This window comes from Streptosporangium vulgare (assembly GCF_042428775.1).
GTDB classification, from domain to species: Bacteria; Actinomycetota; Actinomycetes; order Streptosporangiales; family Streptosporangiaceae; genus Streptosporangium; species Streptosporangium vulgare.
Genome location: NZ_JBHMBS010000033.1, coordinates 1 through 85,778, shown reverse-complemented (window position 1 = coordinate 85,778; position 85,778 = coordinate 1). Strand labels below are relative to the sequence as shown.

Here is an 85,778-nt window from a genome sequence, read left to right as displayed (position 1 = left end):
CCGGCTCGGCCGGCACCGCCCAGGCCAAGAAGGACGCCCTGGAGAAGGTCGGCGTCCGCGTCGGCAGGACCCCGAGCGAGACCGCCCGCCTGATGCGCGAGGTCGTCGAGTCGCTCTAGCGCACGGCTCCGGGGCCACGGCCCCGGGTGGGCGAACGCGGCGGCACACGCCCCTGGAGCGTGCTCCGGGGCGTGGCCTCGGGCGAGCGCGGAACGCGGCATGGCGCCGCGCGGTCCGGTGGCGGGCTCGGCAGACCGCGCCCCGCCCCCACCGCGTCGAGGACCATCGAAGGGCGCCCGGCACCCCGCCGGGCGCCTTTCGCCATGCGATCCCGGTACGTGCCTCGTACGCGGTCCCCGTACGCGGTCCCGATACACAGTCCCGACGCGCGATCCCGTAAGCGTTCTCGACGCGCGGTCCGGCGGGGCCTCCCACCGTCGCGAGGGCTCGCCGGGTCCGCGCCGCCGATCGCCTGGTGGCCCGATCGTTCCGACAGCGGCACGTTCCTGCCCGAGGGAGGGGTCGCGGGCGGTTTCCGTACCGGCATCGCCCGGATACCACAGGGGGCTCCCGTCACGCGGTGCGCGACACGCGGGCGCGGGAGTCCCTTCCGCACCGAAGATCCTGAGACCATCGACTACTGTGACGGCCCTTTTCGATCAGCTACGGACGGCTCCCCGCAACGTCCTCAGCCGTATCCCCCTGCCCGGCCTCACGGGTGACGACGATGACGTCCGCCGGCCGCTTCCCGTCTCCGGGATGCTCGCCGCCGCGTGGACCCTCGGCGTGGGGCTGGCGGTGCTCACCACGCTCACCCTGGTCGGCTGGATCGCCGCTCCCCGCGGCGCGCTCGGCGCGGGCCTGCCCGCGGTGTTCCGCACCGCGTCGCAGCTCTGGCTGGCCGCGCACCACGCGGGTTTCGCGATACCCGGCGGCTCGGTGGGGCTGCTCCCGCTCGGGCTCACGGTCCTGCCCGCCTTCCTGCTGTACCGCGCGGGGATGTGGATGGCCCGCGACGCGGACCTGCGGCTCCGGTTGCCCGCCCGGCTGCCCAAGAACACCCCGAAGGAGGTGTCCAACGCCCGCCGCAGGGCGCAGCTGGTCCTGATCGCGCAGGCGGGCATCTCGCTGGCGGCGCCGTACGCGCTGCTGGCCGGGCTGATCGCGCTGGTCACCAGGAACGAGATCACCCAGCCCTTCCTCGGCGACGTGCTGGTCAGCCATCTGGTACTGGCCTTCATCGCGGGCTCCGTGGCCGTCGCGAGGACGATCGGGCCCTGGCGGTCGATGCTGCGCCTGCTGCCCGAGCGGCTGCGCTCGGTCGTGGCCGGGACGTCCGCCGCACTGGCGATCATGCTCGTGGCGGGTGCCGTCATGGTGCTCGGGGCCGTCGTGGTCAACTTCGGGCAGGTCCAGGAGCTGTCCGGGATCCTGGCGCCGGGGTTCGTCGGCGGCCTGCTGCTCCTGCTGGTCCAGGGGCTCTACCTGCTCAACGCCGTCATCTGGGGGCTGGCCTACATCGCGGGTCCCGGTTTCGCGGTCGGCACCGGCACGCTGGTCGCGCCGACGGGCGTGCAGCTGGGCACGGTGCCGAGCCTGCCGATCCTGGGCGCGCTGCCCGAGGCGGGCCCGACCCCGGCCTGGGTGATGATCGTGATCGCGGTGCCGTTCGTGGCCGGGGCCGTGGCGGGCATCCTGGTCGTCCGGATCTCGCCCTCCTCCTCGTACGAGGGGGCGCCGCTGTGGGGGTTCGTCTGCGGGCTGGCGACCGGGGCGACGGCGGGCCTGCTCGCGGCGCTCTCCGGCGGCTCGCTCGGCGGCGCGCGGCTGTCCGCGCTGGGCCCGGCGGGGTGGGAGGTGATGCTCTCGGTGACCCTGGAGGTGGGCGTCGCGGCGGGGATCGCCGCCGGGCTGGCCAACTGGTGGCTGATCTTCCGCGGCCACAGCACCGCCGTCACCAAGGCGGCGGCCAAGGTCGGCACGGCCACCGCCCCGGTGCGCAAGGCGGGCGTCAAGATCGCCAAGGCGGCGGCCTCGGCGGCCGGGAAGGTCGGCTTCGCCGAGCCGGAGGAGTTGCAGAAGCTCCCCGGCTACTGGCTGGACGCCACGGAGTGCGACACCCAGCCGATCCCGGTCATCAGGGACGACTGGGAGGACGAGCACGCCTCGGCCGCCGCGGAGAACCCGCAGAAGACCCGCCGCCCCGACCCGCCGCGCCCGCCCCGGCGCGACATCGTCGACGAGACCGACGACAAGGGCGGCCACGTCATCTACGTCGACCCCTACGCCTGGGACCGCGACTGAGAAGCGGGCATCCACGTTCCGCCACACCTGAGACTGAGGTCATCCGAGACTCCTGAGGCTGAGGTCACCTGGGACCGTGGCCGCCCGGGACGCGGCCGGCGGAGGCCGCGACCCCTCGGGGCCGCGGCCTCCAGGGACCGTGACGACCCAAGACCCTGACATCCCAAGACCCTGACCCCCGGGGCCGTAACCGACCGTGACCGACCGGCACCGTGACCGTCCAAGATCGTGGCTGGAGGCCCGGTGGCCGGAAATCCGGTCATGCCTGGAAACCCTTCGCGCGGGGCCGGGCGTATGGACGGGTATGAGACCTAAGACGGCCGCGTGAGCGGTCACGAGGGGTTCACCGAGTTCGTGGCGGCGCGGGGAGCGAGCCTGTTCAGGATCGCCCACCTCACCTGCGGGTCCCGCGACGAGGCCGAGGACGTCCTGCAGAGCGCGCTGGAGAAGGCCTACCGCAGCTGGGGCCGCCTGCACGCGGGAAGCGACCCCGAACCCTACGTGCGCCGCATCATCGTCAACACCGCCATCAGCCGCGCCCGCCGTCGCGCGATCCTGCGGATCTTCCTGACCGACTCGCCCCCGGACACCCCGGCGCCCGACTCCCTGACCGGGGTCGAGCTTCGCCAGGTCCTGATCACCGGTCTCCGGGGCCTGCCGCCCCACCAGCGCGCCGTACTGGTCCTGCGTTTCTTCGAGGACCTGACCGAGGCCCAGACCGCGGAGGTCCTCCGATGCTCGATCGGGGCGGTCAAGAGCCAGGCGTCCAAGGGACTGGCCCGTCTGCGCGCCCTGATCGGCGCCGATCTTCACGAGGAGGAGCTTCCCCATGCCGAACGTTGAGCAAGAACTCCGGCTGGCCATGGTCGAGGAGACCTCCGCGCTCGGCGTGCCACCGGGCCTCGCCCACCGGGTCGTACAGGGCGCGAAACGGGACAGGAGGGCTCGTACGGCGGCGGTGGCCCTGGTCGCCGCGGCCGTGCTGGCGGCGGCCGTGCCCAGCTACCTGGTCGTGACGGACCGCGGCGGCGTCGCCTCCCCCACCCAGGCGGTGGGCGTGGACGGGGTGAAGGTCGGTTACCTGCCCGCGGGTCTCGGCGCCCCCGTGGTGGAGAGAGCCGACGCGGGAGGTCTTCGCGGCACCGGCGCGACCTGGGGGACGGGGGACGACCTCGTCCGGGTCACGGTCTACCGGGACGCGACCTTCCACATCGGAGGAGCCGAGCGGGTGCTCGGCGGGGTCAGGGGCACGCCCGAGACGCTGCCGGGAGCCCTCGTCGCGAAGGTGCGCGGACGCGGGGCGTTCACCCGGGCCGAGGGGGACGACCTGGTCTGGGAGGAGTGGCCCGGCCTGGTCCTGCGCGTCACGGTGGGCGCCCGGCACCGGGACGCCCTGCGGAGGATCGCCGACGGTCTCGTCCCCAGGGATCCGACCGGCGGACTCTTCCAGGGACTGCGCGTCACCTACGTTCCCCCCGGCCTGCACCTGAAGGACCTCTCCACCGCGGTCGACCCGACCGGGTGGACCGAGATCGAATGGAGCGGGGACGACGGGGCCTCGATCCGGATCCTGGCGGTGCGCGGGGTGAGCGCCGCGGACGCGGAGACGTTGCTCACCTGGGCCAGGGTCCGTCAGAACCTGTACACCGCCACCCCGGAGAAGGTCCGGGGCAGACCGGGGTACCGGGCCGACGGGGGCGGCCAGGGCGCCTCGTACTCGCGGATGCGCCTGTGGCTGGAGAGGCCCGGTCTCGGATACGTCGTGGAGGTGAACGAGGGCCTCGCGACCACACTGGACCGGATCGTGAAGGGCCTCGTCCCCATCGAGCCGCCGTCCACCTCCGGCGACGCGGTCGACGACGTCGCCGTCGCCTACCTGCCTCCCGGCCTGCGACGGGTCGCCGGGGAGACGACGCGGCTCGGCAGGGGCTGGAGCGCGAAGGCCGGACGCTGGTCGGACGGCGCGCGCGACGTCGAGGTCACCGTGGTACGCGGCGCGGTCCTGCACAGCAGTCAGTGGGTGGACGAGTTCCTGCGCGGCGAGAAGCGGGAGTCCGCACGCACGGGAGCGCCGCTCATGGGCATACGGACCACCGATCCGGACGGTCACCGGGGGATCTTCTTCGAGAGCGCGGAGGTCGCCGTACACGTCAAGGTCGATCCCGCCCTCGCCGGCGAACTGGACAGGATCGCCGCGAAGATCCGCGTCCCGCCCCCGTCCTACCGGCCATAGCCCCTGCGGGCCGTAGCTCCACCGGCCATGGCTCCCGCGGGTCGTGGCTCCCGCGGGTTGCGGGAGTTACGGCCCGCAGGTCTTACGGGCACCGACCAAGGAGGGGGGCCCGCGAGCGCGGGTGGTGTCATCACCGGCCACCCGCCGCCCGGTCAGGGCCGGAAGGGGCCTGTCAGGGCGGGAAGGGGAACTGCACCTGGCCCGGCTGCAGGAAGGGCATCTTCCGCTCCATGGCCCGTTCGAGCTGCTCCACGCACTCGTTCTGCGCCGCGATGGTGCCCGCGCCCCTGCCGCACTCGGTGTAGGCGGCGAGCTCGTCACCGAAGTAGAACTGCAGCGCCGTCACCGCGATCGAGATCAGCAACGCCCCGGCCGACAGCACGACGCCGACCACGGCGGTGCCGGCGGGCTTGGGGATGGAGCGGAGCGTCCTGATCGCACGGATCGAGGTGATGAGGGCGAAGATCGCCATGACGATTCCCGCGAGGGGGAGCACCAGCGTCATCACCACCGCGGCGACCGCGAGCCACAGCGCCCTCCGACCGGCGCTCTCGGCGGGCCGGACCTCGACCGGTAGTGTCACCTGACCTCCTTGCATCGTTCGTACGGACAGGCCGATACCCTTGCAGCGGCGTGAGTCCCCGTCCGAATGGAGTGCGTCGGTGTCATCCCAGGCCGTTCGGCTTGTGGTTCTCGTGTCCGGTTCTGGAACCAACCTACAGGCCCTGCTGGACGCTGTGGCAGACGAAACCTACGGTGCCCGGATCGTGGCCGTGGGTGCCGACCGCCTCGGCGTCGAGGGGCTGGCCCGGGCCGAGCGCGCGGGGGTGCCGACCTTCGTGGAGAGACTGGCCGACCACCCCACCCGCGAGGAGTGGGACGAGAGTCTCGCCGCCCGCATCGCCGGGTACCGGCCGGATCTCGTGGTCTGCGCGGGGTTCATGAAGATCCTCGGCGCGCCGACGCTGGAGGCCTTCCCGGTCCTCAACACCCACCCAGCCCTGCTGCCCTCCTTCCCCGGCGCGCACGGCGTCCGTGACGCGCTCTCGTACGGCGTGCGCGTCACCGGCTGCACCGTGATGCTCGCCGACGCGGGTGTCGACACCGGGCCGATCATCGCCCAGGAGGCCGTGCCCGTGCTGGACGGCGACGACGAGGCGGCCCTGCACGAGCGCATCAAGACCGTCGAGCGTCACCTGCTCGTCGACACCGTTGGCCGGATGGCCCGCGAGGGCTGGACCGTCACCGGCAGGACCGTCCGATTCGGACGACCCGGCGGATGAGCCGGGCGCCACGGAGAAAACCGGAACCAACCAGGAGGAGCACGAAGTGACCCGCATCGCCATCCGGCGCGCGTTGATCGCGGTGTATGACAAGAGCGGGCTGGAGGAACTGGCCCGCGGGCTCGACGCCGCGGGTGTGGAGATCGTCTCCACCGGGGGCACCGCCGCGAGGATCGCCTCCTTCGGCGTCCCCGTCACTCCTGTCGAGTCGCTGACCGGCTTCCCCGAGTGCCTCGACGGCCGGGTCAAGACTCTGCACCCGCGCGTGCACGCCGGGCTGCTGGCCGACAGCGGCAACCCGTCCCACGCCAAGCAGCTGGAAGAGCTGGAGATCGAGCCGTTCGAGCTGGTGGTGGTCAACCTCTACCCGTTCCAGGAGACCGTGGCCTCCGGCGCCTCCGACGCCGAGTGCGTGGAGCAGATCGACATCGGCGGCCCCGCCATGATCCGGGCCGGGGCCAAGAACCACGGCACCGCCGCGGTCGTGGTCGACCCCGCCTCCTACGGTGACGTGCTCGCCGCGGTCGCAGCGGGCGGCTTCACCCTCGACGAGCGCCGACGCCTGGCCGCCGCCGCGTACGCCCACACCGCCTCGTACGACACCGCGGTGGCCTCCTGGTTCGCGAGCGTCTACGCCGCCGAGGACGGCGCGTGGCCGCGTTACATGGGCGCGGCCTGGGAGCTGCGGTCGCCGCTGCGCTACGGCGAGAACCCGCACCAGGGCGCCGCCCTGTACTCCGGGCAGAAGGACGGGCTGGCCAACGCCGAGCAGCTGCACGGCAAGGAGATGTCCTACAACAACTACCTCGACGCCGACGCCGCCTGGCGGGCCGCCTGGGACTTCGACGGGCCCGCCGTGGCGATCATCAAGCACCAGAACCCGTGCGGCATCGCGGTCGGCGCCGACGTCGCCGAGGCGCACCGCAAGGCGCACGCCTGCGACCCCGTCTCGGCGTACGGCGGGGTGATCGCGGTCAACGGGGAGGTGACCGGGGAGCTGGCCCGGCAGATCGCCGACGTGTTCACCGAGGTCGTGGTGGCCCCCTCCTTCACGGAGGAGGCGCTGGAGGTGCTCACCGCCAAGAAGAACATCAGGCTGCTGTCCTGCCTCGGCGGGCCGTCCAACCCGGCGGAGTTCCGCAGGATCGACGGCGGCCTGCTGGTGCAGACCGCCGACCGGGTCGACGCCCCGGGCGACGACCCGTCCACCTGGGAGCTGAAGGCCGGGCCCGCCGCCTCCGCCGAGGTCCTCGCCGACCTCGCCTTCGCCTGGAAGGCGTGCCGCTCGGTGAAGTCCAACGCGATCCTGCTCGCCTCGGACGGCGCGAGCGTGGGCGTCGGCATGGGTCAGGTCAACCGGGTCGACTCGGCGCGGCTCGCGGTCTCCCGGGCGGGCGAGCGCGCCTCAGGGGCCGCGGCGGCCTCCGACGCGTTCTTCCCCTTCGCCGACGGCCCGCAGATCCTCATCGACGCGGGAGTGAGGGCGATCGTGGAGCCGGGCGGTTCGATCAGGGACGAGGAGGTCGTCGCGGCGGCCGAGGCGGCCGGGGTGACCCTTTACTTCACCGGCACCCGTCACTTCTTCCACTGACCCTTCCCCTGGGTGCGGCCGCCGTACGGCTGTGGCGGCCGCGCACAGGAGATAAGAAAGTGGCGGATTAGACAGGACTACCTGGATGAAAAAGGTTTGACCTGCGGTTAGTCTGAAGCATCCCTTTCGTCCCAGCGGTGGAGATCCCTTATGGCCTTGCTCGACCACGCCCTGTACGCCTTTGTGATCATGCATGGTTTCTGGGTCAGCCCCTGGATGATGATCATCATCGCGCTCGGCGCGGCCTACCTCAGCGGGCGGGCCATGGAGTGGATCCCCTTCACCCGCAGGATCATCGAGCGAAGGGAAGCGAGAGAGGCGGAGCGCGGCTGATCCGGCCGATCCAGGGGGGCCCGCCGCTCCCGCCGGTCCCGTGAGAGGGTTGTCCGCATGAGCGCGCGGATTCTCGACGGCAAGGCCACGGCGGCGAAGATCAAGGCAGACCTCACGGCGCGGGTGGCCGCGCTGAGGGAGCGGGGCGTCGTCCCCGGGCTCGGCACCGTCCTGGTGGGCGGTGACCCCGGCAGCCAGATATACGTCGCGGGCAAGCACCGCGACTGCGCGGAGGTCGGCATCTCCTCCATCCGCAGGGACCTGCCGGAGAACGCCACCCAGGCCGAGGTCGAGGCGGTCGTCGACGAGCTCGACGCCTCCGCCGAGTGCACCGGCTACATCGTCCAGCTCCCGCTGCCCCGCCACCTCGACACGCAGGCGCTGATCGAGCGGATGGACCCGGCGAAGGACGCCGACGGCCTCCACCCGGTCAACCTGGGCCGCCTGGTCCACATGGTCGACGCGCCGCTGCCCTGCACGCCGTACGGCATCGTCACGCTCCTGCAGGCGTACGGCGTGCCCATCAAGGGAGCCGAGGTCGTCGTGGTCGGCCGTGGCATCACCGTGGGCCGCTCGCTCGGCCTGCTGCTCACCCGCCGCTCCGAGAACGCCACCGTCACCCTCTGCCACACCGGCACCCAGGACCTCGCGGCCCACACCCGGCGCGCCGACATCGTCGTCGCCGCGGCCGGAGTGCCGCACCTGATCACCGCGGACATGGTGAAGCCGGGCGCCGCCGTGCTCGACGTCGGCGTCTCCCGGGTCGACGGCAGGATCGCCGGTGACGTGGCCCCGGGCGTCGAGGACGTCGCGGGCTTCCTCACCCCCAACCCCGGTGGCGTGGGCCCGATGACCCGGGCCATGCTGCTCACCAACGTGGTCGAGGCCGCCGAGAGGCGCGCCCGCGAACAGGGCTGATCCCGCTCGCGGGGGCCCGCGGCTCGAACAGGGCCGATCCCGCTCGCGGGGCCCGCGGTTCTCCGCGAAGCCCCTGCGAAGTCGCTACGAGGCCCTGCGGTTCGCGGTGGTGGACGACGCCGTCTGCGGCTCCGGGGAACCGGCCGCGCGCTGCGGTGGCACCACGGGGGTGGGTCTGACCAGCCCCAGGGCGACGACCTCGTTCGCCAGCCTGGTGCGCCGGTTGGTCCCCTCGGGGATGCGGAACTTCTGGTAGAGGCGCAGGAGGTGCTGCTTGACAGCCGCCTCCGTCACCACCAGATCGTCGGCTATCTCCCTGGCCGTGGCCGGTGCGACGAACGCCTCGTCCGACAGCGCCGGACGGCACAGCGACGTCAGGACATCAACCTCCCGCCTGGTCAGCTCCGGTGCCGCGGCGCGGCGGAGCTCGACCTCCGGGGCGAAGTCCTCGCGTGGCACTCCGCCGATCCTGCCTCGTGCCGCGCCGAAGGACACCACGTCGCCGTCGTCAAGCACCCTCCGGGCGATCGGCCGGCCGTTGACCCGCGTGCCGTTGCGGGACAGGCCCAGGTCAACGACGTACAGGTAGGGTCCGCGTCGGACGAATTCCGCGTGCAGCCGGGAAACACTCGGATCGGTGAGCCGGATGTCCACTCCTCGGCCGCGTCCGATCGTCGTGATCTCGGGGCGCAACGGGACCACCTCGCCTGTGTCCTCGATGCGTATGAACGGCCCCTCCACGGCAGTTCCTCCCCAGGTAGCCCGCCGTAACTATTCCTACAGCTCCGGCTTACCCAAACGAGGTGATGGGGAATCGCCTTTGCCAGAAGGAGAATCCTGCGTGAAATTGGTCTGTACCTCTCGGGAGGGTTTCCGCTGCTCACAGGTAGACTTCGGACACAGATAAGCGGAGGAAACACTCATGGCGGACAAGCCCACCAAAGGTCTCGCCGATGTCGTAGCCGCGTCCACAGCGCTCAGTGACATCGACGGTCAGGCCGGTCGCCTCTTCTATCGTGGCTACGACATCCACGATCTGGCCGGCCGCACCACCTTCGAAGAGACCGCCCACCTGCTCCAGTACGGCACCCTCCCCACGCGGGAGCAACTGTCGACGTACGGTGAGGAACTGGTCCGAGGGCGCACGCTCGGCACGCTCGCCGAGGCCAACATCCCGGAGATCGCGGAGAAGCAGGCCCCCATGGAGGCGCTGCGCACGCTGGTCTCGCTGGCCGGAGGCGACGATCCGGACAAGGACACCAACGACCCCGAGGCGAACCTGCGCAAGGCCGCCAGGTTGACCGCGCAGCAGCCGATCCTCGTCGCCCGCTACCACGCGGCCAGGACCGGGGCCACCGTCCCCGATCCCGACCCCGAGCTGAGCGTGGCGGCGAACTTCCTGCTCCAGATCACCGGCCGTACCCCCGGTGAGCGCGAGGTCGAGATCTTCGACGCCTGCCTGGTCCTGCACGCCGACCACACGATGAACGCCTCCACGTTCGCCGCCCGCGTCTGCGCCGCGACCCTGTCCGACATGCACTCGGCGGTCGTGGCGGCCATCGGCACCCTCAAGGGCCCGCTGCACGGCGGCGCCAACGAGCAGGTCATGCGCACCCTGGAGTCGCTCGACGCGGGTTCGGTGGCCCAGTCCGTACGGGACAGGCTCGCCGCCGGAGAGAAGATCATGGGCTTCGGGCACCGCGTCTACAAGACCGAGGACCCGCGGGCCACGCACCTGCGCAAGATGTCGCAGGAGCTCGGCGAGGCGTCCGGCGACGACACGTACTACCGGATGTCCAAGGAGATGGAGGAGGTCGTCTTCGAGACGAAGGGCCTCTACCCGAACGTCGACTTCTACGCGGCGACCGTCTACCACTATCTCGGCATCCCGACGGACCTTTTCACTCCCGTCTTCTCCGTCAGCCGCATGTCAGGATGGACCGCACACGTCATCGAGCAGCACGCCGACAACCGGCTGATCCGCCCGGACAGCGAGTACATCGGCGAGCGCGACCAGAAGTGGAAGCCGATCTCCGAGCGATGAGCCGACGTCAGGGGCGAGAGCGGGTGGTGGGCCGGTGAACGCGCGAGCGGTCGAGGCGAACAGGGAACGTTGGGGGGCCTACCCCCTGGTGGTGGGCGGAGCGCTCGTCGCGCTGGTCCTCGCCGTGTTGCTGGGCATGCCCTACTGGGGCGGGATCGCCATGGGCACCGTCATGACGCTGGGCGCGCTCGCCCGGCTGTTCGGGGGCGGGCGGCTCGCCATCCGCCGCAAGGCCACCGACGTCGTCACGCTGGGCGGACTCGGCCTGATGCTGGCGGTGGCCGGGATCATCCTTGAGTTCAAGGACCACATACCCATGTGACGGGTCGGATGACCGGGTGCGCCACGAGGGGATCGACCACGTCCGATAGCCTCAACGGCCAGTGAGCCTCAAAAAGGACTGTCTGGCCAAATTAGTTCAGAAGGGGAACCACACGCATGCCCAAGATCAAGGTAGAGGGCCCCGTCGTCGAGCTTGACGGCGACGAGATGACCCGGATCATCTGGCAGTTCATCAAGGACCAGCTGATCCTTCCCTACCTCGACGTCGACCTGAAGTACTACGACCTCGGGATCGAGCACCGCGACGCCACCGACGACCAGGTGACGATCGACGCCGCGAACGCGATCAAGCAGTACGGAGTCGGCGTCAAGTGCGCCACGATCACCCCTGACGAGGCTCGGGTGGAGGAGTTCGGCCTCAAGAAGATGTGGAAGTCCCCGAACGGGACCATCCGTAACATCCTCGGCGGCGTCATCTTCCGTGAGCCGATCATCATGTCCAACGTGCCGAGGCTCGTCCCCGGCTGGACCAAGCCGATCATCATCGGCCGTCACGCGTTCGGCGACCAGTACCGCGCCACCGACCTGAAGATCCCCGGCGAGGGCAGCCTCACCCTCACCTACACCCCCAAGGACGGCTCGGAGCCGATCGAGCTCGACGTCTACGACTTCCCCGGCCCCGGCGTCGCGATGGCGATGTACAACCTGGACGAGTCGATCCGCGACTTCGCCCGCTCCTCCATGCGGTACGGCCTGTCGCGCGGCTACCCGGTCTACCTCTCCACGAAGAACACGATCATGAAGGTCTACGACGGCCGCTTCAAGGACATCTTCGCCGAGGTCTTCGAGACCGAGTTCAAGGCCGACTTCGAAGCCGCCGGGATCACCTACGAGCACCGCCTCATCGACGACATGGTCGCCGCGGCGCTCAAGTGGGAGGGCGGATACGTCTGGGCCGCCAAGAACTACGACGGCGACGTCCAGTCCGACACCGTCGCGCAGGGCTTCGGCTCGCTCGGCCTGATGACCTCGGTCCTGCTCACCCCCGACGGCCGGACCGTCGAGGCCGAGGCCGCCCACGGCACGGTGACCCGCCACTACCGTGAGCACCAGAAGGGCAACCCCACCTCCACGAACCCGATCGCCTCGATCTTCGCGTGGACCCGGGGCCTGCAGCACCGCGGCAAGCTCGACAACAACCCCGCGCTGATCGACTTCGCCGAGAAGCTGGAGCAGGTCTGCGTCGAGACCGTCGAGGGCGGTCAGATGACCAAGGACCTCGCCCTGCTGGTCGGCGGCGACGCCAAGTGGCTGACCACCCAGGACTTCCTGGCGGCCCTGGACGAGAACCTGAAGAAGAAGGTGGGCTGACCGGCGCCTCACCGGTGTCCGACGGCACCGGACCGGCAGCCGGTCCGCGCCGCCCCCCACGGGAAAGGGCCGCCCCAGGGCGGCCCTTCTCCCTTTTCCCGTTCTTTTCCCGTCCCGTACGGCCTCTTCCCGCGCGGCGCCGGGCGGCCGGTCACGGCGCCGTGACGGCTCCCAGGACGAGCGGGGCGTCCGCCGGGAGGCCGGGCACTCGGTGCGACCGCCCGGTGACGGCGTCCACCCGGTAGAAGCCGAGGAGGCCGCCCCCGGCCCTGGCGTTCATCCGCACGACCACCTCGCGGTTGTTCAGCCAGCTCACGACCTCGGCCTTGGCGGGCCGCTTCGTCTCGGGGAGCGGGAGCCGCTTGAAGACCTCTCGTGAGGTGGCGTCGATGACGTGGAGGCTGTGGAGCTCCTCGCCCTTCCCGGCGGCGATCGCGGCGGAGTGTCTCCCGCCGGGGGAGTCGGCCCAGGTCCCGTACCTCTCCCGGAGCCAGTCCGCGATCCGCTGCGCCGGAGGCATCTGTCCTGCGGGCACAGATGTCGAGGCGCCGGTGGTGAAGTCGGTCCGCAGCCCTCGCTCGCCGAGGGTGACGGTGAAGTGGCGGCCGCTGGGGGAGACGCTCACCCGGGTGCCGTTCTCGGTGTCGGCGGCGACGAGGACCGGTGACAGGTAGCGCTTCACGCCACTGCCGAGGTCGTGGGCCACGTAACGGCGCTCCGCCGCGCTCAGGTAGGCGATGCGGCGTCCGTCGCGGCTGATGGCGGGGGCGAGGCGCGGGCGCTCCTCCTCGTCACCGTGCGCGAGGCGCTGGGCGGCGTCGGGGACGCTCAGTGTCGCCTCGCAGGGTTTCCGGCCCTCGCACTCCGCGGGGCCGGGAGCGGGGCTCTCGGGGCCGCCGGAGGCCATCGTCAGCGTCCAGCCCGCGCAGGTGACGTCTCCGGCGCGCGAGGGAGGTGTTCCGACGGGGGCGTCGGGGCACGGCCCGGGGACCGCGTAGCGGATCACCGAGGAGGTCCGCGGGGCCCGCCACGGTGCCGGGACGGCGCCGGGTTCCCCGCCGCCCGGCCCCGAACCGTCCGGCTCCGGGCTGGAGACCGCTCGTACGGGCTCCTGGGCCTGCGCCGCGTGCGGACGGCTGCGCTCGCCCAGCGCCGAGTTCCACACCTCACCCTGCTGGAACACGGTGAAGGCGGCGACCAGGCCGACCGGAACGAGCACCGCCGTCACGGCGAGGAGGGCTCCCCTGGCGCGACGCCGCCTGATCGTACGCATGGAACGGGCGGTGAGGTCGGGGACGGAGGCCTCACCCGCGGCCGTGGCCATCCTGGTGATCAGACGGCTCTCGCTGCCCTTGGTGAGGGTGTCGACCGCCTCGGCGATCTCCGACTTCACCGTCTCCTCGGAGAGCCCGAGAAGGGAGGCCATCTCCGCGCGGGACCTGCCGTCGTGCAGGCAGGCGACCACGAGGAGCCGCTGCCGGGGCGGGATCCGCACCAGGGCCGTCGCCCCGGCGGCGCTCGGCCGCTGGAGGAAGCGGCGGTAGAGCGCGATCTGGGCGTGCGTGGTGGGGTTCTCCCACAGCGGTGGTGGCCAGGAGAGGGCGACGGTGTGGAAGGAACGCAGGGTGAGGCGGATGGCCTGCTCGTGGCTGCCGGTGAGGAGAAGGGCGGTGCCGACGAGGGAACGCTGATCGCGCTGCACGAACTCGCGATAACCGATGTATCGGCGCATGGAAGTTTTTGCTCCGGCTTGCCTGAGGGACGTACAACGGTAGCGATCTAAGCGGCTGGAGCGCCAGATTGGGGTGAATGTCGGAGATTGGGGGGTGATGGCGTCTGTCGTTTTTTATCGTGACATGGGCGTAAGGCGGGGTGTCGTCGGGGGAAATGTGAGGTCACGTCGGGATAACAGGGGGAGAGGGCGGGTCATGGCGCCGTAAAGTTTGCCACGTCGAAGATTACGAGACCGTGGGGACGATGATGCCGGAGATCGTGCCACTGGAAGCGGGAGAACCGCGCCGGCTCGGGCCGTTCCGTGTCGTCGGGCGGATCGGTGAGGGCGGGCAGGGCATCGTCTACCTGGGGATCAACGACGCGGGGGAGCGGGCGGCGATCAAGCTGCTGCACGTGAAGTTCTCCGGCGACACCATCGCCAGGTCCCGGTTCGCCAGGGAGGCGAGGGCGGCCCAGCGGGTCGCCTCGTTCTGCACGGCGGGCGTGATGGACGCCGACCTCGAAGGCGACACCCCCTACATCGCGAGCGAGTACATCGAGGGCAGGTCGCTGCGCGAGGTCGTGGAGACCGACGGCCCCCTCAAGGGCTCCCCGCTGCAGCGGCTGGCGATCGGCACGGCCACCGCGCTCACCGCGATCCACCACGCCTCGATCGTGCACCGCGACTTCAAGCCGGACAACGTGCTCATCGCCGCCGACGGCCCGAGGGTCGTCGACTTCGGCATCGCCCGCATCCTCGACTCCACCGGCACGATCACCAGCCGGGCCATCGGCACCCCCGCGTACATGGCGCCGGAGCAGATCTCCGGCGCCGACGTCGGGCCGCACACCGACGTCTTCGCCTGGGGGGCGACCATCGCGTTCGCCGCGACCGGCGAGACGACCTTCGCCGGTGGCTCGATCGCCGTGGTGCTCAACCGCATCCTCAACCACGAGGTCGACCTCGGTACGCTGCCGGAGCCGTTGCGCGGCGTGGTCGGCGCGGCGCTGTCCAAGTCACCCGCCACGCGCCCCTCGGCCGACCAGCTCCTGCTCAGGCTGCTCGGCCACCCCGAGACGGTGAACGCCTCGCCCGCGATCCTCACCCAGGGCGCCAAGGTCGCCGTCCCCGAGCCGTCCCGCGACGAACCCCGATCCGGTGAGCAGGGCCGGGAGCGCGAGTACGCCGACGACGGCGATCAGGGCCGTGACCACGACGCCACCAGCCCCATGCGCACGCCGAAGCCCAGGACGGGCGGCGTCCCGGGCGACCCGCCTCTCCCGTCCACGGGGTTCCGGGCCCGGCAGCCCGTCCACGACCAGCGCCCCCACCCCGGGTACGGCGATCAGGGCGACCAGATCGGTCAGGGCGATCAGATCGGCCACCAGGGCAGTCAAGGTGGCCAGAGCAGTCAGGGCGGCCAGGTCGGTCAGGGTGGTCAGGGTGGTCAGAGCGGCCAGGGGGTGCGCCAGGGACCGGGCGGCCAGACCGGGCCGGGCCAGGGCGATCGCCGCGCGCCCGCCGCCCACGGCGGGCCGTCGCACACCCCGGCCCCCATCCCCGCTCCCACGCCCACGGAGCACCCGTCCTTCCCCGACCACCGCTTCCCGGACCAGCGCTCCCCCGAGTCACCCCCCTCGGACCGTCGCTCCCCGCAGTGGCATCCCTCGGATCCCCCTTCTCCGGATCGCCACTCACCGGTGTATCGCGACCACCCGTCGTCCCCGGACTACTGGAACCACCCCCCGCCCCCCGGGTACGGCGACGGCACGGGGTACGCCGAGCACGGGGGCGAGGTGCCCCCGCCCAGCTGGCAGGCGTCCGCGACCCTCGTCGGGGCCCAGGAGACGCCGCGGCGCCCGAGCAGGGGGCGCTGGATCGCCGCCGCCGTGGCCGTGCTGCTGCTGGTCGCCGGAGGGGCCGCCGCGCTCCGCTGGTGGCCTGCCGCCACCCCGAAGGAGGGGCCGGAGGAACCCGTCCCCACCGCCTTCACCTCTGTGGCCGACAAGGCCGCCAAAACGGGCAAGCTCGTCGTCGGTGTGCGCGACTTCCTGCCCGGTATCGCGCTGCGGAACCAGAGCAGGTGGAGCGGCTTCGAGATCGACCTCGCCCTGGAGATCGCGAAGGCGCTGGGGGTGCCGGAGAGTGGCGTCACCTTCCGGGCCACCGCCCGCCCCGACCGGCCGAAACTGCTGGCGGACGGCGAGATCGACCTGGTCCTGGCGACATACTCGATCAACGACACGGACGACGTCACCTTCGCCGGACCGTACTACCTCGCCCACGTCGACGCCCTCGTCAAGGACGGCTCACCGATCACGGGCCTGACGGGCCTGGAGGGCAGCCGGATGTGCGAGCCGGCCTTCAGCGCGGCCGTGGCCGTCCTGCAGGGCGAGGTCAAGCCGCTCACGATGGTCGCCGCCCAGACATACTCCGAGTGCGTCAACAAACTGCAGGCGGGCGAGGTCGACGCGATCCCCGGCGACGACCTGCTGCTGGCCGGTTTCGCCAACCGGGAGAGCGTCCGCTACAGGCTGCTCGGCCTGAAGCTCACCGACGAGCGTTACGCGGTGGCGCTCAAGAGGGGCGACGTACGCACCTGCGAGGCCGTCAAGGGGGCGATCGCCGACCTCTACCGGAGCGGCACGATCCGCACGCTGCTCGACAAGCACTTCTCCAGGGTCGAGTTCCCCGGGCGGGAGAACAACGCCCCCACCATGGCCGCCTGCACCTAGTAGTTCGTCACCCCGTGCCGGGACTCCTGCCGGGGGTCTCCGCCCAGCCGTGCCGGGGCTCCCGCGGGGGACCTCCCCGAAGCCTCCGCAGGGTCTCCGTAGAGCCTCTTCCAGGAGTCCGCGGTGCGGGTCGCGCCTCGCCGTCGCGGGGTGCCCGTCGCGCTCGCCGAGCAGGTCCCGCCGCCCGGCGCGCGGATCGGGGCACTCGCCGGACGGCCGTCCACCGTGGACGGGTAGCATCCGAGCGTCACAATTCATCCTTCGAGTGGGGGAAGGTCATGGCCCAGACTCCCGTAAAGGTCACCGTCACCGGCGCCGCCGGTCAGATCGGCTACGCGCTGCTTTTCCGCATCGCCTCGGGCCAGTTGCTGGGCGCCGACGTCCCGGTCACGCTGAGCCTCCTGGAGATCCCGCAGGCCGTGAAGGCCGCCGAGGGCACCGCGATGGAGCTCGACGACTGCGCGTTCCCGCTGCTGAGCGGCATCGAGATCACCGACGACCCGAACGTGGCGTTCGACGGCGCCAACGTCGCGCTGCTGGTCGGTGCCCGTCCCCGTGGCAAGGGCATGGAGCGCGGCGACCTCCTCCAGGCCAACGGCGGCATCTTCGGCCCGCAGGGCAAGGCGATCAACGACCACGCGGCCGACGACATCCGCGTGCTGGCGGTCGGCAACCCGGCCAACACCAACGCGCTCATCGCCCAGCAGCACGCCCCGGACGTCCCGGCCGAGCGCTTCACCGCGATGACCCGCCTCGACCACAACCGCGCGCTGTCCCAGCTCGCCGCCAAGCTCGGGGTCCCGGTCACCGAGATCAAGAAGATGACCATCTGGGGCAACCACTCCGCCACCCAGTACCCCGACCTCTTCCACGCCGAGGTCGGCGGCAAGATCGCCGCCGAGCTGGTCGACGAGGCCTGGCTGCGCGACACCTTCATCCCCACCGTCGCCAAGCGCGGCGCCGCGATCATCGAGGCCCGGGGCGCGTCCTCGGCCGCCTCCGCCGCCAACGCGGCGATCGACCACGTCTTCGACTGGGTCAACGGCACCGCCTGGACCTCGGCCGCGATCCCCTCCGACGGTTCGTACGGCGTGCCGGAGGGGCTCATCTCGTCCTTCCCCGTCACCTCGCGCGACGGCAAGTGGGAGATCATCCAGGGCCTGGAGATCGACGCCTTCTCCCGCGAGCGCATCGACGCCACGGTGCGCGAGCTGGAGGAGGAGCGTTCCGCGGTGCGCGAGCTCGGCCTGATCTGAGCCGTCCTGAGCCGCATGACGCTGATCTGACTCGTCTTGATCTGAGCCCCCTCTGATCTGAACCCTGATCCGGTGATCTGATCCTGATCTGAGCCCCTCTGATCTGAGTCGCCACGCGAACGGGACCCCGGCACGCCGGGGTCCCGTTCGCGTTCCCGGGCTTGGCGGGTGCCGGGCCCGTTCGCGCTCCGGGCTTCTCACGTTCCCGGACGCTCACGCTCCCGGGTCCCTTCGCGTTCCCGGCCCCTCGCGCTCCCCGGGTCCCTTCGCGTTCCCGGCCTTTCGCGCTTCCCCGGCCCTTTCGTCGCGCGGGCGGCGGAGGAAAAGGCGGCGTGTCGATCGTCGCGGGGCGGCGCGACCCGGCGTTCAATGATCACTTGTGGTCGGGGGATCGCTGTTCAGGGAGCACGCCGCGGTGCGGATCGTCGCCGGGGTGATCTGTCTCGCCCTCGTGGCGACACCCCGCGGGGCGTTCGCCTCACCGGAGGACGACGGCTGGGGCGGCGCCGACCTGTCGGTGCGGCTGACGGCCTCCCCGAAGCGCGCGCAGCCCGGACAGCCGCTGACCTACCGGGCCGAGGTGCGCAACGACGGTCCAGGCGACGCGGTGCTTCCGCTGCTCACCGTACGGGTGCCGGAGCAGGTGGTGGTGGTCGGCGTCAACGTCGCCGAGTGCCTTCCCGGCGCCGTGGCCGGACAGGTGGTCTGTTCCTCGCCGACGGACGTCCTGGCCGGGCAGACCGGCGGGGTGACGATCACCGGGATGGTGAGGTCCGGCGCGCGGGGCCCGCTGAGGGCGAGCGCCACGCTCTCCTCCGAGGTCGTGGACGACGACGAGACGGACAACTTCTCCGAGACGCTGACCGAGGTGGACGAGGGGACGGACCTGGCCGTCAGGCTGTCGCGGGCGAGGCGCGCGGGCCGCCTGGTCACCGTGGCCGCCGTGGTGCGCAACCGCGGGCCGCGGCGCGTCCACGACGCCGGGGTCCTCTTCGACACCGGCGGGGCGCGCCTCATGTCGGCGAGGGGCGCGCGGTGCGACTCCCACCCCGCCTACGTCGGATGCAGGCTCCGTACGGTCGGCGCGGGCCGGCGGGTGAGCTTCATGCTCGCCTTCGTGGCCCGCGCGCGCGCGCCACGGGCCGAGGCGACCGTCTACTCCCTCCGGCTGGGCGACCGCCGCCCGGCCAACAACACGGCCCGCTTCAGCCTGGGGTAGGCGCGGCCGGTCGGCCGGTCCGTGCCCGGCCCCGGTCGTACGTTTCCGAGACCGGTGGCGCGGCCGGGGCGGCGGAGTGGGGTGGGGTGGTGTCAGCCGAGCAGGGCGGCCCAGGCGTCGGCGACGACGTCGCGGACCGACGGGTGCTCGGGCTTCCAGCCGAGCTCGCGCTGGATTTTCTCCGACGAGGCCACCAGCACGGCCGGGTCTCCGGCGCGGCGCTCGCGCACGACCGCGGGGATCTCGTGGCCGGTCACCTCGCGGCAGACCGACAGCACCTCCTGCACCGAGAAGCCCGTCCCGTTGCCCAGGTTGTAGATCTTGTGTTCGCCCGGCGAGCAGGCGTCCAGCGCCAGCAGGTGGGCCCTGGCGAGGTCGGCCACGTGGATGTAGTCGCGCACGCATGTGCCGTCGGGAGTGGGGTAGTCCGTGCCGAACACGCTGACCGACTCGCGCCCGCCGAGCGCGACGGCGAGGATGTTAGGGATCAGGTGGGTCTCCACGGTGTGACGTTCGCGGTAGACCCTGCCGTCTCCGGCGGTGTGGGCGCCGCCCACGTTGAAGTAGCGCAGGCTCACCGCGGCGAGGCCGTACAGCCCGGCGAACGCGCTCAGCGCGGTGTCGACGGCGAGCTTGGACGCGCCGTAGGGGTTGGTCGGCCGGGTCGGGTCGGTCTCCTCGATCGGGGAGCGCTCCGGCTCGCCGTACGTCGCGGCGGTGGAGGAGAAGACGATCCGCCCCACCCCGGCGCCCCGCATGGCGTCGAGCAGGGCCAGGGTGCCGCCGAGGTTGTGCGCCCAGTAGAGGCCCGGCCGCTCCACGGACTCGCCGACCAGGGACTTCGCCGCGAAGTGGAGCACGGCGTCGGTGCCGGGCAGCAGTCCGGCGGCGTCGGTGATCGACCCCTCGACGAAGCGGGCACCCGGCGGCACCGCGTCGGCGTGGCCGGTGGAGAGGTCGTCCAGCACGGTGACCTCGTGACCCGCCTCGACGAGTTGCGCCGCCACGACCCCGCCGATGTATCCGGCACCTCCGGTGACGAGCAGCTTCACGGAGCCTCCTGTTTGATGATGTTTGTACTTGTTTACTTTTGTAAGTCTATCGCCAGCATATGCTGGCACATCAAATATCGGCCACCGCCGGAACGGGCGACCGCCATGACGGAGACGATCTCGTGAACAGCGTCCTGGCGAACATCGCCCTGGTCATGCTCTTCGTACTGATCGGGGGATTCTTCGCCGCGGCGGAGATGGCCATGGTCTCCCTCAGGGAGAGCCAGGTCAGACGGCTCGGCACTCAGGGCCGCAGGGGGGCGAGGGCCGCCAAGCTCGCCCGCGACCCCAACCGTTTCCTGTCCGCGGTGCAGATCGGCGTCACGGTGGCGACCATGCTCTCGGCGGCCTTCGGCGCCGACACCCTCGCCAAGGACCTCATCCCCGTGGTGACCGGCTGGGGCGTACCGGAGGCCGTGACGGCACCGCTCTCCCTGGTGCTGGTGACGCTGGCGATCTCGTACGCCTCGCTGGTCCTCGGCGAGCTGGCCCCCAAACGGATCGCCAGGCAGCGCGCCGAGGGGATCTCCCTGCTGGTCGCGCCGTTCCTCGACCGGATGGCCGCGCTGTCGCGGCCGATCATCTGGGCGCTGTCCAAGTCCACCGACGGCGTGGTCAAGCTGCTCGGCGGCAACCCCGACGCCGACCGCGAGGAGATCTCCACCGAGGAGCTGCGCGACATGGTGGTGGGCCACCAGGAGCTCACCGCCGACGAGCGGCACCTGATCGGGGAGGTGTTCGCGGCGGGCAAGCGGCAGCTCCGCGAGGTGATGCTGCCTCGTACCGAGGTGGAGTTCATGTCCGCCGACACGCGGCTGGCCGAGGCGGCGGTCCTGGCCGCCGCCATGCCGCACTCCCGCTTCCCCGTCTACCGCGACTCCTACGATGACATCGTGGGCTTCGTCCACATCCGTGACCTGCTCGATCCGGTGCTGACCGGGTCCATCGAGCCGATCAGCGAACTGGTGCCGATCCGCCCGGTCAAGCTGGTCCCCACCAGCAAGCGGCTGATGGCCACGCTGTCGGAGATGCGCAAGGAGGGACACCACCTGGCGATCGTGGTCGACGAGTACGGCGGCACGGCCGGCATCGTCACCCTGGAGGACCTCGTCGAGGAGCTGATCGGCGACATCCGCGACGAGCACGACGTGGCGGACGAGCACGTCGCGCTGCCCGCCGGGGAGGTCGAGCTCGACGGGCTGGCCAACCTCGACGAGGTGGCGACCGAGAGCGGGGTCCGCCTGGCCGACGGCCCATACGAGACCCTCGGCGGGTTCGTCATGTGGGCGCTCGGCCACCTGCCCGCGCTGGGGGAGCGGGTGGAGATCCCGGGTTTCGACCTGACGGTCACCGACATGGACGGGCGCAGGGTCGCCCGGGTGAGGATCAAACGGAGCGCGTCGCGCCCGGAGGCGCCGCCCGCCCCCGACAGCTGACAGAGCGGCCGAACAGGGGCAGTTGACGGGAGCGGCTGACGGGAGCGGCTGACGGGGCGGCTGTGGGGAGCGTTTCGCGTGAGCGGGACGCCACGAACGGCTCGTGAGCGGGGCACTGTGAGCGGGGCGCCGCGACCGGAGTGCCGTGATCGGCGGGCCAACCACTCCCGGCAGCTGACAGAATTGGCTGTTATGGCCAGTCCTCGTGTCCTGTCGGGAATCCAGCCCACCGCAGACTCCTTCCACCTGGGAAACTACCTCGGCGCCATCAGGCAGTACGTCGCCATGCAGGAGGGCTACGACGCCTTCTACTGCGTCGTCGACCTGCACGCGATCACGGTGGACTACCAGCCGGACGTGCTGCGCAGGCGCTCCAGGGTCGCCGCGGCCCAGCTCTTCGCCGCGGGTCTCGACCCCGAGCGTTCCACGGTCTTCGTGCAGAGCCACGTCCGTGAGCACACCGAGCTGGCCTGGGTGCTGATCTGCCTCACCGGCATGGGCGAGGCCGGGCGGATGACCCAGTTCAAGGACAAGGCGGCCAAGGCCGGCGAGAGCTCGGCGAGTGTCGGGCTGTTCACCTACCCGATCCTGCAGGCGGCCGACATCCTGCTCTACCAGGCCAACCGGGTGCCGGTCGGCGCGGACCAGAAGCAGCACCTGGAGCTCACCCGCGACCTCGCGCAGCGCTTCAACCACCGCTTCGGCGAGACCTTCACGCTGCCTGAGCCGCACATCGTCAAGGGGGTCGAGAAGATCACCGACCTCCAGGAGCCCACGGCGAAGATGTCGAAGTCGTCCTCCTCGCCCACCGGGATCCTGGACCTGCTGGAGCAGCCGGGGTCGCTCCGCAAGAAGATCATGCGCGCGGTCACCGACACCGGCTCCGAGGTCCTCGCCGACGACGAGAACAAGCCCGGCGTCACCAACCTGCTGCGCATCCAGTCCGCGCTGAGCGGCGTCCCGATCCCCGAGCTGGAGACCCGCTACGCCGGGCAGGGGTACGGCACGTTCAAGAAGGACGTGGCCGAGCTCGTGGTCGACACCTTCACCCCGATCCGCGAGCGCACCGAGAAGCTGCTCGCCGACGAGGCCGAGCTCGACCGGATGCTCGCCGTCGGGGCCACCCGGGCCCGCGCGGTGGCCGCCGAGACGATGGCCAGGGTGCGCGACCGGGTGGGGTTCCTGCCCACTCCGTGATCCTCCTTCGCACGGCCCGGACGGGGTTCCCGCCCGGGCCGTGACGCTTTTCCGGATGCTTTCCCGTACGACCTCCCGTACGACCTCCGATACGGCCGGAGAGGCCGTTTCCGTACGGCGGGAGGATTCTGCGCGGTACGAACTCCGGCCGCCTGCCGTCCGCTCCGTGGTCCTCCGTGTACGCACGGCTGCTTTTTCGCCGCCCTCCACGATCGGGACGCCGGTGATTGGGTAGGGGGCGCACGTGAAAAGCGTGCTGGAACGTGTCCAAGCGGCCCGTGAGCGACTCGGAAGGACGCTCGGCGTGGCCCGGATCAGATGGCACTGGTTCGACCACCTGGTCAGGACCTTCCAGCGCTACCAGATCCAGTCCGGCGACCGGCTCGCGGGAGCGGTCAGCTACTTCGCCTTCCTGTCGTTCTTCCCGATCATCGCGCTCGCCTTCGCGGTCTTCGGCTACTTCCTCTCCGTCAGGCCCGACGCCATCGTGACCCTGCAGACGGCGATCAACCACTACCTGCCCGGCCTCGCCGACAGGCTGCCGATCAAGCAGATCGCCGAATCCCGGACCAGCGCCGGGATCATCGGCCTGCTCGGGCTCCTCTACGCCGGGCTCGGCGCGATCGACGCCCTGCGCGGCGCGCTGCGCGAGATCTCCATGACGACCGAGCCGCCGCTCAACTTCGCCCTGGCCAAGCTGAGAGACCTGGCCGCGCTCGTGACCATCGGCACGACGACGGTGGCGTCGGTGCTGGTCGCCGGTTTCGCCACCCAGGCCAGCGGGGTGGTGGCCGGATGGTTCGGCCTGTCGGGGTCGCCGGTGGCCACCGTCACGATCTGGCTGGCCGGGCTGGCGGTCAGCGTGCTCACCGACGTCGTCGTCTTCCTGGTCATCCTGCGCGGGCTGGGCCGCTCCAGGCAGCCGTTGCGGGTGCTGCTGCGCGGCGCCCTGCTCGGCGCGGCCGGTTTCGCCCTGCTCAAGCAGCTCGCCGCGCTGATCCTCTCCGGCACCCTGAACAACCCCGTCTACGGGGTGTTCGCCGTGGTGGTCGGCCTGCTGGTCTGGATCAACTTCTCGGCCCGGGTGATCATGTACGCCGCCGCCTGGACCGCGACCGCCTCCCTGGGTCCCCCGCCCGACCCCACCCCGGTCCCGGCGACCGCCATCCGCGCCTGAACCGCCCGACTCCGCATCGCCTGGCCTTGAACCGCCTGGCCTTGAACCGCCTGGCTCTGCACCGCCCGGCGTCTCGCGAGATCTCCTCTCGGCATATCCTGCTTTCCGATATATGCTGCAAGGCATGACTCCAAGGGCGATGACAGAGCCCGCGTTCCTCATCCTCACCGCGCTGGTCGACGAGCCGTGTCACGGCTACGGCATCGTGCGGGAGGTCGAGCGGCTGTCGGGCGGGCGGGTCCAGCTCAAGGTCGGCACGCTCTACGGCGTGCTCGACCGGCTGGCGGGTGACGGGCTGGTGGCCCTCGACCGCGAGGAGGTCCAGCAGGGGCGGTTGCGTCGTTACTACCGGCTCACCGACTCCGGTTCGCGGACGCTGGAGGCCGAGGCCGTCCGGCTCGCGGAGAACGCGAGGACCGCCGTCGACCGGCTCCGCGCCCGGCATGCCCGGCCGACCGCCGCCGGAGGTCCCGCGTGAGGGCGAATGGGAGGCCCCGCATGGGGGTGAGCGTGGAGTCCCACCTGAGGTCCCGTGTGAAGTCCTGCGCGAGATCCCGCGTAGAGGCGAGAGTGAAGTCCCACCTGAGGTCCTGCGTGAAGGCGAGCGGGAGGTCCCGCGTGAAGGCGAGTGTGAGGTCCCGCGTGAGGGCGAGTGGGAGAGGGGCGCGACGGTGAGTCTGCTGGAGGATCGCTATCGCCGCTGGTTGCGCCTGCTGCCCGCCTCCTACCGCGCCGAGCGCGAGGAGGAGATGGTCTCCGTGTTCCTGGAGGGCTCGCCGGGCGTGTCCGACGACGACGGACCCCGGCCTCGCTGGTCGGAGATCGCCAGCGTCGCCGTGCTGGCGGTCCGGGTCCGTCTCGGGGGAGCGGGCCACCCCGCGCCGAGGTTCCTCGCGTGGGGAGAGACGGTCCGCCTCGTGGCCCTGCTGGGGCTGGGTCTCCAGGCGTTCCTCGGAGCCCTCGCCGCCACGAGCACCCTGCGTACGTACGGAATGATCGGCACGGTCGATCCCCTGCTCGCCCAGGTGGCAGGGCCTCCTGGGTCGCCCGGGCGGCTCGCGGCCATCCTGGGAGGTCTCGCGGGCGTCCTCTGGTTCGCCCCGCTCGCGGCGCTCCTCGCCGGGCGCCCGCGCGCCGCCAGGGCACTGGCGCTCCTCGCGCTGGTGCTGGAGGTGCCGGGCCTGATCCAGGTGTTCCTGACCGTCTTCTCCAGCCTGTCCACTTTCTCCGGCCTGCCCGTCTTCTCTGGCCTGCCCGCTTTCTCCGGCCTGACGGTCTTCCCCTGGAGCGTGCCGGCCGGCCTGCTGCCGCCCCTGGTCACGGTGCTGGCCCTGTGGGCCGGTTTCCACCGGGACGCGCGGCCCGTGCGCCGGCCGCTGTGGCTCCTGCTGCCTCCCCTCGCCGCCGGTGCCGCTCTCGTCGCGCTGTACGAGGCGGTCGCGTCTCCCACGACCGTCGCCTGGATATGGCCGTGGCTGGACCTTCCCGGCCTGGTGAGCGTGCTCATCATGGGCGCGGGCGCCGCGTACGCCTGCGTGCACGCGTACGCGCCCGACCGGCGCACCCCGTCGTGGCCGCTCGCCCTGGCGGTCCTGGCGCTGCCGGTGCTGTGCGTCCGTCTGGCCGGGCTGAACTACGACGTCGGCATCGGCTTCGTCGACGAGACGAGCCGGATCATCACGCTCGCCATGTTCGGCCAGGCGGCCCTGCTCCTGGCCTTCGCCGCATGGAGCGCCGCCCTGGGGATCAGGACCCTCCCGGCAGCACCGGTCCAGGGCCGAGAGGGACCGGCCGAAGGATGATCGGCCACACCGCTTCGGCGACCTCCCGAGGGGAGTCGAAAGGGACCCGCCGAGGGGTGACCGGGGCGCCGGGAACGGGCGGGCCGCCGCGGGACCGTCCACCCGGCCCGGAGCGGGCGAACCGCACCCGCACCCGCACTCGCACCCGTGCCCGGAGCGGGCGCCCCGGGCACGGCGCGGATCACCGTGGCCGGTGGGAGCGCCTGCGCAGGCCGTACGTCAGCCAGGCCAGGCCGCCGAGCAGGGCGGCGCCGAGGGCGTAGTAGCCGATCGGGACGCCCTCGTCGGCGGGTCTGGCGGCCGCGGCCGGGTCCTGCGCGGAGACGGGGGCCGGAGCGGCGGGGGGCGCCGAGGCGGCGGGCCCGGTGGGCAGCGGGGCGGGCTCGGGGACCGGGTCGACCAGCCTTCCGACCGAGGTGACCTTGCCGCGGTTGGCGAAGCCCCAGTCGAGCAGGTCGGCGACCTCGTCCCAGAAGTAGCCGTCGTGACGCATGATCGACACGATGACGGTGTGGCCGTTGCGCTTGGCGGCGCCGACGAAGCTGCCCAGGGCCTTGGACGTCCAGCCGTTCTTGACGCCGATCATGCCCTTGTAGCGCCAGAGCAGCCTGTTGTGGTTGCCGATCTCGTAGTAGCCCTTGGGAGCCGGGAACTTATCGGTCTTTGTGCTGATATATCGCCGAAAGTCGGCGTTGGCCAGGCCGGCGCGGGCGATCAGCGCCAGGTCGTAGGCCGAGCTGCTCTGGCCCGGCTTGTCCAGGCCGCTCGGGGTCTTGGCCACCGTGTCGAACGCCTGCAGGCGCTTGGCCTCGGCGTTCATGTCCGCCAGGGTCGTGGACAGGCCGCCGTTGGCCTCGGCCAGCGCCATCGCGCAGTCGTTGCCCGAGACGAGCATCAGCGCCTTGAACAGGTCCTCGACGGTGTAGAGGGGCTTGGGGACCAGGCCGACCGCGCTGCCCTCCTCGTTCACGGCGCGCCTGCTCGGCGTGATCTTCCGGTCCTTGTCCAGCTTCGGGATCAGGGTGAGGGCGGTCAGCGCCTTCAGCGTGCTCGCGGGAAGGTAGCGTCCGTGGGCGTCCTTGGCGGCCAGCACCTCACCGCTCTCGGCGTCGGCGATCACGTACGACTTCGCGGCCGTCTTGGGAGGGGCCTTCACGCCCGCGGGGACGACGAGGCCCCGCCCCCCGAGCCGGGAACCGCCGACCGGCTCCCGTCCGCGCCGCGCGCCCGGACCCTCCGCCGAACCGGCACCCATGCGCGCGTCCGTCGCACCGGCACCCGTACGCGAATCCGGCGCACCGGCACCGGCACCGGCACCGATCCGCGCGTCCGCCGGACCCATGCCTGTGCGCAGGTCAGGCCGGCCGGTCGTGGGCGCGTCCGCGACCCGGGCCTGTGCGGGCGCGCCAAGGAGGGCGGTCGCCGCGAGCAGCACCCCGACGGGCGCGACGTGTTTGATCCCCATGATGATGTCAGGGTAGCTTCGTGCCGGTTCGCATGGAGTTACAGGTGCCCTGACCAGGTACGCGCCACTCAGCGGAATACTGACATCATGCAAATAACGCGAAAGATGGCCGTTTTTCTGACCGGCCTTGCCGCTTTCATGATCTTCGAATGGATCACCCTTGGCTTCAACCTCGCGGACGGTCATCCGACGGCCTTCTACGTGGTCCACGGAATCCTGATCGCCGTCAACCTCGTGCTGGCGGTCGTGCTCGGCGCGATCGCCCTACGCGGTCTGGCGAAGCGTGACCAGCGTCCTCCGGTGTAGCTCGGCGGCCTCCTCCGCGGAGTCGCCGATGCTGGTGAACCCGAGCTTGCCGTACTTCGGGATCCCGCCCAGCATGTGCAGCACGTTCCCGGTGCGGCTCTCGCGGTCGAAGCCCAGGCCCTCGTCGTGGACCAGCTTGACCACCTCCCCGGGGGTCCGGCCCCGCAGGGCGGGCGCGGCGCAGTTGTCCGTCGCCACGTAGTGCTTCGGCCGGCCCGCGTGCACGAGCGTGCCGCTCCCCGGGTCGTACGACGCGCCGGTGGTCAGGAGCGCGGCGCCGAAGGGGTGGGTGGTGCCGCCGATGCGCAGGTTGATCTCGCACATCAGCGTGCGGTAGCCGCCGTCGGTCTTGACGGCGAAGAAGTCGATGCCGAACAGCCCCACCACGCCGCGGCCCGCGAGGATCCTGGCGATCCGCTCGGCGTGCGCGCCCAGCTCGGCCCGGTACTCCTGCCGGGCGGGGAAGGTGCAGCCCTGGTAGACGTCGCCGTTGGGGCCGCCGAGGATCTGCTCGTGGGTGGCGACCACGTCGTACGCGCCGCCGGGGGTGATCCGCGCCAGCGCGCTGGGGGAGTACAGCGGCCGGTCCTCGATGAACTCCTCGATCACCGCCCCCCGCTCGGCGACCTTCTCGGCGAACGTCGTCCAGTTCTCGTCCGACGCGGAGAAGCTCGTGGGACAGGAGGCGAGCGGCCGGTCGTCCTTGGTCACGATGGCGTTGCCGAGTCCCGAGTAGCTGTTGTTGAGCTTGACCATCAGCTTGCCGGTGGGACCGAGCGCGCGGGCGGCGTGCTCCACCTCGATCAGCGAGCGCAGGTCGCCGAAGCCCCTGACCAGCGGCACCCCGGCCTCGCCGCCGATCGTGCGGCCGCCGCTCTTGGAGCCCAGGTGGGCCAGCGAGGTGGCGGGGCCGTACACCGGCAGGGAGAGCATCCCGGCGAGGCGCTCCTCGTACTCGCTCACCACGAACGGCACCATCCAGGCGGCCCTGCCGTTGCCGCCGTTGCCGCCGTTGCCGCTTTCCCCGGTGGCGGTGTCGCCCTCCCGGTGGCCGCCGAGGGCGGCGCGGACGCGCGCGATCACGTCCGGGCGGCGCAGCAGCGCCTCGGTGAGCGGGTGCGTGTCGGGATCATCCAAACTGATCATTTGCAGGCGCGTGCGAGCCTCGTCGGGATCGTCGAGGAAGCTCAGGTAGTAGTCCACGACCGCGCTGTCCACCGGCGTCGAGGTGAGGTAGACGACCTCGACGTTCGGCTTCCTCAAGGTGAGGAGGAGAAACAGCAGCCGCTCCTCGTAGCAGAGGGGGCCGGTGATCCTGCGCAGCTCATCCTGGGGAAGCGACAACGAGGGAAGGACCACCAGGGTGCCCTCGTCCGGTTCGAATATGCTCAAACGCGACTGCCTCTCCCCGAATGGGATGTTAGTGATCATGTGAGGAGTTAAACACGCATTACTCCTGTTTACATCACTCCGCCGGGTTCGATGACCGGCACCTGAGGTCACGTAAATTGCCAGGTCGGCGACGTTTGGAAATGGCCCGGGGGCTATCGCCTCTCCGGGAGACCGCCCTCCGCTCTGACCACCGTCTCATAGTCAATTTGGGCTATCTTTCCTGGTCCTCTCGGGTCAGAAGGTGTACGAGTGGGGCATGAGGTGACAAAACATTTGGCCTGGATGTCGGCGAGCTGCTCGGGGGGAGGGATAAAGTCGATGTCATCGCCAACGCGACGGCTTCCCCGGGTCACCGGCCTGCCGTTCTCGCGTCGGTGACCGACCAGTCCGTGCTGATGCGGCCCGTGAGACCCCACTCCGGCCCGTCGGTGCGGCGATCGCTTTTTTTCGAGACTGCCTCATGGGTTTCGAGATCCTGGGCAGTTGCACGGTGCGTCGAGGATCCAGGCCCGCCGGCGCGGATGGGACGGTGAGCAATGCGGGGGCGTAATTTGCGAGGAGAACTCGACACGTTCCTCGCCGGTCGCGAGCAGGAGCTGATCAACTTCCGCCGGGACCTGCACATGCATCCTGAGCTCGCGTTCGCCGAATACCGCACGACGCAGCGCGTCGCCGAGCGCCTCACCGCCGCGGGACTGGTGCCCTCGGTGCTGCCGCGCGGCACCGGCCTGCTCTGCGACGTCGGCAGCGGCGACGGCCCGACCGTGGCGCTGCGGGCCGACATCGACGCGCTGCCGGTGCCGGACGAGAAGGACGTCCCCTACAGCTCGACGGTCCCCGGCGTGTGCCACGCCTGCGGTCACGACGTGCACACCGCGATCCTGCTCGGCACCTCGCTCTTCCTCGCCCAGCAGGCCGAGGCCGGCCTGCTGCCCGGCCGGGTCCGGCTGATCTTCCAGCCCGCCGAGGAGCTTCCCGGCGGCGCGCTGGAGGTGATGGCCTCGGGCGGCATCAGCGGCGTCGACCGCATCTTCGGCCTGCACTGCGACCCCCGTCTGGACGTCGGCAAGGTCGGCCTCAAGCCCGGTCCCATCACCTCGGCCTGCGACAGGGTCACGATCAGGGTGAGCGGTCCCGGCGGGCACACCGCCCGGCCGCACCTCACCGCCGACCTCGTCTTCGCGCTCGCCAAGATCCTCACCGAGCTGCCCGCCGCCCTCTCACGCCGGATCGACCCCCGCTCCTCGCTCAGCCTGGTCTGGGGCCGGGTCGAGGCGGGCTCGGTGGCCAACGCCATCCCCGACGACGGCGTCGCCGAGGGCACCGTGCGCTGCCTGGACGAGGCGGCCTGGCACGCGGCCCCCGACATGATCAAGTCGCTGCTGGAGTCGGTCGCCGGCGCGTACGGCGTCGAGGCGGAGATGGACTACGTGCGCGGCGTGCCGCCGGTGGTCAACGACAAGATCAGCGTGCAGATGCTGGCGGAGGCCGCGGAGGGCGTGCTCGGCGAGGGCGCTCCCGTGCCGACGGAGCAGAGCCTGGGCGGCGAGGACTTCGGCTGGTACCTGGAGTCCATCCCCGGCGCGTTCGCCAGGCTCGGCACCCGCGAGCCGGGGTCGGCGCACCTGGCCGACATCCACCAGGGCACCTTCGACGTGGACGAGAGCGCCATCGGTGCCGGGGTGCGTTTCCTGGCGGCGACCGCGCTGACGGCCCTCTGGGAGGGGCAGCGTCCCGTCGCGGGCGAGGCGCTCATGGCAGTGAACGCCGACAACTAGCGCGTCCTGACATCTAGTCAGCCGAAAAGTCCGGACATATCCTGAGGAACCGGTCGATGATCCTTGAAAAGGATCGTCGACCGCAGGACAGGCGTGCCAACGCCAGGCCGTGGCGGCCGTCCAGCGCTACCGGCGGGTAGTCCCGTCCCGCTTCCCGGGTCACAAGGTGGCGTGAGCTGGATAACGGACCTGTTGCGGACTTGTGTGCTGGTTTGGTCAACCCTGATGGACCAACTATCTTCCGTGCAGGGTTGCCGTGCGTCTCTTCGCGCGTGCACTGAAACGCGAAGGGAGTCCATCTTGCTTCAGAACCGATTCGGCAAGCTGGCCGCGACCGCACTGGCGGGCAGCATGCTCATGGGAGCTGCCGCGTGTGGTGGAAGCGAGGAACCGGCCACGTCGGCTGCGCCGAGCGAGGCCGCCAGCAGTGCGGCGTCGGCCGCGACGGGACCGAAGGTCGGTCTCGCGTACGACATCGGCGGGCGTGGTGACCAGTCGTTCAACGACTCCGCGGCGGCGGGCCTCGACAAGGCCAAGGCCGAGCTGGGCCTGGCCGAGGTCAGCGAGCTGGAGGCCGGCAACGGCGAGACCGAGGCGGCCAAGGAGGAGCGGCTCCGCCTGCTCGCCGACGGCGGCTTCAACCCGATCATCGCGGTGGGCTTCGCGTACTCCAACCCGGTCAAGAAGGTCGCGACCGAGTTCCCCGACGTCAAGTTCGCGATCGTCGACGACGCGGCGGCCGTCGCCCCCAACATCTCGAACCTGCTGTTCGCCGAGCACGAGGGTTCCTTCCTGGTCGGCGCCGCGGCGGCGCTGAAGAGCAAGAAGAACCACGTGGGCTTCGTCGGCGGCGTGCAGGTGCCGCTGATCAACAAGTTCGAGGCCGGGTTCGCCGCGGGCGCCAAGGCGGTCAAGTCGGACGTGAAGATCGAGGTCAAGTACCTCACCCAGCCGCCGGACTTCACCGGCTTCAGTGACCCGGCCAAGGGCAAGACCGCGGCCGAGGGCATGTTCGACGCGGGTGCCGACGTGGTCTACCAGGCCGCGGGCGGCTCCGGTGGCGGCGTGTTCGAGGCGGCCAAGGCCGCCAAGGGCCTCGCCATCGGCGTCGACTCCGACCAGGCGAAGACCGCCGCCCCCGAGCTGCAGAGCGTCATCATGACCTCCATGCTCAAGAAGGTCGACGTCGCCGTCTTCGACTTCCTGAAGAGCTTCACCACCAACTCCGTGAAGTCGGGCAGCACGATCTACGACCTCAAGGCCGACGGCGTCGACTACTCCACCACCGGTGGCCAGGTCGACGACATCAAGAGCAAGCTCGACGAGTACAAGCAGAAGATCATTTCCGGCGAGATCACCGTTCCGGACAAGACCTCCTGACCTGGTACTAATGAGGGGCCCGGCGGACATTTCCCCCGGGCCCTTTGTCTCTGACCACCACGTTCCGTATCGGGGCATCCGTACGGAGGAGGCCGTCATCAGCACCTCGGCACCGGCCGTCGAGCTCGAGGGAATCACGAAACGATTCCCCGGCGTCGTCGCCAACCGCGACATCTCCCTATCCGTACGGCAGGGGCACGTGCACGCCGTCGTCGGCGAGAACGGCGCGGGCAAGTCCACCCTCATGAAGATCCTGTACGGCATGCAACGCCCGGACGAGGGGCGGATCCGCGTCAACGGCGAGGACGTGAGCTTCCGCTCCCCCGGGGAGGCGATCGCCGTGGGCATCGGCATGGTCCACCAGCACTTCATGCTGGCCGACAACCTCACCGTGCTGGAGAACGTGATCCTCGGCAGCGAGCCCCGCAAGGGCGGGGTCGCCCTCGACTTCGGCACCGCGCGCAGGAGGATCCGGGAGATCTCCGACTCGTACGGCCTCGGCATCGACCCCGACGTCACCGTCGAGGACCTGGGCGTCGGGGCCCGCCAGCGGGTGGAGATCCTGAAGGTCCTCTACCGGGGCGCCCGGATCCTCATCCTGGACGAGCCGACCGCGGTGCTCGTGCCGCAGGAGGTCGACGAGCTCTTCGCCAACCTGCGCGAGCTGGTCCGCGAGGGTCTGACGATCATCTTCATCTCCCACAAGCTGGACGAGGTGCTCTCGGTCGCCGACGCCATCACCGTCATCCGGCGCGGCACGACCGTGGCCAGCGTGGACCCCAAGGACGTGACCGCCAGGCAGCTGGCCGAGCTGATGGTCGGCAGTGAGCTGCCCAGCCCGGAGACCCGCGAGTCCACGGTCACCGACGTGGTGGCGCTGTCGGTGCGCGGCCTCACCGTCCACTCGGCCGAGGACCGCCGTGTCGTGGACGACGTCACCTTCGACATCCGCAAGGGCGAGGTGCTCGGCATCGCCGGGGTCGAGGGCAACGGCCAGGCCGAGCTGGTCGAGGCCGTCATGGGCATGCGCGCGGCCGAGGGCGAGATCCGCCTCGGCGAGCACGACATCTCCGCCTGGACGACGCTGCGCCGCCGCGAGGCCGGCATCGGCTACATCCCCGAGGACCGCCACCGCCACGGCCTGCTGCTGGAGGCCCCGCTCTGGGAGAACCGGATCCTCGGCCACCAGACCCGGCGGCCCAACGTCAGGGGCCCCTGGATCGACCGCGCGGGGGCGCGCGAGGACACCCGGCGCATCGTCGAGGCGTACGACGTCCGGACCCCGGGCATCGACGTGGACGCCGCGGCCCTGTCCGGCGGCAACCAGCAGAAACTGATCGTCGGCCGGGAGATGAGCGGGGAGCCCGTCTTCCTGATCGCGTCTCACCCGACGCGCGGCGTCGACGTGGGCGCCCAGGCCGCGATCTGGGACCACCTGCGCGCGGCGCGCGCCGCGGGCCTCGCGGTCCTGCTGATCTCGGCCGACCTCGACGAGCTCATCGGCCTGTCGGACACCCTGAAGGTGATCCTGCGCGGCCGGATCGTCGCCGAGGTGGACCCCAAGGACGTGACACCCGAGCAGCTCGGTTCGGCCATGACGGGTGCTGGAGAGGCGGCATGAACACCCACGTAGCGCACACGCCCCCGGGAACGCGCGGTATGAACACCCAGGTGACGCACACGTCCCCCGGGACGCGCGGCATGAACATCCACGTGGCGCACACGCCTCCGAGGACGCGCGGATGAGCCGGGAGAAGTCCACCTTCGCCGACCGGCTGCTCGGACGGGTCTCGCCGACGGGGCTGCTCTCGCTCGCCGCCCCGCTCGTCGCCATCGTGTTCGCGGCGCTGATCACCATGGTCATCCTGACGATCATCGGCGCCCCGCCGCTCGACACGCTGGTCAGCATGGCCGAGTACGCCATCCGGCCGCGCTCGATCGTGCTCACCCTGAACGCCGCGACGTACTTCTACCTGTCCGCGCTCGCGGTGGCGATCGGGTTCAGGATGAACCTCTTCAACATCGGCGTCGACGGCCAGTACCGCCTGGCGGCGCTCACCGCGGCGGCCGTCGGCGGCGCGGTCACCCTGCCGGCGCCGCTGCACGTCGCGCTGATCATCTTCGTCGCCGTGCTGGTCGGCGCCGGATGGGCGGCGATCGCCGGGCTGCTCAAGGTGCGGCGCGGGGTGAGCGAGGTCATCTCCACGATCATGCTGAACGCCATCGCCACCTCGGTCGGCTTCTGGCTGCTCAACAAGGAGCGCTTCGCGGTCGAGGTCGCGGGCAGCAACAACATCGGCACGAAGCCGATCGGCCCCTCCGGCCAAGTGCCCGGCCTGGCGATCATCTCCGGCACCCAGACGAAGGTGTTCGGCCTGATCATCCTGTCGATCGCGATGGGCGTCCTCTACCACGTGGTGATCAACCGGACCCGCTTCGGCTTCGACCTGCGCGCCACCGGCCGCTCGGAGTCGGCCGCGGTGGCGAGCGGCGTGAACGTCAAGCGGATGATCCTCATCTCGATGATCCTGTCCGGCGGGGTGGCGGGCCTGGTCGGCATGCCGCAGTTGCTCGGCGCCTCCTACAGCTACAGCCTGGACTTCCCCACCGGGCTCGGCTTCACCGGCATCGCGATCGCGCTGCTCGGCCGCAACCACCCGGTCGGCATCGCGTTCGGCGCCCTGCTGTGGGCCTTCCTCGACACCTCCGCGGGCATCCTGCAGCTCCAGAAGATCTCCCCCGACATCGTCACCATCATGCAGGGCACGATCGTGCTCTCGGTGATCATCGCCTACGAGCTGGTCCACCGCTACCAGATCTCCGCCGAGCAGCGCCGGGTGAGCCGCCAGCTGGCGAGCACCACCCCGGCCAAGGAAGGAACGCCGGCATGAGCCAGGGCGCCCTCACCACGCCGGAGGCTCCCTTCCTGGAGCCGAAGACCCCCGCCCGCAGGTTCAGGGTCACCTGGCGGGTCCTGCTGCTCGCCCTCGGCGCGCTCGTCCTGCTGCTCTCCTTCGCGCGGACCGTCACCGGCGCCGTCGACCTCACCTCCGCAGGCGCGATCAACGCCTCCATCGCGCTCGCCATCCCCATCGGCCTGGCCGCCCTCGGCGGACTGTGGGCCGAGCGGGCCGGAGTGGTCAACATCGGACTCGAAGGCATGATGATCCTGGGCACCTGGTGCGGAGCCTGGGGCGCCATCCAGTTCGGCAACCCCTGGGCGGGCGTCCTCGCGGGCGCGATCGGCGGGGCCCTGGGCGGGCTGCTGCACGCGATCGCCACCGTGACGTTCGGCGTCGACCACATCATCTCCGGTGTCGCGATCACCATCCTGGGCCAGGGCGTCACCCAGTTCCTGTCCAAAGTCACCTTCGCCCAGATGCCGGGCGGCGGCGACTCCCAGTCGCCCCCGGTGCCCAAGCCCGAGGTGGTGAGCGTGCCGTGGGACCAGATCGGGGATCCGCTCAGGACGCTGGAGGCGAAGCAGTGGTTCCTGCTGTCGGACGTGGCGGGCATCCTGCGCGGCCTGACCACGAACGTCTCGCTGCTCACGATCCTGGCGATCCTGCTCGTCCCGCTCTCGTACTACCTGCTGTGGCGTACGGCGTTCGGCCTGCGCCTGCGCTCCTGCGGGGAGAGCCCGGTGGCCGCGGAGTCGCTGGGCGTCAACGTCTACACCTACAAGTACATCGCGGTGCTCGTCTCCGGCGCCCTGGCGGGCATAGGCGGCGCGTTCCTCGCGCAGGTGGCCGCGAGCGCCTACCGCGAGGGACAGACCGGCGGGCGCGGCTTCATCGGCCTCGCCGCCATGATCTTCGGTAACTGGCGGCCGGGCGGACTGGCCGGGGGCGCCGTGCTGTTCGGCTACACCGACGCGCTCCAGCTGCGCAGGGGTGGCGAGTCGGTGCACGCGCTGCTGCTCGTGGTGACGATCCTGCTCGCCGCGGTCGCCGTCTACCAGCTCGTACGGCAGAACCGGGCGAGGGCCGCGCTGATCACCGGGGTCGCGACGGTCGCCGTGTTCGTGGTGTTCGCGCTGACCGACACCGTCCCCTCGGAGTTCACCTCCGTCACCCCGCACATCACCACGCTGCTGGTGCTGTCGCTGGCGGCGCAGCGGCTCCGCCCGCCCGCCGCCGTCGGCGCGCCGTACCGCAGGGGACAGGGTAAGTGACCGTCACGCGGCACCTCACGAGCGGATCTGATTCGATGGGCGGCGAGATGAGCGGCGAGACGGGCAGTGAGACGGGCACCGAGATGAGCACCGAGACAGACATCGACTGGGCGGCGCTGAAGGCCGAGGCCGTGCGGGCCATGGGCCACGCCTACGCCCCCTACTCCAAGTTCCCCGTCGGCGCCGCCGCGCTGGTGGACGACGGGCGGATCGTGTCCGGCTGCAACGTCGAGAACGCCTCCTACGGCATCGGCCTGTGCGCCGAGTGCGGGCTGGTGTCCTCGCTGCAGGCCACCGGCGGCGGCCGTCTCGTCGCGTTCACCTGCGTCGACGGGCATGAGGAGCTCCTCATGCCGTGCGGCAGGTGCCGTCAGCTCCTGTTCGAGTTCGGCGGCCCCGAGCTGCTGCTGGAGACCATCGACGGCCCGAAGCCGATGGCGGAGATCCTCCCCTACGCCTTCGGGCCCGACGACCTGAGCCGGGGGGCCTGAGCATGGACGCGATCGACGTCATCGTCACCAAGAGGGACGGCAGGGAGCTGTCGGCGGAGCAGATCGACTGGGTGATCGACGCCTACACCAAGGGCGTCGTCGCCGACGAGCAGATGTCCGCGCTCGCGATGGCGATCCTGCTCAACGGCATGAACCGGCGGGAGATCGCCGAATGGACCCAGGCCATGATCCGCTCCGGGTCCAGGATGGACTGGTCGTCGCTGCCGGGACCCACCACCGACAAGCACTCCACCGGCGGCGTCGGTGACAAGATCACGTTGCCGCTGGCACCGCTGGTCGCCGCGTGCGGGGGGTACGTGCCCCAGCTGTCCGGCAGGGGACTCGGCCACACCGGCGGCACCCTGGACAAGCTGGAGTCCATCCCCGGCTGGCGGGCGTCCCTGTCCAACGACGGGATGCTCGACGTGCTCGGCAAGGCCGGAGCGGTCATCTGCGCGGCCGGAGACGGCCTCGCCCCCGCCGACAAGAAGCTGTACGCGCTCCGCGACGTCACCGGCACCGTCGAGGCGATCCCGCTGATCGCCTCCTCGATCATGTCGAAGAAGATCGCTGAGGGCACCGGCGCGCTCGTCCTGGACGTCAAGGTCGGCTCCGGGGCCTTCATGAAGAACGTGGAGCAGGCCCGCGAACTGGCCACGAACATGGTCGAGCTCGGCACCGACGCCGGGGTGAACACGGTCGCGCTGCTGACCGCGATGGACCGGCCGCTGGGCCGGGCCGTGGGCAACGCCCTGGAGGTCACCGAGTCGGTCGAGGTGCTCGCCGGAGGCGGGCCCGCCGACGTGGTCGAGCTGACCGTGCGGCTGGCGCGGGAGATGCTCCAGGCGGCGGGTCTGTCCGGGGGCAAGGATCCCGAGCGCGCCCTCGCGGACGGCTCGGCGATGGACGCCTGGCGCCGGATGATCACCGCCCAGGGTGGCGACCCCGACGCCCTGCTGCCCAGGGCCGCCGAGACGATGGAGATCACCGTCCCCTCGTCGGGCGTGCTGTCCAGGCTCGACGCGTACGGCGTGGGCCTGGCCGCCTGGCGGCTCGGCGCGGGCCGGGCGCGCAAGGAGGACCCGGTGTCGTTCGGCGCGGGCATCGTGTTGCACGCCAAGCCGGGGGACCTGGTCCGCGAGGGGCAGCCGCTGATGACGCTGCACGCCGACGAGACCGCGCGCTTCGAGCGGGCGCTCGCCGCCCTGGAAGGTGCCTACAGCGTCGGTGAGACCGCCGACCCGGACCTGCTGCCTCTGGTGATCGACCGCGTCACCGCCGACACAGCCTGAAACCGCCTGACGCCGGCGTCCGTGACGCTCTCCTGACCCGTTTCCGGATGTGCCCGGCGGGCCGGGACGTTCGCCCGGTCCGCCATGCGTGCCGGGACGTTTTCCTGGATGTGCCTGGCGGGCCGGGACGCCCACCCGGTCCGCCTCTCGATGTGTCTCGCGTGTCTCGCAGGCGGGACGCCCCCCGAGCGGATTCCCGGTGTGCCTGGCGGGCCGGGATGCTCGCCCGGTCCGCCTTCACATGCGCGGCCTAGCGGGCCGGGGCGCTCTTCCGCTCCGTCTCGCGGGCCGGTGGGCCGAAGATCTCGCCGATCACGGCGCGGTGGGTGGGCAGGGCGGTCGCGTGGCGCTCGCGGCCGTCCTCGGTGATGCCGACGAAGATGCCGCGCCGGTCGTCCTCGCAGATGCGGCGGGTCACCAGGCCCGCCTTCTCCAGGCGGGCGATCAGCCGGGAGCAGGCGCTCTGGCTCAGATGGACCGCGTCGGCGATCTCCTGAACCCGGTATTTGCCCTGGCCGCCCTCGACCATCCGTTCCAGGACCTCGAACTCGCTCATGCCGAGCCGGTGCCGTTCGGAGAGCTCACGTTCCAGCGCGCAGGCGGTCGTGGCGTGCTTGGCGAGCACCTCACGCCACGCGCGGACCGGGTCCTCCTCGTTCATGCCGCGGATCGTACCATGCGTGAACATTAAATGCACATTCATTAAATGCTTTTGCATTAGATGCGCTTGCATGTATTGTCGGGCGACATGACCCCTTCACCGGCCTCGACGGCTCCGCCTGATCCGTCGGTCGCACCCGTTTCCCCTGCTCCCTCTGTCTCGTCCGCTTCGCCGACGCCACCCGCACCGCCCGTTCCGCTGTCCGTCTCGCCGCCCGGCGAGCGCTGGAGCGCGGGTCTGTGGGCCGCGCTCACCGTGCTCTGCGCCGTGGTCTTCCTCGACGCGCTCGACGTCTCGATGGTGGGAGTCGCCCTGCCGTCCATCCAGGCGGACCTGGGGCTGTCCACGTCCTCCCTGCAGTGGGTGGTCAGCGGTTACGTGCTCGGTTACGGCGGGTTGCTCCTCCTCGGCGGCCGGACCGCCGACCTGCTCGGGCGTCGCAGGGTCTTCCTGGTCGCCCTCGCGGTCTTCGTCGTGGCCTCGCTCCTCGGCGGCCTCGTCAACGACGGCACGCTGCTGATCGCGGCCCGCTTCGTCAAGGGCGTCAGCGCCGCCTTCACCGCGCCCGCCGCGCTCTCCATCATCACCACGACCTTCGCCGAGGGACCTGCCCGCAACAGGGCTCTCAGCGTCTTCACCGCCTCCGGCGCCAGCGGCTTCTCCCTGGGCCTGGTCATCTCCGGATTCCTGACCGAGCTCGGCTGGCGCTGGACGTTCCTCATGCCGGTGCCCGTCGCGATCATCGCGCTGGTCGCGGCCCTGAGGTTCCTTCCCAGGCAGCGGGAGGAGCGCGCCGAGGGCGGCCATGACCTCATCGGCGCCGTCACCATCACCGGCTCCATGCTGCTGCTCGTCTACGCCGTGGTGGAGGCGCCCGGCGCGGGCTGGGGCTCGCCGCGCACGATCGCCTCGCTGCTGGGGGCCGCCCTGCTGCTGGCCGTCTTCGTCCTCACCGAGCAGCGCGTCAAGCACCCGCTGGTACGTCTCGGCATCCTGCGCTCCGGCCCGATCGTCCGCGCCAATCTGGGGCTCGTGATCCTGTTCGGCTCCTACGTCGGCTTCCAGTTCGTCGCCATGCAGTACTTCCAGAACTTCCTGCACTGGTCGGCCCTGGAGACCGCGCTCGCCTTCCTGCCCGCCGGGCTCCTGGTGGCGGTGACCTCCACCAGGATGGGCAAGCTGGCCGACCGGTTCGGCACCGCCAGGCTGATCGTGGTCGGCTCGGCCGCCCTCGCCGCCGGGTACGCGTTCTTCCTCCGGATCAACGGCGAGCCCAGCCTGGCCACGCTCATCATCCCCGGCATGGTCCTGCTGGGCATCGCGTTCGCCCTGTCCTTCCCCTCGCTGAACATCCAGGCGACCAACGGGGTGGCCGACGACGAGCAGGGCCTGGCCTCAGGACTGCTCAACACCTCGGGGCAGGTCGGCGGAGCGGTGGTGCTGGCCGTCGTGACGGCCGTCCTCACCTCCGGTACGGGCGCCGATCCCATCGGCACCTTCCGGGCCGCGATCACGGTCTCGGGGATCCTCGCCGTGGTCGGCCTGCTGATCGCCCTCACCGGCCTCCGCGCCCGTCGCGCGCCCGTCGCGGCGGAGAGGGAGAAGGTGCTGGAGACCGTCTAGGGCGGGTCGTCCGGGGGGCACCGCTCGCGTTCCCGTCCCACACGGGGACAGGGACGGGGACGCGAGCACCCTCGGGACTCGAGCACCCTCGGGACGCGGGCATCTTCGAGATACGAGCGCCCTCGGGACGCGAGGAGGGCCGCCGCCGGACGACCGGGGCTCGGCGGCGGCCCTTCTCTCGGCCCACCGGCCTCTTCGCCGCCTTTGCCGCGACCCATGGCTCTCCGCCCATGACCCAGGTCTCCGCCACGACTCACGGCCTCCTCCGTTACGACCCACCGCCCTTTCCGTCACGACTCGCGGTTCTCCCCACGTTCCACGGTCCCTTCCGATACGACTCGCGGTCGTCTCCGTCACGACCGGGGTGCTTGACTCCCCCCTCGACAAGGTGTCACGATCCGGCCAGGGCGCACGCGGACGGCCGGGGGGTGAACCTCTCCGGAGACCTGAGCATCTAACGGGGCAGGAGGCTCATATGAACCGCACCCTCGTTTCCCTCGCGCTCGTCTCCCCGTTCCTGCTGGCGGTCGGCTGTGGCTCGGCCACGCAGACCGCGACCCCGTCCTCGGCCGGCCCGGTGACCACGGCCCCGGCGGATCCGGTGACCACACCGCCCGCCGCGTCCCCCACGCCCTCCACGCCATCCGCCGTCGTGGCCGGGCTGCTCCCGCCGACGAGCACCAAGGAGGTCGAGGTCGACCGCTCCATCGACACCCAGCCGACCGTCACCGGAGCCCGGTTCGGGAAGCACAAGGGGTTCGACCGGGTGGTGATCGACTTCAAGGGCGACCTGCCCGGCTACACCGCGCGGTGGGTGCCCAAGCTCGTCCAGGACGGCTCGGGAGATCCGGTCGACGTCAAGGGCGGGGCCTATCTGCAGCTGACGATCACCCCGGCCGTCGCGCACACCGAGGCGGGCAAGCCCACCTGGACGGGCGGCCCGATCTTCCAGACCAAGCTGGGCAACGTCCGGAACGTGGTGAAGATGGGCGACTTCGAGGGCGTGGTGAGCGTGGGCGTCGTCCTCGGCCGCAAGGCGCCGTTCCGGGTGCTGGAGCAGAAGAACCCGTACCGGCTGGTCGTCGACATCGCGCACTAGTCACTCACCGAATCACGCGCCGGATCGCGCACCGAGTCATGCACCCGATCACGCGCCGGGTCGCGTACCGGAAGCGCCGAGGGCGTTGAGGGGCGCCGCGCGTCGAGACCGGTGACAGACTGGTCCGATGGTACGCAAAATCGATAGCGCGACACGGATTCCCGTTCCGGGGGGCAAGACGATCGACGAATACGTCGGTCTGGCCAACACCGGCGACGCCGGGATCTCGATCGCGCACATGAAGGCCCCGGCAGGGTGGGACGAGCCCGCCCAGACGCCGGAGTTCGCCGAGTACACGCTGGTGCTCAAGGGCACCGTTCTCGTGGAGCACGACGGAGGCACCACCGAGGTCGGCCCGGGGCAGGTGTTCGTGTGCGAGCCGGGGGAGCGGATCCGCTACAGCTCCGGCCCCGACGGCGCCGAGTACGTCGCCGTCTGCCTGCCCGCCTTCTCCCCGGAGACCGTCAACCGCGACGACGCGTGAAGGGGCGACACCCGGTAACGGTTCGTCACGGTCGATCCCGGTGTCTTCGTACCGGGATCGACGCCATGTCCCGTCGCGCGGGACACCTGTGTGAACGTTCCCAGGCCAGGCCGTGACGGCGTTTTCGCACAGGCCGACTGGTCAGGCCCCTGACGGTAAGGTTGCCAATTGACTTCCTCCCCACGGCTGAAGCCAGGGGGCTCCAACCCTCACGGGTTGGGTTTCCTGCTTCGCTGCCGGTTGCCCGCTAGGAGGAAAACTCTCCTCTTTGAGGTCTTACACCAGCTCCACAGGCGTTTTTTCTCTCCGCCAGCCCGGCGGCGAGGGTGGTGCAGGTCATGCGTGCGGCGGCTTGGTTATCGCCACCGCACGAGCATGTTAGCCCGTGCAGAGCCTTGCCGAGTTTCCTTTCCACACTAAAGGCGGGGGTCTCCACACTGAAAGGAACACGATGAGTCAGTTACCCACTTTCGAGCAGATTCGCCAGGCTCCGAAGGTGTTGCTCCACGATCACCTCGACGGTGGCCTGCGGCCCGAGACCATCATCGACCTGGCCCGCGAGACGGGCTACGACAGGTTGCCCGCGACCGAGACGGAGAGCCTGCGCGCCTGGTTCAGGGAGTCCGCCGACTCCGGCTCGCTGGAGCGCTACCTGGAGACCTTCGAGCACACGGTCGGCGTCATGCAGACACGCGAGGCGCTGGTCAGGGTCGCCGCCGAGTGCGCGGAGGACCTGGCGGAAGACGGCGTCGTCTACGCCGAGGTGCGTTACGCGCCCGAGCAGCACACCTCCGCGGGCCTGAGCCTCGAAGAGGTCATCGAGGCCGTGCAGGAGGGCTTCGGCGCCGGTTCCGCGGGGCGGGGCATCCGGGTGGGCACGCTGCTCACCGCGATGCGCCACCAGGCCAGGTCCATGGAGATCGCCGAACTCGCGGTCCGCTACCGCGACGCCGGGGTGGTCGGGTTCGACATCGCCGGCGCGGAGGCGGGCTACCCTCCCACCCGCCACCTGGACGCCTTCGAGTACCTCCAGCGGGAGAACGCCCACTTCACCATCCACGCGGGCGAGGCGTTCGGCCTGCCGTCGATCTGGCAGGCGATCCAGTGGTGCGGCGCCGACCGGCTCGGCCACGGCGTACGGATCATCGACGACATCTCCGTCCAGAGTGACGGGGAGCCCAAGCTGGGCCGTCTGGCGGCCTACGTCCGTGACAAGCGCATCCCGCTGGAGATGTGCCCGACGTCCAACCTGCAGACCGGCGCGGCGGCCTCCATCGCCGAGCACCCGATCGGCCTGCTGCGCCGCCTGAACTTCCGGGTCACGGTCAACACCGACAACCGGCTGATGAGCGGTACGTCCGTCTCCGAGGAGTTCGCCAAGCTGTCGGAGGCGTTCGGCTACGGCTGGGACGACATGCTGTGGTTCACCGTCAACGCCATGAAGTCCGCGTTCCTGCCGTTCGACGAGCGCCTGTCGCTCATCAACGGTGTCATCAAGCCCGGTTTCGCGCGCCTCAAATGGCAGGCGTGAACGGGCTCGTACGAGTGAAGTGAGCTTTCCGATGAAGCAGGTGTTCCGCTCCACCTTCGCGATGATCGTCGGCTGGGTCTGGATGGCCTTCGCCGCGTTCAGCGCGGTCGATCTGGTCGTCCGCTACAGCGGGCAGGCGTCGATGGTCGCCGCGGCGGTGCTGGGGGTGCTGACCGCCCTGGTCTTCGTCACCTGCCTGCGCCCGGCGGTCATCCTGTCCGAGGAGGGCGTCCTGGTCCGCAACCCGCTGAGGAACGCCTTCGTGGCCTGGCGGGACGTGGACGAGGTCACGGTCTCGCACTCGATCACGATCATCTCCGGCGGTGAGCGGGTCCGCTGCTGGGTGCCGCAGGCCTCGGCCCGCGAGCGGGCGGCGGCGGCGCGCAGGGGGCGGTCCACGTCCGCGCCCGCGCGGGGCCGTTTCAGGACCGAGCCGGTCCGCTCGAAGGGCGAGCAGGCCGCCGCCGAGGCGCTGGCGGGAAAGACCCACGCCGACTGGGTGGCCGGGCAGATCACCGAACGGGCGGAAGCCGCCAGGCGCGCGGCCGCGGTCACCGGGACCCAGAAGGCGCCCGGGGCTTCGGCGGCGACCGGGACTCCGGTGGTGCCCGGGACGTCGGCGGCGACCGGGGCGGAGCCCGAGGCCGGGACCGCTACGGGCACCGGCACCGCTACGGGCACCGGCACCGATACGGGGACCGGCGCGCTCAAGGTGACCTGGTCGCCGAGCGCCCTCGCGGCCTTCGCGGTCGCGGCCCTGCTGGTGGTCGCCGCCTTCCTCGCCTGACAGCTCACAGCTGACCGTTGGTCATTGACCGTTCCCGCCCTGACGGCTGATCAGGCCGACGGCTGATCGGATCGGCGACCGGCGAGGGCGGACAGCCGTGGCAGGGCCGGGGACGTCTTCTCGCGTCGGCCCCGGTGAGGCCGGTGAGGTCAGAGGCCGAGCGCCTCGGAGAGGTCGGCCTTCAGGGCGTCGAGATCCTCTACGGCCCGCGCACGGGCGGCGGAGACCTCGCCGGTCACCGGGACCACGACCTCCAGGTAGCACTTGAGCTTGGGCTCGGTCCCCGAGGGGCGGACGACGACCCGGGCGCCCCCGGCCAGGTGATAGCGGACGCCGTCGGTGGGCGGCAGCCCGCCCGCGCCGAGGCTCAGGTCGTCGGCCGTCTCGACCTCGCGACCGCCGAGCCGCGCGGGCGGCGTGGCCCGCAGGCGGGCCATCGCCCCGGTGATCAGCGACAGGTCCGCCACCCGGAACGACAGCTGGGACGTGGCGTGCAGGCCGTGACGGCGTGCCAGGTCGTCCAGGAGGTCGAGCAGGCCGCGGCCCTCCAGCTTGGCCCGCGCGGCGATCCCGGCCACGGTGAGCGCCGCTCCGATGCCGTCCTTGTCGTGCACGGGCAGCCCGAGGTCGGAGCCGACGCTGTACCCCAGCGCCTCCTCGTACCCGAACAGCAGGCCCTCACCGGCTTTCATGATCCACTTGAAGCCGGTCAGGGTCTCCGCGTAGCGCACCCCGTACTCGGCGGCGATCTTGCCGAGCAGGGACGAGGAGACGATGGTGGTCGCCACCAGGCGGTCGTCGCCCGAGGTCTGCCGGATCACGTGTTCGCCCAGCAGGGCACCCACCTCGTCGCCGGTCAGCATCCGGTAGCCGCCACCGGGCAGCGGCACGCCCACCGCGCAGCGGTCCGCGTCGGGGTCGTTGGCCAGGATCAGATCGGCCCCGACCCGCTCCGCGAGCTCCAGCGCGAGATCCATCGCGCCGGGCTCCTCCGGGTTGGGGAAGGCGACGGTGGGGAAGTCGGGGTCGGGCTCGGCCTGCGCCTCGACGGTCGCGGGCGCGTCGAACCCGGCGGCGACGAAGGCCCTCGCCAGGGTGTCGCCGCCCACGCCGTGCAGCGGGGTGTAGGCCACCCGCAGCTCGCGTGCGCCGCCGATCGGGAGCGCGGTCACCGCCTTCAGGTAGGCGGCCACGACGCCGTCGTCCAGCTCGTTCCACGAGGGGTCGCCGGGGGAGCCGAGGGGCAGCTCGGAGACCGGCCCCGTCGCGTCGATGGCGGCGGAGATCTCCGCGTCCACCGGTGGCACGATCTGGGAGCCGTCGCCCCAGTAGACCTTGTAGCCGTTGTCGCGGGGCGGGTTGTGGCTGGCGGTGACGGTCACGCCCGCGTCGGCGCCGAGGTGGCGGACGGCGAAGGCCAGCACGGGGGTGGGCAGCGGCCCGGGGAGGACCGAGGCGCGCAGCCCGGCCCCGGTGAGCACGGCCGCGGTGTCGCGGGCGAAGGCGTCCGACTTGTGCCGGGCGTCGTAGCCGATCACGACGTGTTTGCCGGGACCGAGGACGCGGGCCAGCCCGGCCGCGGCGCGCATGACCGTCACCCGGTTCATCCGGTTGGGACCGGCGCCCAGCTCGCCCCGGAGCCCGGCGGTGCCGAACTCCAGCCTGGAGCCGAACCGCTCGCGCAGCGCGTCGCCGTCGCCGCTCTCCAGCAGCTTCTCCAGTTCGGCGCGCGTGTCGGGGTCGGGGTCCTGGGCCAGCCAGGAACGGGCGTGCCCTGCGAGATCGCTGCTCATCGTCACCTCTCGGGGCCGGGCCCGTCCGCTCGCCGGGCCCGTCTCCTGTTGATCCCTGTGATCCCTGAAGCCAGGGTGGTTCTCGAAGGCCGGACGTCGCTCGCCGTCCTACAGCTTGCCGACGACCCTCGCCAGCAGGCCGCCCATGCGCGTGGCGGTGGCCCGGCCGACCTCCAGCACCTCCTCGTGGTTGAGCGGCTCGCCCACCAGCCCGGCACCCGGGTTCGTGACCAGGGAGATGCCCAGCACCTCGGCGCCGCCCTCGCGGGCCGCGATGGCCTCCAGCACGGTGGACATGCCCACCATGTCGCCGCCGAGGATGCGGCACATGCGGACCTCGGCCGGGGTCTCGTACGTCGGGCCGCGGAAGGCCACGTAGACGCCCTCGGCCAGTGAGGGGTCGGCCTCGCGGGCCAGCGCGCGCAGGCGCGGGGTGTAGACGTCGGTGAGGTCGACGAAGGTGGCGCCGGTGATCGGGCTGGCACCGGTCAGGTTGATGTGGTCACTGATCAGCACCGCCTCGCCGACCTCCTGGGTCTCGGGGCGCAGGCCCCCGGCGGCGTTGGTCAGCACGACCGTGCCCACCCCGGCCCTGATCGCGGTCCGTACGCCGTGCACGACCGGCTCCACGCCGCGGCCCTCGTAGAGGTGGGTACGGCCGAGGAAGATCAGTACGTTCTTGCCCGACTCGGTCCGCACGGCGCGGATCCGGCCCGCGTGGCCCTGCACGGCGGGCGGCGCGAAGCCGGGCAGGTCGGTCACCGGGATCTCGGCGACCGTCTCGCCGATCGCGTCGGCGGCCGGGACCCAGCCGGACCCCATCACCAGCGCGACGTCGAAGGAATCCACGCCGACGGCGCTTCTCAGCGCGTCCGCGGCGTCGTTGGCGAGTGCATAAGGGTCATTGGTCACGTCACCGAGCGTACCGGTCATCCGCCTTCGCGCCACGTCGTGTCTCCTGCTCAACGGAGGGTACGGCCGTCCTGGGCGGCGGGTCCGGCGACGAGTCGTTGGACGAACCGTCAGACGAGCCGGGTGGCGATCACCGAGACCAGGCCGACCGCCGCTCCCGCCGCGATCAGCCACGCCGAGTTCAGCTTCGTCCTCCACAGGGCCAGCAGCGTTCCGGCCGTCAGCGCCCAGGTGAGCGGATCGACCAGGGAGATGCGGCCGAGCTGGAGCGCGACTCCGGCCATCAGCGCGAGCGCGGCGGCGTTCACCCCGTCGAGCAGCGCGCTCGACCAGGCCCTCGACCTGATCCGGTCGGTGATCCTGGTGAGCAGCCCGACCAGCAGGAAGCTCGGCAGGAAGATGGCCACCGTGGCGAGGACGGCCCCCGGGACTCCGGCGACCAGGTAGCCGACGAAGGTGGCCGTGGTGAAGACCGGGCCAGGGGTGAACTGGCCGATCGAGACGGCGTCGGCGAGCTGGGTGGAGCTGAGCCAGCCGAGCCGCTCGACGAAGTCACCCTCCAGGAAGGCCAGCAGGACGTAGCCGCTCCCGTACAGGACGGCTCCGATCTTGAGCATGGTGAGGAAGAGGCGGAGCAGATGGTCGGGGTCCTGGCCACCGGCCAGGGCCAGCGGCGCGGCCAGCAGCGCCCGCGAGGTCCGCGAGCCGTCCGAGGGCGGTTCCTCTCCGACGCCGCGCGGGCGGGAACGCCGGGCGGAGATCGTCCGCACCACCACGGTCAGCAGGCCCCCGGTGGCGAGCAGGAGCAGCTCGTTCACGCCGAGCAGGTAGGCCGCCAGGACGCCCACGGCCAGGATCCACAGGTACGTGGTCCCCAGCGCGGTACGGACCAGGGAGAGCAGGGCCCAGACGATGATCGCGATGACGACGGGCCTGACGCCGTACAGGATCCCGCTCACCGCGGGGGTGTGGCCGTAGTGGACGTACAGGGCCGCCAGCGTGCCGACCATGAGCGCGGCGGGCAGGATGAAGCAGACTCCGGCCGACACCAGGCCACGCCACCCGGCGCGGTCGTGGCCGATGTGGATGGCCAGCTCCGTGGAGTTGGGGCCGGGGATGAGGTTGGTCGCGCCGACCAGGTCGAGGAAGCGCTGCTCGGTCAGCCAGCCGCGCCGCCGCACCACCTCGTCGTGCATCATCGCGATGTGCGCCGCGGGACCGCCGAAGGCGATCACGCCCAGCCGCAGGAACAGCCAGGTCACCTCGCGCAGGGATGACCCGCGCCCGACTTCTCCGTTTTCGGGAGGTCCGTCCTTCACCCTGGAATCATGGCATTTTTCCAGGTGAAGGCGGGATGGCGTGCCGGTTAACGCCACGTTCCGTGCGGGCTCGCGCGCTCCCGGGGAGCCGCCGGGCCGACGACCCCGGGACGCGGCCGGTGACACGCCGGGCCGAGGCCCCCTGGGACGCGGTGGTGACGCGCCGGGCCGGCGACTCGCCGGGACGCGGCCGGTGACGTGTCGGGCCCGGCGGCTTCCCGGCAAGATCCTGGGGAAGGGCGCCCTCTAGCTCCCCAGGGAGGTGCAGGGACGGCCGCGCAGCTCCCTGACGTAGTCGTCGGGGGCACCGGCGCGCTCGGCGGCCTCGGCGAGGATGCCGAGGTAGCGGGCCGAGGGCAGCCCGCCCTCGTACCCGTCGAGCACGTAGAACCACGCCACGACCTCGCCCTCCATGGTCTGCACCCGGAGCTTGACCTTGTGGTAGAGGCCCCGGGCCGCGCCCTCCCACTGGTCGAGGGAGCTCTCGTCCCACTCGGGCACGTCGTAGAGGACGACGAAGACCTGGTCGGCGGCGTCCTCGACGATGGAGGCGAGCGCGCCCTCCCAGCCCAGGTCGTTCCCGCCGAAGGTCAGGCGCCAGCCCTGGAGCCAGCCCGTCCCCCTGATCGGGGAGTGAGGGGCCCGCTGGGCCATCTGCTTCGGGTCCATGTTGCTGCCGTAAGCGGCGTAGACAGGCACGGAGACAAACACTAATCCAAGATCCGCGAGACGCTCACTCAGCTTCGAAGCCACGCCGATGTCTCGCGGAATCCCGATGGTTTTGTGGGGGTTTCGTGGTTTAGGAGGGATGCCGAGCGAGGTCCGGTCCCATCATGCGGGAGAATGGGCTATGTGACGAGGATAGTGATCATCGGTGGCGGTCCCGGCGGATACGAGGCGGCGCTGGTCGCCGCCCAACTGGGAGCGCAGGTCACCGTGGTCGAACAGGACGGCCCCGGCGGGGCCTGCGTTCTCACCGACTGCGTACCGTCCAAGACACTGATCGCCACGTCGGTGCGCAAGCAGGCGCTCCTGGACGCCAGCATGCTGGGGGTCCACTACACCGGCGGCCCCGACGGCGACGTCGGCGGTGTCATCGCCGACATGCCGCTGGTGAACAGGCGTGTCAAGGATCTCGCCCGTGCCCAGTCCGCCGACATCGCCGCCAGGCTGGCGGCGGAGGGCGTCGAGGTGATCAAGGCTCCGGGACGGCTCGTCGACCCGCAGGTGGTCAGGGCCGGAGACCGGACGATCCGCGCGGACGTCGTCATCGTGGCGACCGGCGCGACCCCGCGCATCCTGGCCGGCGCCGAGCCCGACGGCGAGCGCATCCTCACCTGGCGTCAGCTGTACGACCTGGAGGAGCTGCCCGAGCACCTCATCGTGGTCGGCTCCGGCGTCACGGGCGCGGAGTTCGCGGGCGCCTACCGCTCGCTGGGCTCGGAGGTCACGCTCGTCTCCTCCCGCGACCGCATGATGCCGAACGAGGACGCCGACGCCGCCGAGGTCCTCGAAGAGGTCTACCGGCGCCGCGGCATGAACGTGATGGGCCGTTCCCGCGCCGAGTCCGTCAAGCGCACCCCGGACGGCGTGGTCGTCACCCTGGAGGACGGCCGGACCGCCGAGGGCAGCCACTGCCTCATGACGGTCGGCATGGTCCCCAACACCGCGGGGATCGGTCTCGAGGAGGCCGGGGTCACCCTCGACAAGGGCGGTTTCATCCAGGTCGACAAGGTCTCCCGGACCTCCGCGCCCGGCGTCTACGCGGCCGGAGACTGCACCGGGGTCCTGATGCTCGCCTCGGTCGCCGCGATGCAGGGCCGGATCGCCGTCTGGCACGCCCTCGGCGAGGCCGTGCACCCGCTCCGCCTGGCCACCGTCGCCTCCGCCATCTTCACCGACCCCGAGATCGCCGCCGTGGGCATCGCCGAGCGGGCGATCGAGAACGGGGAGATCGAGGCCAACATCGTCAAGCTGCCGCTCGCCACCAACGCCCGCGCCAAGATGCAGGGTTTCAACGACGGCTTCGTGAAGCTGTTCTGCCGCCCGAACACCGGCATCATCCTGGGCGGTGTGGTGGTCGCCCCCCGCGCGTCGGAGCTGATCCTGGCGGTCTCGGTCGCCGTCCAGCAGCGGCTGACGGTCGACCAGATCGCCCACACCTTCGCGGTCTACCCCTCCCTGTCCGGTTCCGTCACCGAGGCCGCCCGCCGCCTCATGCAGCCGATGACCCCCAGCGGCATCTGACTCCCTGCGCGGTCAGGGACGGATGCGCAGGACGCGGACGCGCCCGTCCTCGCCGTACTCGAAATGGAACCGCAGGGTCACCGGGCTGCCGGGGAAGTCGCCGGAGATGTCCGCGGTGACCAGGGTGGCGCCGTCGCCGGTGAGGCCGACGCCGGTGACGGTGTAGGTGACGGTGGGCACGCCGGTGCGCCAGGCGCGGATCGAGGCGATGCCGTGGTGCTCGGCGCCCTCGTCCTCCACGGTCGCGTCGTCCGCGAACAGCGCGAAGTAGGCGTCCTGGTCGGGCAGGGTGGCCAGCTCGAAGTAGCGGCGGACGGCGTCTGGGACGGTGGGTACGTCGGACATGGGGACGGTTCCTTCCGGGTGGGTGGTGGTACCGGTGCTGCCGGTGGGTGAGTGGCCGGATCGGTGAGCCGGGTCAGACGGTCGGCAGGGTGCCGCCGTCGATGACGTGCTCGGCGCCGACGATGGAGGCGGCGCGGTCGGAGACGAGGAACGCGACGAGCTCGGCGACCTCCTCCGGGAGGTTGGGGCGGCCGAGGGGGATCCCGCCGAGGGAGTCCATCAGCTTTCGCAGCGCGGCCTGCTGGTCGATGCCGGAACCGAGGGCGATGCGGTCGACGAGATGGTCGGCGGCCGTCGTCCTGATGAAGCCGGGGGCGACGGAGTTGACCCGCACCCCGTGCGGGGCGACCTCGTTGGCCAGGCCCTTGCTGTAGACGGTGAGAGCCCCCTTGGCCGCGGCGTAGGCCAGCGTCGCGTCGTACAGGGGCATCCGGCGCTGTATCGAGGAGATGTGCACGATCGCGCCGGAGCGGTTCTCGATCATGCCGGGCAGCAGCCCGCGGTCCAGGCGGACGGCGCCCAGCAGGTTGGTGTTGAGCTCCCTGTCCCACGCGTCGTCGTCCAGGGCGGCGAAGCCCCCGGAGGGCGCGTCGGAGCCGCCGAGGTTGTGGACCAGGATGTCGACGCCGCCGAGGCGGTCGAGAACCTGCTCGACGACGCTGCCGGTGCCCTCGCGGGTGGAGGCGTCGGCCGCGATGAACAGCTTGGGGTCGATGTCGTCCGGCTGGGTGCGGGCGGTCACCAGCACCGTGGCCCCGGCCCGCGCGAGCCGCCTGGCGATGGCGGCTCCCGTGCCCTTGGTACCGCCGGTGACCAGGGCGCGCCTGCCGTCGAGCGAGTCGCTGATGAAGGTCTCCACGGTGTGCTCCGTCCCGGACACGGGCATGGCGACGCCCGCACCCCCAGTGGCTGCTAAAATAGGAGTAAGTCACTTCGACTTTAGCAGTAACTGTGGGGAGAGGGGTCACGGTGGCGAGCCGGATCAGACTGGAAGATCGTGAATGCCCGTTGTCGACGACGGTGGCTCACGTCGGGGAGTGGTGGACCCTGCTGATCCTGCACGACGCCTTCGACGGCTACACCCGCTTCGACGAGTTCCAGGAGAACCTGGGCATCTCCTCCAGCATGCTGACCAGCCGCCTCAAGACCCTCGTCGCCGACGGGCTGCTGGAGCGCCGCGCCTACCAGACCAACCCCACCCGCCACGAGTACGTCCTGACCGAGCTGGGCCGGTCCCTGCGCCCGGTGATCGTCGCCTTGGCCGCCTGGGGCAACTCCCGGCTCGACCCGTCACAGCGCGCCATGATCCTCGTCGACGCCGCCACCGGCGAGGAGGTCGAGCCCGCCGTCGTCGACGCCGCCACCGGCCGCCGCCTCGACTCCAGCGAGGAGTTCGTCTTCACCGCCGGTCCCGTCGCCAGCGAGGCCATGCGCGCGCGCTACCTTCGCACCTCCGGGAACGGCCGCTGACCTTCGGGCCTCTTACTCGTGGGAACGGTCGCAGGCCTTCGGGCCTCGACCCCCGGGAACGCCCGTCGGCCTTCGGACCTGGCGTACCCCTGGGAGCGGGCGCCGTCCTTCGAGCCTGTCAGTGCACGCGAGAGCGGAGGCGGTCCAGGGCGGCTCCGCCGTCCCGGACGGCGCGGGCCACGAAGTGCAGCTCCTCCGGGCGGCGGGCGACCAGCAGAGCCTGCTTGGCCGCCTCGTAGGCGTCGAGGGCGAGGCGCCAGTCGCGGTCGGCGGTCATGCCGCCGCGCCCGCTCACCTGGAACTCGTAGTCGAGCTGGTCGATCCCCTCGCCCAGCCGGGTGATGTCCTCCTCGGCGTCGCGCCGCATCTGGAGGAACCGCGCGTTGCGCCGGGTCCGCCGCTGGGCGCTGACACCCCAGGCCACCACGGTCAGCGCCAGGCCCACGGCGCTGAGCACGACCATGACCAGTCCCACGGACAGGCCGCCGCTCCTCGGGGTGGACTCGTCCTGCGGGGCGTCCGTCTCCTTGGTCCCGAAGATGTCGAGGTCGGGCAGCGAGGTCGGCATCGCGACGGTGATGCCCGTGGGCTTGCCCTTGGAACCGGTGAGGTCGACGTCGTCGGCCTGGATGAAGGACGCGCCCTCGACCAGCGCGCCGGTGAAGTCGGCGCCGTCCAGCTCGGCCTGGGTGAACTCGGCCTCGCTCACGTCGGCGTCCTTGAACGTCGCGTTGCGCAGGTTCGCCTGGCTCATCTTGGCCTCGCGGAGCTTGGCCCGGGTGAAGTCGGCCTTGCGCGCCTTGAGCTGGCCGGGGGTGCTCTCCTCAAGGTCGGCGTCGACCAGCTTGGCGTTGGTGAAGTCGACCTGGGTCAGCTCGGCCCTGGTCAGCTTCGCCCCGGTCAGGTCCGCGTGCGGGAACTCCGCCTGCCCGGCCTCGGCGTCGACCAGGATCGCCTTGCGGAGGTCGGCGTGGTCGGCGTGCATCTGCCCCAGGTCGGCCTCGGCGAGGTTGGCGCCCCGCAGGTCGGCGTACTTCAGCGTGGCCTGGGTGAGGTTGGCCTGTTTGAGCGAGGCACCGCGCAGGATCGCTCCGGTGAGGTCCTTCTGGATGAGCTCCACACCGTTCAGCTTCGCCCCGGTCAGGTCGGCGCAGCGCAGGGTGGCGGGAAGCTGGGCGCCCCTGGTGAAGTCCTTGCCACGCAGGTTCACGCCCTGACCGGGCCTGCACGGCCCGGCCGCGGCCTGGGCGGGAGAGATGACTGTCCCCGACAGCGCGAAGATCGCGACGATGAGAGCCAGGGGGATGGAACGACGCACGGGAGCCTCCTTCAAAGCAGCCCCGATCGTGTCAGCGGACCATTGCATCACGCTAGACACCCACTTGCACCTTTTCTGTTAGGGGCTCATCCGTTGGGCGCTCTTCCGTTGGAGCTCTTCCGTTAGGTGCCCTTCCTTTGGGTGGTCTTCCGTTGGGCGCTCTTCCGGATAGGCGCTAGCGAGCAGCCCGCCCACCGGCCTCCCCTCGGTCATCGGGATCCGGGACTCGCTTTCGCCGCGTGACGGTCGCTGTCCGCGTCCGCGTTGGTGTCGGTGTCCGTGTTGGCGTCCGTGTTGGCGTCCGTGTTCAGGCTGGGCCGAGCAGGTCCCATCGGTTGCCGGCGATGTCCAGGAAGACGGCGATCCGCCCGTACGGCTCGGTGCGCGGCGCGGTCACGAACTCGACCCCGGCCGCCACCATCCGCGCGTGCGCGGCGTCGAAGTCGTCCACCCGCAGGAAGAACCCCACCCGCCCGGCGAACTGCTCCCCGACGACGGCGGCCTGGCGCTCGCCGTCCGCACGGGCGAGAAGGATGCCGGTCTCACCTCCCGGTGGCCGGACGACGACCCACCGCTTCGGGCGGCCGTCGTTCGTCAACGACGGCGAGTCCTCGACCAGCTCGAAGCCCAGGGCCCTGGTGAAGAACTCGATGGCCCGGTCGTAGTCCTCCACGACGACCGCCACCAGTTCGATCCGCATCTTCATGACCGTAAGTCTTGTCGATGATCCGTACGGGCGAATGCTTCTTGAGACCAATCCGTATCGGGTCAGGCTGCGGGCCCCTCTCTGGCTGCCGTTCTCCAGGGCGGAGCCGCCGTGCCATGAGTCGATATGGACACAGCGGGTATTGCGCGACACTCGAGTGCTACCTGGTAGCACTCGAAGTTGGAGTCGATGGGTGAGCACTCCTGGGCCCGACCACTCCCGCCAGATCTCTCAGTGCGATCTGCGCAACCGGTCAGCGGAGATCATGGATGGACCGGAACGCGGAGAGCCGACCAGAAGGGTGCGGTGGCGCGGTCCGGCGAGTCTGTGACTCCTCGTCAAGGACGTTCTGATCAGACCCATCACCATCCGGCACCGCATCCCGGCCCGGAAACGCTGCGCGACAGGCCAACACCGACCCAGGCAATCCGCTACGGAGGGCGACCTTCACCCGATTTACCTATCGTATTGGGGGCGTGATGTCTCCTCCGCTGCCGGTCAACATCGCCGTGACGATACTCGATGAATACCTGCACAGGCCATGACAACCGGCCCGACACATGACGCCGACTCACTGAATGGCGAGACGGGACCAGATGGACTGGGCTTGAGCGTCCGAGAGCTTCGTACGAAGATGTCAATGTCCGATCGAGAGCAGTACTGTCCTCACAGATGCCGTTCGAGACCGGTACGGTTAGGCGTTCTTCTGTTACAAGACGGTTCTGGCACCGTTGAATCGCTCCCATTAGCAGCGCATACAGCGCAAGAATGCCAGCGGCGATGGCCGCAAAAGGAGCCAGCACTACTTTCTGGAGTACCGGCTCCCACCTCATCATCTTCTGCAGGACCAGCGAGACCAGCAGGACCAGCAGGAGGGAGCAGGCCGCGGCAGCACACCTCCGGTACCGACGGCGCGCTGGCCGGTCGACATCGAAAAGCCCGGCCAACCGCCACAGGTGGAGGACCAGAACAACGATTGGCGCGGTGACGACCAAAGCCCAGGCCGCTACCTGGAGAAGCTCGGGCAGCCCCCTCCACACGAAGCGGGCCGGAATGTAGATCAGTGTGGCGATGGCGAAAGCCGCAGCTGCCAGCAGGGGCCGACCGCCACGTGGGGGGCGTCCGTTGCGAATGGCTGCCGCGGCACGTAACCGGTCTGCGGTCAGGGCGAAGCGATGGAAGGTGATCGCCCCCAGCAGTGGATACAGCCAGAGGGCCGTAAAAAGCAGGAATGGCAGTGCCACGGCTTCGGTGATGGGCCGGGACTCCACATAGTGGCCAGTGCCTTTCGCGATGCCGACCACAGGCGGTGTCCGGTCCTGGCCTTGGCGGCCACGCCAAGCAGACCACAGCCACACCGCACGTAGCCCCGCCAAACCCGCAAGCCACAGTGCCCACCACCGGATGGTCACCGGGGTGGCCGCACTCAATGCCAGAGCTACCGCCGCTACCGTCAGGCAGGCGACCGGGAAGATCAGGACCACGAGGTCGAGTGGGAACTCCCGGGGCGGCCGGTAGCCGAGATCGGTGAAGACCTTCCGCTCCTGCTGGTAGGCCCCGACCGACTTGGTGACGTGCCAGCTACTCGCCGACTCACGAACGTCGCGATCGTCCTGATCGGAGAGGTTGAGGATCTGACGCTTGAGCCGAAAGGCCGGAACGAACGACCGGGTCAGCACGTAGCAGCCGATCAACACGATCGCCAGCGATGCCAGCAGGCCGGTGATTCCCAGCTCGAAGGCCTTGGTGACGACCTTCTCAGCCTCGGCCGACCGCGAACCGATGGCGAAGTAGGCGAGCGTCGCCGCCAGGAGTTCCTTGATCTTCCTTCCCTCCGAGGTCCAGCGACTGGCCGCCTCGATGAGCACCGCGGTGAGGAACAGCGCCGGCACCGCGAAGCCGATCACCATCCATTCGTATCGTCCGAGCGGCAGGGACTCGCGGTACCGCATGCATGTGTCGCGGTCTTCTGTCAGCTTGGTCGAGGACGTGTCGAGAGCCTCTCGGGCCGTGTAACGATGCCCAAGCGCGGAGAGGGATCGGTCAATATGTCGAATAATCAGCGTCCGCGTGCCCAAGGTCAGCCGTGGCAACCGGGAAAACGGTCGGAGGAGCCGCCACCGGGAAGGACGACAGGGCAGCCACTCGATCAACGGCAACGAGGTCGCCTGTAGCATCGCCCGATCGTAGAACTCAAGTAGTCGGTGCACCTCATTGTCGGGAATTTTCTGAGATACGGGGATGGGTTTTCTCATCTGTCCCCTTCCCCTCCACTCACGCGGAAGGCGAGGCGCGCCTTGTCGCAGTCAGCAAAGCTGTATACGACACCGAGGAGGCATGGTCCTCCGTGTTGTCGGCGACCGGCCTGGCTGTCTTCCCTACCGCCACCATGCATACTGTGGCGATTCATTGGCTAGGGGATTTGGCTCCGGCCGTTTCCAATCCTTCGCAAATCTGCTGCCCGCCAGACAAAGGCCGACCCAATATCGCCCAGAAGATCTTCAACCGTGGCCGCCCCAGCCGTCCTTGACGGGCGGTAGGCCCTGGGGGTCACCGTTGAGGAGCCGGTCGGCCTTCGTGGCCTTGAGCGGTGGCTTGTCCACGGGGGCCGGGAAGGATGAGGTTACCGTCCGTGATCAGCAGGAAACGTTCCAAGCCAGGCACGATCACGTGTACGGCGGTGATCGCGCCTGGAAGTGTGGCCACCGTGCGACGGTAAGGCGTGTAGCCGTGCGCGTTCAGAGTGGCGATCAGCCTGTGCAGTTGCGCATGGGGTTGATCGGGCACCCTGCCGACCGAGGTGAAGGGGATGGTGAGGGCGCCGCGCAGGTGGTCGGTGAGGTCGAACTGCCCGCACGCGTGCAGGGCGGGATAGGCGGCGAGCCCCGCGAGTTCACCGCGCAGTGGGGCGTCGGGCCACGACAAGGTTTCCCCCAAGGTGGTCTGGAGGAGTTCGGTGAGAGCGCGCCAGGTGGCATAGACGGGGCTGAGTGAGGTGCCGACGCCGCGTCGGTGTGGGTGGTGGAGGGTGGGAGCGGTGTAGGCGAGCATGGTGGGCACCCCGAGGTCGCTGGTGATGTCCAGCAGATACACCGAGGAGTCGGTGAGCTGCTCTGCTGCCGAGTAGGCATGCGCCAGCTCGCCCGGGAGAGTGGCCGGATCGATCACGGTGGGCCGGAAGCCGGCTGCGCACAGGAAGGACCGCACCAGAAGTAGGGACAAGGCGTCGCGTTCGATGCTCTCGTTGAGGGCGTGCAGCAGCGCTTCGTCTGCGGTGACGCCGACGGCCGAGCCGCTGTTGCAGCTGTAGCGCATCAGATGGCGGTAGTCGTAGGTATCCGCGCTCTGTTCGCGCAGCTGACCGGCGTGGGTCTCGACATACCAGGGGGCCGACAAGAACAGCGGCACCAGCGTCTCCCGTCCTCCTCCCAGGGAGTGGTAGCGGTGGCAGGCCAGACGCTGGGTGGGTGTCTGGGCCAGCAGTACGCCGCAGGCCTCATTCCGCAGTGGCCCGGCCGCGATCTGAGCGGATTCAGTCAGCTCCACGGCTGTCGGGTCGAACAACGCCGGGCCGGTGAGGTAGTGCTCAAGCGCCTCATACAGCGCTCCCACGCGCGCTTCCTCGCGCCGGCCCTTGCCCATCCCTTGAGCCATCGGTGGCACGGCTCCGCCGTCGGTGAGCATCCGGCACGACCAGGCGGTCGGATCGCCGCCCTGGCCCAAATCGGTGAGCTCCGGCTCCAAGCCCAGTTCCGCCAGGGCAACCATCACCCGCCTCATGGCCTCCAGCAGTGGTACCGTGCGCTCCACCTCGAATGGTGGACCACATATACGCTCTGCTTTCGACTCCATTTTCTTGTTTCCTCCTGTCGCCGATTCGTTTTGGCAACAGATGGTGGGCGCGGGAGATGCCGTCCCATGCCCTTTGTTTGGCTTCCGCATCTACTGCTTACCGTCGGCCTTCGCCGTGCGAAGCAGTTCTTTCAGCTGCTCGCGTTCGACTTCGGTCAGTTCCTGACCGCTTCTGTCCAACGACTCGGATTTCATATAGTCCGCACCGTGACCCATGAGGCTCACCCTCCCCTCACACAAGTGCGTTCATGGTGCCCGGGAGCAGGTCGGGCGAACACCATATATGGTGCACGTGTTGCAAAAGATCCTAAAATCCTTCATTTATGGATGATATATACATGACCCCACATCCATGCATGAAGCGTTTCATTATTCGGCATAAGGGACTGGCCTGCGGCTTCGTGCTCAGTATCGTGGTCCAAGGTCTCGCCCTGGTTCCGCGCCACCCTGCCGCTCCGGGCGAGCGACAAGACTGTGGTGACGTTCAAGCTCACTCTGGACAGAAACCATCTGCCGCAGTGCCTGATCACGTCCTTTCCGCCCACTGGCATATACGACAGCACCGCGTGGGAAGGCAATACGATCAGCGTCGAGACGCGCTTCACCGGCTGGGGCGGCAAGGTCTCCCTCAAGGCGCCGCCCGCGAACAAGGTGACGACCAAGCCTGAGGACAGGGACGGGTTGTGACAGCGGTCGGCGGCCTGATGGCGACGCTGTCGCCATCAGCCCTGCGTGTTCGTACGGAGAAGCCGCCCGGAGGTAGGCGGGAGCCTGCTACTTCGTGTTCCTCGTCGCTGTGGTTGATGGCGAAGAGCCAGTCGCCGCGTCGTACGAGTTCAACGGGGGCGGGCTTCAGGCCGAGCAGGTGGGCGTAGGCGGTGTCGGACAGGCGGGTGGAGACATAGAGGGCGGTGCCGGAGCCGTAGGGGTGGCGGGTGATGGCGGGTTGGCCGGCGAGCGGGGTGCCGGAGGTGTGAGGGCCGGTGTAGACGGCGAGGGCCTCGGCGCCTTCGAGGTGGACGTGCTCGCTCCAGAACGTTCCGGTCTCCGGCCGTTCGCCCCGGTGTCCCCGGTCCTCTTGGCCGTCCCACTCGCCTTGGTCGCCGTCGAGGATGTCCGGAGGGGACAGGGTGAGGGCGACGCCGGGAGGGAGGGGGTGGAACTCCTCGACGCGGATGCCCAGAAGGTCGCGGAGGGCGCCGGGGTGGCCGCCGAGGCGGACGCGGGCGTGTTCGTCGGCGACGCCGCTGAGGTAGGAGACCACGAGGGTGCCGCCGCCGGAGACATAGCGGCGCAGGTTGGCGGCGTCGGCGTCGGAGACGAGATACAGGGCGGGGACGAGCACGAGCGGGTACGCCGACAGGTCGGCCGAGGGGTGGACGAGGTCGGCGGTGACGCCGTGCCGGTAGAGCACCCGGTGGGCCTGGCGTACGGTCTCGGCGTAGTTCAGCTCGGTGGAGGGCAGGCCGGGGGACTGGAGCGCCCAGCCCGCCTCGGCGTCCCAGAGGATCGCGGCCCCGGCCTCGACGGGAGCCGCGCAGGCGTCCTCCAGAGTGGGCAGCAGGGCGCCCAGGTCGCAGATCTCACGAAAGATCCGCGAGTCGGGCCCGGCGTGCGGGACCATGCCGCCGTACCAGAGTTCGGCGCCGCCCCGGGAGGCCCGCCACTGGAAGAACATCGCTCCCCGCGAGCCCCGCGCGATGTGCGACAGGCTCAGCCTGGTGATCTCGCCGGGGCGCTTGGCGAGCATCCGGGGGCCGGTGTAGGTGACCACCGCCTGCTCCATCAGCAGCCAGGGTTTGGGGGTACGCTCCACGGCCGGGCTCGGGTCCGCGGTCGAGTCGCGCGCCGGGGACGAGGCCGGGTTTCGTGTCGGGTCCGCGGTCGAGTCGCGCGCCGGGGACGAGGCCCAGCCTCGGGCGAGGTCGGCGGCGAAGGCCGTCTCGGCGGGCGGGTCGGCCGAGGGGTAGTGGTCGATCGCGACGAGGTCGACCTCGGCCGCCCAGTGGCGGTGGTTCACCGGCACCCAGTCGCCGAGGACGAAGTTCGTGGTGACCGGGACGCCCGGGGTGAGCTCGCGCAGCACGGCCTTCTGCTCGCGGAAGTGGCCGAGCATCGCGTCGGAGACGAACCGGCGGAAGTCGAGGACCTGGGACGGGTTGGGCAGGTACTGGGTGGCGCGGGGCGGGGTGACCTGCTCCCACGCCGAGTAGTGCTGGCTCCAGAACGAGGTGGTCCAGGCGTCGTTCAGCGCGTCCAGGGTGCCGTGCCGCGCGCGCAGCCAGGATCTGAAGGCCGAGGCGGCGTGCTCGCAGTGGCAGGCGGTGCCGTACTCGTTGTGGACGTGCCACATGGCGAGCGCGGGGTGGTCGCGGTAGCGCTCGGCGAGGGTGCCCGCGATGCGGACGGAGGCGGCGCGGTAGGCGGGGGCGTGCACGCAGTAGGTGTCGCGGCTGCCGTGGGTGAGCCGGGTGCCGTCGGGGGTGACGGTGAGGGCGTCGGGGTGGGCGAGGCCGAACCAGGGGGGCGGGGAGGCGGTCGGGGTGGCGAGGTTCACCCCGATGCGGCCGTCGTGCAGCAGGTCGAGGACGCGGTCGAGCCACCCGAAGTCGTGGACGCCCGGTGACGGCTCCAGCCGGGCCCAGGAGAACACCCCGACGCTGACCAGGTTGACCCCGGCCCGCCGCATCAGCGCGACGTCCTCCTCCCAGACCTCCTCCGGCCACTGCTCGGGGTTGTAGTCCCCGCCGTAACACAGCCCGCCCGATCGTCCAGGCCAGTCCACCGGCCACTCCTTTGTTTGGATGGTAGCTAAACTAATTATCACGGGCCGCCGGTCCCGTTCAAGGGCGCGGGCTCGGGGCGGCGCGTTCCTGCCTCCTGTCTCCTGTCTCCTGTCTCCTTCTCCCGGCTCCCGGCTCCCGGTTCGCGCGCTCGCGCCCCGCTCGCGCCCTCCGCTTCGTGGTTCACGATTCGCGGGCTCCCGGCAACGGCGGGTCACGTTCGAGGCGACGCGTGCACCGGCTCGGAGGACGGTGCCGGGGGTGGGTCGCGGCAGGGTGAGGGCATTGACGTTTGTTGGTTTGGACGTAAAACTAATTCAGCAAACGGAAGCCTGAGCGCTGGAGTTCCCATGCCCTACCGTCCCCCGTTGGTCGCGCACGAGTACTTCGTCGCGGATCCGCCGGAGCTGCCCGTCCGCTCACACGGCGAGCAGGGCCTGTCGGCGCTGATCTCGGCGGAGCCGGTGGCCTCCGACGAGACCGGGGTGATCCTGAAGGCGGTGACCTCGGCGGAGGAGACGCTCCTGGTCCAGGTGGGTGTGGCGGGCGAGGGAGTGATCCGGGTCAGGCTCGGGGAGGACGCGGACGCGCGGACCAGGTCGGCCGCCGCGATCTCCATGGTGACGCCGGGCACGTTCGCCGGGGCGCGGGTGGAGAGTCGCGACGGGACGATCCTGCTCGACGCGGGCTCGCTCCGCGCGGAGATCACCTTGTCGCCCTGGCACCTGAGGTTCACCGACGCGAGCGGGGCGCCGCTGCTGGAGCAGGACCGGGGGCACACCGACATCAGCGGCCGGTTGCGCACGCTGCCGTTCGGCCGCTCCAGCGCGGACGGCGCGGTGGCCGGCTACCACGAGAGTTTCGTGGCCCCGCCCGACGAGGTGTTCAGCGGGTTCGGCGAGTCGTTCACCCGGCTCGACAAGCGTGGCCAGCGGCCGGTGATGTGGAACTTCGACGCGTTCGGCGCCGAGTCGCAGCGGGCGTACAAGAACGTCCCGTTCTACCTGTCCAGCAGGGGCTACGGCGTGCTGGTGGACAGCGGGACGCCGGTGGAGTTCGACGTCTGCCAGTCCACGCACAGCTGCGTGCAGATCGTGGTCCCGGACGACCTGATCGACTACTACGTGATCGCCGGGCCCACCCCGCCGGAGGTGCTCGACCGGTACGACCTGCTGACCTGCCGCCCGCTGCTCCCGCCGAAGTGGGCGTTCGGCACCTGGATCTCCTCGGGGTTCTTCGTCGACACCCAGGAGCGGGTGATGGCGAGGGCGCGGCGGATCCGCGAGCGGGGGATCCCGTGCGACGTGCTCCACCTGGACACGTACTGGCAGACGGACGGGCACTGGTCGGACATGCGCTGGGACGCGGAGGGCTTCCCCGACCCGGCGGGGATGCTGGCCGAGCTGGACGCGATGGGCTTCAAGGTCTGCCTGTGGATGAACCCGTACGTCTCCCACCTCAGCCCGGTCTTCCCGCAGGCCGCCGAAAGCGGATATTTCCTTAAAAAGCCTGATGGCGAGGTCTACGTGGCCGACTGCTGGCACGGCTCCTACCCGGCCTGCGGCATCGTCGACTTCACCAACCCCGCCGCCACCGAGTGGTTCAAGGGACTGCTCCGCCCGCTGCTCGAACAGGGCGTCCAGGTCTTCAAGACCGACTTCGCCGAGGGCGTGCCGCACGACGCGGTCGCGGCCAACGGCATGTCGGGCACCGACCTGCACAACGTCTACACGCTGCTGTTCAACGACACCGTCTCCGAGGTGACCCGGGAGGTCGCCGGGCACGGCATGGTGTGGGCGCGCTCGTCGTTCCTCGGCGGGCAGCGGCACTCGGCGCAGTGGAGCGGCGACACCTACACCAGCTACGCCGCGATGGGCAGCACGCTGCGCGGCGGGCTGGCGCACGGCCTGTCCGGCATCCCGTTCTGGAGCCACGACGCGGGCGGGTTCACCGGCCGCCCCACCGACGACCTGTACGTCAGGTGGACCCAGTTCGGCGCGCTCTCCCCGCTGCTGCGCCTGCACGGCACCACCAGCCGGGAGCCGTGGGAGTTCCCCGAGGTCGAGGCGGAGGCGGTCGAGGCGCTGCGGCTGCGCTACCGGCTCATGCCGTACATCTACACCGCGGCCGTCGAGGCCGCCAGGACCGGGGCGCCGATGATGCGGGCGCTGTGCGTGGATTACCCGGACGACCCGGTGGCCTGGCAGGCCGACCTGCAGTACCTCCTCGGCCGCGACCTGCTGGTGGCGCCGATGACCTCACCGGAGCAGGTCAGGAAGGTCTACCTGCCGGAAGGGGAGTGGGTGGACCACTGGACGGGCGAGATCCTGTCCGGCGGCCGGTACGTCACGGCCGCCACGCCGCTGGACCGTGTCCCGCTGTTCGCCCGGCGCGGCGCCGTCGTCCCCGTACTGGCGGAGCCGGGCGGGACCGTCGGGGACGGGCCGTTCGGGGAGATCACGCTGCTCGCGTACGGCGCCGGCACACGTGAGATCAGTACCACCGTCTCCGACCTCGACGGGGACACCACGATCACCGCGGTCCCCGACGGGGAGGGACTGCGGGTGACCGTCTCGGGGAGCGCGCGGATCGCGGGCGTCGAACTGGTGGGCCCAGGCGTCCCGATCGTCATCACCACCATCTAGGAGAAGAACCATGGTCAACCTCAAGGCGGGTGTCGCCCTGGTGGCCGCGCTCGCGGCGCTCGTCGCGTGCGGCGGCACCGAGAAGGCGGCGGAGACGCCCGCCGCGGGCGCTCCCCGCGTCCTGAAGCTCTGGCACTACGAGGGCGCCGACAGCGCGATGGGCAAGGCCTGGGCCGAGGCGGTCAAGCAGTTCCAGGTCACGCACCCCGGCGTGACGGTGAAGTTCGAGGAGAAGGCGTTCGAGCAGATCCGCCAGTCGGCGGGGATGATCCTCAACTCGGACGAGGCCCCCGACGTGATGGAGTACAACAAGGGCAACGCCTCGGCCGGCCTGCTGTCGAAGCAGGGCCTGCTCACCGACCTCACCCCCGAGGTGACCAAGCGGGGCTGGGACAAGCTGCTCAGCCCCTCGATCCAGACGACCGCGCGGTACGACGAGCGCGGCGTCATGGGCGCGGGCAAGTGGTACGGCGTGCCCAACTACGCCGAGTACGTGATGGTCTACTACAACAAGGACGCGTTCAAGAAGGCGGGCGTGAAGGTGCCCACGACCTTCGAGGAGTTCACCGCCGCGCTCGACACGTTCGCCAAGGCCGGGACCACTCCCCTCGCCGTCGGCGGCGCCGAGTATCCGGCGCAGCAGATCTTCTACCAGCTCGCGCTGAGCAAGGCGCAGCGGCCGTGGGTGGACGCCTTCCAGCTCTACAAGGGCAAGGTCGACTTCAAGGGCCCCGAGTTCAGGTACGCGGCCGACACCCTCGCCGACTGGGTGAAGAAGGGCTACATCGGCAAGGACTCCGCCGGGATCAAGGCCGAGGACATGGGCGTCTCCTTCATCGGCGGCAAGTATCCGATCCTGGTCTCCGGCAGCTGGTGGTACGGCCGCTTCGCGAGCGAGGTCAAGGACTTCGAGTGGGGCTCGTTCCTGTGGCCGGGCAACACGATGAGCGCCGGGTCCAGCGGCAACATCTGGGTCGTCCCGGAGAGCGCGAAGAACAAGGACCTCGCCTACGACTTCATCGACATCACGATGAAGAAGGACATCCAGAACCTGCTCGGCAACTCCGGCGGCATCCCGGTGGCCGCGGACACCGCCGCGATCACCGACGAGAAGAGCAAGGAGCTGATCGAGAACTTCAACACGCTCTCGACCTCCGACGGGCTCGCCTTCTACCCCGACTGGCCGGCGCCCGGCTACTACGACGTGCTCGTCTCGGGCGTGCAGAACCTCATCAACGGCACCAAGACCTCCGACCAGGTCCTGGACGAGATCGCCGCGCCGTACGAGGAGAACCTCGCCGACATCGGCAACTGACCCCCTTCACGCCTCCTTCCGCGACCCTCTTCCCCGACCTTCTTTCACGACCCCCCTTCCGTGACCCGTGCCGTGACGCCGTGAACCGGTGGAACCGGCACGGCACGGGTCGCACGTACGGAGAACCACGTACGGAGAAACAGAGAGGAGACCTCCGATGCAGAGGTCTCGCGACCGCGGGTACTGGGTTTTCCTGCTGCCGAGCGCCGTGCTGTTCACCGCGGTCATCGCGGTGCCGTTCCTGATGAACATCGGGATCGGGTTCACCCGGTGGCAGGGCATCGGCGACCCGCGGTGGATCGGGCTGGACAACTACGCGAGGCTCGTGGCCGACGAGCGGTTCTGGACCTCCTTCCGCAACAACGCCGCGCTGATCGTCGCGATGGCGGTCGTCCCGACGCTCATCGGCCTGGTCCTCGCGTCGGCCCTGTTCGACCACGTGAGCAGGAGGTTCGGCCCCCGGACCGCGGGGGCGCTGCGGGCCGCGTACTACCTGCCGCAGGTGCTGCCGGTCGCGGTCGCCGGGATCGTCTGGGGCTGGATCATGCACCCGCGCTTCGGGGCGCTCAACGAGCTGCTCGGGCTGCTGGGGATGGAGCCGAGGAACTGGCTCGGCGACCCGGCCTGGGCGCTGCCGAGCGTGATGGTGATCATGGTGTGGTTCCAGATCGGCTACCCGGTCGTCATCTTCATGGCCGGGCTGCAGCGGGTCGACCCCGCCCTGTACGAGGCCGCCGAGATGGACGGGGCGTCGTGGTGGCGCAGGTTCTGGCACATCACGATCCCGCAGATCCGGCCGGAGATCTACGTGGTCCTGCTGACCTGCACGATCGCCGCGCTCAAGGTCTTCGGGCCGATCTTCGTGCTCACCAGGGGCGGTCCCGGCGGGGCCACGCTCGTGCCCTCCTACTTCAGCTACCAGAACTTCTTCGAGAAGGCCAACGTCGGGTACGGCGCGGCGATCGCCACCGTGCTCACCCTCGTGATCATCGTGGTGACGGTGTTCTTCCTGCGGATCCAGGACCGGGACGGGGAAGCATGATCCGGAAACACGCGGTCCTGGTCTCGCTGGTCGTGCTGGCCGTCGTGATGCTGGTGCCGTTCGTCATCGTCACGCTCAACGCGCTGAAGTCCCCGGCCGACTACTCCTCCGGCGGGCCCCTCGGCCTGCCCTCCGAGCTCTACCTCGACGGGATCGTCAAATTCTGGAACCGCGTCGACTTCGGCGGCAAGCTCTGGAACAGCCTGCTGATCAGCGGCTCGGTCGCGGTGCTCGCCACGGTGCTGTCGGTGCTCAACGCCTACGCGCTCGGCATCGGCAGGGTGCGCGGCCGGACGTGGATCCTCGTCCTCTTCCTGGTGGCCAACACACTGCCGCAGGAGGCGCTGGTCTACCCCCTGTACTACCTGGCCAAGCAGACCGGCCTCTACGACACCCGGCTCGGGGTGGTCGTCATCTTCACGGTGATCCAGAGCGCCTTCGGGACGTACCTGCTCGCCTCGGTGCTCGGCCGCTTCCCGCGCGAGATCCTGGAGGCCGCGGCCCTCGACGGCGCGGGGAAGTGGCGGGCCCTGTGGCAGGTCGTGGTGCCGATCAGCAGGCCGACGCTGAGCGTGCTGCTCGTCTTCTTCTTCATCTGGACCTGGAACGAGTTCTTCCTGCCGCTGGTCTTCCTCATCTCCAACGAGAACCAGACCGTCCCGGTCGCGCTGGGGGTCCTGCAGGGGGACAAGATGATGGACGCGACGATGTCCAGCGCCTCGGCGCTGCTCGGCATCCTCCCGGCCGTCGTCTTCTTCCTCATCTTCCAGCGCACACTGACCCGCGGCGTGACCGTCGGCGCCATCAGATAACCCCTTTCGACGCCGTACGCCGCTCGGGGGCGGACGTCGCCCCGAGAGCCGCGTTTCTTCGACTCCCCCTGACCTGGAGGCGAAATGTCGTTATCCGCCAAGCCCGTCGCGGTGGCCGCCGCGACGGCACTCACCCTGGGACTGTGCGTGGCCCCCGCCCGCGCGGCCCACGAGCATCCACTCGCCGGCACCGTGCGAACGGCCCCCGAGTATCCCTTCCGCGACCCCTCGCTCCCGCTGGACAGGCGCGTCGACGACCTGCTTGGCCGTCTCACCACGGCGGAGAAGGTCTCCTGGCTCCACCAGTACCAGCCCGCGGTGGAGCGGCTCGGCATCGGGCTGTTCAAGACCGGCACCGAGGCGCTGCACGGCGTCGCCTGGTCCACCGACGTCGACAACGGCGGGAACGTCGTGGCGGCGGAGGGAACCGTGTTCCCGCAGGCCGTCGGCCTGGCCAGCACGTGGAACCCCGACCTGGTCAAGAAGGTCGGCACGGCCGTCGGGGAGGAGGCGAGGGGCTACCACGCGGAGAATCCCCGCCTGTGGGGCCTGCAGCTGTGGACGCCGGTGGTCAACCCGCTGCGCGACCCCCGGTGGGGCCGCAACGAGGAGGGCTACTCCGAGGACCCGCTGCTCACCGGCGCGATCTCCACCGCGTACGGCTCGGGCATCCAGGGCGACGACCCCGACCACCTGCGGGCGGCCCCGGTGCTCAAGCACTTCCTGGGTAACAACAACGAGGTCCGCCGCGACACGACCTCCTCCAGCCTGCGCCCGCGCGTCCTGCACGAGTACGAGTACCCGGCGTTCAAAACGGCGCTGGAGGCGGGCGCGGCCACCGGCGTGATGACCGCGTACAACCTGGTCAACGGGCGGCCCGCCACGGTCACCGACCTGAACTCCACCGTCAGGGCCTGGACGGACCGGCCGGTGTTCAACGTCTCCGACGCCGGGGGGCCCAACAACCTCGCCGGCTCCCAGGGCTACTTCGCCACCAAGGCCGAAGGTGCCGCCGCCATGCTCAAGGCGGGCGTCGAGAGCTTCACGGTGGACAACACCGACGGCGCCCCGACGGTGGCCGCGGTGAACGAGGCGCTGGCGCGGGGGCTGCTCACCCAGGCCGACCTCGACACCGCCGTCCGCCGCATTCTCGGCGTCCGGTTCCGGCTCGGCGAGTTCGACCCGGACGGCGGCCCGTACGGGAAGATCACCAAGGACGTGGTCGACAGTCCCGCGCACCGGAAGCTGGCCCGGCGGACCGCGGCCGAGGCGGCGGTGCTGCTGAAGAACTCCGGCAGGACGCTGCCGCTGCGCCCCTCGCAGAAGGTCGCGGTGGTCGGCCCGCTCGCCGACACCCTCTACACCGACTGGTACTCGGGCAGGCTCCCGTACCGGGTCACCCCCCTCGACGGGATCGGGGAGCGCGCCGCCACGGTCACCTCCGAGGGCGTCGACAGGATCGCGCTCAAGTCCGGCGGCAGGTACCTCACCGCGGGCACAGGGGCGGGCGCGGACCTGCGGCTCTCGGGGACCTCGGCGGGCGCGACCGAGCAGTTCGACGTCTTCGACTGGGGCCAGGGGATCGTCACCCTGCGCAGCGTCGCCAACGGCAAATACGTCAGCCGCGCCAACTGGTCCACCCTCGTCAACAACCAGGAGCAGCCCACCGGCTGGTTCGTGCAGGAGCAGTTCAAGCTGGAGGCGCAGGCCGACGGCACGACGCTGCTGCGCTACGCGGGCTACGAGACCGCCTACGACTGGTTCGGCCAGAACAAGTACGTCAAGGCGGCGCCCGACGGCACGCTCGGCCTCACCGTCGCCGAGGACGCCACCCGCTTCGAGAAGGAGGTCGTGCGCAGCGGCGTCGGCGAGGCCGTCGCGGCGGCGAAGAGCGCCGACGTGGCGGTGGTCGTGGTCGGCAGCATGCCGTTCATCAACGGCCGCGAGGACCACGACCGGACGGACCTCGGCCTCGCCGAGGGGCAGCGGGCGCTCGTGGAGGCGGTGCGCGCGGCCAACCCGAACACGGTCGTGATCCTGGAGAACAGCTACCCGGCCACGATCGACCGTCTCCAGGAGAAGGTCCCGGCGATCCTGTGGACCACCCACGCCGGAGCCGAGACCGGCCACGCCCTCGCCGACCTGCTGTACGGCGACGCCAACCCGGCCGGACGCCTCACCCAGACCTGGCCCCGGGCCGGCACGCCCCTGCCCGACATCCTCGACTACGACATCGTCAAGACCGGCTCGACCTACCTGTACTCGAAGCGGAGCCCGCTCTACGCCTTCGGCCACGGGCTGAGCTACACCACCTTCGGCTACCAGGGCCTCAAGGCCGTGGCGAAGGGGGACGGGCACGAGGTGAGCGTGAAGGTGACCAACACCGGCTCACGGGCGGGCGACGAGGTCGTCCAGCTCTACACCCACCAGCACGCGTCCCGGGTGGAGCAGCCGGTCAGGCAGCTGCGCGGCTTCCAGCGGGTGAGCCTGGCCCCCGGGGAGTCGAAGGTCGTGAGGTTCACGCTCAGGACCGCGGACCTGGCCCTGTGGGACGTGACCAGGGGCCGTTTCGCGGTGGAGCCGTCCACCCACGACGTCCTGGTCGGCTCGGCCTCGGACGCGATCCGGCAGCGCGCGACCATGCGGGTGGACGGCGAGCGCATCCCGGCCCGCGACCTCACCCGGACCACCCGCGCCGCCGACTTCGACGACTACTCGGGCGTCGAGCTGGTCGACGAGACCAAGGTCCGCGGCGACGCGGTCGGCGCCTCGGCGGGCGAGTGGATCTCCTTCGAGGACGCCGACTTCCGCGCCGGGGTCACCGGCGTGCGGCTCGGGGTCGCGGCCACCGCCGCCTCCTCCGTCGAGATCCGCCTCGGCTCCCCGACCGGCAGGCTCGCCGGGACCGTGCCGGTGCCCGCCACCGGCGGAACCTACTCGTGGGCCACGGCCACCGCCCCCGTCTCGGCCGTACGGGGCGCTCAGGACGTCTACCTGGTCTTCCGCGGCGCCCTGCGGATCAAGGACGTGACCTTCACCCGCTGACCGCCCCCTCACCCGGCCCGCCCCCTTCCACCGGGGGCGGGCCGTGCGGCGTATGTGGTGACTTCCTTTCGCGCGAGCGGGAGAATCCCCGGACTTCGTTTTCCCGGCCTGTTTCACGGTCCGTGCACGATGGTTTTCTCGTGCCCGTCGGACGAGTGCGCCGCTCCTCCTCCCGGTTTCGCGGAATTGTCGGCCGGTCGCGGGAACGGGGTCCGGGGCCCTGCTTCCCGGCGAATTCATGGCCGGGTGCGGGGCTTGGAAGCGGCCGGGCCTCCGCCGCCCGGGCCGCTCGTCTCCGTCAGGGGTCACCCGCCCGCCATGGCCCCCACGACCATGAACGGCTCGGCCCCCGTCGCGACCGGCTCGGGCAGCGGGGTGTCGGGTGGCTCGTGGGACAGATCCCGCTCGCAGGCGAAGAACCGCACGAACGGGCGGCGCCGCTGCGTGACGTGATCGCGGATCGTCCCGCGCAACATGGGGTAGCGGGCCTCCAGCGCGTCGAGGACCGAGCGCTGCGTGGCCTGCCCCTGGACGTGCAGCTCCACCTCGCCTCCGACACTCGCGAGGTTGCGCAGATGCGCCGGAAGCACCACGCGGATCATGGCAGCGTCTGCACTTCGACGGACAACACGGCCGGAAGGTCCCGGACGATGGGCGTCCAGTTGTCACCGGCGTCGGCCGAGGCGTACACCTGCCCGCCGGTGGTGCCGAAGTAGACGCCGCACGGGTCCAGGTTGTCGACGGCCATCGCGTCCCGCAGCACGTTCACGTAGCAGTGGCTCTGCGGCAGCCCCCTGGTGAGCGGCTCCCACTCGTTTCCGCCCGTCCGGCTGCGGTACACCCGCAGCCTTCCCTCGGGCGGGTAGTGCTCCGAGTCGCTCTTGATCGGCACGACGTAGACGGTGTCCGGCTCGTGCGCGTGCACGGCGATCGGGAACCCGAAGTCGCTGGGCAGGTCACCGCTGATCTCGTACCACGAATCACCGGCGTCGTCGCTGCGCATGACGTCCCAGTGCTTCTGCATGAAGAGCACCTCCGGACGCGACGGGTGCGCTGCGATGTGGTGGACGCAGTGGCCGACCTCGGCGTCCTGGTCGGGGATGCCCCCGGACCGCAGGCCGCGGTTCGCCGGCTGCCAGCTCTTGCCGGCGTCCTCCGTCCTGAACACGCCCGCCGCCGAGATCGCCACGGTGATGCGGGCGGGATCGCGCGGGTCGGGGACGATCGTGTGCAGGCACATCCCGCCGGCACCCGGCTGCCAGGAGGGCCCGGAGGGATGCTCGCGCAGCCCGGACAACTCCTGCCAGCTCTGCCCGCCGTCCACCGAGCGGAACAGGGCGGCGTCCTCGACCCCGGCGTACACCGTGTCAGGGTCGGTCGGTGACGGCTCCAGATGCCAGACCCGGTTGAACTCCCACGGGTGCGGCGTGCCGTCGTACCACTGGTGGGTGCCGGGGACGCCGTCGTACTGGAACCGGTTACCGACCGCCTCCCACGTCGCGCCGCCGTCGTCGGACCGCTGGATCACCTGCCCGAACCAGCCGCCCGACTGCGACATGTAGAGCCGGGACGGGTCGGCGGGAGATCCGGCGAGGTGGTAGATCTCCCAGCCCCCGAAGTGGGGGCCGCTGACGTCCCACCGCTCGCGTTTTCCGTCCGAGGTCAGGATGAACGCGCCCTTGCGCGTGCCCACCAGCACTCGTACACCACTCATCGGTGTTCCTTTCCGAGCCGGTGCCGATCTGGCTCGACACTGCGGCCACGCTCCTGATCGTCCGACCGGGCCCGGAGCCGATTTCGTCCACGACATGTCCGCCACGGTCGTGGCCACCGACGCTACGACAACCCCCCGACAAAAACGCCGCACGCCACGGCGGCGGACCGGCGTCACGACGGTGAGGTGTTCGCCCGCGGGCCGGACGTGTTCCCGGCTCGTCCGCCGTGCGGGCCTTTCCGGGTGAGTGACGTCATGTGATTTCACATGGCCCGTCCCATCCTGGGCGCTTTGCGAGTACGTGCCGGAAGGTTTACGAGTACGGGCGCCGGAGGGGGAATCGGCTCCGTCGCCGGGCTGTTTCGAATCATGAACATCAGGCCTATGTCCTGGGAGGACATCATGACGACCACGACTCGTCCCGCCGAAGCGTCGGGCCAGTTCGCCATCGGGGGAGACCTCACCGTCAACCGCCTGGGTTACGGGACGATGCAGCTCACCGGAGAGGGCGTGTGGGGAGACCCGCGCGACCCCGAGGAGGCGGTCCGCGTCCTGCGCAGGGCCGTCGAGCTCGGCGTGAACTTCATCGACACCGCCGACTCCTACGGCCCGTTCGTCGCCGAGCTGCTCATCAAGAAGGCGCTGCGCCCCTACGCCGACGACCTGGTCATCGCGACCAAGGCGGGGTTCACCCGGCAGGGCCCCGGGATCTGGACGCCGGTGGGCCGCCCCGAGTACCTGCGCCAGCAGGTCGAGCTGAGCCTGCGCCACCTCGGCGTCGAGCGGATCGACCTGCTGCAGCTGCACCGCATCGACCCCGCGGTGCCCGTCGCCGACCAGGTCGGTGAGCTCGCGCTGATGCAGCGGGAGGGCAAGATCCGCCACATCGGCCTCAGCGAGGTCAGCGTCGAGGACGTCGAGGAGGCGGGGAGGTCCGCGACGATCGTCTCGGTGCAGAACCTCTACAACCTCGCGCACCGCGACGCCGAGCCGCTGCTGGAGTACTCCGAGGCCAACGGCATCGCCTTCATTCCCTGGTTCCCGCTCGCGACCGGCAAGCTCGCGGCGGAGGGCGGCCCGCTCGCCGCGGCGGCCAAGGAGCACGGCGCCACCCCGTCACAGCTCGCCCTGGCGTGGCTGCTGCGCCGTTCCCCGGTGATGCTGCCCATCCCGGGCACCTCGACGGTCGCCCATCTGGAGGACAACGTCGCCGCCGCGACCGTCCAGCTGACCGACGCCGAGTTCGACGCCCTGACCAGGGGGGTCTAGGAGGGAACAAGAATTTTCCGGAGGGTACTTGCGAACCGGCATGCCACTAACCTATAACTGAACTAAGAGGTTTTCGAGAAGGCAGGCTTGAGGATACCTGCCAGTCCATACGGAGGTGGTTACCGATGCTGCTGACGTCGATCGACCCGTTCATCCAGGAGTTCGACCGCCAGTTCGACCGGCTCGCGCGTCAGGCCCTGGGGTCCGGTGACGGCGCGGGCCGCGCCATGCCGCTTGACGGTGTCCGGCGCAAGGACGACGTCCTCCTGAGGTTCGACCTTCCGGGCATCGACCCCGACACCATCGAGGTGACCGTCGACCGCGGGGTGCTCTCGGTGAGCGCCGGCCGCGAGGAGGAGTACGGGGAGGACGACCGCCTGTTCGTCCGCGAGCGTCCGATGGGCACCTTCACCCGCCGCGTCTACCTGTCCGAGCACCTCGACAGCGACAAGATCGACGCCGCCTACTCCAACGGCGTCCTGGCGGTGCGCATCCCGGTCATCGAGCGGGCCAAGCCCCGCAAGGTCGCGATCCAGAAGGCCGACGGCACGTCCGACCAGAAGTCGATCAAGGCGTGAGGTCCAGGGTCTGACCGCAGAACCTTCTCGGGGTGGGTGCCGGGTTCCGGCGCCCACCCCCGCGTGTTTCCCCCTGTCCCGTCACCGACCCCTCACGAACTCCAGCGGCCCCCCACGAACCCACAAGGGAAAGGAGCGGTGATGGCCCGGTTGCCCTTCGACGACGAGCACGCCCCGCTGTACTCCGTCGGCCAGGTCGCCGACATGCTCGACGTCGAGCAGGCGTTCCTGCGCCGGCTCGACGAGCACGACGTGGTCAGCCCGGCCCGCTCCACCGGCGGCCAGCGGCGCTACACCCGCCACGAGATCGGCGACCTGCAGGACGCCATCAAGCTCGTCGGCGAGGGCATGAGCCTCGCCGCCGTGCGCCGGATCTTCGTCCTGCAGCAGCAGGTCCGCGACCTGCGGGAGGAACTCGCCAGGGAGCGTGCCGCCCGGCGGGAGGAGCAGGACGGGTGACACGCCGCCCGGCGGGAGGAGCGCTCCTTGAGGCGGCAGGATCCGCTCAGCCCTTGATGGCGCCGATGATGACCCCCTTGGTGAAGTGCCGCTGGACGAACGGGTAGACGAACAGCACCGGCAGCAGCGCGATGACGACGATCGCCATCTGGATGGCCAGGCTCGGCGGCGGTGACTGCCCGGCGATGGTGCCGACACCGGTCTGTCCGGCGATCAGCGACTGGCCCTGGAGCACGTACTGCCGCAGCACCACCTGGAGCGGCCACTTGGCGTTGTCGTTCAGGTAGAGGACGGCGTTGAAGAACGAGTTCCAGTAGCCGACCGCGTAGAACATGCCGATGACGGCCGTGACGCCCTTCGACATGGGCAGCACGATGGTGCGCAGGATGCGGAACTCGCTCGCGCCGTCGATGCGGGCGCTGTCGCTCACCTCCTCGGGGATGTTCATGAAGAAGGCCCGCATCACCACGAGGTTGAACGCGGTGACCGCGCCGGGCAGGATGAGCGACCAGTACGTGTCGATCAGTCCCAGCGAGCTGACCAGCAGGTAGTTGGGGATCAGGCCGGGCCCGAACAGGAAGGTGAGCAGGATCAGGAAGAGCATCGGCCGGTGCAGCAGCGAGCCCGGCCGCGACAGGCCGTAGGCGGCGAGCACGGTGACGGTCAGGCTGATCGCCGTGCCGACGAGGGTCACCCCGAGGCTGACCATCACCGACCGGGTCACCACGCCGCCCGCGAACAGTTCCTCGTACGCGCCGAGGGAGAGCCCGTTCGGCACGGTGACCAGGCCGCCGGCCTCCGTCACCGCCTCCTGGGTGGACAGGCTGGTCAGCACGACCATGTAGATCGGGAAGAGCACGCACGCGACGATGAGCGTGAGGACGAACCCCTTGAGGAGCCCGCCGACGCGGCTGGGCCGCTCGGCCCAGGGGGGAAGAGTCGTCATGATCGTTTGTAGATCCCCTGCTCGCCGAATCGGTGGGCGACCTTGTTGGCCACCAGGATCAGCACCAGCCCCACCAGGCCCTTCACCAGACCCGCCGCCGCGCCGTAGCTCCACTCGCCGGTGAGCAGCGTGCGCCAGTACACGAACGTGTCCAGCACCTCGGCGGCCTCCCTGCCGACCGCGTCGCGCTGCAGGAAGAACTGCTCGAAGCCGACGTTCAGCGCCTCGCCGAGGCGCAGGATGAGCAGCAGCACGATGACCGGGCGCAGGCCGGGCAGGGTGATGTGCCACAGCCGCCGCCAGCGGCTCGCGCCGTCGACCGCGGCGGCCTCGTAGAGGTTCTGGTTGATGGCGGCGAGCGCGGCGAGGAAGATGATCGTTCCCCACCCGGCGTCCTTCCAGACCGTCTCCGCCGTCACCAGTACGATGAACGTATCCGGATTTGTCATGATGTCGATGCCGTCGTACCCGTGGTCCCGCAGCGTCTGCGCGAGCAGGCCCGCGCCCCCGAACATCTGCTGGAACAGCGTGACCACCAGCACCCACGAGAAGAAGTGCGGCATGTAGACGACACTCTGGATGAGCAGCCGCAACCGGGGCCGCACCACGCTGTCCAGGAGCACGGCGAGCAGGATCGGTACGGGGAAGTAGAAGATCAGCTGGAACGCGGTGATCGTGAGGGTGTTGATCGTCGCGTCCCAGAAGCTCGCGTCGAACATCAGCCAGTGGAAGTTGGCGAACCCCACCCACGGACTGTCCCCGATGCCCACGTACGGCGAGTAGTCCTGGAACGCGATCACGTTGCCGAGCAGCGGGACGTAGTGGAACAGGACGAGCAGCCCGATGGCGGGAAAGGCCATGAGCAGTAGCTGCCAGTCACGTTTCAGGCGCGCGAGGAAGGGTTGTGGGCGCGCCCGGCTTGTCCTCGGACCCCTTTTGCGGACATCCTTGGAGGTGCCGGCGCCGGCGGGTGAGGTCAGGTCACCCGCCGGCCCGGTCCTTCCACCGTCCCCGGACGTCGTCCTAAGCACGGCCGTTGTCCCGCAGGACCTTCATGTAGAACTCGCGGGCCTCGTCCCCGCCGTCCCGCCGCCACTCCGTGGCGATCTGCTTGGCGTCGCTCACCGGCCGCCGGCCGCGCATGATGTCGGTGAACTTGTCCTCGGTGGGGACCTGCAGCCCGGAGAACTTCGACGGCCGCTGGATCCTGATCCCGTCGAACGGGCCCTTCTCCAGATACTGGAAGCTCGCGTTCTGCCACTCCATGTTGAGCTTCACCGCGTCGGGGAAGGACCAGTCCACGTAGATCGGGCGCCCGCCGAGGAAGCCGTAGGTGAAGGCGACCTCCTTGCGGCCGAGGTCGGTCTGCGTCGGGATGTTGTTCTCGCCCCGGGTGAAGTGCTTCCCCTCCACCCCGAAGTTGGAGATCTCGTACTCCTTGGTCCCGTACGGCGCCGCGCACCAGTTGAGGATGGAGAGGATCTCCTCCACCTGCTCCTTCGGCAGGCCCTTCCTGACGAAGGTGAAGAGGCCCGCCGCGTTGCCGTGGTACATCAGCGGCGTGCCGCCGTCGTGGGCGAAGACCGGGAAGGCGTTCAGGCTGAAGTCGGGGTTCTTGCCGCGGTGCTGCTGCAGGAGCTCCTTCCAGCCGCCCAGCCCGTCGCGGTAGATCAGGATCTGCCCGCTCCCCATCAGCTCCTTCTCGTTGGCGCCCTTGCTGCCGACGACGCCCGGGTGGACCAGCCCCTCCTTGAAGACCTTCCGCATGAACTCCAGCATCAGCTCGAACTCGGGGGTCTCGTACTTGTGGACGAGCTTGCCGCCCTCGTACCGCCACTCCTGCGGGATGCGGAAGGTCGGCCACATCATCTCGTGGATGCTGCCGAACGCCCAGCGCTTGGCCTTGGCGTCGGTGATCTCCTTGCCGAGCTCGAACAGCTCGTCGGCGGTCTTGGGGTTGGTGTTCCAGCCGTTCTTGTCGAAGAGGTCCTTGCGGTAGAGCAGCGCGAAGGGGTACGGCTCGGTCGGGAACGGCACCGCCATGAGCTTGTTGTTCCAGACCGACCACTGCCACGCGGCGGTCGGCAGGTTGGCCAGCAGCTGGTAGGGCTTGACCTTGTCACCCTGCAGGTAGGGGGTGAGGTCCTCGAACGCCCTGTCGACGGCGGTGTTGAAGTCCGCCATCTTGTCGATCTCCCAGCTGGGGATGCACATGATCTCCGGGATGTCCCCGGCGGCGAGCCTGGCGATGGCCTTGTCGCCGTAGACGGTGCCGTCGGTGATCTGGAACTCCACGGTGGCGCCGATGTCGGCGTTGGCGGCCTGGAAGTAGGAGTTGCTCGCCAGACCGGGGGGCGGCGGGCCCCACAGCGGGGTCATCGCCTTGTAGGTGCCGCCCCTGCCCGCCTTCTGGGTGAGCGCGGGGGTGGGGGTGGCCGGGTAGGAGGTGAAGCCGCCGCTGACGTCGGGTACTCCCGGGAGGGTGGAGATCGTGCCCGGGATGTCGGGCTTGAGGCCGGGGAAGGCGGTGTAGGTGGGGGTGAGGGACGTCAGCTTGTCCGCCGCGGCGGCCGTGGCCCCTCCGCTGCCGGGCCGGGGGCCGCTCGGCGCGGAGCACGCGCTCAGCAGGCCGCCGCCCGCGGTCATCGCGGCGGTGAGTCCCACCAGCCCGAGGAATCCGCGGCGGCTGGTCAACGCGCCCGGGGGGAGATTTTTCACGGGGCGCTCCCTTCGTTGTTTCGAGAACGGATCCGGGGTGTCGTGGGGGACGGCTCCGGGGTAGAATTAGTTCGTCTTTCGACCAAACAAATTAGTCGAGGGTGGCCGCCGCCACAAGGGACCGCGGATCGCGGGGCGCCGGGGAGCGGTCACGGATTGGTGAACGATGGGGCATGATGGGGCCAGCCTGGCCGAGCGGGAGCGGGACTCACCTTGATCACATCTACGACTGACCCGCGGCCGGCCGACTTCGCCGACGTGCGGGCCACCAACCTCGCCGTCGTGCTGAGGTTCGTGCGCGAGCACGCGCCGTGCTCGCGGGCCGACATCGCGGCGTCGACCGGCCTCAACAAGGCGACCGTGTCGAGCCTGGTCGCCGATCTGATCGACCGCCGCCTGGTCAGGGAGACCGGCCTGACGGAGAACCGCGTCGGCCGCCCCGCCACGATGCTCGTGCTCGACGGCTCGCCGTACGCGGCGATCGGCATCGAGGTCAACGTCGACTACATCACCGCGGTCGCGGTGGACCTGTCGGGCGAGAGGCTGCTGTCCTGGCGCAGGTCCTTCCCCGGCGCGGCCGGCACGGCGGGCCAGGCCATGGCCACCGTCGCGGGGATCGTCCGCCGCGTCGTGACCCGGATGGCCAAGGAGGAGCGCCAGGTCCTGGGGCTGACCGTGGGCGTGCCGGGGCTGGTCGGCGTCGACGGCACCGTGCGCATCGCGCCCAACCTCGGCTGGCGCGACGCCGACCTCTGCGGCGACCTCACCAAGGCCCTGCGCGACCCGGGCTTCCCCGTCCAGGTCGACAACGACGCGAACCTGGCGGCCCTGGCCGAGCACCGCTTCGGCCCGTACGCCGGGACGGCCAACCTGGTCTACCTCACCGGCGAGATCGGCGTCGGGGCCGGGGTCATCCTCGACGGGCGGCTGCGCCGCGGCGGTCAGGGGTACGGCGGCGAGATCGGCCACATCCAGCTCGACCCCTTCGGCGCCGAGTGCCGCTGCGGGCGCCTGGGCTGCCTGGAGGCCGTCGCCGGGATCGGCGCCGTGCTGGAACACGCCGCGATCTCGCCCGCCGAGGTCGAGATCGAGCTCGACGAGGTGGTGCGGCTGGCCCGCGCGGGCGACGCGCGCACGCTCGCGCTCCTGAGCTCCGTGGGGCACAACCTCGGCAAGGGCGTGGCCCTGATGACCAACCTGCTCAACCCCGAGGTGGTCATCCTCGGCGGCTACTACGTGCCGCTCGCGCCGTGGCTGCTGCCCTCGGTGGAGGCCGAGACCCGCGGGCGCACGATCGCCCCGGACACCGGGGGCTGCCGGGTGGTGGCCTCCACGCTCGGGTACGGGGCGGCCGCGCTGGGGGGCGCCGCCCGGGTGCTCGACTCCGTGGACTCCGGGCGCCTGCCGCGCATCTCGTGACCCGCGCTCGGACACGGGGCGGGGGCGGTCGCGCTCGGAGCCGCCGCTCGGATGTCCGACCCGCTGTCTGCCCCGCGGGTCCCGCGACCCGTGCCTGGGTACGGGCGGTCGCGCCGGGAGGTGCCGCCCGGCTGCCCGACTCCGGGCGCCTGCCGCGGGTCCCGTGACCCGCTTCTCGCCGGACACCTGCGGGAGACCCGGGGACACCGGGGGATACGGGGACATCGCCCTGGGTGCGCGCTGTTTTCAGTTAGATTCACGACGTCCTCGGCGGGCCTCCCGCCCGGACCCCGGAGGATTCCGGGCACTCGCAGGCGATCTCCCGCTCCGGGCCTCGATGGATCGCGGCGGTTTGCCGCCCGCCTCTTGACCTTGGCCGCACGGGAGTGCACCCTTCATGGAAGCTCCGTTCGAAACACGCGCGTAACGAACACCGGAGCGCGCGGGTGGCGACGGAGTTTTCCCGGACCGAGTGTCGAAGCGCTTCGACTGAGGCGTCTTCCAGGTCGGAACGGTGTCGGAACCACGTCGGAATCGAAGCGCTTCGACGCTCTCAAAGGGATGGTCCCCGATGAACGAACCGTTCCGTGACCCGGAACTCCCCCTCGCGCGGCGCATCGCGGACCTGCGGGACCGGCTCACCCTGGAGGAGAAGATCGGGCTGCTGCACCAGTACCAGCGGCCGGTGGAGCGCCTCGGGCTCGGCCCGTTCCGCACCGGCACCGAGGCGCTGCACGGCCTCGCCTGGCTCGGCCCGGCGACGGTGTTCCCGCAGGCGGTCGGGCTGGCCAGCACCTGGGACCCCGACCTCGTGCGGCGGGTCGGCGAGGCCACGAGCGACGAGGTCCTCGCCTTCCACCACAAGGACCCGTCGGGGGCGGGGCTCAACGTCTGGGCCCCGGTCGTCAACCCGCTGCGCGACCCCCGCTGGGGCCGCAACGAGGAGGGCTACTCCGAGGACCCGTGGCTCACCGGTGTCATGGCGACGGCGTACGCCTCCGGCCTTCGTGGGAGCGATCCCACGGTGTTGAAGACCGCGCCCACCCTCAAGCACTTCCTCGGCTACAACAACGAGACCGACCGCTGCGTCACCTCCAGCGACCTGCCGCCCCGGGTGCTGCGCGAGTACGAGCTCCCGGCCTACCGGCCCGCCCTGGAGAGCGGCGCCGCGGTCGCGGTGATGCCCTCCTACAACCTGGTCAACGGCCGCCCGGCCCACCTCAGCCCGCTCATCGGCGAGGTGCTGCGGGCCTGGGCGCCCGACGACCTCCTCGTGGTCAGCGACGCGTACGCCCCCGCCAACCTCGCCGGCCTGCAGGGCTACCACGACGACCTCCCCGAGGCGTACGCCCACGCGGTCAGGGCCGGGCTCGACAGCTTCACCCAGGACGACGACCGTCCCGAGGCCACCCTCGGCCACCTCCGCGCCGCGCTGGAGCGCGGCCTGCTCACCGAGGCGGACGTCGACGCCGCCGTGGGGCACACGCTGTCCGTCCGCTTCCGGCTGGGCGAGTTCGACCCCGCCACCCCGTACGACGACATCACCGAGGCGGTCGTCAACTGCCCGGAGCACCAGAGCCTGGCCCGCGAGGCCGCCCGGCGCTCGATCGTGCTGCTGCACAACGACGGCGTCCTGCCGCTGGACGCCTCGGTGCGCAGGATCGCGGTCATCGGCCAGCTCGGCGACACTCTCATGGAGGACTGGTACTCCGGCACCCTCCCGTACGCCGTCACCGCCCGCGCCGGGCTCGCCGAGCGGTGCGAGACCGTCTTCTGCGAGGCCGTGGACCGGATCACCCTCTCGGTCGAGGGAATGGACGGCCGTCACGTCGTCGCCGACCCCGACGGGGGGCCGCTCGGGGTCGGCGACGAGCCCGGCCTGTTCGACCTCTTCGACTGGGGCGGCGGCTGCTACGCCCTGCGCGCCGTGGCGACCGGGCGCCACCTGTCCGTCGACGACGACGGGATCCTGGTCAACGACCAGCCGGGGCCCAACGGCTGGGAGGTGCGCCAGACCTTCCGTACCGAGGACCGGCCCCGCGGCGCGCTCGCGCTCCGGCACATCTCCACCGGCCGCTACCTCGCCCTGGACGGCGAGGTCTTCCGCCTGGCCGACGACGCCGACGCCGCCGCCTGGCTCACCGTGGAGCGGGTGGTGAGCGGCGCCGAGGCCGCCGCCGCGCTCGCCGCGACCGCGGACGTGGCCGTGGTGGTCGTCGGCGACCACCCGCTGGTCAACGGCAGGGAGACCGAGGACCGTCTCGACCTCGCGCTGCCCGCCGCGCAGCAGGCCGTGGTCAGGGCGGTGCGCGAGGCCAACCCGAGAACCGTCATGGTGATCAGCAGCGGTTACCCGGTGACCTGGGACGGCGACGACCCGCCCGCGGTGCTGTGGTCCTCCCACGGGGGCCAGGAGTACGGGCACGCGCTGGCCGAGGTGCTGTTCGGCGACGCCGACCCCGAGGGGAGGCTCACCCAGACCTGGTACCGCTCGGCGTGCGAGCTGCCCGACCTGCTCGACTACGACATCATCGCCTCGGACGCGACCTACCAGTACTTCCGGGGAACCCCGCTCTACCCCTTCGGCCACGGCCTCGGCTACACCACCTTCGACTACGCCGACCTGGCCGTCTCGGTGGAGGACGGCAGGATCACCGCCTCGGTCACCGTCACCAACACCGGTTCCCGCGAGGGGGTGGAGGTCGTCCAGATCTACACCCGCCAGCGGAGCTCCCGCGTCAAGCAGCCGCTGCGCCGCCTGCGCGGCTTCGTCAAGGTGCGCCTCGCCCCCGGCGAGAGCACCCGGGTCGACTGGGGCCTCGACGTCGCGGAGCTGGCCTTCTGGGACGTCACCAGGAGCCGGTTCGTCGTCGAGGACGCGCCCCACAAGCTCATGGTCGGCGGCTCCTCGCGGGACATCCGGCTGTGCGCCCCCTTCCACGTCGACGGCGAGCGGATCCCGCCGCGCGACGCCCTCGCGGGCCCGATCGCCGCCGTGGACCACGACGAGTACGACTCGGTGACGTTCGTGGACGCGGACAGGGTCTCCGGCGACGCCGTGCGCTCCACCGCCGAGGGGGCCTGGATCGTGTTCCGCTCGGTCGACCTGGGGGACGGGGCCGCCTCCTGCGCCGCCGTCGCAGGAGGCGAGGAGGGCGGGGTGGTCACCCTGCGCCTGGACGACCCCCTCTACGGCCCCGTCGTCGGCGACCTTCCCATCCCCCGCGCGGGCCGCCACGACCTCACCGAGGTACGCACCGGGCTTGCGGCGGCCCGGGGAGTCCACGATCTTTATGTGGTGTTCGAGAACGCGGGGATCACCGTCGCCTCCCTGAGCTTCGGCGAGGCCGGGTGAGCGGGCGGGCGGTGACCATCAGCGAGGTCGCCCGGCACGCGGGGGTCGCGGTGAGCACGGTGTCGTACGTGCTCAGCGGGAAGCGCGCCATCTCGGCCGACACCCGGCGCCGGGTGCTCGACAGCGTGCGGGTCCTGGGATACCACCCCAACGCCGGGGCGAGGGCCCTGGCCAGCAAGCGCGCCAACGTCATCGCGCTGGTCCTGCCCCTGCGGGCCGGGGTGCACGTCCCGGTGCTGATGCAGTTCGCCACCTCGGTGGTCACCGCCGCGCGGCGGTACGACCACGACGTGCTGCTGCTCACCGCCGACGAGGGCTCCGACGGGCTCCGCAGGGCGGCGGCGAGCGCGCTGGTCGACGGGCTGGTGCTGATGGACGTGGAGCTCCACGACAGCCGGGTGCCGCTGCTGCGGGAGCTCGCCGAGCCCAGCGTGCTGATCGGGTTCCCCGCCGACGCGGCCGGCCTGACCTGTGTCGACCTCGACTTCGCGCGGGCGGGCGCGCTCTGCGTGGAGCACCTGGCCGAGCGCGGGCACCGGGAGGTCGCGCTGCTCGGCGCCCCCTCGGTCGTCTACGAGCGGGGCACCGGCTTCGCCCGCCGTACCAGGGAGGGCTTCGCCGAGGCCGTGGCCGAGGCGGGCCTGACCGGGGTGGCCCTGCCGTGCGAGGAGAACTTCGACCAGGTGTCCACCACGATCGCCGGGCTCCTCGACGCCAGGCCGGACCTGTCCGGGCTCGTCGTGCACAACGAGGCCGCGGTCGGCCACGTGCTGGGGGCGCTGCGCCAGTACGGCAGGCGGGTGCCCGGCGACATCGCCGTGGTGGCGATCTGCCCCGGTGACATCGCGGAACGCGCCAGCCCGCCGCTCACCTCGGTGCTGATCCCGGCCGAGGAGGTGGGCCGCCAGGCGGTCCGGCTGCTCATGGAGAAGCTCGAAGGCCGCGCCGTCCCCGACGGCACCCTGCTCCAGCCGAGGCTCACCGTCCGCGACAGCACCTGACCGGGAGCCTCCCGCCGGGCCTGTCGCGACGGTCTCCTTCGACGGGTCTCCCGAAGGGCTCCGTGACGCCGACGGGCGCGCTCCCCTTCCGGGGAGGCGCGCCCGTCGGCGTCACGCTCGTTCCGCCTTGCCGGTCCCGCTGCTCGTCACGCTGAGGACCGGCTGAGGACGGCTACCAGTCGCCTCCGCCGAAGTCTCCGCCGCCGAAGTCGCCCCCGCCGCCGAAGTCACCCCAGCCTCCGCCGCCGAAGTCTCCGCCGCCGCCGAAGTCGGTTCCGCTGTCGGCGCCGCCACCGTCGTAGCCGCCGTAGCCGCCGTAACCGAAGCCGCCGCTCATCATGCTGCCCATCATCGTGCCGACGAGCATGCCGGTCATGACGTCGCCGAAGCCGCCGTAGTAGCCGTAGGCGTAGGGCTGGTAGGCCGGTCCCGCGTCGTAGTACGGGCGGCGCTGGCCGTTGACCATGACCTCGCGCGTCTGCGGCTCGAAGCCGCGCTCGACGGCCTCGGCGTCGGCCGCGCAGGCGGGCACGTCGCGCAGCGCGCCACCGGGCGGGGCCCAGCGCACGTCGCGGGCGGAGGGGCCGTGCTGCGGGTTGAAGAAGCACGGGGAGCGCCGCTCGGGCAGCGGCTGGTGGTTCACGCGCGCCTTCACGCAGGCGAGGGCGTAGCGGCCCTCCTCCAGCGCGGTGGTCACGCCGCGGAGCTCGTCGGGGCGCTTGACCGCCGCGAGTTCCACCTTGGCCCGCTCGTAGGAGTCGAGGGCGCGCTGCCAGTCCTGCTGGTGGTCGGCGCCGTCGTTGAGCAGCTTGACGTCGGTGTCGAGGTCGGTGATCTCCTCACCGAACTTGGTGACGTCCTCGTCCACGGTCTGCTTGACCGCGGCCAGCTCGGCGGCCTCGCGCTCCTCGCGCTGCTTCTTCTTCTTGCGGGAGTAGAGGAAGATGCCCGCGCCACCGGCGAGGGCCAGCACCAGGATGCCGACCAGCAGGCCCGTGCTGGAGCCGCCGGAGGAGCCGGAGGAGCCGGACGGGGCACCCGCGCCGACGGCCGCCTCGTCGGCGAGCTTGACGAAGTTGATCACGTTGTCGGTCGGGCTGGAGGCGGTCTTGGCCCGCCCGAGCAGCTCGTCGACGTCGACGCCCCTGATGTTGCTGACGCCGAACGGCGTGGTGCCGCTCATCACCAGGACGGTGGACTTGGAACCGACGCCCTTGAGGACCGAGCTGAGCAGGGTCCTCGCCTGGGACTGGCTGCTGATCGCCCCCTGGGGCAGCAGGGCCACGTACACGGAGGAAGTCTGTTCGGCCGCGCCGCGCATGGCGTCGACGGCGTCGGCGGGCAGGCCCGCCGCGGGATCGGCGTAGAAGTGGTCCCCGTCCTTCAGCTCCGAGACGATCGCACTGGGGTCTGGCGCCGCGGCGTGGGCCGCCGGGGCGATCATGAACATGGCCAGTAGCCCGGCGAACAATGCCATGATCGTGGCACCGAAACGACCTGGCGCGGCTTTTGTGATGGTCACGGCAGAAAGCCTCCTTCGTCCTGAAAGACGAATGAGTGGACGGCAGAGTTCCCTACCCCTCGACCGTATCCCTTCGCGGCCCGCGTCAAGCACCTCTCCGGCACCCGGTATCCGATCGTCGCACCGGCCCCGCCCGCGCGGAGACCGCGAACGTCCCCGAACGGGGCTCCCGGGTACTCGATCCTCGTACCGGCCCTTGATCCTCGTATCGGTCCTCGCGCCGATCCCGGCCTTCGGCCTTTCCCGGCCCTACGGGCGCTCAGACGTCCTTGATCTCGCAGATCGTGGCGCCCGAGGTGATGCTCTGGCCGACCGACGCGGCCAGTCCCGTGACGGTGCCCGCCTTGTGGGCGGCGAGGGGCTGCTCCATCTTCATCGCCTCCATCACGACGATCGTGTCACCGGCCGCGACGGTGTCGCCGTCGGCCACCACGACCTTGACGATCGTGCCCTGCATCGGGCTGACCAGCGAGTCGCCGCTCGCGGCCTTCCTGGCCACCGCCCCACCCCGGCGCGGTGCCTTCGAGGCGCGGCCCGCGCCCGCGCTCCCGGCGTTTCCGGTGCTCCCGGCGGCGAACCCCGGGGGAAGAACCACCTCCAGCCGCTTGCCGCCCACCTCGACGGTGATCCGCTCCCGCTCGCCCGGCTCCTCGGCCGTGCCGGGCTCTCCCTCGTACGGCGTGATCGTGTTGTCGAACTCGGTCTCGATCCAGCGGGTGTGCACCGTGAACGGGTCGCCGGTGAACGCGGGATCGGACACCACGGCCCGGTGGAAGGGCAGCA

70 protein-coding genes and 1 pseudogene are annotated in these 85,778 nt (G+C 70.6%); 46 read left to right on the top strand and 25 right to left on the bottom strand.

Going from position 1 to position 85,778, the window contains the following annotated elements:
- From ACFFRH_RS38820 to ACFFRH_RS38805, 4 genes and pseudogenes are all read left to right on the top strand, one after another.
- Window positions 1-119, top strand: a pseudogene (locus ACFFRH_RS38820) (succinate--CoA ligase subunit alpha); the annotation flags it as partial.
- Window positions 120-642: 523 nt separating this feature from the next.
- A complete protein-coding gene (locus ACFFRH_RS38815; RefSeq protein WP_386162518.1) occupies window positions 643-2,304 on the top strand; it encodes a cell division protein PerM in 1,662 nt (553 codons plus the stop codon).
- Window positions 2,305-2,628: 324 nt separating this feature from the next.
- The gene (locus ACFFRH_RS38810; RefSeq protein ID WP_386162515.1) at window positions 2,629-3,147 is read left to right on the top strand and encodes a SigE family RNA polymerase sigma factor; all 519 of its coding nucleotides are present in this window, start codon (window positions 2,629-2,631) and stop codon (window positions 3,145-3,147) included.
- Window positions 3,134-4,537 carry a hypothetical protein gene (locus ACFFRH_RS38805; protein WP_386162513.1) on the top strand — a complete coding sequence of 468 codons (1,404 nt, stop codon included), beginning with the start codon at window positions 3,134-3,136 and terminating at the stop codon, window positions 4,535-4,537. The genes ACFFRH_RS38810 and ACFFRH_RS38805 overlap by 14 nt, the downstream gene beginning before the upstream one ends.
- Before the next feature lie 172 nt (window positions 4,538-4,709).
- Here ACFFRH_RS38805 and ACFFRH_RS38800 read toward each other — a convergent pair whose 3' ends face one another.
- Complete coding sequence (locus ACFFRH_RS38800; protein WP_344749236.1) at window positions 4,710-5,120, bottom strand: hypothetical protein; 411 nt, start codon at window positions 5,118-5,120, stop codon at window positions 4,710-4,712.
- Between the two features lie 79 nt (window positions 5,121-5,199).
- Here ACFFRH_RS38800 and purN point away from each other — a divergent pair, with 79 nt between their 5' ends.
- The 4 genes from purN (at window position 5,200) to ACFFRH_RS38780 (ending at window position 8,662) form a co-directional block, all read left to right on the top strand.
- Window positions 5,200-5,820 (top strand): phosphoribosylglycinamide formyltransferase, encoded by a 621-nt coding sequence (purN, locus tag ACFFRH_RS38795; protein ID WP_344749234.1) that lies wholly within the window; start codon window positions 5,200-5,202, stop codon window positions 5,818-5,820.
- 46 nt (window positions 5,821-5,866) lie between these two features.
- Window positions 5,867-7,411 (top strand): bifunctional phosphoribosylaminoimidazolecarboxamide formyltransferase/IMP cyclohydrolase, encoded by a 1,545-nt coding sequence (gene purH / locus ACFFRH_RS38790; protein ID WP_344749233.1) that lies wholly within the window; start codon window positions 5,867-5,869, stop codon window positions 7,409-7,411.
- Between the two features lie 150 nt (window positions 7,412-7,561).
- Entirely contained in the window at window positions 7,562-7,744 is a 183-nt protein-coding gene (locus tag ACFFRH_RS38785) for a hypothetical protein (RefSeq protein WP_344749232.1), read from the top strand.
- A 57-nt stretch (window positions 7,745-7,801) separates the two neighbouring features.
- The gene (locus tag ACFFRH_RS38780) at window positions 7,802-8,662 is read left to right on the top strand and encodes a bifunctional methylenetetrahydrofolate dehydrogenase/methenyltetrahydrofolate cyclohydrolase (protein WP_344749231.1); all 861 of its coding nucleotides are present in this window, start codon (window positions 7,802-7,804) and stop codon (window positions 8,660-8,662) included.
- 84 nt (window positions 8,663-8,746) lie between these two features.
- Here ACFFRH_RS38780 and ACFFRH_RS38775 read toward each other — a convergent pair whose 3' ends face one another.
- Window positions 8,747-9,403, bottom strand: coding sequence for an FHA domain-containing protein (locus ACFFRH_RS38775; RefSeq protein ID WP_344749230.1), 657 nt, complete (start codon window positions 9,401-9,403; stop codon window positions 8,747-8,749).
- A gap of 181 nt (window positions 9,404-9,584) precedes the next feature.
- On the opposite strand from ACFFRH_RS38775, the gene ACFFRH_RS38770 reads away from it, so the two are divergent.
- The 3 genes from ACFFRH_RS38770 to ACFFRH_RS38760 all read left to right on the top strand — a co-directional run bounded on the left by ACFFRH_RS38770 (window position 9,585) and on the right by ACFFRH_RS38760 (window position 12,359).
- Window positions 9,585-10,706 carry a citrate/2-methylcitrate synthase gene (locus ACFFRH_RS38770; RefSeq protein ID WP_344749229.1) on the top strand — a complete coding sequence of 374 codons (1,122 nt, stop codon included), beginning with the start codon at window positions 9,585-9,587 and terminating at the stop codon, window positions 10,704-10,706.
- A gap of 34 nt (window positions 10,707-10,740) precedes the next feature.
- On the top strand, window positions 10,741-11,028 hold the full coding sequence (locus ACFFRH_RS38765) for a hypothetical protein (RefSeq protein ID WP_344749228.1): 288 nt from the start codon (window positions 10,741-10,743) through the stop codon (window positions 11,026-11,028).
- Between the two features lie 116 nt (window positions 11,029-11,144).
- Complete coding sequence (locus ACFFRH_RS38760; RefSeq protein WP_344749227.1) at window positions 11,145-12,359, top strand: NADP-dependent isocitrate dehydrogenase; 1,215 nt, start codon at window positions 11,145-11,147, stop codon at window positions 12,357-12,359.
- 151 nt (window positions 12,360-12,510) lie between these two features.
- Here the strand turns inward: ACFFRH_RS38760 and ACFFRH_RS38755 are convergent, their stop codons facing one another.
- Entirely contained in the window at window positions 12,511-14,091 is a 1,581-nt protein-coding gene (locus ACFFRH_RS38755; RefSeq protein WP_344749226.1) for a sigma factor-like helix-turn-helix DNA-binding protein, read from the bottom strand.
- Window positions 14,092-14,336: 245 nt separating this feature from the next.
- Between ACFFRH_RS38755 and ACFFRH_RS38750 the strand changes: the two genes are divergently transcribed.
- The 3 genes from ACFFRH_RS38750 (at window position 14,337) to ACFFRH_RS38740 (ending at window position 19,283) form a co-directional block, all read left to right on the top strand.
- A complete protein-coding gene (locus ACFFRH_RS38750) occupies window positions 14,337-16,808 on the top strand; it encodes a bifunctional serine/threonine-protein kinase/glutamate ABC transporter substrate-binding protein (protein ID WP_344749239.1) in 2,472 nt (823 codons plus the stop codon).
- A 278-nt stretch (window positions 16,809-17,086) separates the two neighbouring features.
- Complete coding sequence (locus tag ACFFRH_RS38745) at window positions 17,087-18,064, top strand: malate dehydrogenase (RefSeq protein ID WP_344749223.1); 978 nt, start codon at window positions 17,087-17,089, stop codon at window positions 18,062-18,064.
- A gap of 379 nt (window positions 18,065-18,443) precedes the next feature.
- Window positions 18,444-19,283, top strand: a complete 840-nt coding sequence (locus tag ACFFRH_RS38740; RefSeq protein ID WP_344749221.1) for a COG1361 family protein — start codon at window positions 18,444-18,446, stop codon at window positions 19,281-19,283.
- Window positions 19,284-19,375: 92 nt separating this feature from the next.
- Here the strand turns inward: ACFFRH_RS38740 and galE are convergent, their stop codons facing one another.
- Window positions 19,376-20,335, bottom strand: a complete 960-nt coding sequence (galE, locus tag ACFFRH_RS38735) for a UDP-glucose 4-epimerase GalE (RefSeq protein WP_344749220.1) — start codon at window positions 20,333-20,335, stop codon at window positions 19,376-19,378.
- A gap of 122 nt (window positions 20,336-20,457) precedes the next feature.
- Here galE and ACFFRH_RS38730 point away from each other — a divergent pair, with 122 nt between their 5' ends.
- The 5 genes from ACFFRH_RS38730 to ACFFRH_RS38710 all read left to right on the top strand — a co-directional run bounded on the left by ACFFRH_RS38730 (window position 20,458) and on the right by ACFFRH_RS38710 (window position 25,947).
- Window positions 20,458-21,771 (top strand): hemolysin family protein, encoded by a 1,314-nt coding sequence (locus ACFFRH_RS38730; RefSeq protein ID WP_344749219.1) that lies wholly within the window; start codon window positions 20,458-20,460, stop codon window positions 21,769-21,771.
- A 192-nt stretch (window positions 21,772-21,963) separates the two neighbouring features.
- Window positions 21,964-22,968 (top strand): tryptophan--tRNA ligase, encoded by a 1,005-nt coding sequence (trpS, locus tag ACFFRH_RS38725; RefSeq protein WP_344749218.1) that lies wholly within the window; start codon window positions 21,964-21,966, stop codon window positions 22,966-22,968.
- Window positions 22,969-23,272: 304 nt separating this feature from the next.
- Window positions 23,273-24,145 (top strand): YihY/virulence factor BrkB family protein, encoded by an 873-nt coding sequence (locus ACFFRH_RS38720; protein WP_344749216.1) that lies wholly within the window; start codon window positions 23,273-23,275, stop codon window positions 24,143-24,145.
- Between the two features lie 124 nt (window positions 24,146-24,269).
- The gene (locus ACFFRH_RS38715) at window positions 24,270-24,623 is read left to right on the top strand and encodes a PadR family transcriptional regulator (RefSeq protein ID WP_386162502.1); all 354 of its coding nucleotides are present in this window, start codon (window positions 24,270-24,272) and stop codon (window positions 24,621-24,623) included.
- A gap of 193 nt (window positions 24,624-24,816) precedes the next feature.
- Window positions 24,817-25,947 carry a hypothetical protein gene (locus ACFFRH_RS38710; RefSeq protein WP_344749213.1) on the top strand — a complete coding sequence of 377 codons (1,131 nt, stop codon included), beginning with the start codon at window positions 24,817-24,819 and terminating at the stop codon, window positions 25,945-25,947.
- Between the two features lie 181 nt (window positions 25,948-26,128).
- Here ACFFRH_RS38710 and ACFFRH_RS38705 read toward each other — a convergent pair whose 3' ends face one another.
- Window positions 26,129-27,412 carry a D-alanyl-D-alanine carboxypeptidase family protein gene (locus tag ACFFRH_RS38705; RefSeq protein WP_386162499.1) on the bottom strand — a complete coding sequence of 428 codons (1,284 nt, stop codon included), beginning with the start codon at window positions 27,410-27,412 and terminating at the stop codon, window positions 26,129-26,131.
- A gap of 105 nt (window positions 27,413-27,517) precedes the next feature.
- On the opposite strand from ACFFRH_RS38705, the gene ACFFRH_RS38700 reads away from it, so the two are divergent.
- Window positions 27,518-27,718: an SCO4848 family membrane protein gene (locus ACFFRH_RS38700; RefSeq protein ID WP_344749212.1), complete on the top strand. Its 201-nt coding sequence runs from the start codon at window positions 27,518-27,520 to the stop codon at window positions 27,716-27,718.
- Here the strand turns inward: ACFFRH_RS38700 and ACFFRH_RS38695 are convergent.
- Complete coding sequence (locus tag ACFFRH_RS38695) at window positions 27,677-29,110, bottom strand: peptide ligase PGM1-related protein (RefSeq protein ID WP_386162496.1); 1,434 nt, start codon at window positions 29,108-29,110, stop codon at window positions 27,677-27,679. The two genes, ACFFRH_RS38700 and ACFFRH_RS38695, sit on opposite strands and share 42 nt — an antisense overlap.
- A gap of 536 nt (window positions 29,111-29,646) precedes the next feature.
- Here ACFFRH_RS38695 and ACFFRH_RS38690 point away from each other — a divergent pair.
- The 7 genes from ACFFRH_RS38690 to ACFFRH_RS38660 all read left to right on the top strand — a co-directional run bounded on the left by ACFFRH_RS38690 (window position 29,647) and on the right by ACFFRH_RS38660 (window position 38,225).
- A complete protein-coding gene (locus ACFFRH_RS38690) occupies window positions 29,647-30,888 on the top strand; it encodes a M20 family metallopeptidase (RefSeq protein WP_344749210.1) in 1,242 nt (413 codons plus the stop codon).
- Window positions 30,889-31,188: 300 nt separating this feature from the next.
- The gene (locus tag ACFFRH_RS38685) at window positions 31,189-32,268 is read left to right on the top strand and encodes a BMP family lipoprotein (protein ID WP_344749209.1); all 1,080 of its coding nucleotides are present in this window, start codon (window positions 31,189-31,191) and stop codon (window positions 32,266-32,268) included.
- Window positions 32,269-32,365: 97 nt separating this feature from the next.
- A complete protein-coding gene (locus ACFFRH_RS38680) occupies window positions 32,366-33,889 on the top strand; it encodes an ABC transporter ATP-binding protein (protein ID WP_386162523.1) in 1,524 nt (507 codons plus the stop codon).
- 121 nt (window positions 33,890-34,010) lie between these two features.
- Window positions 34,011-35,159 carry an ABC transporter permease gene (locus ACFFRH_RS38675; protein ID WP_386162492.1) on the top strand — a complete coding sequence of 383 codons (1,149 nt, stop codon included), beginning with the start codon at window positions 34,011-34,013 and terminating at the stop codon, window positions 35,157-35,159.
- Window positions 35,156-36,442: an ABC transporter permease gene (locus tag ACFFRH_RS38670; RefSeq protein ID WP_386162489.1), complete on the top strand. Its 1,287-nt coding sequence runs from the start codon at window positions 35,156-35,158 to the stop codon at window positions 36,440-36,442. The genes ACFFRH_RS38675 and ACFFRH_RS38670 overlap by 4 nt, the downstream gene beginning before the upstream one ends.
- Before the next feature lie 83 nt (window positions 36,443-36,525).
- Window positions 36,526-36,933, top strand: a complete 408-nt coding sequence (locus tag ACFFRH_RS38665; protein WP_386162521.1) for a cytidine deaminase — start codon at window positions 36,526-36,528, stop codon at window positions 36,931-36,933.
- A 2-nt stretch (window positions 36,934-36,935) separates the two neighbouring features.
- On the top strand, window positions 36,936-38,225 hold the full coding sequence (locus tag ACFFRH_RS38660) for a thymidine phosphorylase (RefSeq protein ID WP_386162486.1): 1,290 nt from the start codon (window positions 36,936-36,938) through the stop codon (window positions 38,223-38,225).
- A gap of 250 nt (window positions 38,226-38,475) precedes the next feature.
- Here ACFFRH_RS38660 and ACFFRH_RS38655 read toward each other — a convergent pair whose 3' ends face one another.
- Window positions 38,476-38,886: a MarR family winged helix-turn-helix transcriptional regulator gene (locus tag ACFFRH_RS38655; RefSeq protein WP_386162483.1), complete on the bottom strand. Its 411-nt coding sequence runs from the start codon at window positions 38,884-38,886 to the stop codon at window positions 38,476-38,478.
- An 87-nt stretch (window positions 38,887-38,973) separates the two neighbouring features.
- Here ACFFRH_RS38655 and ACFFRH_RS38650 point away from each other — a divergent pair, with 87 nt between their 5' ends.
- The 5 genes from ACFFRH_RS38650 to ACFFRH_RS38630 all read left to right on the top strand — a co-directional run bounded on the left by ACFFRH_RS38650 (window position 38,974) and on the right by ACFFRH_RS38630 (window position 44,410).
- Window positions 38,974-40,509, top strand: a complete 1,536-nt coding sequence (locus tag ACFFRH_RS38650; protein ID WP_386162480.1) for an MFS transporter — start codon at window positions 38,974-38,976, stop codon at window positions 40,507-40,509.
- A gap of 475 nt (window positions 40,510-40,984) precedes the next feature.
- Complete coding sequence (locus ACFFRH_RS38645) at window positions 40,985-41,608, top strand: AMIN-like domain-containing (lipo)protein (RefSeq protein WP_386162478.1); 624 nt, start codon at window positions 40,985-40,987, stop codon at window positions 41,606-41,608.
- 127 nt (window positions 41,609-41,735) lie between these two features.
- Complete coding sequence (locus ACFFRH_RS38640; protein WP_386162475.1) at window positions 41,736-42,092, top strand: cupin domain-containing protein; 357 nt, start codon at window positions 41,736-41,738, stop codon at window positions 42,090-42,092.
- 451 nt (window positions 42,093-42,543) lie between these two features.
- Window positions 42,544-43,623 carry an adenosine deaminase gene (locus ACFFRH_RS38635; protein ID WP_386162472.1) on the top strand — a complete coding sequence of 360 codons (1,080 nt, stop codon included), beginning with the start codon at window positions 42,544-42,546 and terminating at the stop codon, window positions 43,621-43,623.
- Window positions 43,624-43,654: 31 nt separating this feature from the next.
- Window positions 43,655-44,410, top strand: coding sequence for a hypothetical protein (locus ACFFRH_RS38630; RefSeq protein WP_386162469.1), 756 nt, complete (start codon window positions 43,655-43,657; stop codon window positions 44,408-44,410).
- Window positions 44,411-44,559: 149 nt separating this feature from the next.
- On the opposite strand, the gene ACFFRH_RS38625 is transcribed toward ACFFRH_RS38630, so the two are convergent.
- From ACFFRH_RS38625 to ACFFRH_RS38610, 4 genes are all read right to left on the bottom strand, one after another.
- A complete protein-coding gene (locus ACFFRH_RS38625) occupies window positions 44,560-46,203 on the bottom strand; it encodes a phospho-sugar mutase (RefSeq protein ID WP_386162467.1) in 1,644 nt (547 codons plus the stop codon).
- Between the two features lie 108 nt (window positions 46,204-46,311).
- Entirely contained in the window at window positions 46,312-47,115 is an 804-nt protein-coding gene (locus ACFFRH_RS38620; RefSeq protein ID WP_344750073.1) for a purine-nucleoside phosphorylase, read from the bottom strand.
- A gap of 110 nt (window positions 47,116-47,225) precedes the next feature.
- Window positions 47,226-48,377 carry a chromate efflux transporter gene (gene chrA, locus ACFFRH_RS38615; RefSeq protein WP_386162465.1) on the bottom strand — a complete coding sequence of 384 codons (1,152 nt, stop codon included), beginning with the start codon at window positions 48,375-48,377 and terminating at the stop codon, window positions 47,226-47,228.
- Between the two features lie 303 nt (window positions 48,378-48,680).
- Window positions 48,681-49,133: a gamma-glutamylcyclotransferase family protein gene (locus ACFFRH_RS38610; protein WP_344750057.1), complete on the bottom strand. Its 453-nt coding sequence runs from the start codon at window positions 49,131-49,133 to the stop codon at window positions 48,681-48,683.
- Between the two features lie 153 nt (window positions 49,134-49,286).
- On the opposite strand from ACFFRH_RS38610, the gene ACFFRH_RS38605 reads away from it, so the two are divergent.
- A complete protein-coding gene (locus ACFFRH_RS38605) occupies window positions 49,287-50,681 on the top strand; it encodes an NAD(P)H-quinone dehydrogenase (RefSeq protein ID WP_344750058.1) in 1,395 nt (464 codons plus the stop codon).
- A 12-nt stretch (window positions 50,682-50,693) separates the two neighbouring features.
- Here the strand turns inward: ACFFRH_RS38605 and ACFFRH_RS38600 are convergent, their stop codons facing one another.
- Together ACFFRH_RS38600 and ACFFRH_RS38595 are read right to left on the bottom strand one after the other, a co-directional pair.
- Complete coding sequence (locus ACFFRH_RS38600) at window positions 50,694-51,026, bottom strand: nuclear transport factor 2 family protein (RefSeq protein ID WP_344750059.1); 333 nt, start codon at window positions 51,024-51,026, stop codon at window positions 50,694-50,696.
- A gap of 73 nt (window positions 51,027-51,099) precedes the next feature.
- Entirely contained in the window at window positions 51,100-51,885 is a 786-nt protein-coding gene (locus ACFFRH_RS38595) for an SDR family oxidoreductase (protein ID WP_344750060.1), read from the bottom strand.
- A gap of 149 nt (window positions 51,886-52,034) precedes the next feature.
- Between ACFFRH_RS38595 and ACFFRH_RS38590 the strand changes: the two genes are divergently transcribed.
- The gene (locus ACFFRH_RS38590) at window positions 52,035-52,496 is read left to right on the top strand and encodes a winged helix-turn-helix transcriptional regulator (protein WP_344750061.1); all 462 of its coding nucleotides are present in this window, start codon (window positions 52,035-52,037) and stop codon (window positions 52,494-52,496) included.
- A 118-nt stretch (window positions 52,497-52,614) separates the two neighbouring features.
- Here ACFFRH_RS38590 and ACFFRH_RS38585 read toward each other — a convergent pair whose 3' ends face one another.
- The 4 genes from ACFFRH_RS38585 to ACFFRH_RS38570 all read right to left on the bottom strand — a co-directional run bounded on the left by ACFFRH_RS38585 (window position 52,615) and on the right by ACFFRH_RS38570 (window position 58,372).
- Window positions 52,615-53,814, bottom strand: coding sequence for a pentapeptide repeat-containing protein (locus ACFFRH_RS38585; RefSeq protein ID WP_344750062.1), 1,200 nt, complete (start codon window positions 53,812-53,814; stop codon window positions 52,615-52,617).
- 307 nt (window positions 53,815-54,121) lie between these two features.
- Window positions 54,122-54,514, bottom strand: a complete 393-nt coding sequence (locus tag ACFFRH_RS38580) for a VOC family protein (RefSeq protein WP_386162462.1) — start codon at window positions 54,512-54,514, stop codon at window positions 54,122-54,124.
- A 437-nt stretch (window positions 54,515-54,951) separates the two neighbouring features.
- Complete coding sequence (locus ACFFRH_RS38575) at window positions 54,952-56,775, bottom strand: hypothetical protein (protein WP_344750064.1); 1,824 nt, start codon at window positions 56,773-56,775, stop codon at window positions 54,952-54,954.
- 295 nt (window positions 56,776-57,070) lie between these two features.
- Complete coding sequence (locus ACFFRH_RS38570) at window positions 57,071-58,372, bottom strand: YcaO-like family protein (protein ID WP_386162459.1); 1,302 nt, start codon at window positions 58,370-58,372, stop codon at window positions 57,071-57,073.
- A 477-nt stretch (window positions 58,373-58,849) separates the two neighbouring features.
- On the opposite strand from ACFFRH_RS38570, the gene ACFFRH_RS38565 reads away from it, so the two are divergent.
- Window positions 58,850-59,059, top strand: coding sequence for a hypothetical protein (locus tag ACFFRH_RS38565; protein WP_344750066.1), 210 nt, complete (start codon window positions 58,850-58,852; stop codon window positions 59,057-59,059).
- Here ACFFRH_RS38565 and ACFFRH_RS38560 read toward each other — a convergent pair.
- Window positions 59,001-61,157, bottom strand: coding sequence for a beta-galactosidase (locus tag ACFFRH_RS38560; RefSeq protein ID WP_344750067.1), 2,157 nt, complete (start codon window positions 61,155-61,157; stop codon window positions 59,001-59,003). The two genes, ACFFRH_RS38565 and ACFFRH_RS38560, sit on opposite strands and share 59 nt — an antisense overlap.
- A gap of 348 nt (window positions 61,158-61,505) precedes the next feature.
- Here ACFFRH_RS38560 and ACFFRH_RS38555 point away from each other — a divergent pair, with 348 nt between their 5' ends.
- From ACFFRH_RS38555 to ACFFRH_RS38535, 5 genes are all read left to right on the top strand, one after another.
- Window positions 61,506-63,800: a TIM-barrel domain-containing protein gene (locus ACFFRH_RS38555; RefSeq protein WP_344750068.1), complete on the top strand. Its 2,295-nt coding sequence runs from the start codon at window positions 61,506-61,508 to the stop codon at window positions 63,798-63,800.
- Between the two features lie 10 nt (window positions 63,801-63,810).
- The gene (locus ACFFRH_RS38550) at window positions 63,811-65,115 is read left to right on the top strand and encodes an ABC transporter substrate-binding protein (protein WP_344750069.1); all 1,305 of its coding nucleotides are present in this window, start codon (window positions 63,811-63,813) and stop codon (window positions 65,113-65,115) included.
- 157 nt (window positions 65,116-65,272) lie between these two features.
- Window positions 65,273-66,157 (top strand): carbohydrate ABC transporter permease, encoded by an 885-nt coding sequence (locus ACFFRH_RS38545; protein ID WP_344750070.1) that lies wholly within the window; start codon window positions 65,273-65,275, stop codon window positions 66,155-66,157.
- Window positions 66,154-66,969, top strand: coding sequence for a carbohydrate ABC transporter permease (locus ACFFRH_RS38540; RefSeq protein WP_344750071.1), 816 nt, complete (start codon window positions 66,154-66,156; stop codon window positions 66,967-66,969). Before ACFFRH_RS38545 ends, ACFFRH_RS38540 begins: the two co-directional genes overlap by 4 nt.
- Window positions 66,970-67,053: 84 nt before the next feature.
- Complete coding sequence (locus tag ACFFRH_RS38535; protein ID WP_386162456.1) at window positions 67,054-70,014, top strand: glycoside hydrolase family 3 protein; 2,961 nt, start codon at window positions 67,054-67,056, stop codon at window positions 70,012-70,014.
- 305 nt (window positions 70,015-70,319) lie between these two features.
- Here ACFFRH_RS38535 and ACFFRH_RS38530 read toward each other — a convergent pair whose 3' ends face one another.
- Entirely contained in the window at window positions 70,320-70,604 is a 285-nt protein-coding gene (locus ACFFRH_RS38530; RefSeq protein ID WP_386162454.1) for a MoaD/ThiS family protein, read from the bottom strand.
- Between the two features lie 8 nt (window positions 70,605-70,612).
- Window positions 70,613-71,728, bottom strand: a complete 1,116-nt coding sequence (locus tag ACFFRH_RS38525) for a WD40/YVTN/BNR-like repeat-containing protein (RefSeq protein ID WP_386162453.1) — start codon at window positions 71,726-71,728, stop codon at window positions 70,613-70,615.
- Between the two features lie 402 nt (window positions 71,729-72,130).
- Here ACFFRH_RS38525 and ACFFRH_RS38520 point away from each other — a divergent pair, with 402 nt between their 5' ends.
- The 3 genes from ACFFRH_RS38520 to ACFFRH_RS38510 all read left to right on the top strand — a co-directional run bounded on the left by ACFFRH_RS38520 (window position 72,131) and on the right by ACFFRH_RS38510 (window position 74,034).
- The gene (locus ACFFRH_RS38520) at window positions 72,131-72,997 is read left to right on the top strand and encodes an aldo/keto reductase (RefSeq protein WP_386162451.1); all 867 of its coding nucleotides are present in this window, start codon (window positions 72,131-72,133) and stop codon (window positions 72,995-72,997) included.
- Window positions 72,998-73,122: 125 nt separating this feature from the next.
- Window positions 73,123-73,575, top strand: coding sequence for an Hsp20/alpha crystallin family protein (locus tag ACFFRH_RS38515; protein ID WP_386162449.1), 453 nt, complete (start codon window positions 73,123-73,125; stop codon window positions 73,573-73,575).
- A 141-nt stretch (window positions 73,576-73,716) separates the two neighbouring features.
- Window positions 73,717-74,034 (top strand): helix-turn-helix domain-containing protein, encoded by a 318-nt coding sequence (locus ACFFRH_RS38510; RefSeq protein WP_386162447.1) that lies wholly within the window; start codon window positions 73,717-73,719, stop codon window positions 74,032-74,034.
- Between the two features lie 46 nt (window positions 74,035-74,080).
- On the opposite strand, the gene ACFFRH_RS38505 is transcribed toward ACFFRH_RS38510, so the two are convergent.
- From ACFFRH_RS38505 to ACFFRH_RS38495, 3 genes are read right to left on the bottom strand one after another with little or no spacing between them, the layout of a single operon-like run.
- Window positions 74,081-74,980, bottom strand: coding sequence for a carbohydrate ABC transporter permease (locus ACFFRH_RS38505; protein WP_386162445.1), 900 nt, complete (start codon window positions 74,978-74,980; stop codon window positions 74,081-74,083).
- Window positions 74,977-76,011: an ABC transporter permease gene (locus ACFFRH_RS38500; RefSeq protein ID WP_386162443.1), complete on the bottom strand. Its 1,035-nt coding sequence runs from the start codon at window positions 76,009-76,011 to the stop codon at window positions 74,977-74,979. The genes ACFFRH_RS38505 and ACFFRH_RS38500 overlap by 4 nt, the downstream gene beginning before the upstream one ends.
- Window positions 76,004-77,698, bottom strand: a complete 1,695-nt coding sequence (locus ACFFRH_RS38495) for a type 2 periplasmic-binding domain-containing protein (RefSeq protein WP_386162441.1) — start codon at window positions 77,696-77,698, stop codon at window positions 76,004-76,006. Before ACFFRH_RS38495 ends, ACFFRH_RS38500 begins: the two co-directional genes overlap by 8 nt.
- Window positions 77,699-77,911: 213 nt before the next feature.
- Here ACFFRH_RS38495 and ACFFRH_RS38490 point away from each other — a divergent pair, with 213 nt between their 5' ends.
- The 3 genes from ACFFRH_RS38490 to ACFFRH_RS38480 all read left to right on the top strand — a co-directional run bounded on the left by ACFFRH_RS38490 (window position 77,912) and on the right by ACFFRH_RS38480 (window position 83,473).
- Complete coding sequence (locus tag ACFFRH_RS38490; RefSeq protein WP_386162440.1) at window positions 77,912-79,117, top strand: ROK family protein; 1,206 nt, start codon at window positions 77,912-77,914, stop codon at window positions 79,115-79,117.
- Window positions 79,118-79,688: 571 nt separating this feature from the next.
- The gene (locus ACFFRH_RS38485; protein ID WP_386162438.1) at window positions 79,689-82,472 is read left to right on the top strand and encodes a glycoside hydrolase family 3 C-terminal domain-containing protein; all 2,784 of its coding nucleotides are present in this window, start codon (window positions 79,689-79,691) and stop codon (window positions 82,470-82,472) included.
- Between the two features lie 11 nt (window positions 82,473-82,483).
- Complete coding sequence (locus tag ACFFRH_RS38480; protein ID WP_386162436.1) at window positions 82,484-83,473, top strand: LacI family DNA-binding transcriptional regulator; 990 nt, start codon at window positions 82,484-82,486, stop codon at window positions 83,471-83,473.
- 172 nt (window positions 83,474-83,645) lie between these two features.
- On the opposite strand, the gene ACFFRH_RS38475 is transcribed toward ACFFRH_RS38480, so the two are convergent.
- A complete protein-coding gene (locus ACFFRH_RS38475) occupies window positions 83,646-84,995 on the bottom strand; it encodes a hypothetical protein (protein WP_344750265.1) in 1,350 nt (449 codons plus the stop codon).
- Window positions 84,996-85,254: 259 nt separating this feature from the next.
- On the bottom strand, window positions 85,255-85,778 hold a 524-nt coding region (locus ACFFRH_RS38470), incomplete at its 5' end, for an acyl-CoA carboxylase biotin carboxyl carrier protein subunit (protein WP_386162434.1).

What these genes read in the sequence shown, in the direction of transcription:
- ACFFRH_RS38515 (WP_386162449.1), top strand. Translation starts at nt 73,123, where the DNA reads ATGCTGCTGACGTCGATCGACCCGTTCATCCAGGAGTTCGACCGCCAG.
- ACFFRH_RS38640 (WP_386162475.1), top strand. Translation starts at nt 41,736, where the DNA reads ATGGTACGCAAAATCGATAGCGCGACACGGATTCCCGTTCCGGGGGGC.
- ACFFRH_RS38600 (WP_344750059.1), bottom strand. Translation starts at nt 51,026, where the DNA reads ATGTCCGACGTACCCACCGTCCCAGACGCCGTCCGCCGCTACTTCGAG.
- ACFFRH_RS38485 (WP_386162438.1), top strand. Translation starts at nt 79,689, where the DNA reads ATGAACGAACCGTTCCGTGACCCGGAACTCCCCCTCGCGCGGCGCATC.
- ACFFRH_RS38785 (WP_344749232.1), top strand. Translation starts at nt 7,562, where the DNA reads ATGGCCTTGCTCGACCACGCCCTGTACGCCTTTGTGATCATGCATGGT.
- ACFFRH_RS38645 (WP_386162478.1), top strand. Translation starts at nt 40,985, where the DNA reads ATGAACCGCACCCTCGTTTCCCTCGCGCTCGTCTCCCCGTTCCTGCTG.
- trpS (WP_344749218.1), top strand. Translation starts at nt 21,964, where the DNA reads ATGGCCAGTCCTCGTGTCCTGTCGGGAATCCAGCCCACCGCAGACTCC.
- ACFFRH_RS38750 (WP_344749239.1), top strand. Translation starts at nt 14,337, where the DNA reads ATGATGCCGGAGATCGTGCCACTGGAAGCGGGAGAACCGCGCCGGCTC.
- ACFFRH_RS38575 (WP_344750064.1), bottom strand. Translation starts at nt 56,775, where the DNA reads ATGAGAAAACCCATCCCCGTATCTCAGAAAATTCCCGACAATGAGGTG.
- ACFFRH_RS38745 (WP_344749223.1), top strand. Translation starts at nt 17,087, where the DNA reads ATGGCCCAGACTCCCGTAAAGGTCACCGTCACCGGCGCCGCCGGTCAG.
- ACFFRH_RS38690 (WP_344749210.1), top strand. Translation starts at nt 29,647, where the DNA reads ATGCGGGGGCGTAATTTGCGAGGAGAACTCGACACGTTCCTCGCCGGT.
- ACFFRH_RS38555 (WP_344750068.1), top strand. Translation starts at nt 61,506, where the DNA reads ATGCCCTACCGTCCCCCGTTGGTCGCGCACGAGTACTTCGTCGCGGAT.
- ACFFRH_RS38540 (WP_344750071.1), top strand. Translation starts at nt 66,154, where the DNA reads ATGATCCGGAAACACGCGGTCCTGGTCTCGCTGGTCGTGCTGGCCGTC.
- ACFFRH_RS38625 (WP_386162467.1), bottom strand. Translation starts at nt 46,203, where the DNA reads ATGAGCAGCGATCTCGCAGGGCACGCCCGTTCCTGGCTGGCCCAGGAC.
- ACFFRH_RS38635 (WP_386162472.1), top strand. Translation starts at nt 42,544, where the DNA reads ATGAGTCAGTTACCCACTTTCGAGCAGATTCGCCAGGCTCCGAAGGTG.
- ACFFRH_RS38770 (WP_344749229.1), top strand. Translation starts at nt 9,585, where the DNA reads ATGGCGGACAAGCCCACCAAAGGTCTCGCCGATGTCGTAGCCGCGTCC.
- ACFFRH_RS38670 (WP_386162489.1), top strand. Translation starts at nt 35,156, where the DNA reads ATGAGCCAGGGCGCCCTCACCACGCCGGAGGCTCCCTTCCTGGAGCCG.
- ACFFRH_RS38755 (WP_344749226.1), bottom strand. Translation starts at nt 14,091, where the DNA reads ATGCGCCGATACATCGGTTATCGCGAGTTCGTGCAGCGCGATCAGCGT.
- ACFFRH_RS38510 (WP_386162447.1), top strand. Translation starts at nt 73,717, where the DNA reads ATGGCCCGGTTGCCCTTCGACGACGAGCACGCCCCGCTGTACTCCGTC.
- ACFFRH_RS38545 (WP_344750070.1), top strand. Translation starts at nt 65,273, where the DNA reads ATGCAGAGGTCTCGCGACCGCGGGTACTGGGTTTTCCTGCTGCCGAGC.
- ACFFRH_RS38550 (WP_344750069.1), top strand. Translation starts at nt 63,811, where the DNA reads ATGGTCAACCTCAAGGCGGGTGTCGCCCTGGTGGCCGCGCTCGCGGCG.
- ACFFRH_RS38505 (WP_386162445.1), bottom strand. Translation starts at nt 74,980, where the DNA reads ATGACGACTCTTCCCCCCTGGGCCGAGCGGCCCAGCCGCGTCGGCGGG.
- ACFFRH_RS38570 (WP_386162459.1), bottom strand. Translation starts at nt 58,372, where the DNA reads ATGGAGTCGAAAGCAGAGCGTATATGTGGTCCACCATTCGAGGTGGAG.
- ACFFRH_RS38655 (WP_386162483.1), bottom strand. Translation starts at nt 38,886, where the DNA reads ATGAACGAGGAGGACCCGGTCCGCGCGTGGCGTGAGGTGCTCGCCAAG.
- ACFFRH_RS38705 (WP_386162499.1), bottom strand. Translation starts at nt 27,412, where the DNA reads ATGGGGATCAAACACGTCGCGCCCGTCGGGGTGCTGCTCGCGGCGACC.
- ACFFRH_RS38675 (WP_386162492.1), top strand. Translation starts at nt 34,011, where the DNA reads ATGAGCCGGGAGAAGTCCACCTTCGCCGACCGGCTGCTCGGACGGGTC.
- ACFFRH_RS38630 (WP_386162469.1), top strand. Translation starts at nt 43,655, where the DNA reads ATGAAGCAGGTGTTCCGCTCCACCTTCGCGATGATCGTCGGCTGGGTC.
- ACFFRH_RS38700 (WP_344749212.1), top strand. Translation starts at nt 27,518, where the DNA reads ATGGCCGTTTTTCTGACCGGCCTTGCCGCTTTCATGATCTTCGAATGG.
- ACFFRH_RS38660 (WP_386162486.1), top strand. Translation starts at nt 36,936, where the DNA reads ATGGACGCGATCGACGTCATCGTCACCAAGAGGGACGGCAGGGAGCTG.
- ACFFRH_RS38520 (WP_386162451.1), top strand. Translation starts at nt 72,131, where the DNA reads ATGACGACCACGACTCGTCCCGCCGAAGCGTCGGGCCAGTTCGCCATC.
- ACFFRH_RS38650 (WP_386162480.1), top strand. Translation starts at nt 38,974, where the DNA reads ATGACCCCTTCACCGGCCTCGACGGCTCCGCCTGATCCGTCGGTCGCA.
- ACFFRH_RS38805 (WP_386162513.1), top strand. Translation starts at nt 3,134, where the DNA reads ATGCCGAACGTTGAGCAAGAACTCCGGCTGGCCATGGTCGAGGAGACC.
- ACFFRH_RS38665 (WP_386162521.1), top strand. Translation starts at nt 36,526, where the DNA reads ATGAGCACCGAGACAGACATCGACTGGGCGGCGCTGAAGGCCGAGGCC.
- ACFFRH_RS38760 (WP_344749227.1), top strand. Translation starts at nt 11,145, where the DNA reads ATGCCCAAGATCAAGGTAGAGGGCCCCGTCGTCGAGCTTGACGGCGAC.
- ACFFRH_RS38525 (WP_386162453.1), bottom strand. Translation starts at nt 71,728, where the DNA reads ATGAGTGGTGTACGAGTGCTGGTGGGCACGCGCAAGGGCGCGTTCATC.
- ACFFRH_RS38780 (WP_344749231.1), top strand. Translation starts at nt 7,802, where the DNA reads ATGAGCGCGCGGATTCTCGACGGCAAGGCCACGGCGGCGAAGATCAAG.
- ACFFRH_RS38715 (WP_386162502.1), top strand. Translation starts at nt 24,270, where the DNA reads ATGACTCCAAGGGCGATGACAGAGCCCGCGTTCCTCATCCTCACCGCG.
- ACFFRH_RS38535 (WP_386162456.1), top strand. Translation starts at nt 67,054, where the DNA reads ATGTCGTTATCCGCCAAGCCCGTCGCGGTGGCCGCCGCGACGGCACTC.
- ACFFRH_RS38580 (WP_386162462.1), bottom strand. Translation starts at nt 54,514, where the DNA reads ATGCGGATCGAACTGGTGGCGGTCGTCGTGGAGGACTACGACCGGGCC.